The organism is Sporosarcina sp. NCCP-2716 (assembly GCF_023707985.1).
GTDB lineage: Bacteria > Bacillota > Bacilli > Bacillales_A > Planococcaceae > Sporosarcina.
In genome coordinates this window covers 1-115343 of record NZ_BRCF01000001.1, presented here as the reverse complement: position 1 = coordinate 115343, position 115343 = coordinate 1, and the positions used below count along the sequence as shown (strand labels likewise).

General features: G+C 53.0%; 116 protein-coding genes, 1 tRNA gene, 1 pseudogene, 2 riboswitches and 2 other annotated features. Of the genes and pseudogenes, 31 read left to right on the top strand and 87 right to left on the bottom strand.

Annotated features, from left to right (window positions below):
* Positions 1–432: 432 nt before the first annotated feature.
* The 4 genes from NFU03_RS00595 to NFU03_RS00580 form a co-directional block, all read right to left on the bottom strand.
* On the bottom strand, positions 433–3522 hold the full coding sequence (locus tag NFU03_RS00595) for an efflux RND transporter permease subunit (protein ID WP_251635196.1): 3090 nt from the start codon (positions 3520–3522) through the stop codon (positions 433–435).
* A gap of 138 nt (positions 3523–3660) precedes the next feature.
* Positions 3661–5235 carry a peptide chain release factor 3 gene (locus NFU03_RS00590; RefSeq protein WP_251635194.1) on the bottom strand — a complete coding sequence of 525 codons (1575 nt, stop codon included), beginning with the start codon at positions 5233–5235 and terminating at the stop codon, positions 3661–3663.
* A 32-nt stretch (positions 5236–5267) separates the two neighbouring features.
* Positions 5268–6758: a UDP-N-acetylmuramoyl-L-alanyl-D-glutamate--2,6-diaminopimelate ligase gene (locus NFU03_RS00585; protein ID WP_251635192.1), complete on the bottom strand. Its 1491-nt coding sequence runs from the start codon at positions 6756–6758 to the stop codon at positions 5268–5270.
* Positions 6759–6904: 146 nt separating this feature from the next.
* Positions 6905–8293, bottom strand: coding sequence for an aldehyde dehydrogenase (locus NFU03_RS00580; RefSeq protein WP_251636191.1), 1389 nt, complete (start codon positions 8291–8293; stop codon positions 6905–6907).
* A 314-nt stretch (positions 8294–8607) separates the two neighbouring features.
* Here NFU03_RS00580 and NFU03_RS00575 point away from each other — a divergent pair, with 314 nt between their 5' ends.
* Positions 8608–8751: a hypothetical protein gene (locus NFU03_RS00575; RefSeq protein WP_251635190.1), complete on the top strand. Its 144-nt coding sequence runs from the start codon at positions 8608–8610 to the stop codon at positions 8749–8751.
* A gap of 127 nt (positions 8752–8878) precedes the next feature.
* Here the strand turns inward: NFU03_RS00575 and NFU03_RS00570 are convergent, their stop codons facing one another.
* The 18 genes from NFU03_RS00570 to NFU03_RS00485 form a co-directional block, all read right to left on the bottom strand.
* On the bottom strand, positions 8879–9736 hold the full coding sequence (locus NFU03_RS00570) for a DNA-3-methyladenine glycosylase family protein (RefSeq protein ID WP_251635188.1): 858 nt from the start codon (positions 9734–9736) through the stop codon (positions 8879–8881).
* A gap of 34 nt (positions 9737–9770) precedes the next feature.
* Entirely contained in the window at positions 9771–9992 is a 222-nt protein-coding gene (locus tag NFU03_RS00565; RefSeq protein WP_251635186.1) for a WYL domain-containing protein, read from the bottom strand.
* 116 nt (positions 9993–10108) lie between these two features.
* Positions 10109–11938, bottom strand: a complete 1830-nt coding sequence (locus tag NFU03_RS00560) for an FtsX-like permease family protein (protein WP_251635184.1) — start codon at positions 11936–11938, stop codon at positions 10109–10111.
* On the bottom strand, positions 11935–12708 hold the full coding sequence (locus NFU03_RS00555) for an ABC transporter ATP-binding protein (RefSeq protein ID WP_251635182.1): 774 nt from the start codon (positions 12706–12708) through the stop codon (positions 11935–11937). The genes NFU03_RS00560 and NFU03_RS00555 overlap by 4 nt, the downstream gene beginning before the upstream one ends.
* Before the next feature lie 603 nt (positions 12709–13311).
* On the bottom strand, positions 13312–14031 hold the full coding sequence (locus NFU03_RS00550; protein WP_251635180.1) for an HIRAN domain-containing protein: 720 nt from the start codon (positions 14029–14031) through the stop codon (positions 13312–13314).
* A 1014-nt stretch (positions 14032–15045) separates the two neighbouring features.
* Entirely contained in the window at positions 15046–15186 is a 141-nt protein-coding gene (locus tag NFU03_RS15765) for a YolD-like family protein (RefSeq protein ID WP_398289698.1), read from the bottom strand.
* Between the two features lie 391 nt (positions 15187–15577).
* The gene (locus tag NFU03_RS00540; protein ID WP_251635177.1) at positions 15578–17962 is read right to left on the bottom strand and encodes a tetratricopeptide repeat protein; all 2385 of its coding nucleotides are present in this window, start codon (positions 17960–17962) and stop codon (positions 15578–15580) included.
* 389 nt (positions 17963–18351) lie between these two features.
* Entirely contained in the window at positions 18352–19203 is an 852-nt protein-coding gene (locus NFU03_RS00535; protein ID WP_251635175.1) for a peptidoglycan-binding protein, read from the bottom strand.
* A gap of 170 nt (positions 19204–19373) precedes the next feature.
* The gene (locus NFU03_RS00530) at positions 19374–19556 is read right to left on the bottom strand and encodes a hypothetical protein (RefSeq protein ID WP_251635173.1); all 183 of its coding nucleotides are present in this window, start codon (positions 19554–19556) and stop codon (positions 19374–19376) included.
* 22 nt (positions 19557–19578) lie between these two features.
* On the bottom strand, positions 19579–19836 hold the full coding sequence (locus NFU03_RS00525; protein ID WP_251635171.1) for a hypothetical protein: 258 nt from the start codon (positions 19834–19836) through the stop codon (positions 19579–19581).
* Between the two features lie 63 nt (positions 19837–19899).
* Positions 19900–20088, bottom strand: coding sequence for a hypothetical protein (locus NFU03_RS00520; protein ID WP_251635169.1), 189 nt, complete (start codon positions 20086–20088; stop codon positions 19900–19902).
* Positions 20089–20348: 260 nt separating this feature from the next.
* Entirely contained in the window at positions 20349–20519 is a 171-nt protein-coding gene (locus tag NFU03_RS00515; protein WP_251635167.1) for a hypothetical protein, read from the bottom strand.
* 152 nt (positions 20520–20671) lie between these two features.
* Positions 20672–20866, bottom strand: coding sequence for a hypothetical protein (locus tag NFU03_RS00510; RefSeq protein WP_251635166.1), 195 nt, complete (start codon positions 20864–20866; stop codon positions 20672–20674).
* Positions 20867–21188: 322 nt separating this feature from the next.
* Complete coding sequence (locus tag NFU03_RS00505) at positions 21189–21323, bottom strand: CD1375 family protein (RefSeq protein WP_251635165.1); 135 nt, start codon at positions 21321–21323, stop codon at positions 21189–21191.
* The gene (locus NFU03_RS00500; protein WP_251635164.1) at positions 21323–21505 is read right to left on the bottom strand and encodes a hypothetical protein; all 183 of its coding nucleotides are present in this window, start codon (positions 21503–21505) and stop codon (positions 21323–21325) included. The genes NFU03_RS00505 and NFU03_RS00500 overlap by 1 nt, the downstream gene beginning before the upstream one ends.
* Positions 21502–21744, bottom strand: coding sequence for a hypothetical protein (locus tag NFU03_RS00495; protein ID WP_251635163.1), 243 nt, complete (start codon positions 21742–21744; stop codon positions 21502–21504). Before NFU03_RS00495 ends, NFU03_RS00500 begins: the two co-directional genes overlap by 4 nt.
* A 319-nt stretch (positions 21745–22063) precedes the next feature.
* A complete protein-coding gene (locus NFU03_RS00490; RefSeq protein ID WP_251635162.1) occupies positions 22064–22357 on the bottom strand; it encodes a hypothetical protein in 294 nt (97 codons plus the stop codon).
* Positions 22358–22631: 274 nt separating this feature from the next.
* Positions 22632–22704: transfer RNA gene (locus tag NFU03_RS00485), tRNA-Val, on the bottom strand.
* A 187-nt stretch (positions 22705–22891) separates the two neighbouring features.
* Here NFU03_RS00485 and NFU03_RS00480 point away from each other — a divergent pair.
* Positions 22892–23182 carry a hypothetical protein gene (locus NFU03_RS00480; RefSeq protein WP_251635161.1) on the top strand — a complete coding sequence of 97 codons (291 nt, stop codon included), beginning with the start codon at positions 22892–22894 and terminating at the stop codon, positions 23180–23182.
* 18 nt (positions 23183–23200) lie between these two features.
* On the opposite strand, the gene NFU03_RS00475 is transcribed toward NFU03_RS00480, so the two are convergent.
* The 5 genes from NFU03_RS00475 to NFU03_RS00455 form a co-directional block, all read right to left on the bottom strand.
* A complete protein-coding gene (locus tag NFU03_RS00475; protein WP_251635160.1) occupies positions 23201–23626 on the bottom strand; it encodes a hypothetical protein in 426 nt (141 codons plus the stop codon).
* Positions 23627–23726: 100 nt separating this feature from the next.
* Positions 23727–25757, bottom strand: coding sequence for a TRAP transporter permease (locus NFU03_RS00470; protein WP_251635158.1), 2031 nt, complete (start codon positions 25755–25757; stop codon positions 23727–23729).
* Positions 25741–26268, bottom strand: a complete 528-nt coding sequence (locus NFU03_RS00465) for a DUF1850 domain-containing protein (protein ID WP_251635156.1) — start codon at positions 26266–26268, stop codon at positions 25741–25743. The genes NFU03_RS00470 and NFU03_RS00465 overlap by 17 nt, the downstream gene beginning before the upstream one ends.
* 88 nt (positions 26269–26356) lie before the next feature.
* Positions 26357–27352 carry a TAXI family TRAP transporter solute-binding subunit gene (locus tag NFU03_RS00460; protein ID WP_251635155.1) on the bottom strand — a complete coding sequence of 332 codons (996 nt, stop codon included), beginning with the start codon at positions 27350–27352 and terminating at the stop codon, positions 26357–26359.
* A gap of 217 nt (positions 27353–27569) precedes the next feature.
* Positions 27570–28121 (bottom strand): phosphatidylglycerophosphatase A family protein, encoded by a 552-nt coding sequence (locus NFU03_RS00455; RefSeq protein WP_251635154.1) that lies wholly within the window; start codon positions 28119–28121, stop codon positions 27570–27572.
* A 119-nt stretch (positions 28122–28240) separates the two neighbouring features.
* Here NFU03_RS00455 and NFU03_RS00450 point away from each other — a divergent pair, with 119 nt between their 5' ends.
* The 3 genes from NFU03_RS00450 (at position 28241) to NFU03_RS00440 (ending at position 30000) form a co-directional block, all read left to right on the top strand.
* Complete coding sequence (locus NFU03_RS00450) at positions 28241–28963, top strand: alpha/beta hydrolase (protein ID WP_251635153.1); 723 nt, start codon at positions 28241–28243, stop codon at positions 28961–28963.
* Between the two features lie 76 nt (positions 28964–29039).
* Positions 29040–29558: a YjcG family protein gene (locus NFU03_RS00445; protein WP_251635152.1), complete on the top strand. Its 519-nt coding sequence runs from the start codon at positions 29040–29042 to the stop codon at positions 29556–29558.
* A 1-nt stretch (position 29559) separates the two neighbouring features.
* Positions 29560–30000, top strand: coding sequence for a GNAT family N-acetyltransferase (locus NFU03_RS00440; RefSeq protein WP_251635151.1), 441 nt, complete (start codon positions 29560–29562; stop codon positions 29998–30000).
* Positions 30001–30058: 58 nt separating this feature from the next.
* Here NFU03_RS00440 and NFU03_RS00435 read toward each other — a convergent pair whose 3' ends face one another.
* From NFU03_RS00435 to NFU03_RS00405, 7 genes are all read right to left on the bottom strand, one after another.
* A complete protein-coding gene (locus tag NFU03_RS00435) occupies positions 30059–30376 on the bottom strand; it encodes a hypothetical protein (protein WP_251635150.1) in 318 nt (105 codons plus the stop codon).
* 82 nt (positions 30377–30458) lie between these two features.
* Positions 30459–30710 (bottom strand): stage VI sporulation protein F, encoded by a 252-nt coding sequence (locus tag NFU03_RS00430; RefSeq protein ID WP_251635149.1) that lies wholly within the window; start codon positions 30708–30710, stop codon positions 30459–30461.
* A 21-nt stretch (positions 30711–30731) separates the two neighbouring features.
* A complete protein-coding gene (locus tag NFU03_RS00425) occupies positions 30732–30869 on the bottom strand; it encodes a YjcZ family sporulation protein (RefSeq protein ID WP_251635147.1) in 138 nt (45 codons plus the stop codon).
* Between the two features lie 90 nt (positions 30870–30959).
* On the bottom strand, positions 30960–31322 hold the full coding sequence (spoVAE, locus tag NFU03_RS00420; RefSeq protein WP_251635145.1) for a stage V sporulation protein AE: 363 nt from the start codon (positions 31320–31322) through the stop codon (positions 30960–30962).
* Between the two features lie 10 nt (positions 31323–31332).
* Positions 31333–32340, bottom strand: a complete 1008-nt coding sequence (locus NFU03_RS00415) for a beta-ketoacyl-[acyl-carrier-protein] synthase family protein (RefSeq protein WP_251635143.1) — start codon at positions 32338–32340, stop codon at positions 31333–31335.
* Positions 32334–32789, bottom strand: a complete 456-nt coding sequence (spoVAC, locus tag NFU03_RS00410; protein WP_251635141.1) for a stage V sporulation protein AC — start codon at positions 32787–32789, stop codon at positions 32334–32336. Before spoVAC ends, NFU03_RS00415 begins: the two co-directional genes overlap by 7 nt.
* Positions 32789–33190 carry a hypothetical protein gene (locus NFU03_RS00405; protein ID WP_251635139.1) on the bottom strand — a complete coding sequence of 134 codons (402 nt, stop codon included), beginning with the start codon at positions 33188–33190 and terminating at the stop codon, positions 32789–32791. The genes spoVAC and NFU03_RS00405 overlap by 1 nt, the downstream gene beginning before the upstream one ends.
* 124 nt (positions 33191–33314) lie before the next feature.
* On the opposite strand from NFU03_RS00405, the gene NFU03_RS00400 reads away from it, so the two are divergent.
* Positions 33315–33887, top strand: a complete 573-nt coding sequence (locus NFU03_RS00400; protein ID WP_251635137.1) for a CotY/CotZ family spore coat protein — start codon at positions 33315–33317, stop codon at positions 33885–33887.
* Between the two features lie 101 nt (positions 33888–33988).
* On the opposite strand, the gene NFU03_RS00395 is transcribed toward NFU03_RS00400, so the two are convergent.
* Both NFU03_RS00395 and mgtE read right to left on the bottom strand, forming a co-directional pair.
* Complete coding sequence (locus NFU03_RS00395) at positions 33989–34399, bottom strand: hypothetical protein (protein WP_251635135.1); 411 nt, start codon at positions 34397–34399, stop codon at positions 33989–33991.
* 49 nt (positions 34400–34448) lie between these two features.
* Entirely contained in the window at positions 34449–35822 is a 1374-nt protein-coding gene (gene mgtE, locus NFU03_RS00390) for a magnesium transporter (protein WP_251635133.1), read from the bottom strand.
* A gap of 92 nt (positions 35823–35914) precedes the next feature.
* On the opposite strand from mgtE, the gene prpE reads away from it, so the two are divergent.
* Positions 35915–36655: a bis(5'-nucleosyl)-tetraphosphatase PrpE gene (gene prpE, locus NFU03_RS00385; RefSeq protein WP_251635132.1), complete on the top strand. Its 741-nt coding sequence runs from the start codon at positions 35915–35917 to the stop codon at positions 36653–36655.
* Here prpE and NFU03_RS00380 read toward each other — a convergent pair.
* Genes NFU03_RS00380 through NFU03_RS00365 form a run of 4 tightly spaced genes read right to left on the bottom strand, consistent with a single transcriptional unit; the run spans position 36643 to position 39452 of the window.
* Positions 36643–37575, bottom strand: a complete 933-nt coding sequence (locus NFU03_RS00380; protein ID WP_309296242.1) for an RluA family pseudouridine synthase — start codon at positions 37573–37575, stop codon at positions 36643–36645. The genes prpE and NFU03_RS00380 overlap by 13 nt on opposite strands.
* A complete protein-coding gene (locus NFU03_RS00375) occupies positions 37559–38365 on the bottom strand; it encodes an NAD kinase (protein ID WP_251635130.1) in 807 nt (268 codons plus the stop codon). Before NFU03_RS00375 ends, NFU03_RS00380 begins: the two co-directional genes overlap by 17 nt.
* On the bottom strand, positions 38362–39039 hold the full coding sequence (gene yjbM, locus NFU03_RS00370) for a GTP diphosphokinase (RefSeq protein ID WP_251635129.1): 678 nt from the start codon (positions 39037–39039) through the stop codon (positions 38362–38364). The genes NFU03_RS00375 and yjbM overlap by 4 nt, the downstream gene beginning before the upstream one ends.
* 23 nt (positions 39040–39062) lie before the next feature.
* Positions 39063–39452, bottom strand: a complete 390-nt coding sequence (locus NFU03_RS00365; RefSeq protein ID WP_251635128.1) for a UPF0738 family protein — start codon at positions 39450–39452, stop codon at positions 39063–39065.
* Between the two features lie 157 nt (positions 39453–39609).
* On the opposite strand from NFU03_RS00365, the gene NFU03_RS00360 reads away from it, so the two are divergent.
* The 3 genes from NFU03_RS00360 (at position 39610) to NFU03_RS00350 (ending at position 41617) form a co-directional block, all read left to right on the top strand.
* On the top strand, positions 39610–40317 hold the full coding sequence (locus NFU03_RS00360) for a lytic transglycosylase domain-containing protein (protein ID WP_251635127.1): 708 nt from the start codon (positions 39610–39612) through the stop codon (positions 40315–40317).
* A 95-nt stretch (positions 40318–40412) separates the two neighbouring features.
* The gene (locus NFU03_RS00355; RefSeq protein ID WP_251635124.1) at positions 40413–40805 is read left to right on the top strand and encodes a globin domain-containing protein; all 393 of its coding nucleotides are present in this window, start codon (positions 40413–40415) and stop codon (positions 40803–40805) included.
* Positions 40802–41617 carry a DsbA family protein gene (locus NFU03_RS00350; RefSeq protein ID WP_251635122.1) on the top strand — a complete coding sequence of 272 codons (816 nt, stop codon included), beginning with the start codon at positions 40802–40804 and terminating at the stop codon, positions 41615–41617. Before NFU03_RS00355 ends, NFU03_RS00350 begins: the two co-directional genes overlap by 4 nt.
* Positions 41618–42214: 597 nt before the next feature.
* Here NFU03_RS00350 and pepF read toward each other — a convergent pair.
* The 4 genes from pepF to spxA all read right to left on the bottom strand — a co-directional run bounded on the left by pepF (position 42215) and on the right by spxA (position 46663).
* The gene (pepF, locus tag NFU03_RS00345; protein WP_398289460.1) at positions 42215–44023 is read right to left on the bottom strand and encodes an oligoendopeptidase F; all 1809 of its coding nucleotides are present in this window, start codon (positions 44021–44023) and stop codon (positions 42215–42217) included.
* A 55-nt stretch (positions 44024–44078) separates the two neighbouring features.
* Entirely contained in the window at positions 44079–45233 is a 1155-nt protein-coding gene (locus NFU03_RS00340) for a competence protein CoiA (RefSeq protein ID WP_251635121.1), read from the bottom strand.
* 93 nt (positions 45234–45326) lie between these two features.
* Positions 45327–45989 carry an adaptor protein MecA gene (mecA, locus tag NFU03_RS00335; protein ID WP_251635119.1) on the bottom strand — a complete coding sequence of 221 codons (663 nt, stop codon included), beginning with the start codon at positions 45987–45989 and terminating at the stop codon, positions 45327–45329.
* 275 nt (positions 45990–46264) lie between these two features.
* Positions 46265–46663, bottom strand: coding sequence for a transcriptional regulator SpxA (spxA, locus tag NFU03_RS00330; protein WP_025786060.1), 399 nt, complete (start codon positions 46661–46663; stop codon positions 46265–46267).
* A gap of 450 nt (positions 46664–47113) precedes the next feature.
* Positions 47114–47332, top strand: a binding site (T-box leader).
* A gap of 54 nt (positions 47333–47386) precedes the next feature.
* Here spxA and trpS point away from each other — a divergent pair.
* Positions 47387–48373: a tryptophan--tRNA ligase gene (gene trpS, locus NFU03_RS00325; RefSeq protein WP_251635117.1), complete on the top strand. Its 987-nt coding sequence runs from the start codon at positions 47387–47389 to the stop codon at positions 48371–48373.
* Here the strand turns inward: trpS and NFU03_RS00320 are convergent.
* From NFU03_RS00320 to NFU03_RS00310, 3 genes are all read right to left on the bottom strand, one after another.
* The gene (locus NFU03_RS00320) at positions 48330–48548 is read right to left on the bottom strand and encodes a YuzI family membrane protein (protein WP_251635115.1); all 219 of its coding nucleotides are present in this window, start codon (positions 48546–48548) and stop codon (positions 48330–48332) included. The genes trpS and NFU03_RS00320 overlap by 44 nt on opposite strands.
* Positions 48549–48680: 132 nt before the next feature.
* Positions 48681–49919, bottom strand: coding sequence for a beta-ketoacyl-ACP synthase II (fabF, locus tag NFU03_RS00315; protein ID WP_251635114.1), 1239 nt, complete (start codon positions 49917–49919; stop codon positions 48681–48683).
* 74 nt (positions 49920–49993) lie between these two features.
* Positions 49994–50926: a beta-ketoacyl-ACP synthase III gene (locus NFU03_RS00310; RefSeq protein ID WP_251635113.1), complete on the bottom strand. Its 933-nt coding sequence runs from the start codon at positions 50924–50926 to the stop codon at positions 49994–49996.
* Between the two features lie 188 nt (positions 50927–51114).
* On the opposite strand from NFU03_RS00310, the gene NFU03_RS00305 reads away from it, so the two are divergent.
* Positions 51115–51300 carry a DUF2929 family protein gene (locus tag NFU03_RS00305; protein WP_251635112.1) on the top strand — a complete coding sequence of 62 codons (186 nt, stop codon included), beginning with the start codon at positions 51115–51117 and terminating at the stop codon, positions 51298–51300.
* A gap of 812 nt (positions 51301–52112) precedes the next feature.
* On the opposite strand, the gene NFU03_RS00300 is transcribed toward NFU03_RS00305, so the two are convergent.
* The 3 genes from NFU03_RS00300 to NFU03_RS00290 all read right to left on the bottom strand — a co-directional run bounded on the left by NFU03_RS00300 (position 52113) and on the right by NFU03_RS00290 (position 55605).
* Complete coding sequence (locus NFU03_RS00300; protein WP_398289455.1) at positions 52113–54266, bottom strand: ATP-dependent Clp protease ATP-binding subunit; 2154 nt, start codon at positions 54264–54266, stop codon at positions 52113–52115.
* 207 nt (positions 54267–54473) lie between these two features.
* Entirely contained in the window at positions 54474–54782 is a 309-nt protein-coding gene (locus tag NFU03_RS00295) for a metal-sulfur cluster assembly factor (protein WP_251635111.1), read from the bottom strand.
* A gap of 52 nt (positions 54783–54834) precedes the next feature.
* Positions 54835–55605 (bottom strand): prolyl oligopeptidase family serine peptidase, encoded by a 771-nt coding sequence (locus tag NFU03_RS00290; protein ID WP_251635110.1) that lies wholly within the window; start codon positions 55603–55605, stop codon positions 54835–54837.
* A gap of 148 nt (positions 55606–55753) precedes the next feature.
* Here NFU03_RS00290 and NFU03_RS00285 point away from each other — a divergent pair, with 148 nt between their 5' ends.
* Positions 55754–56563 (top strand): Cof-type HAD-IIB family hydrolase, encoded by an 810-nt coding sequence (locus NFU03_RS00285; RefSeq protein WP_251635109.1) that lies wholly within the window; start codon positions 55754–55756, stop codon positions 56561–56563.
* 24 nt (positions 56564–56587) lie between these two features.
* A complete protein-coding gene (locus NFU03_RS00280) occupies positions 56588–57436 on the top strand; it encodes a DegV family protein (protein ID WP_251635107.1) in 849 nt (282 codons plus the stop codon).
* A gap of 59 nt (positions 57437–57495) precedes the next feature.
* Here NFU03_RS00280 and NFU03_RS00275 read toward each other — a convergent pair whose 3' ends face one another.
* The 7 genes from NFU03_RS00275 to NFU03_RS00245 form a co-directional block, all read right to left on the bottom strand.
* The gene (locus tag NFU03_RS00275; protein WP_251635105.1) at positions 57496–58938 is read right to left on the bottom strand and encodes an alpha-amylase family glycosyl hydrolase; all 1443 of its coding nucleotides are present in this window, start codon (positions 58936–58938) and stop codon (positions 57496–57498) included.
* 400 nt (positions 58939–59338) lie between these two features.
* Entirely contained in the window at positions 59339–59713 is a 375-nt protein-coding gene (locus tag NFU03_RS00270; protein ID WP_251635103.1) for a YisL family protein, read from the bottom strand.
* Between the two features lie 76 nt (positions 59714–59789).
* On the bottom strand, positions 59790–60686 hold the full coding sequence (locus tag NFU03_RS00265; protein WP_251635101.1) for a fumarylacetoacetate hydrolase family protein: 897 nt from the start codon (positions 60684–60686) through the stop codon (positions 59790–59792).
* 43 nt (positions 60687–60729) lie between these two features.
* Positions 60730–61926 (bottom strand): DUF418 domain-containing protein, encoded by a 1197-nt coding sequence (locus tag NFU03_RS00260; protein WP_251635099.1) that lies wholly within the window; start codon positions 61924–61926, stop codon positions 60730–60732.
* Positions 61923–65633, bottom strand: a complete 3711-nt coding sequence (addA, locus tag NFU03_RS00255) for a helicase-exonuclease AddAB subunit AddA (RefSeq protein WP_251635097.1) — start codon at positions 65631–65633, stop codon at positions 61923–61925. Before addA ends, NFU03_RS00260 begins: the two co-directional genes overlap by 4 nt.
* Positions 65611–69108 carry a helicase-exonuclease AddAB subunit AddB gene (addB, locus tag NFU03_RS00250; protein ID WP_251635095.1) on the bottom strand — a complete coding sequence of 1166 codons (3498 nt, stop codon included), beginning with the start codon at positions 69106–69108 and terminating at the stop codon, positions 65611–65613. Before addB ends, addA begins: the two co-directional genes overlap by 23 nt.
* 322 nt (positions 69109–69430) lie before the next feature.
* Positions 69431–70060 carry a TVP38/TMEM64 family protein gene (locus tag NFU03_RS00245; protein ID WP_251635093.1) on the bottom strand — a complete coding sequence of 210 codons (630 nt, stop codon included), beginning with the start codon at positions 70058–70060 and terminating at the stop codon, positions 69431–69433.
* Positions 70061–70183: 123 nt separating this feature from the next.
* On the opposite strand from NFU03_RS00245, the gene NFU03_RS00240 reads away from it, so the two are divergent.
* Together NFU03_RS00240 and NFU03_RS00235 are read left to right on the top strand one after the other, a co-directional pair.
* Positions 70184–70906, top strand: a complete 723-nt coding sequence (locus tag NFU03_RS00240) for an AzlC family ABC transporter permease (RefSeq protein WP_251635092.1) — start codon at positions 70184–70186, stop codon at positions 70904–70906.
* Entirely contained in the window at positions 70906–71214 is a 309-nt protein-coding gene (locus NFU03_RS00235; RefSeq protein ID WP_251635090.1) for an AzlD domain-containing protein, read from the top strand. The genes NFU03_RS00240 and NFU03_RS00235 overlap by 1 nt, the downstream gene beginning before the upstream one ends.
* Positions 71215–71315: 101 nt before the next feature.
* Here NFU03_RS00235 and NFU03_RS00230 read toward each other — a convergent pair whose 3' ends face one another.
* The 9 genes from NFU03_RS00230 to cccB all read right to left on the bottom strand — a co-directional run bounded on the left by NFU03_RS00230 (position 71316) and on the right by cccB (position 79366).
* Positions 71316–71576 carry a CsbA family protein gene (locus tag NFU03_RS00230; RefSeq protein WP_251635089.1) on the bottom strand — a complete coding sequence of 87 codons (261 nt, stop codon included), beginning with the start codon at positions 71574–71576 and terminating at the stop codon, positions 71316–71318.
* Between the two features lie 20 nt (positions 71577–71596).
* Complete coding sequence (locus tag NFU03_RS00225) at positions 71597–72766, bottom strand: PDZ domain-containing protein (protein WP_251635088.1); 1170 nt, start codon at positions 72764–72766, stop codon at positions 71597–71599.
* Between the two features lie 107 nt (positions 72767–72873).
* Complete coding sequence (locus tag NFU03_RS00220; RefSeq protein WP_251635087.1) at positions 72874–74325, bottom strand: S41 family peptidase; 1452 nt, start codon at positions 74323–74325, stop codon at positions 72874–72876.
* A gap of 82 nt (positions 74326–74407) precedes the next feature.
* A complete protein-coding gene (locus NFU03_RS00215; RefSeq protein WP_251635086.1) occupies positions 74408–74980 on the bottom strand; it encodes a peroxiredoxin family protein in 573 nt (190 codons plus the stop codon).
* Positions 74973–75626, bottom strand: a complete 654-nt coding sequence (locus NFU03_RS00210) for a hypothetical protein (protein WP_251635085.1) — start codon at positions 75624–75626, stop codon at positions 74973–74975. Before NFU03_RS00210 ends, NFU03_RS00215 begins: the two co-directional genes overlap by 8 nt.
* Before the next feature lie 183 nt (positions 75627–75809).
* A complete protein-coding gene (locus tag NFU03_RS00205; RefSeq protein ID WP_251635084.1) occupies positions 75810–77204 on the bottom strand; it encodes a murein hydrolase activator EnvC family protein in 1395 nt (464 codons plus the stop codon).
* Between the two features lie 33 nt (positions 77205–77237).
* Positions 77238–78122, bottom strand: a complete 885-nt coding sequence (gene ftsX / locus NFU03_RS00200) for a permease-like cell division protein FtsX (RefSeq protein WP_251635082.1) — start codon at positions 78120–78122, stop codon at positions 77238–77240.
* The gene (gene ftsE, locus NFU03_RS00195) at positions 78112–78798 is read right to left on the bottom strand and encodes a cell division ATP-binding protein FtsE (RefSeq protein ID WP_251635080.1); all 687 of its coding nucleotides are present in this window, start codon (positions 78796–78798) and stop codon (positions 78112–78114) included. The genes ftsX and ftsE overlap by 11 nt, the downstream gene beginning before the upstream one ends.
* A gap of 238 nt (positions 78799–79036) precedes the next feature.
* Entirely contained in the window at positions 79037–79366 is a 330-nt protein-coding gene (cccB, locus tag NFU03_RS00190) for a cytochrome c551 (RefSeq protein ID WP_251635078.1), read from the bottom strand.
* Positions 79367–79702: 336 nt separating this feature from the next.
* Positions 79703–79881, top strand: a riboswitch (Lysine riboswitch).
* Between the two features lie 124 nt (positions 79882–80005).
* Here cccB and dapA point away from each other — a divergent pair.
* Positions 80006–80893 carry a 4-hydroxy-tetrahydrodipicolinate synthase gene (gene dapA, locus NFU03_RS00185; RefSeq protein ID WP_251635076.1) on the top strand — a complete coding sequence of 296 codons (888 nt, stop codon included), beginning with the start codon at positions 80006–80008 and terminating at the stop codon, positions 80891–80893.
* A gap of 54 nt (positions 80894–80947) precedes the next feature.
* Here the strand turns inward: dapA and NFU03_RS00180 are convergent, their stop codons facing one another.
* The 10 genes from NFU03_RS00180 to flaG form a co-directional block, all read right to left on the bottom strand.
* Complete coding sequence (locus NFU03_RS00180) at positions 80948–81298, bottom strand: hypothetical protein (protein WP_251635074.1); 351 nt, start codon at positions 81296–81298, stop codon at positions 80948–80950.
* A 100-nt stretch (positions 81299–81398) separates the two neighbouring features.
* Positions 81399–82500, bottom strand: a protein-coding gene (prfB, locus tag NFU03_RS00175; protein WP_251636185.1) for a peptide chain release factor 2 whose coding sequence is annotated in 2 segments (ribosomal slippage) — positions 81399–82427 and positions 82429–82500 — 1101 coding nt in all. Because the reading frame shifts where the segments join, the coding sequence is not laid out codon by codon here.
* Positions 82501–82537: 37 nt separating this feature from the next.
* On the bottom strand, positions 82538–85042 hold the full coding sequence (gene secA, locus NFU03_RS00170; RefSeq protein ID WP_251635071.1) for a preprotein translocase subunit SecA: 2505 nt from the start codon (positions 85040–85042) through the stop codon (positions 82538–82540).
* Positions 85043–85767: 725 nt separating this feature from the next.
* On the bottom strand, positions 85768–86331 hold the full coding sequence (gene hpf, locus NFU03_RS00165) for a ribosome hibernation-promoting factor, HPF/YfiA family (RefSeq protein WP_251635069.1): 564 nt from the start codon (positions 86329–86331) through the stop codon (positions 85768–85770).
* Between the two features lie 113 nt (positions 86332–86444).
* Positions 86445–86810, bottom strand: a complete 366-nt coding sequence (locus tag NFU03_RS00160; protein WP_251635068.1) for a PilZ domain-containing protein — start codon at positions 86808–86810, stop codon at positions 86445–86447.
* A gap of 192 nt (positions 86811–87002) precedes the next feature.
* On the bottom strand, positions 87003–88475 hold the full coding sequence (locus tag NFU03_RS00155) for a methyl-accepting chemotaxis protein (protein WP_251635066.1): 1473 nt from the start codon (positions 88473–88475) through the stop codon (positions 87003–87005).
* A gap of 130 nt (positions 88476–88605) precedes the next feature.
* A complete protein-coding gene (gene fliT, locus NFU03_RS00150; protein WP_251635064.1) occupies positions 88606–88959 on the bottom strand; it encodes a flagellar protein FliT in 354 nt (117 codons plus the stop codon).
* Positions 88956–89360, bottom strand: coding sequence for a flagellar export chaperone FliS (fliS, locus tag NFU03_RS00145; protein WP_251635062.1), 405 nt, complete (start codon positions 89358–89360; stop codon positions 88956–88958). The genes fliT and fliS overlap by 4 nt, the downstream gene beginning before the upstream one ends.
* Positions 89361–89394: 34 nt before the next feature.
* Positions 89395–90882 carry a flagellar hook-associated protein 2 gene (locus tag NFU03_RS00140; RefSeq protein ID WP_251635060.1) on the bottom strand — a complete coding sequence of 496 codons (1488 nt, stop codon included), beginning with the start codon at positions 90880–90882 and terminating at the stop codon, positions 89395–89397.
* Between the two features lie 14 nt (positions 90883–90896).
* On the bottom strand, positions 90897–91259 hold the full coding sequence (gene flaG, locus NFU03_RS00135; protein ID WP_251635058.1) for a flagellar protein FlaG: 363 nt from the start codon (positions 91257–91259) through the stop codon (positions 90897–90899).
* A gap of 158 nt (positions 91260–91417) precedes the next feature.
* Here flaG and NFU03_RS00130 point away from each other — a divergent pair, with 158 nt between their 5' ends.
* From NFU03_RS00130 to NFU03_RS00095, 8 genes are all read left to right on the top strand, one after another.
* Entirely contained in the window at positions 91418–93400 is a 1983-nt protein-coding gene (locus NFU03_RS00130) for a methyl-accepting chemotaxis protein (protein WP_251635056.1), read from the top strand.
* 803 nt (positions 93401–94203) lie between these two features.
* A complete protein-coding gene (locus NFU03_RS00125; protein ID WP_251635054.1) occupies positions 94204–96186 on the top strand; it encodes a methyl-accepting chemotaxis protein in 1983 nt (660 codons plus the stop codon).
* Positions 96187–96470: 284 nt separating this feature from the next.
* On the top strand, positions 96471–97352 hold the full coding sequence (locus NFU03_RS00120; protein WP_251635052.1) for an amidase: 882 nt from the start codon (positions 96471–96473) through the stop codon (positions 97350–97352).
* A 161-nt stretch (positions 97353–97513) separates the two neighbouring features.
* Positions 97514–97960: a LytTR family DNA-binding domain-containing protein gene (locus NFU03_RS00115; RefSeq protein WP_251635050.1), complete on the top strand. Its 447-nt coding sequence runs from the start codon at positions 97514–97516 to the stop codon at positions 97958–97960.
* A gap of 11 nt (positions 97961–97971) precedes the next feature.
* Positions 97972–98394 (top strand): DUF3021 family protein, encoded by a 423-nt coding sequence (locus NFU03_RS00110; protein WP_251635048.1) that lies wholly within the window; start codon positions 97972–97974, stop codon positions 98392–98394.
* Positions 98378–99316 (top strand): ABC transporter ATP-binding protein, encoded by a 939-nt coding sequence (locus NFU03_RS00105; RefSeq protein ID WP_251635046.1) that lies wholly within the window; start codon positions 98378–98380, stop codon positions 99314–99316. The genes NFU03_RS00110 and NFU03_RS00105 overlap by 17 nt, the downstream gene beginning before the upstream one ends.
* Positions 99294–100151, top strand: a complete 858-nt coding sequence (locus NFU03_RS00100) for an ABC transporter permease (protein ID WP_251635044.1) — start codon at positions 99294–99296, stop codon at positions 100149–100151. The genes NFU03_RS00105 and NFU03_RS00100 overlap by 23 nt, the downstream gene beginning before the upstream one ends.
* A gap of 29 nt (positions 100152–100180) precedes the next feature.
* Positions 100181–100654 carry a DUF4188 domain-containing protein gene (locus NFU03_RS00095; protein ID WP_251635042.1) on the top strand — a complete coding sequence of 158 codons (474 nt, stop codon included), beginning with the start codon at positions 100181–100183 and terminating at the stop codon, positions 100652–100654.
* Positions 100655–100711: 57 nt separating this feature from the next.
* On the opposite strand, the gene NFU03_RS00090 is transcribed toward NFU03_RS00095, so the two are convergent.
* Together NFU03_RS00090 and nhaC are read right to left on the bottom strand one after the other, a co-directional pair.
* Positions 100712–101587: an MBL fold metallo-hydrolase gene (locus NFU03_RS00090; RefSeq protein ID WP_251635039.1), complete on the bottom strand. Its 876-nt coding sequence runs from the start codon at positions 101585–101587 to the stop codon at positions 100712–100714.
* A complete protein-coding gene (nhaC, locus tag NFU03_RS00085; protein WP_251635037.1) occupies positions 101575–103011 on the bottom strand; it encodes a Na+/H+ antiporter NhaC in 1437 nt (478 codons plus the stop codon). Before nhaC ends, NFU03_RS00090 begins: the two co-directional genes overlap by 13 nt.
* 60 nt (positions 103012–103071) lie before the next feature.
* Positions 103072–103270, bottom strand: a binding site (T-box leader).
* A 219-nt stretch (positions 103271–103489) separates the two neighbouring features.
* A riboswitch (SAM riboswitch) is annotated at positions 103490–103595 on the top strand.
* Between the two features lie 167 nt (positions 103596–103762).
* Between nhaC and NFU03_RS00080 the strand changes: the two genes are divergently transcribed.
* A complete protein-coding gene (locus NFU03_RS00080) occupies positions 103763–104866 on the top strand; it encodes a 5-methyltetrahydropteroyltriglutamate--homocysteine S-methyltransferase (protein WP_251635035.1) in 1104 nt (367 codons plus the stop codon).
* A gap of 167 nt (positions 104867–105033) precedes the next feature.
* Here NFU03_RS00080 and NFU03_RS00075 read toward each other — a convergent pair whose 3' ends face one another.
* The 6 genes from NFU03_RS00075 to NFU03_RS00050 all read right to left on the bottom strand — a co-directional run bounded on the left by NFU03_RS00075 (position 105034) and on the right by NFU03_RS00050 (position 109114).
* Positions 105034–105639: an ABC-2 transporter permease gene (locus NFU03_RS00075; RefSeq protein ID WP_251635033.1), complete on the bottom strand. Its 606-nt coding sequence runs from the start codon at positions 105637–105639 to the stop codon at positions 105034–105036.
* Positions 105632–106501 (bottom strand): ABC transporter ATP-binding protein, encoded by an 870-nt coding sequence (locus tag NFU03_RS00070; RefSeq protein WP_251635031.1) that lies wholly within the window; start codon positions 106499–106501, stop codon positions 105632–105634. Before NFU03_RS00070 ends, NFU03_RS00075 begins: the two co-directional genes overlap by 8 nt.
* 5 nt (positions 106502–106506) lie before the next feature.
* Positions 106507–106878, bottom strand: coding sequence for a GntR family transcriptional regulator (locus tag NFU03_RS00065; protein WP_251635030.1), 372 nt, complete (start codon positions 106876–106878; stop codon positions 106507–106509).
* Between the two features lie 134 nt (positions 106879–107012).
* Complete coding sequence (locus NFU03_RS00060) at positions 107013–107297, bottom strand: hypothetical protein (protein WP_251635029.1); 285 nt, start codon at positions 107295–107297, stop codon at positions 107013–107015.
* Entirely contained in the window at positions 107294–108325 is a 1032-nt protein-coding gene (locus tag NFU03_RS00055) for a hypothetical protein (RefSeq protein ID WP_251635028.1), read from the bottom strand. Before NFU03_RS00055 ends, NFU03_RS00060 begins: the two co-directional genes overlap by 4 nt.
* 201 nt (positions 108326–108526) lie before the next feature.
* A complete protein-coding gene (locus NFU03_RS00050) occupies positions 108527–109114 on the bottom strand; it encodes a TetR/AcrR family transcriptional regulator (protein WP_251635027.1) in 588 nt (195 codons plus the stop codon).
* A 114-nt stretch (positions 109115–109228) separates the two neighbouring features.
* Here NFU03_RS00050 and NFU03_RS00045 point away from each other — a divergent pair, with 114 nt between their 5' ends.
* The 5 genes from NFU03_RS00045 (at position 109229) to NFU03_RS00025 (ending at position 113706) form a co-directional block, all read left to right on the top strand.
* On the top strand, positions 109229–109780 hold the full coding sequence (locus tag NFU03_RS00045; RefSeq protein WP_251635026.1) for a hypothetical protein: 552 nt from the start codon (positions 109229–109231) through the stop codon (positions 109778–109780).
* A gap of 113 nt (positions 109781–109893) precedes the next feature.
* A complete protein-coding gene (locus NFU03_RS00040; protein WP_251635025.1) occupies positions 109894–110262 on the top strand; it encodes a DUF488 domain-containing protein in 369 nt (122 codons plus the stop codon).
* Positions 110263–110346: 84 nt separating this feature from the next.
* The gene (locus NFU03_RS00035) at positions 110347–111171 is read left to right on the top strand and encodes an SAM-dependent methyltransferase (protein WP_251635024.1); all 825 of its coding nucleotides are present in this window, start codon (positions 110347–110349) and stop codon (positions 111169–111171) included.
* An 861-nt stretch (positions 111172–112032) separates the two neighbouring features.
* On the top strand, positions 112033–112224 hold the full coding sequence (locus NFU03_RS00030) for a hypothetical protein (protein WP_251635023.1): 192 nt from the start codon (positions 112033–112035) through the stop codon (positions 112222–112224).
* Positions 112225–112653: 429 nt separating this feature from the next.
* Positions 112654–113706 carry a ParA family protein gene (locus NFU03_RS00025; protein WP_251635022.1) on the top strand — a complete coding sequence of 351 codons (1053 nt, stop codon included), beginning with the start codon at positions 112654–112656 and terminating at the stop codon, positions 113704–113706.
* A gap of 231 nt (positions 113707–113937) precedes the next feature.
* On the opposite strand, the gene NFU03_RS00020 is transcribed toward NFU03_RS00025, so the two are convergent.
* From NFU03_RS00020 to NFU03_RS00005, 3 genes and pseudogenes are all read right to left on the bottom strand, one after another.
* On the bottom strand, positions 113938–114108 hold the full coding sequence (locus NFU03_RS00020; RefSeq protein WP_251635021.1) for a hypothetical protein: 171 nt from the start codon (positions 114106–114108) through the stop codon (positions 113938–113940).
* A 195-nt stretch (positions 114109–114303) separates the two neighbouring features.
* Positions 114304–114979, bottom strand: a pseudogene (locus NFU03_RS15805) (IS66 family transposase); the annotation flags it as partial.
* 143 nt (positions 114980–115122) lie between these two features.
* Positions 115123–115343, bottom strand: a 221-nt coding sequence (locus NFU03_RS00005; protein ID WP_251635018.1) for a hypothetical protein, incomplete at its 5' end; no start/stop codon positions are given.

Here is a 115343-nt window from a genome sequence, read left to right as displayed (position 1 = left end):
TAATAAAAGGCAAAGGTCTCGCTAAGTCGGAATTTGTGAAAAATCCAGCTATCATAACCGATGGCGCTAAAACACCATGTATTGACGACTATGAAATAGGTTTCCCTATAGCTACTCCCCTTTGACAAACGTCAAAGACATTCAGTTGTTGGGTCATTTCTCTCTCCATTATACTAAGCTTCGGCGGTTCTGTAAACTCCCCAATTGCCCAACTGCAGATTATTTCCATCCGCTGTTGCTGCCCAGCCGATAATAGAGTGACACCTGCACTGAAAAAGCAGCCGATTCTCTGAGCTTCACAAACCTTTGCAGTCCGTCTTACTGTATGACGGCTCTGCGGTTTCTATTCACGGCTGTCCCCGTTTCACGTAAAAACAGCCGGCATCTGCAGGAAATCTGCGGATGCCGGCTTGGCAGGCTGTACGGTTTTCATCACAAGTCTTCAGGCACTTCGTAATCGGGCTGCGGACGCGCCCGCCGCCTCGTCTTCTTATCGAACAGACTGTAGACGATCGGGACGATATACAGCGTCAGGAAGGTCGAGCTGATCAGACCGCCGATGACAGCGATCCCCATCGGCTGGTTGATCTCCGTGCCTTCACCGATGCCAAGTGCGAGTGGCAGCAGGCCGAGGATGGTCGTGAGTGCCGTCATGAGGATCGGACGCACGCGGTTCTTCACCGAGATGACGATCGCTTCGTATGACGGCATCCCTTTTTCCTTCTGCTGGTTGATGTAGTCGACGAGCACAATGCCGTTGTTGACGACGATACCGACGAGCACGAGGATACCGATGACCGCCGTGACACTGATCGGCGTCTTCGTGACAATCAGGCCGATGGCGACACCGATCACCATGAGCGGCACCGAGAACATGATGACGAACGGATATTTGAACGATTCGAATTGCGCAGCCATCACGATGTAGACGAGGACGACAGCCAGGATGATCGCGAGGAGCATGTCATTTGCTGCGTTCTCGAACAGTTCACGGTCGCCGCTGTAGGACATTTTCACGTCATCCGGCAGATTAAGGCCGTCGATCGCTTCATTAACTTCTTTCGTCACTTGGCCGAGCGAGCGGCTGTTTTCGTATTTCACATCATACGAAACGGAGTGCGCCTGGTCGACACGCTGGATGGCGACCGGTCCTTCCGCAATGTCGATCTTCGCGACTTGGCCGAGTTTCACATACTGCCCGGTCTGTGTGCGCAGCTTGATCTTCCGGAGGGCCCCGGTGTCTTCGTAGAATTTCTTATCATACTGGACGTTGACGGTCAGCACTTCGTCGTTCTCATCGACAATCTGCGTGGCGAACGTACCGCGCGTGACATCCGTGATGACTTGCGCGACCTGGTACGGCGCGAGGCCGAAGTTCGCAGCAAGTTCCCGGTCGACGGTCACTTTGACTTCCTCGACCGTGTCCATCAAGTTATTGGAGACGTCCGTGATACCGTCGAGCCCTTTCAGCTTTTCATCGACTTTCTCAGTCGCTTTCATCAGACGTGCTTCGTTTGTGTCTTCCAGCGAGAACGACAGCGTATTCGGGCTTGACCCCGCAGCCGCCTGCACGCTGAAGCTGATATCCGCTGCATCCCCGACCGACTTGACGACTTTCGGTTTCACGTCGTCCATGAACTCGAAGACGGAACGGTCGCGCTTATCAAGCGGTTTCAGTTTCACATACATTTCAGCAGTGTCCGCCTTCGAGCCGCCCTGCGCCATCGACTGCTGGGTTCCGCCGACGAGACTGACGTACACATCGACATCCTTCTGTTTTTTCAGGACGTCTTCCACTTTTTTCACGGCCGCATTCGTCGACTCAAGTGACGAGCCATTCGGCAGTTCGACGTTGACGCTGAAGAAGCCTTCATCGGTCGACGGCAGGAATTCCGTCCCGACCTTTGTCATGCCGAACGCACTTGCTGCGAGAACGACAGCGGTCAGCATGAGAATAAGGAACCGGTGGCTGAGCGACCATTTGACAGAGTTCTCGAACGTCCGCAATGTACGCGACCGTCTCCTGCGCGCCTCGACATTGCGGCGCGGCTTGCGCAGCATCCGGCTCGCCATCATCGGAACGACCGTCAGTGCGACGACGAGGGACGCGAACAGGCTGAACGAAATGGTCAGCGCAAACTGCGTAAAGATCTGGCCGATCAGCCCGCTGATGAATACGACCGGCACGAATACCGCGAGAGTCGTCAGCGTCGATGCGATGATCGCGCCGCCGATCTCCTTCGACCCTTCGCTTGCCGCTGTCCTGCGGTCTTTCCCCATCGCCAGATGACGCTCGATGTTTTCGATGACGACGATCGCGTTATCGACGAGCATCCCGATGCCGAGTGCGAGCGCACCGAGCGTCATGATGTTCAGCGAGAAGTCCGCGAAGAACATGAGTACGAACGTCACGATGACCGAATAGGGAATCGCGACTCCGATGATGATCGGACTGCGGACCCCTTTCAGGAAGAAGAACAGGACGATCATCGCGAAGATGCCTCCGAGGATGAGCGACTGGCCGATGTTGTTGATGGCCAGCTGGACGTAATCCCCCTGGTCAAACAGGATATCAGCATTGACGTCTTTGAACTGCTTTTCATCGAGCAGGCGGTCGAGTGACTGCTTGAACGATTTGGAGACTTGCGCTGTGTTCGCACCCGACTCCTGGAGCACGGAGAGCAGAACGGCCTGCTGGTCGTTCGCTCGCGTTATCGTATCGTTGGCGGCTTCCCCACGGCTGACGGCTGCGACGTCTTTGACATACATGCGCTTGCCCGTCAGCGGATTCGGCCCGATAATGACATTTCCGACATCTTGCGCATTTGCGAGCGTGCTGACAATCCGTGTCGTCAGCTGTTTGCCGCCCGAAGCACTCACCGGTTCACCCGGCATCGTGACGTTCGACGCCTGGACCGCCTGGACGACGTCGGCCTGCGTCAGACCGTTCTTCTCCAGTTTGGCTTCGTCGAGCTTGATCTGGATTTCTTCCACTAGTTTACCTGAGACACTGACGCTCGCCACACCTTCCGTCTGACGGAGCTCGGTCTCAAGCTCTTCCGCGATCTTCCGGATATCGACATCATCCTTCGCCGTTTTCAGCGACAGCTGGATGACCGGGAACTGGGACGGATCGAATTTCATGAAGCGCGGCTTGTCCGCGCCTTCCGGGACAGGGACCTGGTCGATCCGCTGGAGGATATCGAGCTGGACATCATCGATACTTGCGGACCAGTCGAACATCATGAAGATGAGGGTCGCCCCTTCCTGCGACGTGGACTGCAGGGATTTCAGACCGGGAGAGGTCGAAAGGCTCTCTTCCAGAGGCTTGGTGAGCTTCTCACTGACCTCGGTCGGCGAGGCGCCGCCATAGTTCGCGACGACGACTGCAACAGGCGGGTTGAGATCCGGGATGAGGGTGACAGGAATCTTGAAGAATGAAACAGCTCCGAGGATGATGATGAGAAACATCGTGACGATCGTAAACACCGGTCGTTTGATCGAAAAATCGCTTATTTTCATGTACGGGTCCCCTTTTTCAGAAATACAATACTTTCATCATATGCAATGCAGCGTACGAGTTCAATCAGAACGTTCACGATTTTCCCGAAAAAAGAAAACCCGTACACAAGTATGTAACGGGTTTTCGCGATTATCGATTTACAGGAGACTGTAGAGACGGATATCAGGGAATTTGTCATTGAACCAGCGCATCGCGAAGTCGTTCTCGAACAGGAATACGAGGTTGTCGAAACGGTCCTTGACGAGCATGGAGCGCGGTCCGGTCATCGATTCCTTGACGTCCGATTCGTTCTCGATCCAGCGGGCCACTTTGTTGCCGATATGCTCCATATGCACTTCCACGTTGTATTCGTTCTTCATTCGGTGTTCGAACACTTCGAACTGCAGCTGACCGACAGCGCCGAGCAGCACTTCTTCCGTGTGAAGCGTCTTGTAGTACTGGATCGCCCCTTCCTGCACGAGCTGCAGGATCCCTTTATGGAAGTGTTTCGACTTCATGACATTCTTCGCGGTCACACGGACGAACAGTTCCGGGTTGAACTGCGGCAGCGCCTCGAACTGGTACATCGACTTGCCGCCGACGACCGTGTCGCCGATCTGGTAGTTCCCCGTGTCGTACAGGCCGATGATGTCGCCGGCTACCGCCTCGTTCACCGTTTCGCGGTCATCCGCCAGGAACTGTGTCGTCTGCGACAGCTTGACTGTTTTGCCGATACGCGGGATCGTCACGGACATCCCCCGGTCGAACGATCCCGACACGATCCGGACGAACGCGATACGGTCGCGGTGGGCAGGGTTCATGTTGGCCTGGATCTTGAAGATGAACCCGGAGAACTCGTCGTTCATCGGGTCGACGTATTCATCATTTTCCGTCAGGCGCGGCTGCGGCGACGGCGCGAACTTCAGAAACGTCTCAAGGAATGTCTGCACACCGAAATTCGTCAGTGCGCTGCCGAAGAACACCGGCGTCAGTTCACCCTTCGCAATCCGGCTCTCATCGAAATCATTGCCGGCTTCGTCGAGCAGCAGCACATCTTCCACTGCTTGTTTGTAATAGGAAGTTTCCGTCATCGCGTGCGGCGCTGCAAGTTCCCCGTCGTCGTTCAGTTCGAGGTATTTCCCTTCGCCTTCCGTACGCGCCTGCTCAATGCGGTGATTGTAGCGGTCGTAGATGCCTATGAATTCCTTCCCCATGCCGATCGGCCAGTTCATGGCGTACGACTCGATGCCGAGCACTTCTTCAAGTTCTTCCATCAGCTCGAGCGGCTCTTTCCCCTGCCGGTCCATCTTGTTCATGAACGTAAAAATCGGGATTCCACGCATGCGGCACACTTTGAACAGCTTGATGGTCTGTGGTTCGATCCCTTTCGCGGAATCGACCATCATCACGGCGGCGTCAACCGCCATCAGCGTACGGTACGTATCTTCACTGAAGTCTTCGTGTCCCGGCGTGTCGAGGATATTGACCCGCTTGCCGTCATAGTCGAATTGCAGGACGGAGGACGTCACCGAAATCCCCCGCTGCTTTTCGATTTCCATCCAGTCGGAAGTGGCATATTTGCCGGACTTCTTCCCTTTTACAGTTCCCGCGTCGCGGATCGCGCCGCCGAAGTAGAGCAGTTTTTCCGTCATTGTCGTTTTCCCGGCATCCGGGTGGGAAATGATCGCGAACGTCCTGCGTGACGCGATTTCATCTTGGATTGCATTCTTCATAATGTAGACTCCTCATTCTATAAGCACGGGGATCAGTTGCCGATCAACCCTTTGCCGAACTTTTTTTCTGCTTCCTCGAGCGCGATCACTGCATCCGAATGCGGATACTTCGTCGAGCCGATGATCTGATAGTCTTCGTGGCCCTTTCCTGCGAAGATGATGATATCCCCGACACGCGCCGTTTCGATCGCATGCCGGACCGCTTTTTCGCGGTCTCCGATGCATGCATAGTTGTCATGCGTCATACCGGCAGCAAGTTCGCCGGTGATGGACTCATACGATTCGTCCCGCGGGTCGTCCGTCGTCAGGATGACATAATCCGCTTTCGACGCTTTCTGCGCCATGATCGGACGTTTCTTCCGGTCCCGGTTGCCGCCCGTCCCGATGACGAAGATCAGCTGCTGATCATCCTTCTTATACGGAAGCACAGCATCGATCGCCTTTTCGATCGCGTCCGCGGAATGGGCGTAATCGACGTAGATCGTCAGCGGCAGATCGGTCTCCACCCGTTCCATCCGCCCTTTGATCGGTGCGAGGAACTCGAGCGGTCCGAGGATATCAGGGATCGCCAGGCCTTTCGCATAGAGCGCCGTGATGGCTGCGAGTGCATTCGAGACGCTGAACTCGCCGATCATCCGCATTTCGACAGGGAACTCACCTTCCGGGCATCGTAGCGTGAAGGACGTGCCATCCGTCCGCAGATCGATGTCCGCTGCTCTGAACATGGCGTTCGAATGGATGCCGAACGTCAGGACAGGGTACGCTGTCATCTCCGCCATCTTGGCATGCCACGGATCGTCAGCGTTGACAACAGCGAATTTCGGCTGTGTCAAATCCTGGCCGAGCTGGGCGAACAGCAGTCCTTTCGCATTGCCATAGTTCTCCATCGTCCCATGGAAGTCGAGGTGATCGTGCGTCAGGTTCGTGAAGACGGCGATATCGAATTCCGTCCCAGCCAGCCGCCCTTCGATCAGGCCGTGGCTCGACACTTCCATCGTCATCGTATCGCATTCTTCCTCCGCAGCCTGCGCGATCATCTGCTGGGTCGTCAGCACATCGGCGGTCGTATTCTCGGTTTCGTACAGCACGCCATCCAGATTGAAGCCGATCGTTCCGGAGACGGCAGACCGTTCGCCCGCCCCCATGAGGATGCCATTGATGATGTTGCTGACGCTCGTCTTGCCGTTCGTTCCGGTCACGCCGATCATCTTCATCTTCTTCGACGGATACCCATACCAGCGTGCCGCGAGGACGCCGATCGCCCGTGCCGTGCTGTCAACTTGGACGACCGCTGTCTTCTCCGTATCCACGTCAACCGGCCGGGAGGCGATGATGACGCGCGCTCCTGCTTCGGCAGCCTGCCTGGCGTAATTGTGGCCGTCCACAGTATGACCTTCGATGCAGACAAACATCCCGCCTGCATGGATGGCCCGTGAATCCGTAGTGAGATCGGTAACTTGTTCAGGAAGTGCTCCGGTAATCGCAGTCACCGGCAAAACTTCCAATAAATGTGCTGTATTCATTTGACTCCTCCGTTCCATCATACCGTACAGCGAGTGTTCGGCTGAGCGATGTCTCTGCTGCCGTGTTAGGCAATACACCTAGTATACGTTTTTTTCGCCCTGCCGTCATGGCCGAATTCCTTTTTTCATAAGAAAAACCGCTGACGTCACCGAATCAGCGGTTTGATGTATTTCAGTTTGTTACCGTATGGAGGAAAAGCAGCGCGCATCGGGATCGCCGTGTTCCGGTCGAGCATCGCTTTCTCATGGGTGAACACGTCGAAACTCGCTTTGCCATGATAATTGCCCATCCCGGACGGACCGACACCGCCGAAGGGCAGATGGATGTTGCCGACATGCGAGATCGTGTCGTTGATGCACCCGCCGCCGAACGGCAGCTGCTCCGTGAAATAGCGTGCCGCCTCTTTGTTTTCGGTGAACATGTAACCGGCGAGCGGTTTCGGCAGTTTCCGGATCCGGTGCAGCAATTCGCCGAGATTGTCGTATTCAAGGACCGGCAGGAGCGGCCCGAACAGCTCGTCCTCCATGGACGGGCTGTCGAACGACACGCCGTCGAGGATCGTCGGTTCGATGTACAAATCTCCGCGATCCGTCCTGCCGCCATATTCGACAGCGTGCTGCTCTTTCGTTAGGATGCCGTGCAGACGATCGAACTGTTTTCCATTGACGATCCGGCCATAATCATTGCTCACGGAAGCATCCTTACCATAGAAGCGGACGATCGCTTCTTTCATCTCCAGGATGAACTGCGGCTTGACGGAACGGTGGACCGCTGCATAATCCGGTGCGACACACGTCTGACCGGCGTTCGAGAACTTGCCCCAGACAATCCGTTCCGCAGCAGTTTTCAGGCGCGCCGTCTGATCGACGACCGCCGGACTCTTGCCGCCGAGCTCAAGTGTCACTGGCGTCAGCCGTTCAGCCGCCGCTTTCATGACCACCTTCCCGACTGCGACGCTGCCGGTGAAGAAGATGGAATCGAACGGTGCGTGGATGAGCGCGGACGTCTCCTCCTTCGCCCCTTCCACGACCCGGATGTATTCGGGCGGAAACGTCGACTCCAGCAGCTTCCGGATGACCGCAGCCGTGTGAGGGGACGACTCGGACGGTTTGACGATGGCACAGTTGCCGCCGGCGATCGCGCCGACGAGCGGTTCCATGACGAGCTGGAATGGGTAATTGAATGGACCGATGATCAGCACGGAGCCATACGGTTCCCGCAGGACATAACTTTTACCGGGCTGCAGATGGATCGGCGTTTTCGCAGAAACAGGTTCCATCCAGCTGTCGAGCTCTTTCAGAACATGTCCGATACTCGACAGGACAAAACCGATTTCCGTCACGTACGACTCGAACGCGTTTTTCCGCAAATCAAGATAAAGCGCCTCTTCGATCTCCGATTCATGCGCTTCGATCGCTTCCTTCAAGCGCCAGAGCATATCTTTGCGGAAGTCCGCCGGCCGGGTCGCGCCTGCAAAGTAGAACGCATGCTGCCGTTCGATCATCTGTCCGACATCGTTTGTGGTGAAGGTCATATTCGTCACTCCCCGTTTCGTTTCCCTCATCTTACCGGCTCGCCGGACAAGACGCAAAAATAGCGGCTGCCGATTAACAAAAAACTCATTCGATGTCAATGACTCAAAAGGTACGTCTTCGGCAGGAAGAACTTCCGACAAAATACGCAGGTTATGGATGCGTGTCGAATCATATACTAAGATCATCAGCCGGCCATCCATCAGATCGGCCGCTGCAGGACTAATGACACGATTTCAAATTGAACGTTTACCGGATTCTACCTCGGGGGTAAAGAAAGATACAAGCAAGCACAACTCATAAGGAGGAATTGGATATGACGACAACAGACACTTGGTGGGAAACGATCTTTGCAGGGAATTTGGAAATCGGGCTGGACAAAGCACGGATGGACGAACTGGAAGAAGAGCACTTCCTCTATTTCAAAGACGAAGAAACTGAACTTGAGGCCATGAACTGATTTTGTCCAACACATACGCCCAGATGACTTTTGTAAACGATTCAGGTACATAAAACAGCTTTTCTTTTCGCATCCAACATGAAAAAAGAGAAGCTGTTTTTATTGTGGGGAAAAACGTATATTCCAATCAGCCGGCAGGCGTTTCGATGCTCCTCCATAAATACAACGCCGCATAGCTCAAATACGGCGACCAGTCCGGAAAGCGCTCGCGGATTTCCGCTTGAGTCGGTTTGCGGTCCAGGTCCCACAATGCTTTCAGCGCGTTCTGCAGTCCGATATCCGCAGTCGGGAACAGATTGGGACGCCCGAGGCCGAACATGAGGAACCCTTGTGCAGTCCATGGGCCGATTCCCCTGAGGGCTGTCAGCTCAGCGGTCACCTCGTCATCCGTCTTGGTCCGCATCGACTCGAGATCGAGACGGCCTTCTGCAACCGCTTGCGACAGGCCGATCACATACTCCGCCTTGCGGGTGCTGAACTGCAGTTCGCGCAGTTCAGCGACCGTCAGCCGTGCCGCCTGCTCTGGCGCCGGAAAACGCCAGACCCCATCCTGCTGCATGCCGTACAGTTCCATGAAGCGCATGAGCAGCACATTGGCGAACGACAGATTGAGCTGCTGATGGATGATGCTTTTCACAAGTTCCCCGTACAGCGAAAAACTGCGGACGAGCGGCGTCCCTGCGTGTTCTGCAAAAATCGGAGCCAGGTCCGTATCGGCGAAATGAGCCGCAATGCCGTCCAGCGGCTCGTCAAAATGGAAGATCCACCGGACGCGTGCCAGCTGTTTTTCATCCAGCAGACCGCTGATCCTGAAGGACGGTTCTCCAAAAGTCCCCGTCCCCTGCACACTGACGAGATTCCCTTCGTCCATCGGCACCCGCACGAGCCGCTCATCGAGGTCGACTGCATGCACTGGATTGCCCGCCAGCCGGGCCAGTGCACGGTCGAAGTCATAAGGGTACGGCAACCCGATTTCCACAGTCATCACACATCACTCCTGCATAAAAGCTTCTATTGGATTATAATACCGCTTTTTCCCGTTCGATGACAGGGAACAGCGCGAGCACCCGGTCAATCAGGAATGTCCGCTTCGCATGGCGCATGTGGCAATACGCTTTGAACGAGAACTCCCCTGTCTGAAGTACCGTGACCGCCCGTTTTGTGCACTGCCCGTCCTTCGCACGGTAGATCATGATCATCGGTGTCCCATTTCTTATAGCTTTCTCCAATTGATTGCGCACGTACGTTCCCCTCCCTTTTCTTTTATCATACCGAATATACGTTCGCAAGTAAAGAGATATGAACGGCAAAAAAAAGCCTGTTAAGAGACTTGGCTCCAAACAAGCTTTACTGATTTTCACTGATGCGACAAAACAATCTTCCGGTATAGATGAACTGTGAAGAAATAATATCCTCCGTAGATCGCCAGGAAGATCAGGATGGACACCCAGAGGCGATAATACGGTTCTTGCAGGATGAAGGAAAATAACCGCATGCCGACTAAAACGTGCATCAGGCCTAATACGCCCGGGAAGAGAAAGACAATCAGAATCTCCCGGCTTATGGAATTCTCCAGTAGTTTGCGGCGCACACCGAGTTTCCGCAGACTGTCGTACCGGCGGATGTCATTCGCTGCGCCGGACAGGATCTTGAACATCAGGATGCTGGCCATCATCGTCAGGAACGCCAGGCCGAGGAAGAAGCCCATGAAAAACGTACCGCTTGCTAATGCGTATTGCGATTTGAACTGGGAATACTTGCTGGTAACGGCATCTGTTTTGGGATCGAAACCGGGCATCATCGTGCTGTATACGTCATTCTGAAGCTCTTCTAACGCCTGCCATTTCTGAAGATACGCAGAGAAATCAGCAGTCCTTGCGAGCAGGATCGAAACTTCTTCCCCCGTGATGCGCTCATATTGTTCGAGCGGCACAATGCGGAACGATTTCGTACCGGCAAGGGCGGGATTGATCGTCTCGAGTGCAGCGACCCAATTGTCAGGGATGATCTGGTAGTCATCTTCGATTTTCATATTCTCCGGAAGCGGTTCGGGACGCACAACCCGATAGGTTTCCCAATCTGTGACGAGCGGCGGTGCAGCATTCAGTTCTTCACGGACATAGTACAGATAGGTATCATCCTGTTTCACATGGAAGCTGTTCTGTTCCTGAAGCGGGATTGTCGCTAACAGAGCTATTTCTGCAGATCCGGGATTGTACAGCGCGGCGTCATACTGCCACGACCTGTCGATGGATAGGAAAGCATCGTTTTTAAATGCGAACCCTCCGGCGATAGCACCGGCTGACAGGGCGATGAGCATAGCGATGGTGGCGAGCACCCATTTCAGCGAAGACAGCCGGAAATTCAGCTGACCGGAAGTGAACGCATTGATCCCTCTCAGGTTCGCTTTTTTGTTCCGCTTCCATTTCCGGACAATGACCGGCAGCAGTGCCGCGAACAGCAGGTAAGTGCCGGCTGTCGTAGTCACCGGCGCAGTGAAAAGCCCTATGAACCGCAGCTGCTCCATGAAATAGAGGGACAAATAGCCGATGCCGAGGAACAGGACACCGAGCATCGTCTGCAGTGCCGTGAGTGTCGGTTTCTTCACGACCCGCTCGCTCTGCACGTCGGAGCGCAGCAACTCAATGATGGGAGTTTTCGCGAGCCGCGCTGAATGGACGGACGAAGTGATGAAAGAAGCGATCAAAAAATAGACCGCTGTCCACATAACCGCTGGTACATAGATGACTTTGAATTCGGCGAACCCGACATCCAATCCGCTCATCAGCAGCCATGACACGACGCGGGATAACAGAACGCCGAGCGCTAGACCGATGACAAGCGCGCCTATCGTAATGACCAGCGTCTCCAGACGGAATACACGTCCGATCTGCTGCTTCTTCACGCCGATCAGCCCATACAGGCCGAATTCCTTTTTCCGCAGAGACAGCAGGAACGAATTCGTATAGAACAAATAGAAGAACGTCGTGACGGAGAGCAGCACCGTGCCGACGAGAAAGACCGGCTGGATATGATTGATGACGGAATTCCGGGCGATGAAGTCTTTGTTCAGTGACATAGTCAGGAACATATAGAAGACAGCAACGGATATGATGAGTCCTGTAAAAAGAATGAGGTAATCCCGCCGTTTCTTCCTCATACCAGTCAGGGCCAGTTTCAGGATCATGCGCGGCCACCCGCCCCTGACCGGCGATCCAAGTCGCCGAGTACCGTGAGGATCTCCTGATGGAATGCTTCCCGTGTGCCGGACGGGACGAGTTCACGATCCAGTTTACCGTCTTTTATGAACAGCACGCGGCTGCAATAGCTGGCGCTGCGCGGATCATGGGTCACCATCAGGATGGAAACGTTCCGGACAGCGTTCAGCTCAGCCAAGGTGTCGAGCAACGTCTCGGCGTTCCGGGAATCGAGTGCACCGGTCGGTTCGTCCGCCAACAGCAGTGCCGGTTCATGGATAAGGGCCCGGGCGATGGCGGCCCGCTGCTTTTGTCCGCCCGATAATTCAGCAGGGTAGTTCTCCAACAGTTCCCCGATTCCTATAATGCCGGAGACCTGAAGAACACGATCCTGGATTTCCTCTACTTCTGCATTCCGGAGCGACAGAGGCAGCGCAATATTCTCAAACACCGTCATGCTTTCCAACAGGTTAAAATCCTGGAAGATGAATCCAAGGCGCTCAGCACGGAAATCCGATAGCTGGTCTTCGGTCATCGCCGAAACGGAAACCCCGTCAATCGTAATATCCCCTTCCGTCACCGGATCCAGCGTTGCGACCATATTCAACAACGTCGTTTTCCCGGATCCCGAGGGCCCCATGATGCCGATGAACTCCCCTTCGTTCATCGAAAAAGATAAGTCGCGAACTGCCGTATAGGCGGCAGTCCCTTTCTTGCCGTATGTCTTCGAGATATTTTTTGCGTGTAAGATAGGTTTCATGCAAATTCCTCCAGTTGTTATGCTCTGTCTGACTACCTTTAGTCTACTGGTGGAAAATGAAGAATCCCTTCGGACAAAAGTGAAGATTCTTTTAATATTGGAGGGAAATACTTATGATGATCTTCTGCAGTTTCTTGAGGGGAGATGAAGAGGATGACCAACCGTCTAGGTTCCGAGAACACAAAAAAACAGACCCTAGGCATCCGGCCTAATAGGTCTGTCTTGGTGAAGTATCGTGTTCCGACAATACTTCCGAGGGTTTGGCACCCAATGACTCCGACTGGGCTCGAACCAGCGAGTTCTGTCGTGGTTTTATGGGAATGAGGACTAATACATAGAACTAGCGCGGTGCCGCTCCCGCTACGTTTTTAACTAGGTTTTCGATAGTTATTAGGTCGGCTCACTCTCCAGTGATGGAACTTACAATACCGGTCGATACCGTGCTATCCCAATAACATTCATCGTCCCACTCTTTCGTCAAATTGTTAGGATCGAATAATTTTTCCCTAAACGAAAAATAGGTATTGTCGAACTTATTCCTGTCCAAATGAGGAAGTTATATTTGCAGTAATCTCCATAAACGGTATCCATGCTTTCACTCTCTTACAGGAATAAAAAGATGATGATTAGGATGATGGGAATCGTGATGAAGATTGTCATCAGGCATCCACAACCTGCCATTTTCCCTCCGACTTGCTGCATCCCCTTTCCGGTTTCCTCCATCTTTTTCGAGCGTGCAATCCATTTATCGTGTGCGGCTTTCTGTTTATCATTCAATTTGCCGTATGCGTCATCAGCTGGTTGTATCTTCGGTTCATCTATCTCTGGAGTGAAAGAGTCCTGATTGTTATAATGGAAGTGCACGGCTAGTCCGCGCGTCATTTCCTCATCTTCGAGCACGTCTTTGTCTTCAATTGGATCGTACCCAATCGCTCGGGACTTCCCGCCAGTGAACTCGACTGTAACTCGAGAGACGCTTTCATCACCTATCAAAGATTGTGCCTGCTTAGTATAATCCTTCTTCACATAGCCGACGTGATGTTTCTTTCCATCTACATCAGAGAGGTACACTTTGATCGCGTTCGGATCGTATGGATTTTCTGGTTCTTCTACGAATTCAACCATACCAAGGATTTCCTGTCCCTCATATTCTGTCTCACTCAATCCGTCTTCAAGCATATCTTTTCTAGAGTATCCATTCCAAGATTCCAACTGATCTGCCCGCTTATACCCGGCGGCAATTTTTTGCAAGAGTGTTTGTATATCTTCTCCACTTTCATTTTTCATAGTAACGCCTGCAACTCGCAAGAATTTGTCATACATGTTGTATTTCCCCTTTTCCTTCAGTATAAATGAATGCTTGGTTAAAGAAAACCATCTACCCGGCAGAAGGTGGGTGGCCAAAGAGTGTACGGCATCAAACTTGTAGTCCTTGGTCGATGCTATAAAGCATCTTTGTCTGAATCTTTCTAATGAAACATAGATCTGCGGGCTCACGCTGCAAATCTTCGTATCCTCCCCTTACACTCTCGGTCGCGTCCTCAGTTATACAGAGCCTGCCGTGCCGTCTGTTTTCTGCTGTCCACTTCTCAATCTTCTTTAAATTCACTTCATAGGGATACCTAAACCTGGTTCATATAGAAAAAACACCTCTATGTTAGCGTAATTAGTTTCATTGCCTACTTCTCAACGTAAGGTGTTTTTAGTTGTTGTTTAACTTTTAAAGCTGTCCTGATTTTTACGTTTTCCTGAACCAGCTTTTTCTACGCAGTATCACGGCTTACGATCGTTCGTTTTAATTCCGCCCCATTTTCACCCCATAGAACACAAAAAAACAGACCCTAGGCATCCGGCCTAATAGGTCTGTCTTGGAGAAGTATCGTGTTCCGACAATATTTCCGAGGGTTTGGCACCCAATGATTCCGACTGGGCTCGAACCAGCGATCTCTACCCTGTCAAGGTGTGAAAGCGGACTTTCACATAAAATCAACAGGTGTCCAAACCTTACAATGACGCTGTTTGTCGGTCACTATATTAACTATGACAGTCACTCTTGACCGACTTCTTTCGATATTGGTCACTAGTTGGTCACTCGTCGGTCACTTTATAAAGGGAGGAGGATGATTGGCGAAGCTGAATACTGCACGCATAGAAAACGCCCTATCCGTAATTGGATAAGTCGTTTTTTCAATCCAGATGCTGGACCACAATGATCAGATCGGCTGGGATCCGCTCGGCGGAAAACGGATCCTCCAGGACGACCAGCCGGTTATGTATGTCGATTTCTTCGATGGTGCTTATGTAGCTAGTGATGCGATCATCTTGCCGGATGCTGACCTATGTCATGCAGCGCTTCATGCGCGCCGATTCGAAAAGTGTCTGGATCTCTTCAAGGTCAAACTCGGACAGTACCGGTTGCGGTAACTTATCGTCCTCAGCCTGCCATTCTCTCAACTTGGCAATATGCTCTGGCAGCATAATGGCCGTCCATTTGTTTCTGTCGCGGCCTCTTATCACGTGATCATCTCCCTTGGTAAAGTATAGAAAGATATGTATATGTGCAAAAAACACGTATATATGTTATAGTTTTTCTAACTTCCTTTTATATCTAAGAGTATGATATGGTATATTTGATTTTACAAACTAATCTGGATTTGATATATTGTAGGTATCGCTTATGTGCATACATTTTAACAAAAGGGGGAGAAGTGAAGTGAATACTCATAAACCTTCTATAAAAATTTCCGATATAATTAGTTTTAAAATAGATTTATCCCACGAAAAAAAAACAAAAAACACAAATACTATAGTTATAAAAACAAAGTAAGATCTTTTGATCTTACTTTGTTTTTATTATTTTCCCTAAAAATTATATGTCTTTCTCCAGTGTTGGCTCTTCCTCTGATGCGGCAATCGACTTATCACTAACAAGCTCCAAGCCATTGTTTACTATCAATTCTTGATACTCTTCTTGAAACCTTAGGTCTTTATCTAAACCTTGAGTAATAAAATACAAAGCCTGCTGCTTATCTATCTCAACTTCACAATAATACTTCGCTAATTCATAGTAATATTTTTGTTGAAGCTGAGACACATACATTCCGGAATTGAAATTTTCATCCTTTTCTATAGCTTCCTCGTAATATTTCTTGCCATTTTCAAGATCGCCTTGATTACGGAAATACCAATAACCAAGAGTCGCGTTAGGGATTGAATTAGTTGGATCCAATTCAATGCACTTCTCCAGTACATTATTTATACCCTCTATCTTACCTAACCCTTCAGAAATTTCTCCATAACTAATATTATTAACAATATTCACAATTGCACTTTTCACTTTTAATGACTTTTCTTCAAATATGAAATTTTGTATTTCATGCGAACTCATAAATATGTTTATAAGATTTATACTTTTCGATTCTGTATTAAGACCACTTAAAATAAAATCAAATTCATCGTTAGTAAGATCATCGTCGTCTGTTATAATAAACTTAACATAAACCATAGGTAATTGTTTATCTAAAATACTCGATATTTTTCTGTTGAACGGTATAGTTAATTCTAGTCCAAATTCAATATCAAAATCAAATTCTATAGCACCAAAAAGTTTACCTTCTTCATCAATAAATAACATACTTTCCAAAATTCTATTTAGCTGTTTCTTAAAATGTAACTTCCTTTTAGCAAGTTCAAATTCTAACATATTTAAACCATCGATCTCTATAAATGATGATTTTTCATTTAAGTGTATAGGATTTGTCCCAACCAAATTTGTGTCCAGTTTGACTGTATGAAAGTCTTTATAGCTTTCGGAGAGAGATGTAAAGAAATCTTCACAAGCATTTTTTAAATCTTTTTCTGAATAAGTATTAATACTTACAGCATCATTTTGAAACCAAAACAACCATCGACCTTCGCTGCTAAAATGAATATATAAGAATACTGAAATATCCTTATTTGAAACCTCATATATAAAACAATCACTTTTATTAGTAATATGCGGTGTAAAGTTCAACGCTCCTAATATCTTGTCTTTGTCAAACTCAGAATCTAAATGGATTACTGACATAAACAAAGTGACATTTTTTTCTCGTTCCTCTTTTATAATATATTTTGGGAATTTGTAATCCACGCTATATAGAGGACATGAAATTGCACCCTCTTTACTCTCCGTTTCTTCAACTATTTCATCATTTAGAGAAGATTTTTGAAGAGGTATAAAATCGTCGACTATTGTATCTACTTCTTCTTGGTTAAGCTCAATTAAGCTTTTTATAGAATGAACCATTTTAGCCATCTCTTTTACAGATGTGTTTACATCAAAGTCAAACTCATAATCGGCAGTTTGTCTTAGCCAGTATAATCGCAGTGCGATTACATACAACATCCAAATTTCTTTCTCACTGTCTTTTTCAAGTGACATAATAAAAGAAAAAGCGATTGCTTTTTTTACATTAATTTCTTGGCTTGTATCTTCTCTTGATAAATCTTCGAATATTTTTTTGTATGCATCCACTGAATCTTTTGCTGTATAATCAACCTTGAATAAGTAATTAGATAAATAAATTATGTTAGGTGTTAAAAATGAATTACTCTTTTCTTCTATTTTCCAAGTGTATTTTAATAACATAAAAGGATCAATATTCTTTTTAGAACTATGGTGCGTTAGCCTCTCTAATAACTCGCTCGATTTTTCTAAATCTATCTCATCATTTTTCTTGATCTCTTCAGTGAATTTATAAAACATAGAACTTGTGTAATGTTCAATTTCATCAAAAATTATTTCATTGTCAGTCATTTTTAATTCTTTATTATAATAATTATATAACAAGGTATTAGTGTACTTATGAAAAGAATAGTATAAAAGGCTGGCACATGATCTCAAATCATTTTTCAAAAGAGATGTTATAGAAGATGTAAGGTTTTCTCTAGAAGTAATATTGTAGACTTCATATCTTTTCGCCACATGTTTAAATATTTTCTTTCTAATATCCTCAATTTCATTTTCATCTTCAAGTATCGGAAAAAAAGATATTGAATTAGGAGAAATTTCAATTGCTTTTTTCTCTCTATTGCTTATCATTTTTAATATAAAGTGGTCTGACAAGGGATTGGAATGCGATTTATTCGTTTCATATCCTTCTTCACAAAACTCAGTTATTAATTGTGTGAAAGTAAACTCATCTATCACTCTGCCAAAATAAAATTTTGTTGCAAAGTTTTCTTTTACTGGACTAAGAATATTGTTAGTCATAACTTCCCCCTCTTTTCTATACTCAGACTACTAAATTCTCAACATAAAAATTTTTTAAAAGATAACCATTGCTAAGTAGCAAAATTGGTAATAGCTAGTATTTTACAACACCAAATTCAATTATAGCATAGAAAAATTAGTTAGTTACCATTTTATTGGTGCAGTATTTAAAGCTTTTTTATAGAGTTAAATTGGCCATATAAAAAAGCCCCGTCCAATAAAGGATAGGGCTTGGTATGCGTTATTAAGACTTCCCGACAATATGGCCGCTATAAATCGCCACGAAGAGCACACCGATAGCATCTGAAATGGCCATCTCACTTGCCAGCATGTTGTCAGGACAAATAAAAAAGCCCTCCCGTCCGCAATGGATAGGAGGGCTTACCTGTTTACTTCTTCTTCGCGTCTTCGACTGCTTTCCGTGCGACATAGCTGAGCGTGAGATCATAAGCCTGCCTGCGCGTCATGGTAGGCGCCTTATCAGAGTGATCCACCTCAAACACGCCGGTCTGGCGAGCGCATCTGAGTAGATTCGCCATGTCTTTTTGTTGGGTTAACGGAAGTCGTTGATCCAATTCGTCCATCTCCTCTTTTGATAGTGTCTTTTGTGAGGCCAGTACCTCGGCCATTTTCTTTTGACCTGCCGGCCCATACAGGCCATCCGGAGTCAGGCTGTTTGCTTTCTGAAAGGCAATGTATGCCGCTTTCAGCGACGGACCGAATTGGCTATCCTCTGCTACCTTGTAGCCGAGCGTATTCAGTGCCTTTTGCAGTACCAGGACTCTCGAACCTGAATCACCGTATTCAACGTGCCAGGCGCCTCCCGTGCCCGCCGTGGATGCGCTCCCGGCCGGTGCTTTCCAGTTTACCGGCACTTGGAAATGCGGCTTGTCCGGCGTCTTAGTCCAGTCCCCTCCCCACTGGATGCCGAGACGTCGAGCGATTGCACCTGCTTTGTTAAGCGTCGCCGTGTCGTACAGATTTTTAGGCGGGTTAACGGCAACATCCCAGGCCAGTCGGCTCATGTGATTAGAGTTCAGCGTCCAAGTGACTTTTGGTTTGTCTAGATCACGGGTTCGACCCTGAGCATACAACCACTTCTGACGCTCCGCTGACCGGTACGTCTTGGTGATAAATACGTTGAGTCCTGCTGCGTGGCACTCTTGTAAAAACAGACGGCAGGCTTTCTGTGCGGCTGGCAGGAGGGCATTGATGTCTCGGTTCGCTGTTTTGACACTCATCAGACCTCACTCCTTTCCAGTAGCATCAACGCCGCTTTATTGTTCTCGAGCATGTGCCGCATCTCTTCAAGCGCCTGGTCCACCAGCTCACTAAACAGCTCAAACCTGACAGTCTTGGCAAACCATCCAAAACGCTCTATGAACAGATTGTAGACATAGCGCAGCTTGAGCTAACCGGTGCCTCCTCCCAGTTCCGCCTCAGCCTGTGTAACGGCCAAGAGCAGCCATGACTTGACCTTTTGCAATTGGACCTCGGAAGGCTGCTTGATAAAGCCGTACACAAAAAAGCCGCCGACCGTCAGGAGGACGATCAGGGCGAACAGGACAGGACAGTATTCAAATAGGAAATTCATCTTGTGGCTCCTCTCTTATGTACTATTCAATTTCGTGCATAGATGCGGAGGGATCCTCCGACATCTTCTTTTCCACTGCGTCACTGACTTCTTTCTTGGTCTTCCGGTTCGCAAACAAACCAACGCCTTCCACGGCGAACACAGCCCCGATAATCGTCAGCAGGGGGGGCACCGTCATGTCCAGAATCTCCATATACGTATTGCTCATCTCAACGCCGAACGCTGACAGGATCATACCGAGCGCCGCGAAGACGAAGAATGTGGAGACCGACATGGTCATGATGAACGCGCGATCCGTCAGCCCCTTGACCAGTAGTTCTGCTTCTTCGGTTTGCCCATACCATCACGCCTTCTTATGCCGGATGGTCGTATGCTTGACGAGCGGTATGCTCAGCAGCGTGAAGACCGTCATGCAGCCGAAGGTGATCGTTCCGATGCTCGGGAAGGACAGCGCATAGCAGACGGTCATCGTCGCGTACAAAGCGCTGCTGAGTGCCAAGCCAGTGACCCGCATCCTTATCCAGTTAAACATCAGCCCGGCCGCTTTGAGTGTACAGGCAGCGACGAAGGTGAAGCCCCACACATACTGCGGATGACTGCGGCCATATAGCATAGGTCTTCACCGATGGCCCGTCATACAGCATAGTCGGAAACAGAAAAACACCATGGTGTTCGCCATCGAAAACACCGTCGTATACAGATCGAACATCGGTGGGATGCTATACGGTATCTTCTGATTCACTTTGTCAACCAACTCTTCCAACTCGATTTTCTGTGGATCCATATCGCACCTCAATTCTTTATCAGCCAAGAGATGACCGTTTCAATCACGCCGAGCATGCCGGTGCCGAGGGTAGCGAGTGACGTGCGGTTAAACCACTTCACCGTCTCCTCGATGCCGTCCAAGCGCTTGAAAATCGTCACTAGTTTCTCCACGAGGGATGCATGGAATGTCTCTATCACCAGCTTCCACTCATGAAAAGATTCGATTTTTTTCCTATTGTCATTGGTCTGCTTCTTGATCTGCATCAGTTCCCATTTTTTTCATCCATGTCGACCCCCCTCGACTTCCTTCGTGACAAATAAAAAGAACGCCCGGGTGGACGTTCCATCATTCAAAATACTGTCGCTTTAATTTCTAGTGCATGGTCATCGGTCACTCGCAACTCGTGCAAGTCGACCTTTCTACTTTTTTCAAGTTGCCTAGCTGACTGCTCGGCTTGTGCAGCTTCGCTATCTGTTTTAAAACCAAGAACCAGAGTTGCTCCATTAGCTTCCGACAGTTTTCTAAGCAGTTCCTCTTCATTCATAAATAGTCACCTCCCTCCACCTTCCAATATTCGACAAAGGCGTAGGGAGTCCTTCTTACGCAGGTATCCAGTTACTCTTTATCCATCAACTTGCCCTAGCAATCATTACAAACATTGTCCTCGTGTCTTGGACGAAACATCTCATTACAGTAAACACAAGCTTTGTAGCCCTTATTCGATATTGCCCACCTTTGTTGTGCATCCTTCGCCATTTCCTCATCGTACTGTCTAGACATGAAATCCACTCCTATATTATTGTCTCACGACTATAATATAGGACTTGTTCGTCAAGACTTTTAAGAAACTGAGAAGAAAATACATTTTATTTTTCCTTCTCCACCTGATCAGCCAGATACTCCGCAACCGGCACCTGGTACTTCTCCGGCAAACTGTCAATCTCCCGCGCGCCAGCTTTCACCAGCAGCGCATAGACGGGCACCATGTATGGATAGACCATCACTCCGCACCTCCCTTCGCCGCTTTGACTTCAGCTTTCAGCTCTTCGACTTGCTCCTGTAGCCCGGCCATCGCTTCCAGCAGGACGAGCACCGCTTCATCGACTTGTGCCGACACCTCCGGGAACAGGGGCTCGAGTGGTCCGAGCGTCCCGTCCGGCTGCCGGCGTCTCACCATCATCATTGTGTCAACGCCCACGTTATCCGATAGATTGGTTTGTCCCCTGTCCAGGACAGCTTGATTGCGATCTTCTCCGCTGGCAGGTCAGCCAGGTACTTGTAGAAGTCCTCCACCCGGCCGGCCATATCCGACGGGCCGGAGGAATCCAGCGTCATCGCCGTATATTGCTTCTGCTCCGTCCCGTTGGTCATGCTGATCTCGACAGTCACAGCCTGATCCGGATGCCGCTCGAGCCACAACAATAGCCCTTGCGCGGTACTGGCAGGCGGGATGAGAGTATACCGATGCACGGACTTGGCCAAAGGCGTCAGTGGTTCGCTGTCTTAGGCAGTTGAAGAGTCAGACTTGTCTTAAAGATGTAAGCATAGTTTGTTTCGCCAATGAAAGTGTACTCGCCAAGTTCAAGACAGGAAAACAGGAGATCGAACGACCGGCCGCTGTCCGGGCAACGATTAACTCCGTGTACAAGCCGCCGTTTAGTTTGTTAGAAACAATTGTTTAATTGCCGTCGAGATCTAAAATCGTTACGCTGATGGGGACCTTGTCGGTGCCGATCAGGTCTTATGCAGTGGTGAACGTATTGATTGTCAGCATGGGTGGACGGTTAGGAACGATGTAGAAAGTACGCTCATCGACTGCGGACTTTCCACGTTCGTCATCCTCTGCCCAGACTTTGAGCGCGGAGTATACATCTTTTGCGAGAGAGCCTGATAGTTCCATGACACCATCATATAACTTGTTGCATTTAAAGATGAGATACTCGTCGAAGCTGATACAGGTGATGCTATTACTGATAACCATGGCGATAACAAAAGGAAGTAAGTCATAAACTTGGTAGTAGAATTTTATTTTCAATGTAGAGACTTCTAGAAGAGATTGGAGACGCATGAGGAAAACAGCTTTTATGTACGTAAAAAAAGCCAATCCAGGGAGACAGTTAATTTTATCTGCATTTCCTGAGCTGGCTTTTTCTGTGTAGAATCGTGGCTAACAACCGTTTATATTTATTTTTCCGCCCCATTTTCACCCCATAATACACAAAAAAACAGACCCTAGGCATCCGGCCTAATAGGTCTGTTTCGTGTAAAGAACCGCGTTCCGACGGTCTTTACGAGGGTTTGGCACCCAATGATTCCGACTGGGCTCGAACCAGCGACCTCTACCCTGTCAAGGTAGCGCTCTCCCAGCTGAGCTACGGAATCGGGATTATGCAGTTGGCTTGTGGAGCAGCTGTTTGAGGTAAGCTCGCTGTCCTAAGCACATGTATGATAATATCACGATATCGGAGAAGGTGCAATACCTTTTTCGAAAATAATTTATCCGGCGTCGATTTTTTGTCGCTTTCCACTTTGGGCAGCATATACTGACTATACCAGGTCATGTACGGAGGTGGTCATCATAGTCAGCATAGACGATTTCGACGCGTATGGTATTGAGACGTCCGGCCAGGCGGCGAAGCTCGCTGTGTTCGGGAGTGTCGTGTCGCTGATCGGCGATGCGATCGTTACGTATGCTGCCGCCCTGGCAGTGGAGGAGCAGCAGAACGCACCCGATACGGGCGATGTGATGGATGAACTGAACGAACTGAAGCAGCAGATGTCCGAGCTGACCCGGGAGCTCAAGAAAGCCCGGCAGAACGAACAAAAGGACCCTTCCCACCGCGATCATGCCGGCGGCTGAAGGGTCCTTTTTCTATTATTATTTCGACAATTCGTCGAGTGCGAGCACTTTCAGCGACAGCAGTTCCTCGGGTGTCAGACGGCTTTCGACTTTCCGGAGCAGCTCCTGCTGTTCAGCTTCCGTCATGCCGGACTGTGCCTTCTGCTGCATGTCTGCGAGTTCGCTGACGCTGAATTTCTTCAGGACCGCGCGGGTTGCCTGCTCCTTCGTCTTGATGGGCAGTTTGCTGCGGTCCGCGGTCTTCGCGTCCTGTAAATAGGCCTGGACGTCCGCGTTGCTGTTCAGTTCGCTTTTGACTTCATCGAGCTGCCCGGACGACTCCAGCTGGCTAGTCACTTCATTCATCGCCTTGTCCGCGAGCCAGTTCGTCCCGAAATAGTAGGCGGCCGCGATGACGACCGCGAATACGATGATGACGGCAAAAAGTCGTTTGATCCACTTCACAGGTCCTTCCCCCTTCGTTTCCTTTCCCAATAGACGTTCCTAGTCCGAAAAAGGTTTCAAAAAACAAGCCCGTCTGACGGTGAGATCAGACGGGCTCTTCTTATGCAGTGACTGCTTTTTCCTTGTTTTTCGAAATCAGCTGGATGGCAAACAGGATGGCAAACAGCGCCAGTCCGATGAAGTCCGTATTCGTTTCCGGATAGATGAGCATCATTCCGGTCGCAACGGTGATGATCCGCTCGATCCAGTTCAGCTTCCGGTACCAATAGCCGATCAGTCCCGCCCCGATGGCGATCATCCCGACGATGGCGGTGGCGGTCACCCAGATGATCTCCCACACACTCGCATCGATCATCAGCATCGCCGGATTGAAGACGAACATGTACGGGATGATGAAGGCGGCGATTGCAAGTTTCGCTGACGTAACCCCGGTTTTGATCGGGTCTCCGCCGGAAATGCCGGATGCCGCAAATGCAGCAAGGGCAACAGGCGGCGTGATGTCCGCGATGATGCCGAAGTAGAACACGAACAAGTGCGCAGAAATCGCAATGACGACAGGCACTGGCGCGTTCGGCGTGTCAAGCATGAGCAGCGTGATGATCGCCGGTGCAGCGATCGTCGACGTGATAACGTAGTTGGCCGTCGTCGGCGAACCCATGCCGAGCACAATCGCAGCAAACATCGTGAAGATAAGCGTCAGCAAGATGTTTCCTCCAGCCGCTGATACGAGGCCGTTTGCGAGGCTCAGTCCGAGTCCTGTCTTCACGACGACGCCGACGATTATACCGGCACAGGCAGTTGCCGCAGCTACAGCAAGGGCTGTGCGCGCGCCGTCGACGAGCGCCTGGATGATGTCCTTGAAGCCGAGCCGTGTTTCTTTGTTGAACGCACTGACGATGAGTGTCAGCACAATACCGAGCAATGCCGCTTTCATCGTCGGGATCCCTAACAGCAGGAAGACGATGATTCCGATGATCGGCAGCAGAAGATAGATCTTTTTCAGTGTTTCCTTGCGGTTCGGAATCTCTTCCGGCCGCATCCCTTCAAGACCGACACGCTTCGCTTCGAAATGTGTCATGATCCAGATGCCCGTGAAGTACAGGAGTGCGGGAATAGCTGCAGCCTTCGCAATCTCCCAGTACGTGACACCTCCGATGAACTCGACCATCAGGAACGCAGCAGCCCCCATGATCGGCGGCATGATCTGCCCGCCTGTCGAAGCGGCTGCTTCCACTCCGCCCGCGAACTCTTTGCGGTAGCCGAGTTTCTTCATCATCGGTATCGTGTACGAACCGGATCCGACGACGTTCGCGACGGAGCTTCCTGAAATCGTCCCTTGCAGGGCGCTTGAGAAGATCGCGACTTTCGCCGGCCCCCCCGTCAGCCTTCCCGCCAGTACAACAGCTAGGTCGTTGAAGTAGTTCCCGACGCCGGTTTTCACGAGGAATGCACCGAACAGCAGGAAGACGAAGATGAACGTCGCCGAAACGCTGATCGGCGTTCCGAGGATCCCATCTGTCGTAAAGAACATGAGCTGCACGAGATTATCGAGGTTCTGCCCTCTGTGCGCGAGGAATCCCGGGAAATACGGTCCGAAGAACGCGTAGACGAGGAACACCCCGGAAATGATCGTGATCGGCAGACCGACAGCGCGGCGTGCCGCTTCCATCGTCAGCAGGACCGCCAAGATTCCGACGATGAGGTCAAGATCCGTTACGCGGCCGACACGCAGGACCAATTCGTCCATGTTGAGCGGCCAGTACAGGCCGACCCCGATCGCCAGGAGCGACAGGATCATGTCATAGAATGGCACCTTGTTCCGTTTGACACCCGGCTTTTTACGCGCAGGGAACAGCAGGAAAATGAGGGACAGTGCGAATCCTAAGTGGATGGACCGCTGTACATAGGCGGTGAACGGTGTTCCGATCGATGTATACAGCTGGAAGATCGAGAACGCCAGCAGGCCGAAGAAAACGATCTTGCCGAGTATGCCGGCCAAATTCCTCGTATTGGATTCAGGATCGTATTTTTGGAGCAGTTCGAGCTGTTCCGCTTCCGACAGCGTGTCGAACCGCTCGTCGTTCGGATCGGTGATCAGATCCTTTTTCTGTTTTTCAGTATTCTTTGCCATTCAGTCTTGCTCCTTTCAGCAGTTCAATTAAGGTCAGCTTCTTCACGCGGAACTCGTAGGAGTGCCCCCGTTCGAGAAATCTTTTCAAGTCCGTCTCCTCACCCGAGTAGCGGAACGCCAATTGCGCGTCCACATCGCCGATATACAGCACGAATGAGTCGATGACTTTGTCTTCGTATGTAAGGGTATAGATGCCCTCATCCGTGACTGTCAGCGATTCGCCTTCTTCCGCATGTGCCGGCAGTCCGATTCCGACGTCTTCATAGCGCATCGTCAGGAAGCGGATCGACCGATCGGGCAGCACCCGGTAGGTTTCGATGACGTCCGTCAAAAAGATCGAATGCACGTAACGGATCTGGAACTCATCGTCATCCGCTAGCAGCTTATACGCAAATCGAGGATGCTCAGTTCGTGTTTCGGTGAATGTAAATGCCTGTTTGACCGGGATCGTCCAGGCAGCGATCAGCAGCACGATCAGCAGAAGAACTAGCGGAATCAGCAATCTTTTCACCCGCTCACCTCTTCAAAACACGGTTTTTGAATGACGAAGGGGACGGCAGAAGCAGCCATCGCCTCACCGTCCCGACATTCCACAACGATTATTTGTTCACTTCATCGAAATACTTCTGTGCGCCCGGGTGGACAGGGATCCCAATTCCGTCAAGACCTGTTTCCGGTTTGATGAGCTTCCCTTTTGCGTGCTGCAGTTTCGGTGCGTTGTCGTAAATGGCTTTCGTGATTTCGTAAACCAAGTCTTCCGGCACGTCGTTCTTGATTGCAAGCATTGCGCCGACGGAAACAGTCGGTGTGTCTTTTTCCAGGCCGTATGTTCCGGCTGGAATGACTTCTTTCGCGTAGTACTCGTATTTACTGATCAGTTCGTCGGCTTTGTCGTCTTCGACAGGCACAACGAATACTTTCGCAACAGCATTCAAGCCTTCAACCGCGCCAGTCGGAGTTCCTGCAGTGATGAACGCTGCGTCGATCTGGCCTGCCTGCAGGCTTTCCTGGGATTCCCCGAAGTCCAGGTTCTGCGGTTTGATGTCTTTCATGGACAATCCGTGGATTTCAAGGAGCTGTTCAGCGTTCGCGTACGTACCGGATCCCGGTGCACCGACGGATACTTTCTTGCCTTTCAGGTCGTCGAATGTCTTGATGCCTGTTTTTTCGAGTGTGACGAGCTGGACAGTTTCAGGGTAAAGTGCCCCGAGAGCCGAGACGTTGTCGACTTTGTCCCCTTCGAACATCATTGTGCCTTCCGTCGCATAGTAAGCGATGTCTGTCTGCACGAAAGCGATTTCAGCGTCGCCGTCTTTCAGTGCTGTCATGTTGGCAGCGGAAGCCTGTGATACTTCAGCGGACGTTTTCACACCCGTATCTTTCTGGATATTTTCAGCGATGGCGCCGCCAAGAGCGTAGTATGTCCCTTGTGTGCCGCCTGTCAGCAGGCTGAGGAACTTAGGGTTTTTACCGCCGCTATTTGAGTCCCCTCCTGCATCTCCGTCTTTTTTCGCGTCGTCATCCGAGCCGCAAGCTGCAAGCGCCAACACTGCGATGAGCAGCATCGAGATGAGACCAAAAAGTTTCTTGTTCATCCAATTACCCCCTAGGTATCTATTTCACTAGTAGAGTCTATAATAGCATGTAAGCGGGTTCAATTGTCAATCCTTTTCAGAATACAGAAATTCTTGAAATCGGTTTCATTACATTTACAGCAAAAAGCCATTCCTCCGGCAGTCGGGGAATGGCTTTTCTGTCATATGATGATGAAACTTTATTTCACTTTGTTTCATATATCTGGCCGGGTATTTGTTACTTTGCAGCGTCCCGGACGTCCTCGAACGTTAGTCCCGCTTCTTCGAGGTCGCGTGAACGGTGGGCGATCCGCGCAGCTGCGCACGAAGCGACACTCGCGACGAGGTCATCCAGGAATGTATGGCAGTGATCGCCTTTTTTCGTATCGAGATCGTTGATGATGCCGATTTTGTTTTTGTCCAAGTGGCCGAACGTCGTCACGGCGATCGATCCGTAAGTGAATACGGCGCCGAGTGCGATCGTTTCGTCCACCCCGAACAGGCCTTCGTCCGATTCGACGATTTCCTGCAGGGGCGAAGAAAGTTTCTTCTGTTCGCACAGCTCGTCCAATTCGATGCCGACGAGGATGGCATGCTGCAGTTCCCGCTTCCTCAGAACGTTGACGACCGAATCCACACACTGTTCAAACTGCAGTTCCTGATTATAGGGTGCTTGCATTTCGTAGACGATTTTCGCAATATCCTCAAGCTGGACACCGCGCCGCTCCAGTGCTTCCCGGGTCGCTTTCGCGATCACTTCCGAGCGTACTTTACTCTCTCCGTCAAACATGATCATCCATCCCCTTCTTGTGATTCGTTTCGCCAGCGTCTGGCGGTTCTGCACATTATACCCTCTCTGTATCGTATGTTACAATCTTCTGTAGCAGAACCGAAAAAGGAGGCTGTCCCATGACACAAGGCAAGATCCATGACATCCAATTCTACAGCGAGGCCCTTCAGGAGGAGATGGAGCTGCTCATCTACCTGCCTGCCAATTTCACCCCGCTCTTGAAATACGCAGTCCTGTTCGCTTCAGACGGCAAGGATTACTTCCAATATGGACGGATCGGCAAAGTCGTCGAGGAGTATATGTCGAAGGAGGAGATCGAGAACGTCATCGTCGTCGGCATCCCGTACAAGTCGGTAGCGGAACGCCGTCGTCTGTATCATCCGGACGGCGACCGCCAGAAAGACTATATCCGCTTCCTCGCCCACGAGCTTGTACCGTATATCGACAGCGAGTATCCGACCTACCAAGTCGGCGGCGGCCGTGCGCTGATCGGTGATTCGCTCGCTGCGACCGTGTCCCTGCAGACCGCATTGCAATATCCGAACTGTTTCAGCCGTGTCATCCTCCAGTCGCCTTATGTCGATGAAACTGTGCTGGAAGCGATCGAATCCGCGAAAACTCCCGAGCAGCTGTCCGTGTACCATGTCATCGGCACCGGAGAGACGGAAGTCGTCACGACAGCCGACGGCAAGCAGGATTTCCTGACACCGAACCGACAGGCAAAACAATTATTCGAGAATAAAGGGTTTCCGTACTTCTATGAAGAATTTAAAGGGGACCACACGTGGAAATACTGGCAGCCTGATGTACGTCGCGCTGTCCAGATGGTATTCGGTCAATAATCACTCGGACAATTTGCAACAGTTCTGCTATACTTGATGGCAGAAGTGTATTTACTTTCCTAAGGAGGTTTTTCACATGAAGTATGGAGTAGTCGCATTTCCTTCCAAACAACTGCAAGACTTAGCCAACGGGTACCGCAAGCGCTATGACCCCCGCTATTCCAAAATAACACCTCACATGACACTCAAAGAAGTGTTCGAAGCGGATGAGCGTGAAATCCGTCAAGTGGCGGAAGCGATCCGTAAAGTGGCAAGAAACAAGAAACCGTTTGAATTGAACGTGTCGAAAGTGAGCACATTCGCACCGATCACGAACACAATATACTTTAAAGTGAATCCGAATGAGGAACTGTCATCCTTGCACGACGCGTTGAACAACGATGACTTTTTCGGAGGACTTCCAAAATATTCGTTCGTCCCTCACGTCACGATTGCGCAGGATCTCACATCCGGAGAGCACGATGATATCATCGGCCAGCTGAAGATGATCGGCGTGGACCACACAGAGACGATCGACCGTTTCCACTTACTCTACCAGCTCGACGATGGATCTTGGACAGTTTACGAAACTTTCCATCTGCAAGAGGATAACTGATTTGTACGATGTGAAGATTGCTGTGTCGGAGAACGAACGGGAAGACGCGTTCACCGTCCGTAAAAAAGTGTTCGTCGAGGAACAGGGTGTTCCGCTGACGCTGGAACTCGATGATTTCGACCAGACAGCGTCCCACTTCGTCGTCTATGACGGCGGGAAAGCGATCGCTGCAGGGCGAATCCGCAGTACGTCCGAGGACATCGGCAAAGTGGAACGCGTCTGTGTATTGAAAGAATACCGCGGAAAGCATCTCGGTAACTTGATCATGCACGCGTTGGAAGAACAGGCGGCGAAGACCGGGCTCAGCAAGATTGTGCTGAATGCCCAGTCGTACGCTGTCCCTTTCTACGAAAAACTCGGGTATACGGTCACTTCCCCTGAATTCATGGACGCGGACATTCCGCACCGTGCCATGGAGAAAACGGTAACCACAGCAATGTAACTCAACACGAAAACCCCCATTCCGATTATGGAACGGGGGTTTTCCTGTATGGCGGGTATTATGCGTATTCGTTGACTGCCATCCCTTTTCCGACGACGATTGCCACTTCTTTCGACAAGCCCGCCGGATTCGGGCGGATGAACCCATTCTTCGCAGGCGGCAGCGGCTGCCGGGGTGCAGGCTGATTACCGGACTCCCGGGAAACGGCCTGATTCAAACGCTCTTCGCGCCGATGGACTTTCTGCCACTCCTCATATTCTGTCTGCAGTTTCACTGATTGCACCCGGTCAATATAGGCGAAGTTCGGAGAAGCATTCTCCATTCGGTTTGCGTAGATCTGTGATTGAATCGGCTGTATCGGCAGCTGGTATCCCATCCCCTGCACCCTCCCTCGAAAAAAGTCATTGTTGGTTTTACTTAGATACCCGTTTCTCCACACTGGTAAACATCGAAACTGATTATTTTCCGAGCATTTTTTGAATGTCCGCCAAATTGACCGACTGGCCGCTCGCCAGAAGGGAATTGACGAGCTCATCTTCCAAGTGAGGCGGCACGTTCTTGTTGGCAAGCTGGCCGACATTCCGGATGATTTTCCTCACTTGGTTTTCATCTTGGAAGTCCGCATGCTGGATCGCATTCGCAAGTGCGAAAACCTCTTCCATCGGAACCCCGGTTTTCGATTCGATTCTCTTGAAGAAGGAGTCATTCATACTCCCTGTTCCCCCTCTCATTTAGCAAAACGTACTCCCGACAATAATCAGCAGGATGAACAGCACGACAAGCAGCACGAATGTCGAACCGCCGCGGTTATTCCCACACTCACGATATTCTTCGTAACGAGGTCCGCCATAGCAATTGTTCCCGAACATAAGAAAATCCCCCCTCTCTTCTCCCTATCGTATGCATCGGGAGGGAGAAGCGGGCGGGACATTTGTGCATTTCCGGTTTTCTTTACGTTTTCAGATGGTGCGTTTCGATTTGAACAGGAAGGACGCGATGAAACCGAATACGATGGCCGCACTGATGCCGGAACTCGTCACCTCGAACATCCCCGTCAGGACGCCAATGATCCCATGCTTCTCGGCTTCGGCGAGGGCACCATGTGTCAGCGCATTGCCGAACGACGTAATGGGGATCGTGGCCCCTGTTCCTGCAAAGTCGATCAACGGTTCGTATAGTCCGAAACCGTCCAATATCGATCCCGCCACGACAAGCGTACAGAGCGTATGGGCGGGCGTCAGTTTTCCGACATCCATCATCAGCTGGCCGATCACACAGATCAGCCCGCCGACGATGAAGCTCGTTATATAGATGGATAGCATACGCGCTCCCTCATTTCATCTCAATTTCCACTGCATGTGCAATACACGGGATCGTTTCCCCCTGTTGGTACGATAATGGGGACATGAGCGATCCCGTCGCGATCAGAAGGACCCGCTTGTACTGACCGGCGAGCAGCTTGTCGTACACTTCCGAAAAGTAGACGGAAGCCGAGCAGCCGGAACCGCTGGCGCCTGCGAGGAACTCGGGGTGTTTGCCGTAATATTCCGCACCCGCGTCCCGGAACGTATGGGAGACGTTATACTCCCACCGGTCAAGCAGTGTTTTGAACAGTTCGAATCCGATTTTCCCTAAGTCACCGGTCATGACGAGATCGTAATCTTCCAGCGTTTTTCCGTGACCGTCCAGATGGCGTTTGAATGTGTCCGCCGCAGCCGGCGCCATGGCGGCTCCCATATTGAGAGGGTCTGTCATACCCAAATCCGTCACGACACCGACCGTTCCGCACGTGATGACGGGCGCGCCTGCGATGTAAGGCGTGACGGCCGCTGCTCCCGCTGCCGTTGCGGTCCATTGTGCCGTTGCACCCTTCTGGCTCCCGTACTGCAGCGGATACCGGAACTGCCGTTCGATGGCGTTGTGCTGGCTGGCCGATCCCGCAATCACGAGATCCGCCATGCCGGCTTCCGTCAGAAGGGCTGCCGTCAGCAGCGTGGAGACCGACGTAGCGCACGCTGAAAACATCCCCATATACGGAATGCCGACCGTGCCGGCTGCAAAATTGGAAGGCGTCATTTCGTTCACCAGATCGCCGATGAGCAGGAACTGGGCATCCGCAGGTGTTTTATCCACTTTGGATAACGCTATTTTGACGGCTTCCTCCATCATCCTGGCGTGTGCCTGCTCATTCGTCTTCAAGCCGCACCGTTCGTCTTCATATTGCTTATCGGCATACTTCGCAAAAGGACTTTTCTTCTCTTCCAGCGGCCCGACCGTCACGCCTGTCGCAACGACGACGGGCTGGGAAGCGAATGTGAGGAGACCCCGTCCGTTCACCATGAAATCACTCCTAACGCGACCAATATCGACTTGATGAGCGCGACGGCAAATGCCGAGAATACCCCGTAGAGGATGACGGACCCTGCCAGCTTGAACATATTGCCCCCAACCCCGAGCACATACCCTTCAGAACGGTGCTCGATCGCCGAGGAGACGACCGCGTTGCCGAATCCGGTGATCGGAACTGCACTGCCGGCGCCGGCAAACTGGGCGAACTTCTTATACACGCCGAACCCTGTCAGCAGCATCGCAAAGAAGATCATCGTCGCGACTGTCGGATTGCTCGCCGTCCGTTCCGTGAAGTCGAAGAAAGTAATATAGAAAAGTGCAACGAACTGGCCGATCAGGCAGACGAAGCCTCCGGTGATGAATGCGGCAAGGCAGTTTTTCAAATAAGCGGGTTTCGGTGTGAGCTGCTGTTCCAGCTGCTGGTACTTTTTCTCATCCATCAGGTCTCTTCCTTTACAAGTTTGCTCAATTTTTTCATCTTTTTCGTGTAGTTGTCCTTGTTCTGCTGTTCAATCAGCTTATTTGTCTCCAAGAACACTTTACTGTCGGCAGAGACGGTGATATCCATCCCGGGATACAGCTCCTTGAACTGGTCGCCCACCTCTTTTGCAATGGTCCGTTTCCGGAACCGGTCGAACGTGTTGACCCTCAATCCTGCGATGAGACGGTCATCATGAATCAGGAGAACCGCGTTCTTAATGCGCGGGTCGTCTTCCAGGATCGCTTCCGCCTGTTTTCCGTCCTCTTCCGTCGTGTTGACCGTCTTGAAGCCGACTTTCGACGAACAGCCTGTCAGCAGGCAGATGATGATGCCGAGAATAAGCCAGTTACGAATGCCCATCCCCTCCTTTTCCCTCCAGTATGCCTGCTTCCCCTGCGTTTTATTCACACGCGTACAGACGCCCTGTCAGTACGTCCTATTCTGCCATAAGGTATAGGGATCAAACGAAAGGAGGAAATGATTCATGAGTTGTGGATGTGGAAGAAACGAAAACCAGGGGGAAAAGAAGTCACCGACGCACGGTCATTGTGTATGTGAGGCGGTGCGCTTCATTAAACGGCTGCAGGATACTCACCGGGATGAGGACTGCTTCGATTGTGATACAGACTGTTTCATGCGGCCGCTCGGCAGTTTGGTAAGCCCGGCGAACGAACGGTTCAACACGCGGGTGTTCTCATTGCTGACGGAGGACGGCGACTTCTTCAAGTCGATGTACCGTCCAGTCAGTTCAAACGATTCACACCATAGACCGAAGCCCGGCACTTCACCGGCAATCGGCAATTGCTTCTCCGTATTTTTCAGAGTTCAGAATATCTTTGACGACTGCTGTGCGACACTGATGGTCCTCGAACCGCTCGATGCGAGCGGCAACCCGGTCAAACTGATCGATTGCGACAAAATCTGCTTGGAAAAACTCTGTTCAGTCGTGAGCTTCCGTGCAACAAAATCGTGTATCACTGTCGACTTGAATTGCTTCTGTGCGATTCAATGCATTACGGACACATATGTCACACAGTGTCCTCCAACAACGACGTAACAACCATCACGCTCCCGCGGATGCTGAAAAAGACTGCCATGACGGCAGTCTTTTTTTCATGCAGAAACAGCCCCGCCTATGTTCAGGCGGGGCTGTCTCGATCACCGGAAAGGCTGACCTTTCCAATAGACTTCCTCGATCGACTCAAGACCGAGTGTGCGGATCTCCTCGAGCGACTGGCTCTCTTCCGTCACTTTGACAGCAACTTCCGTGTCGGTGATCGACAGGAGATCACCCGTCAGCAGCTGGCCGGCGACGGAAAACTGCAGGGGCCGGTACGCTTTCTGCGGGAAAGGCTCCGCGAGATAGCGGAGCTTCCGGACGACTTCACGTTCGGCGGGAAGCCGGCCGGATGCTTCCTGCACCGCCTGCAGATCAGCTGCCGGTTCTTCGGCAGCATGATCCACAGACTCGTAAATCGCAGTACTTTCGTCTTTTTCAACCTGTACGACCATCACCAATGGCGGCCCGTCGATGAACAGCAGCGGAGCTTGGAGTGAAATCAGCGCCACCTCCTCTACCCGTATACTATGCGCTAAACGCCTAGGGGTGACGGGAATTTCACAACTTGCTGATGAACGCCGTTGCAAGGCCGAGGTAGATCAGAATACTGATCAGGTCGTTCAGTGTCGTGATGAACGGCCCGGAGGCGACAGCTGGGTCGATCTTCATTTTGTGCATGAACAGCGGGATGAAGGAACCGGAAATCGTCGCTGCGAAGATCGAAACGAATATTGCTGCGCCTACGAGCATGCCGATGATCAGTTCGCCCTTCCAGAAAAAGATCAGGCCGATCACGAACACCCCGCAGATCAGTCCGGTGATGATTCCGGTGCCCGCTTCCCTGAGAAGCAGCTTGAACTTGCTTTCCTCTTCGATATCCCGAGTTGCGATACCGCGTACGGCGACCGCCAATGCCTGGGTGCCGCTGTTTCCGGCAGTTCCCGCAATGAGCGGGATGAATGCTGCGAGCAGGGCCACTTGTGAGATCGTATCAGTGAACATGTCGATCAGATTTGCGGTGATCATGCCGAGGATTAGCAGGATAATCAGCCACGGCACCCGTTTCTTCGCTGCAGAAAATGAATTTTTGTCAAAAGTATCCATATTGGAAACACCGGCGAGTTTCGAGTAGTCATCCGATGCTTCCTCTTCCAGGACATCGATCACGTCATCGACAGTGACGATTCCGAGGATGTGCTGCTGGAAGTCGACGACCGGCACGGCGAGGAGGTTATAGTCCTGTGTCGTGCGTGCCACGTCTTCCTGATCGTCCGAAACGAGGACACTGACGACCCGTTCGTTCATGATGGAACGGATGAGGACGTCCTCCTCCGAGGTGATGAGATCCCGGAGCGAGACGACGCCTGTCAGCACATTATCATCATCCACGACGAATACATAATAGATTGTTTCCGCACTCGGTGCCTGGATCCGCAAAATATTCATAGCGGAACGGACCGTCGAGTTTTGCGGTACGGTGACGTACTCCGTCGTCATGATGGAGCCGGCAGTATATTCTTCATAATGCAGCAGTTCTTTGATCTGTGCAGCTGCCTCTTTGTTCATGAGCGTCAGATAACTGACACTTTGGGCCTTATCGAGTTCTTTCAGGACATCGACCGCGTTATCCACAAACATGTAGGAAATCATCTCTGCGGCATACGTCGCCTCCATCTCCTGAAGGAACTCTTCGTATTCGTTCTCTTCGATTTCACTTGTCTCGAAGATTTCAGCCATCTCTTTCGGCGAAAGGAAATAATACATGATCTTCCGCAATTCCTGGCCGGCTTTTTCGTAGAACACGGCACGGTCGTATGGATGCAGCAGCAGATATTCGTCCCGGAAGGCCTTGATATCCTGCTGCCTCAGGTCTTCGATAAGCTTCGTCTCATCGAAATCCACCTCATCTTTACGGTCTTCTGTTGTTTCCATGGCTGCACCATCCTTCCTCTTCGCTGTTCAGCCAGCCTCCTGTATACTCAGCAGTAGTGTGTGAATACTACCTTGAAAAGGAGTGGACCTGTATGTTTGATATGATTGGTGATATTCATGGGTGTTATGATGAGCTGACTGAGTTGCTGTCTGTGCTCGGCTATTCCCTGGAAAGCGGCATTCCAATCCATCCGGACGGCCGCTCCCCCGTTTTCGTCGGGGACGGCATGGACCGCGGCCCGGATTCCCTCCGCGTCCTGCAGCTGCTGTTTGCCCTGCAGGACAGCGGCAAACTTCATTATTCCCCGGGAAATCATTGCAACAAACTGTACCGGTATGCCAAAGGGAACAACGTCCAGCAGACCCACGGACTCGAGACGACAGTGGCGGAACTCGATGCACTGCCGCCGGACGAGCGTCAGGCGGTTCTCTCCCGTTACAGACGGTTCTATGAGAAACTGCCGCTCTATCTGTCGCTGGACGGCGGCAGTCTCATCGTCGCCCACGCAGGGTTGCCCGAGCGCATGATCGGTGCCAAGCCATCCGGGTCGATGAAGACATTCGTCCTGTATGGGGATGTTACCGGTGAGACGCTCCCCGACGGCCGTCCGGTCAGAAGGGACTGGGCAGCGTCCTACAAAGGAAATCCGTGGATCGTCTACGGTCACACCCCTGTCAGGGAACCGCGCTTCACCGGTAACACGGTCAACATCGATACCGGCTGCGTATTCGGCGGATCATTGACCGCTTTCCGCTGGCCGGAGAAGGAGATCGTCTCAGTCCCCTCCCGCCAGCCGTTCCAGCCCGAAAAGTTTACAGATTATTCCTCCTGATGGAGGGAAGCCGCCGCCAGCAGCTCCGCGAGATCGTCCGGAAGGCTGCTTTGGAACGTGACCTGGTGCCGTTCCGTCGGATGGATGAACGAAACACGAGCACAGTGGAGCGCCTGACGGGACAGCAATGCGCACGGACCGCCGTACAGATCATCCCCGAGGAGCGGATGACCGGCGTGGGCCATATGCACGCGGATCTGATGGGTGCGGCCAGTATGCAACTGCAGTTCGACGGCAGTGAACAGCTCGCCCTTCAGTGAATAGCGGCCGGTGACCCGGACGTCCGTCCTTGCATACTGGCCGTCGGGACGGACAGTCCGCTCGATGATGCTGCCGTCTTTCCTGCCGATCGGCTCCTCGATACGGTAATCGTCTCCATCCAAAATCCCGCTCACCAGCGCCCTATACCGCCTGTCGATCCCTGTCTGCTGCATCTGGCTGCTGAGCAGGTGATGGATATGGCGGTTTTTCGCGATGCAGACGACGCCGGACGTGTCCGTGTCGAGACGGGTCACGACATGGACGGTCGCCTGGTGGCCGTCACGTTCATACTTGCCTGCAACCACGTTCGCAAGTGTCCCGGAAGGCTGGTTGCGGGAAGGGATCGTCCCCTGCCCGGCTGGTTTATCGATGACCAGCAGAGCTTCATCCTCGTAAAGGACAGCGAGGTAGCCCGGTTCGGCAATCAGGCCGTCCGCCAGCTGTTCAGGCGGGAACTCGACGGTGACTTCGTCGCCCGCGCTGAGCATCCAGCGCACTGTCCGTTCCACGCTGTTCACTGCAATCCGGCCGCCGCTGTATTTGATGGCCGTGATCGCCCGTTTCGAAAGCTCATTCTGATTGAGCAGATCGCGAAGCAGGATCGGTTCATCTGCTGTGAATGTCAGGCAGAGCGGTGTGCCTTCACTTTTCTTCTTCACTTGCGACAAATGATTCGGACACTCGTTTCCAGAACGGGAATGGACGGAAGCGTGCGAACGAGATCTTTTCTTTCGATACTTTGTACTGGATGGATTTCACATCTTTCTGCAGAAGCTGCAGATGGTCGACCGTCACCATGAAGTCCGGCCCTTTGACGGGTTTCAGCAGGCACGCGTGATGGGCAGGCAGCACGAGCGGGGAACCGACTGTCCGGAACACCCTGTTGTTGATGGAGGCCATTTCCGTCAGCTGCATGCACGATAACGACGGGTGGAGGATCGCCCCGTTCAGCGATTTACTGTAGGCGGTCGAACCTGAAGGCGTCGACATGCAGAGTCCATCGCCGCGGAACCGTTCGAAATGGGCGCCGTTCAATTCGACATCCATGACGAGTGTCACTTCCGGCGACTTGATCGTCGATTCGTTGAGGGCAAGATACGTCGACGTCTCCTCCGAATGCGTGTAAGTGATTTCGACTTCAAGCAGCGGATACTGGACGACGTGGTAATCCTTGCGGGCGATCATGATGACAAGCTTCTCGATCTCCTCAGGCTTCCAATCGGCATAGAACCCGAGATGTCCCGTATGGATCCCGACGAATGCTGTCTCTTTGACGCGGTGGACGTATTTGTGAAAGCCGTGGAGCAGTGTGCCGTCCCCGCCGATCGACAGCACGATGTCCGGTTCCAGATCATCATAGATGAGCCCGAATTCCGTCAAATATTCCTTCGCTTCCGACATCAGCCGGTTCGACAAGTCATCGCCGCGTGATTCAATCGCAAATTTCATAAGTCCGTCTCCCCTTTCCATGTAGTGTCCTGGATATCCCGTTTTTCCGTTTCCTTGAAGGAGCTGAAGTACGTCTGGGCTTCGTGGATTTCATCACGGATAAGCGACATTTCCTCATCGAGCCGGAATGCAGCCTCCGCCGCCCCTTCCAGCCGCTGGCGTATGACGTCCGGAAGCTCCCCCTGGTACTTGTAATTCAGCGAATGCTCGATCGACGCCCAGAAATTCATGGCAAGCGTCCGGATCTGGATTTCCGCAAGCACCGACTTTTCCCCATGGATCGTCTGGACCGGATACTCGATGATGATATGGTACGAACGGTATCCGCTCTTCTTTTTGTGTGATATGTAGTCGCGCTCTTCGACAATCCGCATATCTTTACGCTCCCGCAGCATGTTGACGACACTTCCGATGTCATCGACGAACTGGCACATGATCCGCAGTCCGGCGATATCGGGGACTTCCCTCTCGAGTTCCTGTGAAGGCTCGAACGGGATTCCCTTTTCAAGGGTTTTGTCATAGATGCTCGCGAGCGGTTTCAGCCGTCCTGTCACGAATTCGACAGGGGCATGACGGTCCTCCAGCTTATATTGGTGCCGGAGCCCTTTCAGTTTCACTTTCAGCTCTACCACGGCCTGCTTATAGGGAGCTAGAAAATCATTCCACATTCTCATTTGAGCCGCCTCCCTCTCCTCAGTCACCCCATCGTCTGCAGCGTATCCGCAAATGCCTCCTCGACCGCAAGCATGAACGTCTCCCCGTAATTCCCGTTCCCTTCGATATTGAAGACGAGCATCGTCAGCTCCTCCGTGAACCCGTTCAGTACGATCTCAGCATCGCTGCAGGCGAGCATCGGGTCCTGGCTGCCTGCTGAGAGCAGCTGCATGAGCGGCCAGACGCCCTGCGTAAAGTGAAGATACTTATAGTCTTCCCCGTCTTCAAACAAATAGACAAACGTCCCCTCATCCGAATCCGTGATCATTTTACCGGCAGGCTGCTGGCCGAGCTGTTCTGCGGGTCCTTCATAGGTGAAAGTGACCGTTCCATCCTTCACATATCCGTTTGTAATCCGATATTCTATACGCACAAGTTTTTCGTCCCTTCCCTTACGTTCAGTACAGATAGTTTACCATAGAGTGCCCCGCGTTGCAGTTGGGATTATGCTTTCGAACTGTAAATTGATATACTGAAAGAAGAACTGGATAGGCCACGGATAATCATGGACATCGAAAGGACCGATCGGTATGGATACGCAGATAATTCGTACACTTTTTGAACTCAATTCCCTCCAGACACTCGGCGCAGTCCGGTCGGCAGCGGAACCCGGAGCCGCCAACACAGAATTTTTCCAGACGCTGATGGCAGAAATGACGGGCGATCCCTCAGTGACGGACGCGCTATCAGGCTTTTCCGCATCTGCACTCGGCAGTCTCCAGGCTCCTCAAGGGACCGTGCCGTTCTCCTTCCAGCCGATTCCACAAGTGAACACGATGGCGGACGCCATGCAGGTGATCGACCGGACGACGGCGAGCCGGCCTCCTCTCGTCTACAACGGAGGAAGCGTCAACACGGCATACGCTCCGCTCATCGACAAGGCAGCCAAACAGTATAATGTCCCGCCGGCCCTGATTGCCGCAGTCATCAAGCAAGAATCGAACTTCAACAACGACTCCGTCAGTCATGCCGGCGCCCGTGGTCTCATGCAGCTCATGCCGGGCACAGCCAGGTTCCTCGGAGTGGACGACGCGAGCGACCCCGAACAGAACATTATGGGCGGCGCGAAGTATTTGCGGCAGATGCTCAACCAATTCGGCGGCGACATGAAGCTGTCCCTCGCAGCCTACAATGCCGGTCCCGGGAACGTCCGGAAATACGGCGGCGTGCCTCCATTCCGCGAGACACAGAACTATGTTACGAAAGTGATGAACAACTATAATACGTATAACGCATGACAGGACGCCGCGGCCGCAAGAGCGATTTATTTGTGAATGGCATATAGGGTTGATAAAATGAACGTACAGAGTGACAACAAAGGAGAATGACATTCATGACACGAAAGCCTTTGATACCTTTCGAGGAAATCGGCGAAGCACGTTTGTCGGAACTCATCGACCGGTTCTATGCCAAAGTCGCGGTCCATCCTGACTTGGCACCTATCTTCCCGGATGACTTAAGTGAAACAGCCCGAAAACAGAAACAGTTCCAGACCCAGTACCTGGGCGGACCGAACCTATATACGGAAGAACACGGACACCCGATGATGAAAGCCAGGCATATGCCGTTTCCGATCACACCGGTACGCGCACAGGCATGGCTCGCCTGCATGAAGGAAGCGATGGATGATGTCGGACTCGAGGGACCTCTTCGCGACATCTATTACCAGCGCCTCGTCATGACAGCCAATCATATGGTGAATCGCAGCGAGGAGGGAGATCAGTGAACTACAGAACGCTTGCAGAAGCAGACCGTGAACCGGTATCCCACCCGAGACCCATCGAATTATATGTTTTCCTGGATCCGCTCTGCCGCGACTGCTGGGCGCTCCAGCCGATACTGCGCCGTCTCCAGATCGACTACGACCGCTATTTCACCCTGCGGATCGGTCTGCTGACGTCCCTGCCGAAGATGAACTTCCACGTGACGGCAATCGACGAAGAAGACGCCGCCGAAGGGCAGGACCCGTTCTCAAAATCCCACCCCGCATTCCCGAGCATCGCCATCAAAGCGGCGGAGTTCCAGGGGAAGCGTGCAGGATTCCGGTTTCTGACGAAATTATTCGAGTACTCCTTCTTGAAGTCACGAAACGTGAAATCATTTTCAGTACTGCTCGAGATCGCCGAAAAGCTGCATCTGGACAAAGACGAATTCATCAGCGACTTCTTCTCCCGCAACGTCCTCCAGTCGCTTCAGGTCGATTTGCACCTGGCCAAGGAGATGGCTGTCGAGAAGTCACCGACCTTCGTGTTTTTCAATGAAAACATCGAAGACGAAGGACTGATGGTCGACGGCTCCTACAGCTATGGAATCTATGAACAGATCCTCGAAGAATTGACCGGCACCCCGATCACCCGGGAAGGGGCCCCTCCCCTCGCCGACCTCTTCACCCGCTTCGAGATGCTTTCGACGCCCGAAATCGCCGCGATCTATGGCATGACGGAAAAGGAAAGCGAACGGGAACTGAAGAAGCTGCTGCTGAAGCAAGAAGTGGAACGCGCTGTTTTTCATGACAATGTACTGTGGCGGAAACGCTGAGGCTGGAAGTCGAACAGGCAAGGAAAAATCTGTGATTTTTCCTTGCCTGTTTTTTTTGTGTGGTGGATTAGGATGAGGTTGTGGTGGGTGAAGATGGCGGGTTTATGAGCGATATTTGCGATTTATGAGCGGTTTTTGGGATTTATGAGCGTTTTTTGCATTTTATGATCGCTTTTCACTATTTATGAGCGATTTATGAATTTTATGAGCGCTTTTCCTGATTTATGAGCGTTTTTCACGATTTATGAGCGATTTCCACGATTTATGAGCGTTTCCCACGTTTTATGAGCGCTTTCCGACTCCAATAAAAAAAGAAAGCACCGCTCCTGGGGGGAAGCGGTGCTGCATAAAGGGAATGGGAAAAATGTTCACGTTCAAACAAAAGGGGTGTATGTTTGGTTTGTGAGTTTCATTCACAAGTTAAATCTATCATAAAATAATTGTTGCAGCAACATTTCACAAACAAATTCATAGTTCTGTCACAAATCATCATATTGAAACCGCTTACTCAAAGACTTTTCTGAAGAACCAATTGAAAACGCCCCTGCAGAAAGATGCAAGGGGCGCCTCGTTTTTCATTATATCAATATACTTGTCTTACTGCTTAGCGAGCAATTGCTCCAATTCGTTGAGCCGCTCTTCAAACACGCGGCATGCTTCTTCGATCGGTGCCGTCGTTGTCATGTCGACGCCGGCTTTCTTCAATACTTCGATCGGGTAGTCGGATGAGCCGGCCTTCAGGAAGTTGTTCACGTAACGCTCGACTGCCGGCTCGCCTTCCGTCAGGATCTGATGACTGAGAGCGACTGCTGCGCTGTAGCCGGTTGAGTATTGGTAGACGTAATAATTCATGTAGAAGTGAGGGATCCGCGACCATTCCAGGCCGATCTCCTCGTCGACTGTCATCGCACCGCCGAAGTATTTCTTGTTCAGTTCGTAATACACTTCGGTCAGTTTCTCCGCTGTCAGTGCTTCCCCCTGCTGGTCCAGCTGGTAGATCTTATGCTCGAACTCGGCGAACATCGTCTGACGGAACACAGTGCCACGGAATCCGTCGAGCCAGTGGTTCAGCAAGTAGATCCGCTTCTGCTCGTCTTCGGTCGTTTTCAGCAAGTAGTCGTTCAGCAGCGCCTCATTGACAGTGGATGCAACTTCCGCGACGAAGATCGAGTAGCCGCTGTAGATGTACGGCTGGCTCGCGCGCGAATAATAACTGTGCGCACTGTGGCCGAATTCGTGTGCCAGTGTGAACATGTTATTGACGTTATCCTGCCAGTTCATGAGGATGTACGGATTCGTGCCGTATGATCCGGATGAATACGCACCTGAACGCTTCCCTTTGTTTTCACGGACGTCGACCCATCGTTCCGCCAGACCTTTGCGGATGATGTCCCGGTACTCCTCGCCCATCGGCTTGAAGCTTTCGAGCATCGTGTCCGCCGCTTCCTCGTACGTGACTTTCATGTCCAGGTCCTTCACGAGGGGTGCATACAGATCCCACATATGGAGGTCGTCCAGCCCGAAGACTTTTTTGCGCAATTCGATGTACCGGTGAAGCAGTCCGACGTTATCGGAGATCGTATTGACGAGATTGTCGTATACCTGTTCCGGGATATGGTTATTCGAAAGCGCCGCTTCACGCGCTGATCCGTAATTACGTACGGACGCATTCACGTTGTTCGCCTTGACATTGCCTGACAGTGTGGAAGCGAATGTGTTTTTGAACGAACCGTAAGTTGCGTACATCGCTTTGAACGCTTCTTCCCGTACGGAGCGGTCCGGGCTTTCCAGGAAGTTGATGAAGCGGCCGTGTGACAGTTCCACTTCCTCCCCTTTCTCGTTCTTTACCGTTGGGAACGTCAAGTCGGCGTTGTTCAGCATGCTGAACGTCTTCGACGAACCGCCTGCCACTTCCGACATTTCCGCGAGCAGCGCTTCCTGTTCTGCCGGCAGGACGTGAGGACGTACGCTGTTCAACTCTTCCACTTCGTGCGCATAGACAGACAAGCCGTCGTTTTCAGCGACCATCTTGTTCAGTTTCTCTTCGTCGATCGACAGCAGTTCCGGCAAGAAGAACGACAGTTTCGTCGACACTTTGACTGCCAGTGTCTTCGCACGGCTGTCCATTGCCTGGTACGTACTGTTCGTCGTATCCTGATCCGTTTTCAGGTGGGAGTACGTGTATAGCCTGCCGAGCCGCTGTGACAGTTCATCCCTGTACTGAAGTGCTTTCTCCAGCTGTTCCGGTCCGTCATCCAGCGTCCCTTTGAACGAATCCGCTTTCTTGGACAGTTCCTCGATCGCTTCGTATTCTTCGTTCCAGGCTTCATCGCTCGGGAAGATGTTCTCCAAGTTCCATGTTTCTTCTACGTTCACTTCATCGCGTGTTAACAATTTCTCTGCCAATGTATGAATCCCCCTTCATCCCGTTTGTTCGGGATACGAATCTTTTACCATTTTCTCAATTTTCTATTTGATTTGCAAGAAAATGATCCGACAGAAGCGACATAAATTCCTGTTCCATCCCTTTTTTCGTCTGTCCCCCGCTTCCTTTGACGCTGATCCGCTGCAAGAACTGGAGATATGCGATGCAGGCGTCCGTCTGGCGGTCGGAATTTCCAGGATAGCGATGGACGAATTGGCGCAGCCGGTTCACCGGCACACGTGACAGAGGCAGCTGCCACCGTTTCAGGGAAATGGTCAGGTCGAGCTGCCATGCACAGTCATGGACCGCGAAGGCGGATTGGTTCCGGACAGGTACGCCGATGCGGGCGGGCATATCTGCAGGATGGAGCCGCATTTCGTAGCAGTTGCGCAGGAACGGATCCTGGACTCCTTTGCGGCTGACGAACAGCGCCCGCTGCAGGAATGCGGTGCGGTGCATCTGATAGCACGATCTGTATCGCTCGAGAAGGGTTTCGTCGGGCGGTTTCGGACGGGCGAAAGGAAATGTCTGCAAGTGTAGCGGCAGACAGCGGTGGACACAAAGGAAACGGTTCCCTTCCATGTGGAGGAGATGGCTGAAATAATGGAACTGATGGGGGCGCGGGGAGAAAGTGAGCAGTGTATCATTGGGGGAGATGCTCGATGAAAAGAATTGCTGGTGGAATGAAGTGAAGCTCAGGACATCGACGCCTGCAGGTCGTGCCTCGTATTTGGGCGGGGTCCTCAGCATCCAGATCGGAGCCATGCCAATCGATTCGTAGCCTGCACTCCGGCTCTGCTGCAGATCAGGAGCGATCCGGCTGCATTGAAACTCGATCGCCGCTGCCTGATCGCCGTGGCGGATGAGCAGATCGGGGCGCTGCGACAGCTCAGGGAGAAACGGTTCCAGCTCCGGCTGTTTGCCCAAACGGCTGAATAAGGTGTACAGCAGCTGCTTGCCCATCAGATGGTCGGCGGATTCCCCCTCAGAGAATGACGAACGGCAGTCGGAATCGGACAGATGGGCGAAATGGGGGATCCGGACAGTCCCGACTTTCAGAATGACGCGTTCTTTGCATTGCGGACAGTGGAACGTCCGGTCCGTCCGCCATAGTTTCAGTTGCTCGCGTGAGCGGGACGCGTCCAGGATGATCGGGGTCCCGTCCCTTAATGTTGCGGTCAGTATGGTCAACACTCCCTTCACTGAATAGTGTACGAATTCTGACGCAGGAATGCAACTGAAAGCCGGACACAAAAAAACCACCCCGGAAGGTGGCGAAAAGTATTAGAAATAGGAATTGATCGTCTGGAAGACTTCGCTTCCCATGACTTCTGTTCCGTATTCCTGCAACCGGTGGACCGTCATGTTGGTAGGGACTGCGAATTCAAGAACGATGCTTTCGATATCGATCTTGTCGGACAGCTCCTTGTCGGACCCGGTATAATCTATATGGAGATAGTATTTGTTCTCGAACGAGTACAGCGCAGTGGACTCATCGAAGTCCGCCAGCTGTGATGCCAATGGGATGAGGTCGTCGAACTCGCTGAAGGCAAACAGTTCACGTGCCGACTTGACCCGGTTATCTGCAAGGGGATCGCCTGCTTTGTCGCCGGTATCCATTGCAGCTTCCAATTCAGGCTGGAACAGTTTGCGAGGATCGTCAATGCCGTACGGGTATTCCGTGGACTCTCCGTCTTCCGGAAGCTGCGCCCGCGTGACCAGCACTTCTATCCCGCCGCTCATCGCATGCACTTGAATCCACAACGGACCTTCGATCTCGAATTCAATATCGGATTCCGTGTCGATCTCCTCCATCATATCCCAAAACAATTCTTCGCTTTTATCGCGGTTGTACCAGACTTCTTCCCGGGTGAATCCGCGTTCCTCGATATCGACATAGGACAGATAGAACTTGACCGTATTCTCATTGATGCGTTCGATTTCCATGAGTTTCCTCTCCTTTCCCCTGAACCAGACAATCTGCCTGGCCATTATTTGTTCCCGCGTTGCTTCTTCTACTATATGTTCAATTCTCCGGCAGTGAAAGGGTTTTGCCTCATAAGGAAGCAGACAAATTTTTTTTGGTAATAAGCCGGCCTCTTAAAACCGTCATAGGCGTGTCCGGCTGCTGGTGCCACTGGCGGGGATGGAGAATCGAAAAAGCTGATAGGTTACCGGCATTCACCATGTCATCCCCTATCAGCTTATTTATATGAGTTTGGTTAGTTGACCATCCGGCGTGCTTCCAGCAACTGATAGGCTCTAACCTTTCTTGGTAGGAAGCGGCGTATTTCATCTTCATTATACCCTACTTGCAGACGTTTTTCATCTAAGATGATCGGTCTTCTCAGAAGTCCCGGATGTTCCTGGATCAGTTCGTAAAGACGCTGAAGCGGCAGGCTTTCCACATCGACGTTCAGCTTCTGGAAGATCTTCGAGCGGGTGGAGATGATTTCGTCCGTCCCGTCTTCCGTCATGCGAAGGATCTGTTTGATTTCGTCAATATTCAGAGGCTCGGAGAAAATGTTGCGCTCTTCATATGGAATTTCATGTTCCTCCAGCCATGCTTTCGCTTTTCGGCATGATGTACAGCTTGGTGAAGTAAATAATGTAACGCCCATTTGCTGACACTCCCTTTCAATCGGCTCCGTATCGAGTTGAATTCCTAATTTACATTAGAATGATTTTAAATTATTGTTCATAGTACCTATTATACACACATTTGTTCTCAATGAATACACCTTTTAAAAAATATTTCCAGTGAACCAGTGGATTTGTAACAATTCCGCAATACAATCAGTATCCGGCTGTATGATTCAGACAACTATCTGTAAAGATATACCCGGCTTCCTTTGCTGATAAACCTGTTTTTTGCTGTTCCGGATTATCAATTACGGGTTTCCAATGAAAATGGATTACACCTACATAGTACGTTCCAAAATGGGAAAGGTTTCATGCTGCGGCATCCCTTTTCACGTTTGTCCTACTTCCATTATTCCCCGCTATGCGGATTTAAAACTGGTTTCCTGCTTGCTTTTTAAAATACCCCGTATTATAATAACTCCAATTATAAAACGGCAATGATGGAATGAGTATTTCGGATCCTAGCTCTTACAGAGAGCCTGTGGCTGGTGGGAACAGGCAGAGCGGTCCGGAAGAATGGGCTCCTGAGCTCGGTGATCGGCAGTGAGCCTGCTGCTGATCGCTGCGTCTTCCCCGCGTTAAGGGTTTGAGCGGCCTTCGGGCAATTCGGGTGGCACCGCGGTTCCTGCACATCGACCGTCCCTATACAGATAGGGATGTGTTGGTGTTTTTTTGTATTCATTTTTAAGGAGGAACATATGATGACAACTATTTTTTCAGGGGTTCAGCCGACAGGCATCATCACGCTCGGCAACTATATCGGAGCTTTCCGCCAGTTCGTCGAGCTGCAGGATGAAGCGGACTGCATTTTCTGCATCGTGGATCAGCATGCGATCACCGTCCAGCAAGATCCGGACAAATTGAAACAGGCGATCCGTTCGCTTGCGGCTACGTACATCGCAAGCGGGATCGACCCGGAGAAGTCCGTGCTGTTCATCCAATCGGAAGTCCCCGCGCACGCACAGGCGGGATGGATCATGCAGTGTACGGCATCGATCGGCGAATTGGAGCGCATGACCCAGTTCAAAGACAAATCGGAAGGCCAGGAAGGCGTATCGGCAGGGCTGCTGACGTATCCGCCTCTCATGGCGGCGGACATCCTGCTCTATAACACGGACGTCGTGCCCGTCGGCGAAGACCAGAAACAGCACCTGGAGCTGACACGCGACCTCGCGGAACGGTTCAACCGCCGTTATGACAAGGTGCTCACGATGCCGGAAGTTCGCATCCCGAAAGTCGGCGCGCGCATCAAGTCGCTGCAGGATCCGCTCAAAAAGATGAGCAAATCCGACGCCAATCAGAAATCGACGATCTACCTGATGGATACACCGAAGCAGATCGAGAAGAAGATCAAGAGCGCAGTGACCGATTCGGAGGGGGTTGTCCGATTCGACGTGGAAAACAAGGCGGGTGTTTCGAACCTGCTGACGATCGAGTCCGCTCTTACTGGAACTTCAATCGAGGAACTTGTCCGGAAATATGACGGTCTCGGATACGGCGCGTTCAAAGCGGGTGTCGCGGAAAGTGTCATCGCTCACTTGGCGCCGATCCAGGAGAAATATCATGAACTGATGGAGTCCGAGGAGCTCGATACGATCCTCGACGCCGGTGCCGCGAAAGCGGACGCCATCGCTTCAGCAACCCTCACGAGAATGGAAGCCGCGATGGGACTCGGACGTAAACGGTAAGCAGCAGAAGGACAGCTGCCCCTGCGAACATCGCAAAATCGGCGGACCTGAGGATGAATATCGCGACCGTCCGCATGTCGAAGCCCATTGACGTGTAATTCAAATAGGTGATCATCGTCGTGCACGTCGTGACAATCAGCCCGTAGCTCAGCAGGAATAAGAATAATCGAATCATCCGATCCGTCCCTTTGCAAGTTGGTGATTCATTATATGACGGGCGCCTGCCGTTTACGACCGGGGCTGTCCACGAAAAAAAAGAGCGGTACTTCGCAAAGTTCATTTGCGAAGCCGCTCTTTTTCCGTGCCATCAGATTTTCTTGAAGATAAGGGAAGCGTTGTGACCGCCGAAGCCGAGTGAGTTGCTCATCGCATACTCGACGTCCGCTTTCCTCGGTCCGTCCGTAATGTAATCGAGATCGCATTCCGGATCCGGGTTTTCGTAGTTCGTTGTCGGAGGCAGGATCCCTTCCTTCAGGGCCTTCACTGTGAAGATCGCTTCGATGCCCCCTGCTGCGCCGAGAAGATGGCCCGTCATCGATTTCGTCGAACTCATTGCGAGTTCGTATGCGTGCTTGCCGAAGACCGTTTTCGCCGCCATCGTTTCGAACGCGTCATTATACGCTGTGCTCGTGCCGTGTGCGTTGATGTAGCCGATTTCCTCCGGAGCGATTTCCGCTTCTTTGATCGCCTGCTGCATCGCGCGGACAGCGCCTTCGCCTTCCGGTGCCGGTGCCGTGATGTGGTAGGCGTCCCCTGTCGACCCGTACCCGACCAATTCCGCGTAGATCTTCGCGCCGCGTGCTATTGCGTGTTCGTATTCCTCGAGGATCAGGATGCCGGCCCCTTCGCCGATGACGAAGCCGTCCCGCTCCTTATCGAACGGACGGGAAGCGGTAGCCGGATCCGGATTGAGCGACAGTGCGGTGTTCGCACAGAACCCGGCAACTGACATTGTCGTGATCGGAGCCTCTGCTCCCCCTGTGATCATGACGTCCGCGTCGCCGCGGCGGATGACTTCGAATGCATCGCCGATCGAGTTCGTTCCGGAAGCACATGCTGTCACTGTACATGAATTAATGCCTTTTGCGCCGAAATGGATGGACACCTGTCCTGAAGCCATGTCGGGAATCATCATCGGCACGAAGAACGGGCTGACGCGACGGTAGCCTTTTTCCTGGAATGTCAGGAACTGCTTCTCGTGCGTTTCCATTCCGCCGATCCCGGAACCGATCCAGACGCCTGTACGGAGCGCCGTCTCTTCATCCAGCTTCTCGAGCCCTGCGTCTTTCATCGCCATGATGGAGGCCGCCATCGCGTAGTGGGTGAACCGGTCCATCTTGCGCGCGTCCTTGCGGGAGATGTATGTTTCAATGTCAAAGTCCTTCACTTCCGCAGCGACTTTCACCGGGAACTGATCGGCGTCCAGGCGTGTGAGCGGACCGATGCCTGATTTGCGGTCGAGGACCGACTGCCATGATTCTTCCGCCGTATTTCCTACCGGGGAAACGGCCCCGACTCCGGATATGACTACACGTCGTTTTTCCATTATGTGAACTCTCCTTCATCTGTTAGATAGACTGGCTGTTCAGCCGATTCGGCGCATGGACGGCCGGGAGCGCCTTACTTGCCCCACCGCATGCAGATGCCGCCCCATGTGAGGCCGCCGCCGAAACCGACGAGTACGACGACATCATCCTCTTTCACCCGGCCTTCCGCCAGGTCGTCGTACAGCGAAATCGGGATGGATGCTGCTGATGTATTGCCATATTTGTGAACCGTTTTGGACATTTTCTCCGGAGGCAGTCCGAGACGTTCACGGGATGCCTCCATGATGCGGATATTGGCCTGATGCGGGATGAGGAAGTCGATATCTTCCTTGCCGAGACCCGCTTTCTCGATGACGTTGACAGCTGTCTGCCCCATCTGACGCACAGCGAACTTGAACACTTCACGGCCGTTCATGCGCAAGTAGCGGTCCTGGTACAGATGCTCCCCGCCGGTTCCGTCCGCGCCGAGTTCGAAGGACAGGATTCCGCGGTCCCCGCTCGTCTTGCCGACGATACCGGCGCCCGCCCCATCACCGAAAAGGACAGCCGTGTTGCGGTCTTTGTAGTCGGTGATCTTCGAAAGCTTTTCAACTCCGACGATGAGGACATAGTCACACGTGCCGGCTTCGACGAAATGCTTAGCTGTGACGACGCCGTACATGAAGCCCGCACAGGCCGCAGATATGTCCATGGCACTTGCATTCTTCGCACCAAGACGGGCCTGGAGCATCGTGGATACGGATGGGAACGGCTGATCCGGTGTGACCGTAGCGACCAGAATCATGCCGATCTGCTCTGCCGTGATTCCCGCTTTTTCAATCGCTTCCTGAGCAGCTGCAAATGCCATATCGGACGTATCCGTGAAATTGTCGGCGATCCGGCGCTCTTCGATTCCGGTGCGCGTACGGATCCACTCATCCGACGTGTCCATCCGTTTTTCCAGATCTTCGTTTGTCAGCACGTGTTCAGGGACATACTTGCCAATACTGAGAAGTCCAACACCCATTGCTCATACCCCGTTCCTTGTTAGCTATTATTAGTACCTGGTATCAATTATAAATCTTTTTGCGTTTTTTTTCAATAGCGGCGTCACGATTCCGTCAAACTTCTTCAGTCTCTCGCGGATTCGGTATATCAGGACGCCGGCCGGTATGATATGATGGAAGATGAATATGTATGCTAGAGGTGATGTAAATGAGATTCATCATGACATTTGTCTGGTCATTCCTGCTGGTTTCCATGCTGAACTATGTAGCTGGCGCCATCGCGAACGTACCGACTTTCGAATTCACTACTGGAATTATCGTATCCCTCGTGCTGTCTGTAATGATTTTCGTCATTACGGCCATCATTCCGGACGAGCCAGTAGCAGATCTATGAGTTGAATAATGCAGCAGGGAAGGCGTTTGCCTTCCCTGCTGTTTTTTTGTGCGTTTGGGTTGTTCTGCTGGGGCTTAGTGCGCGGGATGCAGGCGTTCGGGCGATAAAGAGCGGTCCTAGTGACCGATGACGCGAAAAATGCAAGCTCTCGGGCAATAGAGAATAGCTTTTGTGACCGTGGCAGTCCAAAATGCATGCGCCCGGGCAGTAGAGGGCGGCCTTAGTGACCGTCGGCTCTCGAAATGAACGCCACCGGGCAATAGAGCATGCCCCTAGTGACCGTCCGATGCCGGAATGTACATTCACGGTCACTAAGGACGTCTCCTTCTTACCGGACAACACCTGATCCGGCACACTTGGTCAGTTGGCGGAGCCATCCCCCGCCCCGCGGCTGGCTGCCATCTGCTGCGGAAACCAAATGCTCGTGACATGTTCATGCTTTTCGCGCAATGCAAGACCAAGATTGAATGTTGGGCTGCGCCTTTTCTGTTGGGCGAAGGATCCGCTCGAAGATTCGGCAGGGAAAGCGAGTTCCTTGTTACCGACGACCGCTTTGGAGCGTGTGCCCGGGCGATAGAGAACTGGCCTAGTGCCCGATGAGTCGCAAAGCGGACTTCCACGGGCGATAGAGACTCCTCCTAGTGACCGATGACTCCCAGTATCGAATCCTTCGGTCAATAGAGCACTCCCTTAGTGAACGTCAGCACCCATAACGCATACCCCTGGGCAATAAGCCGCTGCCCTGCCATCTCCTCTCCAGTCACAACAAAAAAACCCGCACAGCAGTCTCTCCTGCCGTGCGGGGCACTTCATTATTCTGCGGACTGCTCTTTATCGATGACGAGCGAGCCGTCTTCCATGCGGAGATGGAGCGCTTCGCCGTCGGACAAGTCGCCCTTGATGATTTCTTTGGCGACGGCTGTTTCCACATAGCGCTGGATGAACCGTTTCAGCGGGCGGGCGCCGAAGTCGGCGTCGGTGCCCTGCTCGACGATCCAGTCGATGACGTCGTCGCCGTACGTCAGCCGGATGTCCTGCTCCGAAAGCCGGGTCACGAGATCATGCAGCATCTTGCGGGCGATGAGGCTGAACGCATCGCCGGACAAGGAATGGAAGATGATGATGTCATCCATCCGGTTCAGCAGCTCGGGCTTGAAATGGCTGCGCAGTTCCGCCATGACGAGATCCTCGGCGGCGTGCTCTCCAGATTCGAATTGGCCGCTCAATAAATATTGTGAGCCGATGTTAGATGTCATGATGACAATCGTATTCCGGAAGCTAACGAGCCGGCCCTGGCTGTCGGTGATCCGCCCGTCATCGAGGATCTGCAGGAGGATGTTCGAGACATCCGGGTGCGCTTTCTCGATTTCATCGAGAAGGACGACAGAGTATGGATTGCGCCGAACGGCTTCAGTCAGCTGGCCGCCTTCTTCGTAGCCGATATAGCCCGGAGGTGCCCCGACAAGACGGGAGACACTGTGTTTCTCCATGTATTCGGACATGTCGATCCTGATGAAATGATCTTCCGAGTCGAACAAGGTACCGGCGAGCGTTTTCGCAAGCTCGGTCTTCCCGACACCGGTCGGTCCGAGGAACAGGAACGATCCGATCGGCTTGTTCGGGTCCTTGATACCGGAACGGGCGCGCCAGACAGCTTCTGTCACGAGCTGGACGGCGTTATCCTGGCCGATGACGCGTTCTTTCAGCGTTTCATCGAGCCGCAGCAATTTCTCTCGCTCGCCTTCCATCAGCTTGGTCGCCGGGATGCCTGTCCAGCGGGCGACGATCATCGCGATTTCGTCCTCGGTCACTTCTTCGCGGATCATGCTGTTCTCCTGGCCGCCTTTGAACAATTCTTCCAGTTCGTGCAGCTGATGCTCGAGTGCCGGAATCCGTCCGTGACGGAGTTCCGCCGCTTTGTTCAGGTCGAAAGTATTTTCCGCATCTTCAAGCTCGCGCCGGTACCGGTCCAGCTGCTCGCGGACGTCCTGGACTTCCTGCAGTTTCTTCTTCTCTTCGTTCCACTGTTCGCGCATACCCGCGGACGATTCTTTCAGTTCCGTCAGCTCTTCGCGCAGCGCGGCCAGACGGGTCTGGCTCACTGTATCCTTCTCTTTCGTCAGCGCCTGCTCCTCGATCTCAAGCTGAAGGATGCGGCGTGTCACTTGGTCGAGTTCCTGCGGCATCGAATCGATTTCCGTCCGGATCATCGCACTCGCTTCATCCATCAAGTCGATCGCCTTATCCGGCATGTAGCGCTCTGTCAAATACCGGTCGGACAGCGTGGCTGCCGCGACGAGCGCCCGGTCGTGGATACGCACGCCGTGGTGCAGCTCGAAACGCTCTTTCAAGCCTCGCAAAATCGAAATCGTGTCTTCGACGGACGGTTCGCGCACCATCACTTGCTGGAAACGCCGTTCGAGCGCCGGGTCCTTTTCGATGTACATCCGGTATTCGTCGAGCGTCGTCGCACCGATGCAGTACAATTCACCGCGTGCGAGCATCGGTTTCAGCATGTTGCCGGCGTCCATCGCGCCTTCTGTCTTCCCGGCCCCGACGATCGTATGGATTTCATCGATGAACAATATGATCTCTCCGTTACTGTCTTTCACTTGCTTCAAGACGGCCTTGAGCCGCTCTTCAAACTCTCCGCGGTATTTCGCCCCGGCGATGAGCGAACTCATATCGAGTTCGTGGATCTGCCGGTCTTTCAATCCTTCCGGCACGTCCCCTTTGACGATCCGCTGGGCGAGCCCTTCCACGATCGCTGTCTTCCCGACACCCGGTTCCCCGATGAGCACGGGGTTGTTTTTCGTTTTGCGGGATAATATCCGGATCACATTGCGGATCTCTTCATCACGTCCGATGACTGGGTCCATCTTGCCCTTCTTCACTTCTTCCACCAGGTTCCGTCCATACTGCTCCAATGGGGAACGCTGGTCTTCCTGTACGCCATCCATTCTCATGTACCGTCACCTCTTCATTAATTGTTTGATTGATCGAGAGTTTGACTTTGACTATCTTTGACTATATTAAGTATATACCGTTTTCCCCGTTCCGTAAAGGAAAACACTTATGCTCCACTAGTACTGTTTCCTCCCCCGCGAAGCGTTAAACACGGCAAAAAAGCCCGGCAGCTGCATAAGAGCAGTTACCGGGCACAAGTACCAGTATTAGCGGACGCCGAGCGCCATCTTTGCGTAGCGGGACATGTTATCCCGTGACCATGGCGGGTTCCAGACGATGTCGACTTCCACGTCTTTCACTTCCGGAAGTTCCATCAGTTCCTGTTTGACGTTCGCAACGATCTGCGGTCCCATCGGGCAGCCGATCGACGTGAGTGTCATTGTGACTTTTCCGATGCCGCCCTCGAGCAGTTCCGCGTCATACACGAGGCCGAGGTTGACAATGTCAACGCCGAGCTCAGGGTCGATCACGTTTTCAAGTGCGCCCATCATGCTTTCTTTCATATCATCAGCCATTGGAATTCCCCTTTCCTCATCTAATTGCTGTCTCCATCATAACAAAAGCGCCTCAGCCATTCAAATGGTCTGCAAGGAACCCGACGGCTGCGAGCATCCCCGGCCGTGACACCGCATGTCCGGCGTGCGGATCGGCCATGAATACGAAGTCTTCCGGATGGCTGCTGTAGGCCGCTTTTTCGGCATTGAAGAAATTCCACGTCGGCTCGAACGGCACGGTTGCATCCTTCTTCCCATGCCAGAAGAACACCGGACGGTCTGCGAGCCGCTCGGGGTGCTTCGTCAGATCGAACGTTCCGAGTGTATCAAAAAGGCTCTTCACTTCGTCGCTGCCCATCGGCAGTTTGTAGCCCCTGTTCTCGAACTGCTGCATCTGCCCTTTCGCCAGTTTGACGAATCCCGGCGTGCCCATCATGACGGCTGCACAGTCCACCCACGGATAGGCGGTGAGGCAGCCGAGCGTCGTGATGCCGCCCATGGATGTCCCGGCGAAGGCAAGGCGTCCGCTGTTCAGAAGCCCTTTGTCCTGCAGCTCGTCCCGGAGGAAACCTGCCTCTTCGATGGACGTCAGGACGATCTCCCAGAATCGGAGGCTCAGCTGGACTTCATCCAACTCTTCCGCCCGGACGCCGTGGAGATGTGCTTCCGGCAGCAGCACCCGGATCCCGTTTTTCGCCAGGTTGAATGCATAATGCAGATTGTGTTCCTTCGCACTGGTGAATCCATGGAAAAAGACGACGACGGGCATCTCAGACGATTCGTGCTGTTCATCGACCACATGCAGCAGGGGCACCTGTCCCCACTGTTCTTCGCGTATTTCCATCTGTGACACCCTCTTTACTCATTTGTTTTGAGCATACCAATACTTTTCTAAAAAAACAAAAGTTGTGCATGAACTGTCACTTTTTTGACTTGCCGCCGTTCGAAAGGCTAAACTGAACATAGACATACAGGAAGGAGGCGTTTTCGCCATGAAACCTCATTTAATCGCCCTCGATCTGGACGGTACACTGCTGACCGACCAGAAAGTCATATCCGATGAAACATTCAACACATTGAAAAAAGCGGAAGACGCCGGCCACATCATCATGATCGCGACGGGTCGTCCGTACCGCTCCAGCGCAGCCTATTACCGCCAGCTCGGCCTGAAGACACCGATCGTAAACTTCAACGGCGCGTTCGTCCACCATCCGACCGACCGGAACTGGAAGACGATCCACGAAACGATCGATCTGTCCGTCGCCCGTGACGTCATCGATGCGATGCAGAACTTCAAATTGAAGAATATCGTCGCGGAAGTGATGGATGATGTCTACTTGCAGTACCACGATGAAAAACTGCTCGACATCTTCAGCATGGGCAGTCCGTCCGTCACGGAAGGCGACTTGCGGAAATCGCTGCACGTCGATCCGACAAGCCTGCTCATCCAAGGTGACGAAGGGATGGCCGATCCGATCCGGGAGCACCTGGAGGATGTGCACGCGGAAGTGATCGAACACCGCCGCTGGGGCGCTCCGTGGGATGTCGTCGAAGTCATCCGGCACGGGCTTAACAAAGCGGTCGGCCTGTCGAAAGTGGCAGAGTGGATCGGCATCCCGCAAGAACGGATCATCGCGTTCGGCGACGAAGACAACGACCTGGAGATGATCGACTATGCCGGGATCGGCGTCGCGATGGGCAACGGGATCGATCAGCTGAAATCGATCGCGAACGAAGTGACCCTGACGAATAATGAAGACGGCATTGCCGTATTGTTGAAAGACCGACTGCAGTTGGACTAACACGACCTGACGAGGAGGAGCCTAATGAAAATTTTCGCTGACAGCGGCTGTGATCTGCCGAAATCATATTTGGACGACCATGATGTGACGCTGCTGCCGTTAACCGTATTGCTCGACGGTAAGGAATACCAGGACATCGTCGACATCGACTCGAAAGAAGTATTCCAGGCGATCCGCGCGGGGAAACAGCCGAAGACATCCCAAGTATCCCCCGATCGGACGCTCGCCATGTGGAAAGAATTCGCGAAGACAGGCGAAGACGGCATATACATCGCGTTTTCATCTGAATTATCGGGTACATACCAGACCGCCGTCATGATGCGTGACCAGGTGAAGGAAGGCAATCCGGGCATGAACCTGATCATCATCGATACACGCTGCGCTTCGCTCGGCTGCGGGCTGCTCGTGGAGAAGGCAGTTGAAATGCGGGATGCAGGAGAGGACGTCCGGACGATTGAACGCGAGATCCGGAAGATGGCCGGCCACATGGAGCACTTGTTCACAGTGGAGGACCTGGATTACCTCGCGAAAGGCGGGCGTGTTTCGAAGGCGAGTGCGTTCTTCGGCGGCCTGCTCAACATCAAGCCGCTGCTGCACGTGGAAAGCGGCCGTCTCGTGCCGATCGAAAAGCACCGGGGCCGTAAGAAAGTGTTCCGCCGCATCATCGAACTGATGGAAGAGCGCGGCGATGACGTCGGCAGCCAGACCCTGGCCATCAGTCACGGCGATGATCTGGCTGGCGCAGAAGAGCTGCGCGCCCTGATCGAGGAGCGGTTCCATCCGCAGGACATCCAGATCCATATGATCGGTTCCGTCATCGGCTCGCACGCCGGACCGGGCACCTTATCGGTCTTTTTCCTGAATAAACGCTAACGGGCGGCAGCGCCGTTTCAGTGCACAAAAAAAGAGCCCGCGGGCTCTTTTTTCGTTTCTTATTTCGCGCTGCGCGCCTTCCGTGCGGCACGTCCTTTTTTCAGTACCATCCAGAGGAATCCGAGGAACAGGACATACACCATGATCGACGCGATCAGATACGGAATGTTGAACCCTTTGTCTTCCTTGACCAAGTACAGCTCTGCCAGTTCCCGATCCATGACGACATGGTATTTGCCGTCTTCCGTTTCGACGATCTGATCGCCGTCGAGCAGGCCGCGGAGCCGCTTCTTGCTGCCGATCTCCGACGGATCGAGTTCGTAGCTCTGCGTCTTGTCCGTGTTGTTCACCGCGATGATCCACGTTTCGTCTTCATCCCAGATTTTGTAGACGAGGTAGCCGTCTTTGTTATGGAGCATCTTGAAGTCCCCTGTGCGGAGTGTCTTCGATTCGTTGCGCAGCTTGTTCAAGTCGCCGATATGGTCTTTCAGCTCCATGTCCGTCTTGAAGTTGAACAGCGGATGGCTGTCCGGCGGAGCTTCCCCGTTGACCGCGATTTCCGTTCCGTATGGCACGACCGGGATGCCCGGCAGTGTGAACAGTGCGGTGACGCCGACTTTCCAGCGTGTCGGCGGGAACATGCGCTCTTCGACGATCGCATGCGTGAATCGGGGGCCTGTCAGTTTATCGAACTGGAGCAGATCGCCCCGGCCGCTTGCGCTGAACTGGTCCATCGGAGTCGAATCCGGTGAGACTTTGACGAATGACTGGCGGAGCGCTTCCATCTCCTCGTCGTTCGGCTGGGCATCGACCGCTGCCTCCGTCTCTTCATCCGACAGAACGTACAGGCCGTCCGATGCATTTTTCAGTGCGTCGATGAACCCATCAAGGACAGCAGGATCGTACGCCTCCGTCTTCGTCAGGCGGATTCCGTCGATATCGTACTTCCCGACGAATTCCGTCATCGCGTCGTTCAAGACACGCTGGACGTCGGCATCGTCCGCTTTCCAGTCGATCGTTCCGTTCTCACCTGGCGTCCAGGCGAGTTTGTCCGCCCACACGTGGTCTTTGCTGACGCCGGCAAGCGGGAAGTCCGCGATGACCTTGATATCGGCCTCGTGCAGTTCTTTCAGCATCGCCTTGAAATCGTCTTCCGTCCCGAAGTGGTCTTCGAGCCGGGTGTAGTCCAGCACTTGCGCCCCGTCATAGGTCGCCGTCTTGAAGACAGGCCCGACGGATACAGCAGTGAATCCCATATCGAGTATGTGCTGCAGCCGCAGGGAGATCCCGGCGAAATCGCCGCCGTTGAAAGCGTTCGGGTCCTGCGAGTCCGCATCCTCGTCGTTGCGGCCGTCCCCGTTGTTGAAGCGGTCCACCAGCAGATCATATATACTTTCGTCCTTTATCGTCCGTCCGTCTTTCGCAGAAGCCGCTGCCGGCCATGCTGCGGTGAGGAGGAAAGGGATCAGCATCAGGGCACCGATCAGTCGTTTCACGTTCACAAAAAAGCCTCCTTCTTCGTACCTTCCATCCCTTCAATACTACCAAACCGCCCGGGACGCCGCCATGCTTTCTCCGGAAAAACGGGATGCATGCCGAGAAAATAAGGCAATCATGTGAATTCACTGGACGCGGTATCATTTCTCACCTGCACTCCGTCCCGCCGCTATTGCGAAACAGCAAAAAGCCCCGTAAGTCCCGGGAGTATACCGGGTCTTACGGGGCTGTCCGTCAGTCGTGCCTGTCGAATTCGTCAGGCGGTCCCTGCCGCCGGGCGGTGATGACAACAGAGAGGGCGAACAGGATCATGACGGCGAATACGGCGAGCAATAACGTCCATCCGACCATCGGATCCCTCCTTCCTCTTCAGCAATTCATCTGCACACGTCCGTCAGCAGGCATTCATCCGAAGAAATGAAGTCCGATCGGCAGTTTGAAGCCGAGGAACATCGTGATGAGCAGCGAGACGACGAACAGGATCCATGCCAGCTGTGCCGGCTTCTTCTTGTTCTGGCGTGCGAACACCATCTCCATCATGCCGATCGTCAGGATTCCGAAGAGGAACTTCACGCCATAGAGCGCTGAGTCGCTGCTCATCCAGCGCAGGAACAGCGCAAGGCCTGTGATGATGATCAGGATGTAGAACACCCGCAGGATCATCTTCGTAATTTTACGTCCTTTTGAATCGAGCGGCATGGAAGCCGCGACCAAGAACAAAATAATGCCGACCACCCATGCGAAGATATGGATATGGGTCGAGTCCGATAAGAAATCCATTGCAGTCACCTCATTCCATGTCAGTTGCATTGTCCATCTTACCATAATCCCGCAAGTTCGCCAAAGTCAGGGAACGTTATTCGAAATCGTTGACGAGTGTCCCGATGCCTTCGATGGACACTTTCACTGTGTCCCCCGCTTTCAGGTAAGCTGGCGGCGTCATCCCTTTGCCGACGCCCGCAGGTGTTCCGGTGAGGATGATATCCCCCGGCTCAAGTGTGACGAACCTGGACAGTTCCTCGATGATGCTGTCGATCGGGATGGACATCGACTTCGTATTGCCGTTCTGGCGCACTTCGTCATTCACTTTTGTCACGATGGACAGATTTTGCGGGTTCGGGATTTCGTCTTTCGTCACGACATACGGTCCGAGCGGGCAGCTGCCGTCGAGCGTTTTGCCGAGGAAGAACTGCTTGCGCTCCGCCTGCAGATCACGGGCGGTGAGATCGTTCGCGATCGTATAGCCGAATACGCAGTCGTATGCGAGCTGTTTCGGAATGTTGCGGCCGCCTTTGCCGATGACGACGGCGAGCTCCCCTTCGTAATCGAGCTGATCCGTCACGTCCGCGTGCACGGAGAGCGTCTGTTCATCCGCCGCGATCGAGGTCGGCGCCTTCGTGAAGATCATCATCTTTTCAGGCGCTCCCCCATCCATCTCACTTGCGTGATCGGCATAATTCTTCCCGACACAGAGGACGTTCTTCGGCGTGCGCGGAATCGGGGAGAGCCATTCGATCGCGCTGAACGGGTACTTGAAGCTCTCTGCGTCTTCATGCGCCCGCGCCTGTTCGCACAGGCTGCGGATCCGTTCGACGAAATCCATGCCTTCCGCGACTCCTTCGGCGATCGAGGAAGGGAAACTTTCCGCTCCGAGCTCCTCAGCGATGCGCTGGACGTCCCAGACCGCTTCCTCTTTCTTCACTTTCGGTCCGAATAATGTTTTGCCATCGTACTTGAATGAAAGTAGTTTCATAGCGTGCATCCATCCCTTCCATGATTGGTCTGTCTACATACTGTTACGACATATCCTGCTGCTTCTCCTTTTTAATCGGCAAAAAGGTGCCATACGTGCCGATGCGCCAGACCCATTCGAACGGCCCCATCCGGTAGCGGGACAGCCACAGATCCGCGAGCAGCGCCTGGACGACGAAGATGCCCGCCGCCAAGAGTGTTGCCGTGCCGATGTCGAGTTTGCCGTACATGCCGAGCCCATAATGGTAGAAGATGAGCGTGGCAATGATGGACTGCGTCAGGTACACTGTCAGCGACATGCGGCCCGCTTTTGCGACAGGCCGGAACAGGCTGATGAACTTCGGTACAGTGCACAGCAGCAGGATGAAAGATACATAGCCCGCTGCGACGAGCGGCCCTCCGAAATACGTCTGGATCATCTGCATCGACAAGCTTGAGCCGACGGTGAACGGGACGGACTTCAGGGCGATCCCTGCGATGTACGACACGACACCGATCACTGCAATACGCCGTCTCCATTCATGGGCCCGCTCGGCCGTTTTCCATTTGGCGAGCGCTGCGCCGATCATCATGAGCGGCAGGATCATGAACGGGTTGACGAGAAAGTTCGTCGCAGTGAACAGGAGCCATTCTTTCGTGCGGAATGCGAGTGCGGTCAAGTAATCGCCATGACCGTAAACTTTGATCGATTCATCCACTTTCTGGATGTCTGCGAACTCGGACAGCGAACTGTCCGGCGACAGCTGTTCACCTGCAAAGACCAGTCCCGTCAACACGCCCATCGGCACGATGTAGAGCACAAGCGCCAGGGCGAGCAGCCATTTCGGCGGGAGGCGGACGGCGGCAATCATGAGGAAGCCCATCATCGCGTATGTGAAGAGGACGTCCCCCGACCAGACGAACACGGCATGCAGCACACCGAAGACGAGCAGGATCGCCATCCGTCTTGCGGCAACCGGGCCGAATGGCTGCCGCAGCAGTTTCGACTTTTCATACTGCATATTGAGTCCATACCCGAAAAGCATCGCGAATATCGGGTAGAAACTCGCTTCTACTAAAATATCGAGCCACATGTACGGAACGCTTTCGCCGGAACCTTCGAACCAGCTGTACGGATCCATGTACATGATCGGTGAATTGAAATGGAGCATATTGGCCATGAAGATGCCAAGCAGTGCGAATCCCCGAAGCATATCGAGTGCTTCGATCCGTCCGGCTCCGCCGGTGGAAATTGTCCTCAAACCGTTACCTCCTGAACTGATACTGTCCGTCCTTCGTCAAACAAGCAGAGCAGCATTTCTTTAATGGGCACACGGGTGATCGCTTCGATCGCCGTCTTGTACAAGCTGAGCTGGACCGCATAACGCGTCCGCATCGCTTCATCCGCTTCTTCCTCGGAAGCGTACCGTCCGCGCAGCCGGTCGGTCTTGTAATCGAGCAGCACCCAGCCGTCTTCTTCTTGGAACAAGCAGTCCGCGATCCCCTGCAGAATCTGGGAATCTCCGTCACTGCCGTCATAGGCATAGGTGAATGGCAGTTCCCTCATCACCCGTTTCGCTGAACGCAGCCGGTCTGCCAGAGGCGACTGCATGACACGGACGATGGAAGCCCGATCGATGTGTTCCGCTTCTTCTGTCGTCAGCAGCTGACGGCTGACCAGTTCCTGCAGCAGGTTCTCCGTCTCGTCCAGATCATACGTCTTCGCGAGATCGATATGCTGCATGACCGTATGGACCGCGGTGCCGATCTCCGCCGCACTTATCGACCTCTTCTGCAGGAAGGCCGGACGCTCATGGAGGAAGACGGAACTCGCTTCCATGTCTTTGGATGCAAACGGATCGCCGTAATCCGGCTCTGCTTCGAGCTGGGCAACCCGTTTCAGCTCGGAGACCGATACTTTCGATCGTTTGCGGACAGCAGCCTCGTGTGAGTACCGGAAATCGAAACGTCCTGTCACTTCGGCCAGCCGGTCGGCGTCGACAGGCGGCAGTTCAGCGTGTACGTGTTCATCCGGACCGCCTTCTTCCGGTTGTCCGTCCGCCGTTTCACTGAAATACGATACCGGCAGCATGCCGATCGTCCATTTCGACGGGTGTTCTTTCGTCATCCCGCCAGGCGTCACGCCGAACTTTGCGAAATCCGTATGGCGCGCAACTGCCGGCCCGATCCAGTCGAGATAGCCGTTCGCGCGCGACCGCATGTAATCGGGCAGCCGTTCCACCGGGTCGACGAGCTGTGCATCCTGCCATTTCGTCAGGGACTTTTCGATATCCTTCACGGTCGCGACAAGTTCGAGCTGTTCCTTCGCCCGGGTCATGGCGACGTACAGGACGCGCATCTCTTCTGCACGCATTTCGAGCTCTTTCTGCTCTTTCATCGCAAGGAACGGCAGCGACGTATACATGATGCGCTTGTCGGGATCGATCGCTTTCACGGCGAGGCCGAAATGCTGGTCGAACAAATACGGCTCGTTGAAATCCATCTTGTTGAACTGGCGTCCGATCCCGGCGACGAAGACGTTCGGGAATTCCAGTCCTTTGGATGAATGGATCGTCATGATCCGCACGACATCCTCTTTTTCGCTCAGGAACCGGGCCGCGCCGAGGTCATCGCCGCGCCGGCGCATCCTGTCGACGAACCGGAGGAACCGGAACAGGCCGCGGAAGGACGTCTTCTCATACTCGATCGCCCGGTCGTGGAGTGCCCGCAAGTTCGCCTGCCGCTGTTTGCCGTTCGGCATGCTTCCGACCATTTCGTAATAGTTCGTGTCGCTATACACTTGCCAGATCAGTTCGGACAGTGATCCTCTGCGCGCCAGGTTGCGCCAGTCCTCGAAATTGAGGAGGAACCGCTGCAGCTTCTGCTGAGTTTCGGGCGCCATGCCGGTCCCCTGGGTCGCGATGAACGTCTTCAGCGCATCGTAATAGGACGCGTTCTTATCCGCGAGCCGCACTTGCGCCAGTTCGTTCTCCGTCATGCCGACGTACGGCGCGCGCAGTACGGAAGCGAGCGGGATATCCTGGTACGGGTTGTCGATGACGCGCAGCGTATTGAGCATGATCGTCACTTCGAGCGCATCGAAATAGCCGCTCGACAATTCGACGTAAACGGGAATGTCCGCACGCTTGAATTCGTCGGCGATTTCAGAGGACCACGTCATCGAGCGCATGAGCACGACGATGTCACTGTAGCGCATCGGCCGCTTCTCCCCGCTGAATGCGTCGCTCACTTCGTGTTTCTCCGACATCCATTCGTTAATACGTCTGGCCATGTACCGGGCTTCCGCCTGGGAATTTTTCAGGTTTTCGGTTTCATGTCCGGTTTCATCCTCGAATTCTTCCTCTTCCGTGTATAGGACGGTCAGACGGGCTGTCGTGTCAGGTTCGGGATAACGGGCGCCGTATTTGAGCGCGGCAGCCTCGTCATACTCGATTTCGCCGACTCGTTCCCCCATCACTTGCGAGAAGACGAAGTTCGTCGCGTCGAGCACTTCTTTCCGGCTCCGGAAATTCGCGTTCAGATCGATCTTCAGCCCCTCGCCGTCTGTTTGTTCTGAGAAACGGCCGTATTTGCCGAGGAACAGGCCGGGTTCGGCGAGACGGAACCGGTAGATGGACTGCTTGACGTCACCCACCATGAACAGGTTGCCGTCCGCTTCTGCACCGGATTTGACGAATTGGATGATCGCTTCCTGGAGCAGGTTCGTATCCTGGTATTCATCGACAAGGACTTCCTTGAATTTTGCCTGGTAATCCGCGGCGATATCGGACGGCACCAGCTCGTCCCCTTCCTGGTTCGCCAGGATGTCGAGGGCGTAATGCTCGAGGTCCGAGAAGTCGACGAGCCCTCGTTCCGTCTTGACGGTTCGGTAGCGTGCGCCGAAGTCGATGACGAGATCGATCAGCGTGTGCATCATCGGGGCCATGAGCCGGATTTCGTTGAGCAGCCGGGCAGGAGTCCGTTCGTAGTATGATTCCTTGACGCCCGTCACGAGTTTCTTGACGGAATCCCGTAGCGCTTTCGCCCGCTTGGCGAGCTCTTCATCGCATGAATCCTTCTTGACACTTCCTGCTTTCGTCCATTTCAGCTGGCTGAAATAGCCGTATGTCTCTTCCCATGTGCCGTATTCGATCGTCTGGATAGCTCCTCGGATCCATGCCAGGTCGGCTTCGGCGGTCGGTCCGAGCGGTGCCGGGCCGTCCGGCTGTTCGGCGATGCGCTGCATATCGAGCGACAGGGCTTCGGCTTCCTCAAGTTTCTGCTGGATCGCCGATTTCAGCGGACCGATGAACGACAAGTTGTCGATGACTGCACCTTCCGGAAGTTCGTACTCTTGTGGAATCTGCCGCAGCCACTGTTCGGGCTTCGGGTGAACGCGGGAGTAGTCGTACAGCCGGTCGATGAGCAGCTCGAGCGACTGGTCGTTCCGGTCCGCCGTGAAACTGTCGGCGAGCCGGTAGATCGCTTCCGGATCGTCGGCGCTGTATGCGTCCTCGAGCACCGCTTCGATCGTATCGTCGCGCAATAAAGCCGCTTCCGTCGGGTCCGCGATGCGGAAACCCGGGTCGATGTCGAGCAGATACGCATACTGGCGGACGATCGTCAGACAGAAGGAGTGAAGCGACGAGATCTGTGCCTTATTCAGGAGGCTCAGCTGCTTGCGCAAGTGTGCGGAATCCGGATGGAGGGCGATCTGTTCTTCAAGCGCCGCCCCCATTCTGTGCCGCATTTCAGCCGCCGCCGCGTTCGTGAACGTCACGACGAGCAGTTCATCGACGTTCACCGGATCACGCTCGTCGATCACTTTCTCGATCAGCCGGGTGATGAGCACTTTCGTCTTGCCGGAGCCTGCTGCCGCGGAGACGAGGATGTCCCTTCCGGACGCATGGATCGCCGTCCATTGTGCGTCCGTGAACGTGACGTTCTCAGGTTTCGGTGGTATGTGCATCGCCTTCCGCCTCCTTTCTCATTTTTTCGAGTGATTCGCTTGCGGATAAATCCTCATACTGCCTGTAGACGGCGTCCGGATCGGTCTTGTCGAACTGGCAGACCCCTTGATATGGACAGTACGTACACGGCATCCGGTCTTTCAGCCGGTATGGATAAACACGCGTGTCGCCGGCGAGCATCGCATCCCCCGCCTGCCGATGCCGTGTGCGGACGGCGGTTCGCAGCAGCTGCATATCGTCCGGTGCGAGCACTTTCGATGTCGCGTAGAACGAACCGTCCTTTTTGACGCGCGCCGGGATGACGTTCGAAGACTGTTCGATGTTGCGGTCCATCCCTTTGACGACGGACAGGTCTTCGAGCACGTAGCCTTTCATCGTGAAGGACTTGAGCATTTCCTGCTCGGCCGCCTCTTCCGACAGTTCCTGGATGCTGCGGATCATCGGGTTGTGCACGTGGACGTACAGCATGCCGGCCGGGTCCGCCTGCAGCTGGATCCAGTCGTCGGCGTGTTCGAGCGCGACGTCCAAATACGTCAGCATCTGCAGCGACAATCCATAGTACACTTCCGTCAGATCGAGCGCTTTCGAAGACGATTTGTAGTCGACGATGCGCAAATACGTCTTGCCGTCCACTTCCGCGGCGTCCACCCGGTCGATCCGGCCCCGCAGGTTCATGTGTCCTCCGCGCTTCAGCGGAATTTCAAGCGGCGGCATCTGCTCGCCCGGCCCGAAGCCTACTTCGACGGCGACCGGATGGAACGAAGAGGCCGTCGCCTGATTGCTGAGCGCTGCGATCGTGCGCTGGATGATATGCGTCAGCTTCCGTTTGATGTACAGATGCCGGTTCGTCGTCAGCAAAATCCGATGGAAGAAGAACGGTGCGATCCGGTCGACGGCTTCATGTGCAAGCCGGAAACTGTCCTCCTTTGACAGGCCGGCCCAGCTAGCACCGGTGCGCATCATTTCGTCGGACACGTATTTCAGCGCAGCGTGGAACAGATCCCCGATCGCCGGGGCTTCCAGCGTGAATTCGGTCCGTTCGCGCAGACCGAGGCCGTACGACGCGAAATGCTGGAACGGGCAGCTGTAATACGATTCGACGCGGGAAACGCTTGACGACAGTGTCTCGCCGTACAGTTCGTGCGTGACGGCAGGGATGAGCCGTTCCGTCGCCGTGCCTGCTTTCCGTGTGCCCTGGATGCCTGCGAGGATCGACGCCCAGAGCGGGTCGTCCTCGTAGTAGGCGATGACAGCACGCCAGAGCGGGCTGATGCGGCCGTCCATCTCGAAATTGCGCAGCTGTGCGGACGCATACGGCAAGGTCGGGCGAGGATGGCTCACATAAGCAATGCTGTCAGCCGACTCCGGCAGGTCAAGCGGATCAGCGGCCGCCGTTTCGATGTGCAGATCGTCGAAGATCTGACCGAGCCGCGGGATATAGAGCGACGGGATGAGCGCCTTTCCTGCTTCATCCGCGATCGGGTACGTCACCGTCAGCCCTTCCGCAGCGGCAGTGAATGCCCGGTAGGCTTTGTAGGTTTCATCCATCAGACGGGTTTTCGCAGATGGCGCGAGTTCGAAGCCGATCGACTCGAACCATTGGCGGTCGGCGTCCGACAGCAAGCCTTCATTGTCGATGCGCTGCGGCAGCACGCCGTCATTCACGCCGATGACGAACACTTCGTCGATGTTGAGGAACGTCGCAAGGTCGATCGTCATGACGGTCACCTGGTCGAGCGATGGCGGGATGCGGGCGAATTCGAGTGTGTCGAACCCTTCGTCGAGCACCCGGATCGCTTCTTTTGCCGGCATGTCCGTCTCGCCGAACATGAGCACGAACTGGTCAAGGACGTTGATCCACCCGGTCCATGCCTGTTCGTGTTCGGACGCGCCGAGCAAGCGGCCGGCCGTCTCCTCCTCTGCCCGCAGGCTGATGATCATATCATAGACGTGCAGGTCTTCCATGAACGCAAACAGTGCTTCTGCAGCCTGCCTGCCGTTCTTCGCGCGTTTCATCTTGCGGCCGAATGCTTCCAACGGTTCCCGGATCAAGTCCCGCACGCTGTGCAGCTCTGCCTGCATCGCGAGTTCTTCATCGGTCTGGACATCGGTATGGAGCTCAAGCCCGCGGTATTTCTTTACGCGCCACCGGTCCTCATCGAACCAGCGCCGGCCGTGGATGCCGTGTGCCAGCACATAATTCTCGAGCCGGTCAGCACGCTCCCGCCACAGCTTCCGGTCTTCGCCATATGGGAAGAACAAGTCGGTCTTGACCGCGCGGAAGATCGCTTCGTACGACCAATTGCCGGTCACCGCCTCGAGGACGGAGCGTGTGAACTCGATGAGCGGATGGTGAAGCATCGGTTTCTTCCGGCTGATGAACACCGGGATGTCATAGAGCGGGAATATGGTAGCGATCAGTTCATCGTACACATCGGGCTGCCTGTATAAGACGGCGATTTCCTGGTACCTTTTGCCGTTCCGCACGAGCTCCCGTATCGACCGGGCAACTGCGTGGAGCTCGGCACGCCGGTCAGCCGCTTCGATGACCCGGACGTCGCCTGAGCTGGGACTCGGGCTCGCCGGATACCGGTCGAACTGCGCCTCGAGATGACGCACGTCCGGATTGCGGAACCGCAGAGGCTCGCTCAATCTCATTTCCGGCTCGATGTCCACCGCTTCACTGCGTGCCAGCTCGGTGAGTATCTGTTTCGTGCGCACCGGACTGTAGAACAGTTCGTGGTCCTCCGTATGAGTTGCCGTGTCGTCCGTCGGCAGTGCGACGGTGACGCGCTGCGCGTATTTCAGCAGCTCGCGGATGATTTCGTGCTCGCGGTTCGTCAGCAGCTCGAAGCCGTCTATGTAGATGTCCGCTTCCTTTATATAATCCGAGAATCGTATCTGTTCCGTCAGCAGCGCCAAATGCCCTTCACTGTCGACATAGCCCGATCCGAGACGCTCCTCGACTTTCTCGAGCAGCAGCGACAAGTCACCCGCTTTGTCGATAAGTGACCGCGGCGCATTTGCTGCCGTCAGTTCCGCGTGGAGCCCGGAAAGCGTACTGAAATCAAGGCAGTAGCGGCTGAATTCCTTCAATACACCTTCGACTTGTTCCGTGAAGCCCCGTTTGTCGGCCGCCTGCCGGAACAGCGTGAAGTCCTCACGGTTCTCCTCAAGCACGCTCCGGATCAGCATCCGGTAGCCGAACGCGTCCACTTCCCGGCGTGTGATCCCGCCCGTCTCCTGCAGCACCCGCCACGCCAGCCGCTTGAACGTCAGCACTTGCGCGCGCACCATGCCGTTCAGCCCGAACTCCGCAGCCAGGCTGTGCTCCATGGAATACGACATCTGATCCGGCACGATGAGAATGATCGGCCGCCCGATCGGATCCTCCCGCAAGGCATCGGCGATTTCCTGCTCGATCGTATACGTCTTGCCCGTCCCTGAACGCCCTGTTATCATCCGCAGCGTCATCCGCTCGCCCCCTGTCTCATTAATAGTTTAATTGTAGCCGTTTTGCCGGGACAAATCAAAGCCGGAGGGAGCGTTTTACGAATGAATGTTCGGTGTCTAGAGGGCGGACGGCGTGCGCGGGTGGGAATCGGCCAAACGGCGTTGTGAATCGGACGAATGGCGTCGGGTATCGGCCATTTCATGAGAAGAATCGGCCAGATGGAGAAGTTAATCGGCGGACGGACACGATTCAGAATTGTGTCCAATTTGTGTATCACACAGGCACCGATTTGAGAAGTTTTTGCCCAATAAAAAAAAGAACGCTCCGCGGAGCGTTCTGCGTTCACTCATCCTCCCAATGCTTGCGGCCGTCCCATTCCCTGGCGTGGGTCTCGACGCGCTTGTTGATGCGTTTCTCCCACCATTTGCCGACAAGCCACAGCAGCAAAATCACGACGCCGACGATGGCGGTACGGATCGGCTGGGTGAAGAGCGCCCGGATGTCATAGCCGACAAAGCTGATCATGAACACCATGACGAACTTGCCGGCAAGCAGGATGGCGAGGTAGTACGTCTTCCGGATATTCGCCAGCCCCGCCACCAGGTTGACGAGCGCGGACGGCGTGAACGGGAAACAGATGAACAGGAACAGCGGCCCGAAGCCGTTGCTCTCCACCCACAAGATCAGCTTCTTCACCCGCTTATGCCGGGTGATGAAGTTCAGCATCCGGCTCCGTCCGTATTTGCGGATGATCAGGAATACCGCATACGATCCGACGGTCGTGCCGCCCCACGACAGCAGGAAGCCGAAGATGATCCCGTAAGCGGCGATGTTCGCGATGACGAAGACGAACAGCGGCAAAAACGGCAGGAACGACTCGACGAACGGCAGCAGGAAGCCGATGATCGGGCCGAATGCCCGGTAATGCGCTGCGAGTTCCGTTATTTTATCGACTGTGAACCATTCATGCATCGGTCATTCCCCCCCAAGCTCTCTCTATCTATTGGTAAGCATGCAAAAATTCAGTTTTGTTCCCGCCTTGCAATGTAGTATAATCACTACTATTGACCTTCTACACGAAAGCGGGGATGGAAGTTGGAACGTACACCATTCAAGAAAGGCCTGCGTGCAGGTATCAGCATCGGCATCGGGTACTTCCCCGTCGCGCTGACGTTCGGCCTGCTCGCGAAATCGGCGGGCCTGTCAATCGTCGAAGCGACCGCCATGAGCATCTTCGTCTTCGCGGGCGCTGCCCAATACATATCGCTCAGCTTGCTGAAGCTGGGCGTCGATCCGTTCCTCATCGTCGTCAACACGTTCGTCGTCAACATCCGGCACTTCCTGATGACGGCCTCGCTGAATGAAAAGTTGCAGCCGTCGTCGAAGCCGGTCAAGGCGGCGGTCGCCTTCGGTGTGACGGATGAAACCTTCTCCGTCATCGCGACTGCCAAAGAAGGCAAAGTGTCGAGCGCCGAAGCGGCCGGCGTCATCGCTGTCGCGTACGGCAGCTGGGTCGTCTTCACGGCAGCGGGCCACCTGATCGGTGACTTCCTGCCCGGTTTCCTGCAGGCGGCCATGTCGATCGCGCTGTATGCGCTGTTCGTCGCCCTGCTCGTCCCGTCGATGAAAGGGAACCGCAAAGTCGTGCTGCTCGCGAGTTCATCGGCACTGTTGAGCTGTCTCTTCTATTATACCGGACTGCTGACGACGGGATGGGCGATCCTCGCCTCTACGCTGATCGCAGCTGTCGCCGTGGAACTGCTGTATGTAAAAACCGGACGGGCGTATGGTCTGCCGCTTGAAAAGGAGGAATGCTGATGGGAGCGACCTATTGGTGGATGCTGCTCGGAATGGCGCTCGTGACGTACATCCCGCGCATGATCCCGCTCACGTTCCTGGATGGACGGAAGCTGCCGCCTTTTTTGACGGGCGTCCTCGGCAATATTCCGTATGCCGTGCTCGGTGCTCTCATCTTTCCCGCCATCTTCCACGTCCAGCAGGGAGACCTGCTGTTCGGCATCATCGGCGCCGTGACAGCGTTCACGATCGCCCTGGCCGGTCTCGGGCTGATGCCTGTCGTCCTCGGCACGATCGGTGTGCTCGCCGTGTACAGCCTGTTTATGTGACGGCCCTTTTTTCTATCATACCCTGAAATCGGCCCTGGCATACTGCTAGTTTTAAAGAAATCAAAAAACCCCGTACAGGTCGATCGCTGTACGGGGTTCATTCATTCATCCGGATTCTCGTCACCGATTCGGTGCGACCGTTCGACCATGCGTTTCGCGAACCAGAAACCGACCGTGAGCGACAGCGCATCCGCCGCGTACAAGATCCAGTTATGCGTATAACCGGCGTACACGGAGGCGGCGATGAGTGCGATCGTCAGCAGCAGCCCGACTGCATGGTGGAATGTCACGCGTGTGAAAAACACGACGAGCAGTCCAGGGACGAACAATGCCAGCACGAACTTTGTCGCTAAACTTTCCATCAGCCGCCTCCTTCTCTTCTCTACCTGACAAGCAGCAGGCCGAGCTGGTAATGATCGTGCCGGTACAGCACTTGCTGCATGAGCCGCACTTCACCGTTGCGGTCCGCGACCTGCAGCCGGCAGTGCGCCGCGTTCACCTGGATGGCGTCATACAGCTCTTTCTCGTTCGCCACCTGCATGCCGTTCACCGCGCGGATCACTTCCCCTGGCAGCAAGCCGAGCTTTTCAGCCGGCGAGCCGGGCAGCACACCCGCTACGACGACACCTTTTGCGCTCGGTGACGCGGCGTATCCGCCTTTCCGCTCATTCACTGCAGTGGAAATCGTGACAGCAGCCCGCCCGATGACGCCAACCGCCAAGGCCGACCAGCTGATGACCGGCAAATACAGACCGCCGAGCCCTATGAGAACGACAAGCGCACCGAGCCAGCTGACTGAACGCCCAATCTTCGGGAACAGCTCATCCGGATACTGTTTGCGGGCGATCTGGCTGAAGCCGATGACGACCGGCACCGGCACGAAACTGAAGGACGCAGCGCCGAGCGTGATCTGCGGCCAGTACGGCACGTGGGCACTGATCATGTCACCCGGTACGAGGAACACAACCGGCAGCAGCCACAGCTTCTTCGCCTTGAACACCGCTGCGCGTAGTCCCCGGCTCGTTCTCTCGAGCTGTGGCGACGGATAACGCACGGACGACTTCCGGATGAGCACTCCTTCCGCCACGAGCAGCAGACCGGCAGCAACCGCTACCGTCACGGCGAGGTGTCCGCCAAAATCGGCATCCGCAAGCGACCAGCCGCGGAACGACACTTCCCCGCCGGACCGCTGCCAAATCCACAGCACACCGGCTGCAAGCGACGCCGTATATATCGGCGATCCCCATTGGTAGAAGAAGCTGACCGTCATGAGGAGCATGACAGCCGAGAACAGGACAAGCCAGCCGGCGTCCGCCGCCAGGCCGATCCCGCTCATCACGAGGGAGAGGAGCAGGGCCGGCAGCCACGAATCGGCGAGCACCCGTCTGAGTTCCGTCAGTCCCGGCAGTTTCCGGATATTGAAATCGCGCCGCTCCCGTTTCACCCGCATATAGCCGAGCGCCACTGCTAGTAGCAGCATGACCCACAGGAGCGGATTCAGGAAAAACAACCCTGCCGCCTGTATGATGTCCATCCACCAATTATCTGTCACGTCAATCACACTCCCATCCCGATCCCGCTGTTTTCTACTATTGTATCAAACAACCGGACGGAAAGGATAGTCATGGCAGACGGTTCTTCACAAACAGGGAAATCCGCTCACTTCTTCGACAGCGCATGATGCAAATAGCCGAGCGCCATGGCCAGCTGTTCGTCGTTCGCCCGATCGCCCTTGACGGCTTCAGCACGTGTCTTCAGCGCCTGGAAGAACGCAGCATCCATCTTGCCGCTGCTTTTCTGCTCTTCATCCTTCTGGAACTTCGCGACCGCTTTCTTCGTCGCGTCGTCGAAATACCCATCAACCCGGCCCGGCTCATAGTCGAGTGCCTTCAGGATGCGCTGCGCATACGCGATATCATCATTGAACTGCTCTTCTGCATACGTGTCGGCGAGCACCCGCAAATGCTCGGCGAACAGACTGTTCTGCTTCACCTTGAGATCCGATTCGACCCCTTCCCCGTGGATCCAGCGCTCTTTCGGTGTCAGCCATTTATGCGTCGACAGCTTGACTTCACCGCCATTCGACAGTTCCATCGTCTCCTGCACGGTCCCTTTGCCGAAACTCGTTGTTCCGACGATGAACCCGCGGCCGAGATCCTGAAGCGCACCGCTCAGCACTTCACTCGCGGACGCACTGCCCTGGTCCTGCATAAGGACGACCGGCAGTTTCTTCAGCTGCGGATCATACTCGATGCCTTCCGGTTTCTCCGTCACGAGCGGTGTCAGCTGACCTTTGATGTTTTCCATATAGGCGAACACCGTATCTTCAGGAAGCACACTGCCCGCAATTGCGCCGACGGCATGCAGATAGCCGCCCGGATTGCCGCGGACGTCGATCAGGATCGCTTCTGCGCCTTCTTTGACGAGAAGGTCAGTTGCCGCCTGCCATTCTTTGGCGCTGTCTTCGCCGAACATCGTCAGCCCTATGTAGCCGATTTTCCTGCCGCGTTCCTCGAGTATTTCAGACGTCACCGTATGGACCGGGATGACGTCGCGCTCGATCGTCAGCTCGATATGCTTGCCCGCTTCCGGCCGGTACACCGTCAATTTCACAGACGTCCCTTTCTTGCCGCGGATCCGTTTGACGACTTCCTGGAGCGTCAGGCCGTCCACCCGCTCGCTGTCGATCTGCACGAGTTCGTCATACGGCAGCAGTCCCGCTTTCTCGGACGGTGATCCTTTCACTGGGGAGACGATCACGAACTTCCCGTTGGTGCGTGTTATCTCCGCACCGATCCCGACCCGCTCGCCCGCAAGCGATTCCTTGTGTGACGCCGCTTCCTCTTTCGTCAAATACGTCGAATACGGATCTCCGATGACATCCGCCATCCCGCGGAGCGCCCCTTCGATCAGATCCTCTTTCTTCAGCGGATACACCGCATGCTCGGTGATGACGTCGTAAGCTTCGTCGATCACCCCGAATTCCCCGCTATCAGCAGATATCCCCTTCTTTTCACTCTTGCCGCAGCCGCCAAACAGCAGACTGATACTGACTGCAATCGCAGCGAATAGGCCAAAACCAAAAAACCGGCTCCTGCGCATCGTCACCATCCCCTCCTCTTTCCACTATATGAAAAGGACAGGGCAGTTACGACACCGGAAACCGGCAGAATTCCAATTCAATTGATGAAGATCAATCCACGTCCGCGATGAGCTGTTCCATCATCTTTTCATCCATCGGCCCGACGATCTGGTTGTCGATCGTGCCGTCCGTCTTCAGGATGTATGTCGTCGGGATGGAGAATACCTTGTAATCGGCCATGCCGACCCCTTCCGTATCGAGAAGGATCGGAAACGTCAGTTCATAGGCATCGGCGAATTCCTCCACCGCTTTCTCGCCGCGGTTTTCGCCGGTCGTCAAATTCACGGAAACGAGCTCGACGTTATCTTCCTTCTTCAGCTTCTTATAGTAATTTTCCATGTGGGGCATTTCCGCCTTGCACGGCGGGCACCACGTCGCCCAGAAGTTGAGGATGACTTTCTTGCCGCGCAGATCGGACAGTTTCACCGTGTCACCTTCAAGCGTCTTCATCTCGAAGTCCGGCGGCAGTTCCCCCTGCCCGAGGCCCGGCATTTTCTTCGAGATTTCCGCAGTCGCCGCTGTATCGATCTTTTCTGGTTTCTGCATATTCGACTTCACCATGAGCACGACCATCGTCCCGACGACTAAGATCGCGATCACATAGCCGATCCATTTCTTATTCATCCAATCCCTCCAATTGTTTCCCGGACTGCCGCAGCCGGACGTCCGTCAAGATGATCAAAGCGCCTGCCGCAACGGTCGCGGCGAACGGGATACCTGCAAACCCCGAAGGCTGCACGGCAGCGGTGAACGCATGGACTGCAATGAGCAGCAGCGCACCCGATCGGACCGGCATCTCGTGGCGGCCAGCATAGCGGAATGCCGCAATGACAAGAGTCCCGAACAGGACGGCCGTCAGCACTTTCGCATAGGCCGGACCTGCATTCAGCAGCGCCATCATAATCTGATAAACCCCTTGCGCGCAGGCTGCCGCCAGCAGAATGACACGGCTGAAGGACACCGGCAGCCGTTTTTCAGAACGCACCGCAAGAAGCCCCGCCACGCACATCCCGGCGATGAACCCCGGAGCGCCTCCGTTGAAATAGAGGATCGCAGCGGGAGACCGCCAGACGACCGGGAAATCCGTGACGATGACAGACAGTTTCCAGACGATCAGCACGGTGAAGAAAGCATCCCCGATCAGTTCCGCCGACCGTTTCCCGAACTGCCGCCTGACCGCAAGCCAGCCTGCAATCAATCCAAGGACCGCCGCCATCCAGGTCGACGGGACGGTCACTTTCCATAACACATAATATTCGGTAACAGGCATCATTATCTCCTCGATCTGTGATACCTCTTATGGTATCTCATTTGAACGGCCGGCTCCAATAAACGTACTTGACGGCATAGAAAAAAGTCCGCCCGGGAGCGAACTTTTCCTGAGGCGGCACTCAATGGCGCCGCCATGTTTACTTGAATGCAATGCCGGAAATACTAAGCTTATACGCGTTTATCAGAAGGATACATAACGCAGCGGGTTCACAGCACTCGGACCCGTTGCCGAGAAGTTGCCGACATGGATTTCAAAGTGCAGGTGTGGTCCCGTCGAGTTCCCGGTGTTACCGGAATTCGCAATGAATTGGCCTTTGCCTACGTGCTGTCCAGTGCTGACACTGATACTTGACAGGTGAGCGTAGACGGATGTGTAGATCTGGCCGTCGATCGAGTGTGTAATCATGACGAGGTTCCCGAAACCGCCCATCGGACCGGCGTGGGAGACAACCCCTTCAGCGGCTGCGCTGACAGGTGTCCCGATCGGAACGGAGATATCCTGGCCGCGGTGCTGTTTCTTCGTATGGAAGATCGGGTGGACGCGCCATCCGAACGACGACGTCAAGCGTCCATGTGCCGGGCTTGTCCAGGCGCCGCTTGAAACTGGCGGTGCTGCGACAGGCGGCTCATAGCTGTCATTACTATGGGATGAAGAACCTTGTGAAGATGAAGAGTTCGATGACTGTGCGGATTGCGCAGCCTGCTCGGCACGGCGTTTCGCTGCAGCCGCTTCCTGCTGACGGCGGAGTTCCGCTTCACGTTTCCGCTTCAGTTCAGCCTGACGTGCCACTTCGGCAAGACGCTCCTGCTCGGCGACGATTTTCTTTTCAATATCTGCAGACATCTCGTAAGCTTCGTCTGCTTCACTTTCCAAGTTCGCCTTCTCGTTTGTCAGCTTCGCTTCTTCCGCTTCCAGCTGATCGACCAGTTTGTCTTTTTCTACTTTCTGGCCTTCCAGTTTCTTCTTCAGTTCCGTCAGTTTCGCTTTCCGCTGTTCCTGCTCGGCGAGTTTGTTCTCGACCATCTCTTTCTCTTTTTCGAGCTGGTTCATGTCATCTTCCTGCTGCTGCATGATTTTGCGGTCCGCATCCATCAATGTGGAGACAGCTGAAAAACGGTCGATGAAATCCGAGAAGCTGGTCGCACCGAGGAGCACGTCCAGGTAGCTGACGTCTCCGCCTTTGACCTGCATCGTTTTCACGCGTTCGCGGAGCACTTCGTCGCGTTCCTTGATGCGCTTTTCGAGTGTTTTGATGGAGACGCGCAGCTGGGCGATCTCTTCAGTCGTGTCTGCGATTTTGTTCTGGACGTCGCTGATTTTATCGTTATTCGTGTTGATTTCGCCGTTCAGTTTCGTGATCTGTTCGATCAGCGATTGTTTTTTCGTCTGCTTTTCTGTAATTTGGTTAGACTTGTTCTGAATGCCTTTGTTCAGTTCGTTCTGTTTTTTCTGCAGGAGCTTCTGCTCGTGCTGCAGGTCGTTCAGCGAAGCTGCTGTTGCTGCTGTACCGCCTATTGTAGTGGATAGGAGCAGTACTCCCATAGTCGATAACAGCAATCCTTTGTTCTTCTTCACAGTCCCAGTTCCCCTTTCGAACGAATCGGCTAGTTAGACTTTCAAGAATTTGCGTACGGACATGAGGCTGCCCCATACTCCGATGAAGACGCCCATGAATAATAGCAGGCCATCCACTTGGAGGATGAACGGCATCGGCTTGAGCAGCTGGAACATTTCGTTGACCAGCTTCGGCTGCCAGTAGGCGTATATTTGCTGATAGGCGATGGAGATCGCCGTGATCGGGATGATGGACCCGAGGATTCCGAGCCAGATCCCTTCTAAGATGAACGGAATGCGGACGAAGCTGTTCGTCGCTCCGACGAGTTTCATGATTTCTATTTCCCGGCCCCGCGCGATGATTGTCAGGCGGATCGTGTTGGAGATGAGGAACATCGCCGTGAACAGCAATGCGAGAATGAGGATCAGGCCGACGTTCCGGCTGATTTTCACGACATTGAACAGTTTTTCGACTTTCCCTGCCCCGTAGACCACTTCGGCCGTGTATTCGTATGTATCGATCTCTTTGGCGATCTCCGCCGTGTTGTGCGGATCGGCCGCTTTGACGTACAATGCGTCGCCGAGCGGGTTGCTCTGCTTATAGAGAGCAAGTTCCTTTCCATACTGTTTGATCACTTTGTCCAGTTCCTCTTCACGGGAGGCATACTCGACACTGGCGACCCCGTCGATCGATTCCACTTTTTCCTGCAGTTCCTTTACGGCCGCATCACTTGCTGCAGCGTCCGCTACCACTTTGATTTCCACGTCGTTTTCAATGTTGTCCGCCATCTTGTTTAAGTTCATCATCATGACGATGAAACTTCCGACAAGAAGAAGCGTAACTGCAACGGCGCTGATGGAGGCGAACGTCATCCAGCCATTCCTGCCGAGGCTCTTGAAGCTTTCCCGGAAGTGGCGGCCAAGCGTCCTAGCCTTCATAACTGTATTCTCCTTCATACTCATCCCGCGTGATCATTCCGCCTTCCACAAGCAGCACCCGATGACGGATCTTGTTGACGATATCCTTGTTGTGGGTGGCCATGATGATGGTCGTCCCGCGGTTGTTGATCTTTTCAAAGATGTTCATGATGCCTAACGACGTATCCGGATCCAGGTTTCCTGTAGGCTCATCCGCAATGACCAGTTTCGGCTCATTGACAATGGAACGCGCGATCGAGACACGCTGCTGCTCTCCGCCGGATAGCTCGTTAGGAAACATTCTCGCTTTCTGCGACAAGCCGACAAGCGCTAAAACATCTGTTACTTTCTTCCGGATCTCAGCCGGTGTTTCTTCGATCACTTCGAGCGCGAACGCGACGTTTTCATAGACACTGAGTTTCGGCAGCAGTTTGAAGTCCTGGAATACGACTCCGATCTGCCTGCGCAAATAAGGGATCTGTTTGTTCTTCAGCGAACCCAGGTCTGTTCCATCGATGAAAATCTGACCGCTCGTCGGGGATTCTTCGCGATACATCATTTTGATAAATGTCGATTTCCCTGCACCGCTCGGCCCGACTACGTAGACAAACTCTCCCCGATCAATGTCGATCGTAATGCCGTTCGCGGCTACGACGCCGTTCGAGTACTTTTTGTACACGTCATTCATTTTTATCATTCTGTAACCACCTGATTCTATTACTTTTCGCCAGCTTTTTCATTATAACAGATATCATTCCCCATAGTATTACAGGAGTATTTCATTTCTGACGCGCCGTTCACACCGTTTCAACAATTTTGTAATCTATCGTCCTAGTAACTGGTATTTGGAAATGAAAGGAGGCTAAAACCAAAAAAAAAGCAGGAACACCGAAGTGTCCCCGCTTTTTTCGTATCATGCTGTCGAAAGGCTGTCCTTATTTTTTCTCAGAAAGCCATTTAGCGACTGCGTCGAGCTCTTCACCTTTGATGAGACCTCCAGGCATGCCGCCGGATTTCCCGTTTTCGATGATGTCATGAATTTCGTCTTCTTTCAGTTCTTTACCGATGTGTGCGAGTTCCGGACCGTTCTTACCTTCCAGATTGCCGCCGTGGCAAGTCGCACAGTTTGCTTGGTACACTTTGTCAGCGTCTACGTTGCCGCCGTCTTTGTCGCCGGATGCGCTGTCGTCGTTCCCGCCGCCACAAGCGCCGAGTACGAGAGCTGCTCCGAAGATCGCTGCTGCAAATTTGCTTTTCGTCTTCATAGTTGAGTTCCTCCCTTAAATAGATGTAAAATACGTGCTTTCTTAGTATAGCAAAAAACGAGCGGGCCCGCCTTTCCTGTGTGACAAAACGATGACGATTGCCGGAAGACCGGGCGCTCCTTCTATGTAGTATTCTCGTTTCCGCGAAATTCAAACATGAAAACGCCATGAATTTTTTGAAGTCCGCCTTTTCCGCGAATGAACACCGTCAAGTTTACACCTGCTTCAGCCGGGGTATGGACAGGCAGACAGCAAAAAAACAAAACAGTTGCAACTTTCCAGGAAGTGCGGTAAGATGACAGATAATTCAACAACCACTTATTTCGAGAATTACGAAGTAAGGATAGAGGCGCAAAAACCATCAGTACGCAGCAGGAGGACGATGAGGTCCCGTGAAGGCTGCCGAAAGGGGAATTTGCCGAAGCGGAACGGACACTCATCGTCCTGAAGCTGGTTCTGGGCTGAACAAGTCCAGGATTGTCATATAGGCGACTATATGGAGGGCTATCTGATGCAGCGGGATGATTTCGGTTATTCCCATGGCAGCAGCGGATCCCCCGCTGCTGTCTTTTTGCGTTTCAGGATGCACTGCCTTCCACCTCTATGTTTTGGAACAAAACAAAAGGAGATGGAGAACAGATGAATTTTGGACAATTGATCACGGCTATGGTGACCCCATTCGACGAACACGGAGACATTGACTACACAGCAGCAGGAACACTGATCGAGCACTTGCTGGATACCGGATCAGACGCACTCGTCATCGCCGGCACGACGGGAGAGTCCCCGACATTAACCGCCGCTGAGAAAACGGAACTGTTCCGGTTTACAGTGAAAGCTGTTAATGGACGCGTCCCCGTCATTGCAGGAACCGGCACGAACAGCACGCGGGAGTCGATCGAGCTGACACGTGCCGCAGAAGCCGCCGGGGCGGACGGCGTCATGCTCGTCGTGCCGTATTACAACAAGCCGAGCCAGGAAGGGATGTACGAGCATTTCAAGGCGATTGCCGCTGCGACGTCCCTTCCCGTTATGCTGTACAATATCCCGGGACGCAGCACCGTTAATATGGAAATCGATACGATCGTTCGGCTCGCACAGATCCCGAACATCACAGCCATCAAAGAAGCCGGGGGCAATCTGGACACGATGGCAGCGATCATCGAGCGGACTCCTGATAATTTTGCCGTTTACAGCGGGGACGATGCACTGACGCTGCCAACACTGACGATTGGCGGTTCGGGCGTTGTCTCCGTCGCGAGCCACGTGATCGGCCGGGAGATGAAGGCGATGATGAAAGCATTCCACATCGGGCAGTTCCAGGAAGCCGCTGCGCTGCACCGCCGCCTGCTGCCGCTTATGAACGAGCTGTTCGCCGCACCGAACCCGTCACCTGTCAAAGCAGCGCTTACACTGCAGGGTCTCCCTGCCGGCGGACTTCGCCTGCCGATGGTGCCGCTGTCGGACACGGAGCTTGCGTCGCTCGCGAATGTGTTGGATCAGCTAAAATTCCGGAAGATCGCCTGATAGCGAACAAACAAGCGCCTGCACGGCTCGTCATGAGCTGTGCAGGCGCTTGTTTTACGTAACTTTCTGTGCCCGTTCCGCCTGTTTCAGGAATTCGAGCATGCCGATGAGTTCATTCGTGCAATAGGATTGCGGCGCAGCATCGCGTGACCCCAGTGATTCCGTCAGCCGTTCCGCTAAGAAAAACGTACGGGTTACATCGATTTCCGGAAACCGGAATCGGATATCCTCAATTTCTTCTGGAAGCACTTCCTCCAATACTGCGTGTTCAATCGAAATGACATTTGATACCGCTTCGAACACGTCATCCGTCCAGCCATCAAATTCCTCTTCCGTGACGTTTTGCGTGGCAAATACACTCACTTCATACAAAATCGGCTCCGGCTTCTTCTTTCTGAAGAACATCCCCCATCCCCCCTTTTTGCATCTAGCCTGCTGAATAAAAATGGCTGCCCGGCTGCGCAAAATACGTCTTTGCGCAAGCGGACAGCCTGGAATCGTTCGATTATGAAATACGGGAACGGAGATACGCGTTGATGAATGGATCGATTTCGCCATCCATGACAGCACCGACGTTACCGGTCTCTTCGTTCGTCCGGTGGTCTTTCACCATGGAATACGGGTGGAAGACATACGAACGGATCTGGCTGCCCCAGCCGATTTCTTTCTGGTCGCCGCGGATTTCAAGAAGGCGGGCTTCTTCTTCTTCGACACGGATCTGGTAGATCTTCGCTTTCAGCAAGTTCAGCGCGCGCTCACGGTTCTTGATCTGCGAACGTTCGGTCTGGCACGTGACGATTGCACCGGTCGGGATGTGTGTCATCCGGACAGCGGAATCCGTCGTATTGACGTGCTGACCGCCCGCGCCGCTTGAGCGGTACGTATCGATCTTGACGTCTTCCATCTTCAGGTCGATATCGACGTCACCGGAGAATTCCGGCATGACTTCGACAGACGAGAAGGACGTATGGCGGCGGCCTGACGAGTCGAACGGCGAAATCCGGACGAGCCGGTGGACGCCTTTCTCCGCTTTCAAGTAGCCGTATGCATTATGGCCTTTGATGGCGAGTGTAACCGACTTCACGCCGGCTTCATCGCCCGCCTGGTAGTCGAGTGTCTCGACCTTGTAGCCGCGGTGCTCCGCCCAGCGCGTGTACATACGCAGCAGCATGGACGCCCAGTCCTGGGATTCCGTGCCGCCTGCGCCTGAGTGGATTTCAAGGACGGCATTGCTGCTGTCGTATTCGTCGCTCAGCAGCATCTGCAGATCGAAGTCTTCCATCCGCTTCAGGAAGGTTTTCAGTTCATCACCGAGTTCCTCCTGCAGCTCTGCGTCCGGTTCTTCCTTCAGCAATTCGAGTGTCATTTCCAGGTTTTCCTGCTCGTCGTTCATCTCGTGGAATTCACCGACGATGTCTTTCAGTGCATTCGACTCGGAAATGACGGTCTGTGCGGCATCCTGGTTATCCCAGAATGTCGGGTCGAGCATCATTTCATCGAGTTCCTGCATCCGTGCCTCTTTGTTTTCTAAGTCAAAGAGACCCCCTGAAACCCGCTAATTTCTTAGCTGTTTTGTCAAGCTCGTTACGTACTTCTGATAATTCCATCATAATTGTTCCTCCAAAAAGTTCAGGTTCACGGCGCTTACTCTTTGCCGTGGCAGTTCTTGTATTTCTTTCCGCTGCCGCACGGGCACGGATCATTGCGTCCGATATTCACTTTGCGGACCGGTTTCTTCACTTGTTTCTCGCCGTCTTCTTTTGGATTGACCGCCTGGCCTTTTGCGACTTCCTCACGCTCCAGGTTGTTGCGGATCTCCGCCTTCATGACGTACTTCGCAGCATCCTGCTCGATTGACGCGACCATCTCCTCGAACATCGCAAAGCCTTCCGACTGGTATTCGCGGAGCGGATCGCTCTGTCCGTACGCACGCAAGTGGATGCCGTGACGGAGCTGATCCATCGCGTCGATATGGTCCATCCATTTCGTATCGATAGCACGGAGCAGGACGACTTTCTCGAATTCGCGCATTTTCTCTTCCGACATCTCTTCTTCTTTTTCGTCATACCGTTTCAACACTTCTGCCGTAATGAACGCTGTCATCTCTTCGGCGGAGTTGCCTTCAAGGTCGCTGACCGAGATGCGGTCTTCCGGCAGCAGGGTCGCCCCGAGGTAATCGACGAGCGCTTTCAGTGCCCAGTCTTCGGACTTCTCTTCCGCCGTATGGAGCGCGACGGCGTTTTCGACGACACGGCCGATCATCGCCTCGAGCACAGGGCGGACGTTCTCCGATTCGAGCACGTCGTTCCTCTCTTTGTAGATGATTTCACGCTGTTGGCGCAGGACATCATCGTATTGCAGGAGGCGTTTCCGCGAATCGAAGTTATTCCCCTCGACCCGTTTCTGTGCGGACTCGACGGAGCGCGAGACCATCTTCGACTGGATCGGCGTTTCGTCGTCCATGCCGAGTTTCGTCATCATGCCTTTCATCTGCTCGGAGCCGAATCGGCGCATCAATTCATCTTCCAAAGAAAGATAGAACTGGGTGACACCGTCGTCTCCCTGACGTCCGGAACGTCCGCGGAGCTGGTTATCGATCCGGCGCGACTCATGCCGTTCCGTACCGACGACCGCCAATCCGCCGAGATCCTGGACCCCTTCGCCGAGCTTGATGTCGGTACCGCGGCCTGCCATGTTCGTCGCAATCGTGACTGCGCCCGGCTGGCCGGCCTGTTCGATGATCTCCGCTTCACGTCCGTGGTTCTTCGCGTTCAGGACGTTGTGCGGCACACCGTATTTCTTCAGGAAGCTCGAGATGATTTCGGACGTTTCGATTGCGACCGTACCGACCAGCACCGGCTGGCCTTTCTTGTGGCGCTCTTTAATGTCGTCCGCGACCGCTTTGTACTTCCCTTCGGTAGACGCGTAGATCAAATCCGGACGGTCGTCCCGTGAGATCGGACGGTTGGTCGGAATGGCCACGACGTTCATGTTGTAGATGTTGCGGAATTCCTCTTCCTCCGTCTTCGCCGTACCCGTCATGCCCGCGAGCTTGTCATACATCCGGAAGTAGTTCTGGAATGTGATCGTCGCGAGCGTCATCGATTCGTTCTGGACTTCGAGGCCTTCCTTCGCTTCGATCGCCTGGTGGAGACCGTCGCTGTAACGGCGGCCTTTCATGAGACGCCCCGTGAACGAGTCGACGATGACGACTTCGCCTTCCTGCACGACATAGTCTACGTCATTATGCATGCTGACATGCGCTTTCAGCGACTGGTTGATCGTGTGGTTGAGCGTGACGTGCTGCAGGTCGAACAGGTTGTCGATGCCGAACGCCTTCTCGGCTTTCTCGATCCCTGATTCCGTCAGCGTTACCCCTTTTGTCGTTTCGTCGAACGTGTAGTCCTCTTCCTTGGTCAGAGTGATCACGAAGCGGTTCGCGAGCCGGTACAGCTCAGCTGACTTCGCGGCCTGCCCCGAAATGATGAGCGGTGTCCGCGCTTCGTCGATCAGGATCGAGTCGACTTCATCAATGACGGCATAATGGAGCGGCCGCTGCACTTTGTGCTCGCTGTAGAGCACCATGTTGTCGCGCAAGTAATCGAAGCCGAGTTCGTTGTTCGTCGTATACGTAACGTCCGCCAAATACGCTTCCCGTTTCTCATCTTTACCTAGGCTGTTCAGGTTCAGGCCGACAGTGAGGCCGAGGAACTCATAGAGCTGCCCCATTTCCTGCGCATCCCGCGACGCGAGGTATTCGTTGACCGTGACGACGTGGACGCCTTTTCCATCGAGCGCGTTCAGATAGACCGCAAGCGTCGACGTCAGCGTCTTCCCTTCACCGGTCTTCATCTCTGCAATGTTGCCTTCGTGAAGGGCCGCCGCGCCGATGATCTGTACGCGGAACGGATAGAGGCCGAGCACACGGCGTGCCGCTTCCCGGACGACCGCGAACGCTTCCGGCTGGATTGCGTCGAGGCTCTCCCCGCCCGCCACACGCTGCTGGAATTCAGCGGTTTTCGCCGTCAGTTCTTCGTCGGACAGTTTCTCCATGTCAGTGCTCAGTGCTTCGGTCTGGTCGGCGATTTTTTCAAGCCGTTTCAAATCACGTTTATTCGGATCAAACATTTTATTCAATACGCTTAGCATAATTTGGTCACATCCTCACAAAGTTCACCCTTCATTTTAACATTGTGACAGACGCGGCGCAAATGCAATGCAAGGAAATTTCCGACTTTTGGAATGGGTGGGTATGGGGCTTGAGCGTTTGTGATGCTTGCTTGAGCGTTTAGCGGGTGCGCTTGAGCGTTTGGGAGGCTTGCTTGAGCGCTTGAGGTGCCAGCTTGAGCGTTTGGGAGGCTTGCTTGAGCGCTTGAGGTGCCAGCTTGAGCGTTTGGGAGGCTTGCTTGAGCACTTCTCGCACTTCTTGAGCGTTTCCCGCAATCGTTTGAGCGCGGTGGACGCCCGGTGCTGATAATCCCCCACATTCGTGACTTCTCTAACAGTAAAGCGGAGCGTCAGCGGAGCCGACCATTCAAATGGTTTCTTTAGATGGAGGAAACCCATTTGGCGCGGCAGATGTCTCAGAGTTGCTCGGTTGTCAGTACCGCGCAGACGGGTTGCAGGGCCAGGGAGGATGGTTTATGAGCGGTTTTATGGATTTATGAGCGGTATATCTAGTTTATGAGCGTTTTCCGTGATTTATGAGCGGTTCCCAGGTTTTATGAGCGTTTTTAGCAATTTATGAGCGGTATTCCTAATTTATGAGCGTTTTCAGCATTTTATGAGCGTTTCCCCAATTTTATGAGCAAGTCCATTCGATCGGCCCATCAAAAAAACCGCCCGGAGGAGCCGGGCGGTTTGTGTCATGCGTATCAGTTCGTTTCGATCAGACCGTACTTGCCGTCACGGCGTTTGTAGACGATGTTTGTCGCATCCGACTCGCCATCCGTGAAGATGAAGAAATCGTGGCCGAGCATGTTCATCTGAAGGATCGCTTCTTCCTGGTCCATCGGCTTCAAATCGAGCTGTTTTGTTCGGACCACTTTGAATTCCTGCTCGTCTTCCGCATCCAGCTGCTGTTTCGATTCGCTCTCAACCGACTGCTGCATGAACGCTGCGACGCCTTCGCGCTCACGGAACTTGCGGTTGACGCGTGTTTTGTATTTGCGGATCTGGCGCTCTAGCTTGTCGACGATCAGGTCGACAGCCGCGTACAGATCGTTATGGCGTTCTTCCGCACGGAGTGTCAAATTTTTCATCGGAATTGTAATTTCAACTTTTGTTTGCTTGTCGTTGTATACTTTCAAGTTCACATGGGCTGTGGCGTTTGCCCCTTCAGTGAAGTAGCGTTCCAGCTTATTCACTTTTTTCTCGACGTACTCCCGGATTGCCGGTGTTACCTCGACGTTTTCGCCACGAATGTTGAAGTCTAACATATAAACTCCTCCTTTAATTTGACCCTGTCTCTATCTTCTCCATCCGCCCCCTGAAACCCTTCTTTTCCGGATAAAAACAAAAAAGAATGTTGGCGGATTTTGCGGTCTGCTGCCTACTGCCGCTCGGACTGCCGCCGCAGCTTGAGATCCGTCACAATCTGCTCGGATATCGCCGGGTCTTCATCGAAATCGACACCGTACGTCCAACATCCGTCCGATGCTACCTTCCAGACGATGACAGCATCCGTACTGATCGGCTGCTGGTACAGAATGAACCGGAGCCGGACAGCGATCGTATCCCGTTTGACCGGGATGTCGTACGCTGTCCGCATGCGGGTGCCGCCCGGGCTGATATCAAGCAGTTCCGCGTCCCCCGTACCGGTGCCCGGCTGGTCGCTGTTCTTAAGGTGAATACTGAATTCCGCGGGAACCGGTACGGAAAAAGGGAACCGGAACGCCTCGTCGCGTTTGTAGTGCATGTCATCCACGCTCCATCCGATTTGCTGATGCTTCCAGTATACCAAATTCCAGCGGCGGGAGCAGTCCGACTTGACGGCGGCTACAGCAATGACCCTTCCTGTTCTATTGCCGGACACGGCCTTTCCGAAACATCGGATGCCTGCATGCACGACAAACAAAAAAGCCCGCCGGCTCTGCCGGACGGACTTCATTCATTCACGCAGGCTGACCGCCTCATTGTGCGTCTCCTGCAAGTGCGCATCGATCGCACCCTGTTCTTCCACTAGATGTACGAGCGTTGCGTCGAGCTCTTCGATCGCCGCCGTGCTTTCCTGGATGACGGAGGCGAACTCCATCGTCCGTCCGCGGATCGTGTCGGTGTTCTCCGTGATTTCACGGAACGATCCGTGGAACACTTCCATCTCCTTCTGCAGCTCCTGCATCGACGCAGCGAGCCCGGTGAATACTTCATTCGACGTTTCTGCAGCTGCCGTCTGACCGGTTATCTGCTCCCGTCCCGCGGTCAGTTTCGACACAGCCAGTTCGTTGAACGTGTTCACCTCAGACAGGTTCGCGTCGATTTTCGCGAGTGTGTCATCGGTCAGGCCGGCGAGCTTGCGGATTTCATCCGCAACGACCGCGAACCCTTTCCCCTGCTCGCCGGCACGTGCCGCTTCGATCGACGCGTTGAGCGCCAGCAGGTTCGTCTGGTCTGTGATCTCCTTGATGGAGGAAGCGAACGCATTCGTCTCGGCAATCTTCCCGGACAGCGTGCTGAATGTTTCATCCAATTCCTCGAAGAACGCAGCAAACGATTCGACACCGTTTTTCAGGACGCCGATCCGCTCACTGCCTTCGCCGGCCCGGCCTCCCGCTTCAGATGCGGTCTGGACAAGGGTGCGGAGACGGCCGGCAATCGCTTCGACTTCCTCGTGTGTCTGCTCTGCGCGCTCCGCGATGTCCGAAATGTGATCGGCCTGGTGCTGGCTCGCACTGCTCACTTCATTGACAGCCGTCAGCATTTCGCGCTGCGAACCGAGTGATGTTTCGGATGAAGACCGGAGCGCCTCCAGATTGCCCGTGATCTTTTCGACAGCGGCATCGAGACGGCCGGCAAGTTCCTGCTCCTCCAGCCTGCGCTGCTCCGTCTCCTGCGTAAACGTCTCAATCCGCGCAAAATTCGCCTCATTCTGCCGCACGACGAGCAGCAGGATCATACCGCTCAAGAAATGCAGCAGCACAAGATTCGACCCGCTTCCCGTAACGAGCGCCGGATCGACAAACTGTGCGTTATTCAGCAGCAGTGCCGCCAAGCTCAATACATACGCGAGTCCCATGATCGGCAGCCGGCCATGGATCCCGCCGAGGACGAGCAGGAAGAAGATGATGCCGATCGACCCGAGATTCGCTTCCGAAAAGAAGATCACGCCGAGGACAACTGAGAACGTCGCGGCAAGGAGCACATACGGCAGTGCAAGTGTGAGCCAGCTTTTCTTCATGACACGGCAGGCGATGTAAATGACTGACGCAACGGCGAGCGGAATGGCCACCGATAAAATGATGGCGGAGCTGGAACGGAGCACGAGCTGCGCGATGAGCCCGAGGCCGCCTGCAGCTAGGAACCCATAGAACAGGATATTATTTTTCCGAAGCCAGTCATCCATCTTCAGCTGGTCGATCGACATGAGAACACTCCCTTTAAGTTACCAATCTATACAAATACTATACGACAATAGAGTTAATCCGGTAATGGGCAGAAAGGCATGCAAGAAAGATAAAAAAACCGGTGAGCAAAGGCACTCACCGGACATCAGGTTATTGTTTTGTATCGTAAAAGGTACCGTCACGCGCCACTTTGCTGTACGGGTTCACATAATTGCGCACGCCGTCCTTTTTCGTCTGGGAGACGCTCAAGTCTTTGCGGACGAGCGCCATGTACTGCTCCAGCTTCGCCGCCACCTTCGGCTCGAGTGCCGTCAGCTCCCGGCCGAACGTCTCTTCTTCTGCGGAAAACGGCGGCTGGATCGCCGGCTGGAGCCGGTCGCGTTCATCCAGGATCGATTCGATCGCAGCAATCGCGGTATCCCGCTGTTCGCTGTCCCCCGGAAACGACAGTGCCAGCAGACGGTCCGTCGCGTCCTTCCATTCGATCAGTGCAGGACGGATCATATTTCGCTCACGTTGCCATACTGTTTCTGACGGTTCAGCTGGATCACTTGTTTCCACGTGTCGCGGAATTCCGTGATGATCCCGGCCGCTTCATCGAACAGTGCAATGTCGTTCTTGATATTGCCGTCGATGAGGCGGCTGTTCGCGAACTCATACAGCACGAGCATGTCTTTCCCCGCCGGGAACGCCTTGACATCCAGCGTAATCATCAGCTCAGAAATGATTGCCTGCGCCTTCTGCACCGCCGTATTCTTGTCCTCGATATTGCCGGCAGCTACGGCCTGTTTCGCCTGCTGAATGAACTTCAGGCAGCCGTTATAGAGCATGAGCGTCAATTCCCCGGGCGACGATGTGGTGACTGTATTATTCTGATAAGTGGCGTACGGATTATGCATAACCATTTACAAGACTCTCCTTTTGTAGTGCGTGTCTCTCTTACGCGCCGCCGCCAAGGGCGTTCATCAAGTTGGCGGACTGGGCATTGGCACGCTGAATCGCGTTTTCCATGGCGTTGAACTGTTTCCAGTAACGGGATTCGACCATCTTCATCTTGTCCTGGAAGCGGTCGATCTGTTTGTTCATATCGTCCAAAGTGCGGCCGAGCGTGAACGCTTTGTTGCTGTCGCCGATTTTGCCGGCTTTTTTCTGGATGACACCTTGCGTCGCGTCGACTTCCTTACGGAGAAGTCGGGCAATCCCTGCCGTCTTGTCGGTTTCGCCTTCTTTGACATCCTGGCCAAACAGCTTCTGGATGTCCTGCGGGTTCTTCGTAATGGCTTCTTTCAGCTTCGTTTCGTCGATGACCAGCTTCCCGTGATCCAAATAGTTCTTGGACGTGGTGATGCCGATCTGACTGAGGCTGATTTTTTCCCCATTCCCCGTTTTCACTTCTGCAGACAACGCGGTCCGCATCGCGGAGAGCATGCTTGTGATCTCCGGGTTGTTGCGCAGCGTCCCGCTCATCGCCTTCTCTTCCCAAAGCTTAATCTCGTTTTCTTTCATATCGGCTTTTTGCTCGGTGGATAAAGGCTGGTAGTTGCGATATTTTGGTTCGCGGATCTTTTTATTCAGATCCTCGATCATTTTGTTGTAGTCGTCGACGAAGCCTTTGATGTTGTCGAACACTTTGTCGGTATCTGTGGTGGCGTTGAAGGTTACTGGTTTGTCTGTCTTCGCCTTCAATGTGATTTCCATGCCGTCTAGTTCGAAGGTGTTGGATGAGCGGGTTAGCGTCAGGCCATTATAAGTGAATTCTGCGTTAGCCCCGTTAATTGCATCGACGCCAGATAAACCAACCGTATCAGCAAAAGTTCCACTAATTACAATATCTTTTCCCACACCTGCATTTTTGGTACCACTTTCTTTAGCTGAAACACCTATTCGACCAGTATTTTCATCGTAGAAAGCCCGTACTCCTGTCTTCTCATTAATTTCTTTCAGCACATCACCTATAGTTTTGTCTTTGGTGAATGTTAAGTTCACAGTTTCTTCAGAGCCAGGAGCAGATATAGAAATGCTCCAATCATTTTCAGAGGCATTTAGATCAGATAGCTTAGTAGAACTCGGTTTCTTTTCTAAGATCTTATTATCTTTATCACTCTGTAGTGTTGCATTCTTAGCCAATTCCTTAACTTCAATCGTCCCCGAAAAGTTCTCCGTATTCCCCTTAGCATTAATAGAAACTGCATTGGGATCAGAGACAGTTACATTCTTTGCATTGAAATTCTTAGACAAAATCATATTATCAAATAGCTTGGTGCTGAAGTCTTTCAGGTCGCGGTTCGCTGTACGGTAGTCGTTCAGCTGCCATTCGAAGTATTGTTTTTTCTGGGTTACTTTGTCGAGCGGGATTTTTTCTGCTTTCATTAGGTCCTTGATGATCGACTCGGTGTCGATGCCGCTGGCGAGTCCGCCGATTCTCATATCAGGTCACTCCTTCAAATTTTACGGTCGATGAGCAGGCCGAGGAATTTCTTCATTTCGGCGTGCACGTCCATTAGTTTTTTGGATGGGATTTCTCGGATCACTTCGTCGGTTTTGGAGTCGACGATCGTCACGTAGTATTCGTTCAGTTCGTCATGCAGCTTGAAGCGCAGCTGCGTGTCGGTGCTTTCCAGAAACTTGTTCATGTTGGCGGTCAGCTGTTTCGCTTCCTTCGCCGAAAGCTCGCGTTCACTTGGTGTCTGCTGCTGTGCCTGGCTGTTCATGCCTTCCACTTTCGCCACTTTGCCGGCTGGATTGACTTCGCCCGGACCTGCCGTCTGCTTGCCTTCAGATCCGCCCCCGATTTGACTCACCATATCTCCGTCCCCCTCAAGTGTCCTGTTCGATTACTTATGGATTATATCGGACGCGCCGCCTTTTTCTTAACCGCTTTTTCACAAATCGGCCTTAACATCGGTCCGCTGCCGCCGAAATAACGGGAGTATCCAATATATATTCAGAAAGGAAATACACCATGACCCGTTCCCTTAAGACTAAAATCATCCTTTTGGCGCTGCTTCTTTTCGCCATCGGTATCGTGCTCCTGTCGTTCATGGTCAACGACCGGGCAAAGAAACTGACGCTTGAAAGTGTGATCGATTCAAGCAGCACGCTCGCAGAACAGACATCGTTCTCCGTCTATAACTTTATTGATCAATATACGAAAGGCATCGAGTCCGTCGCGACGTCCAAGACGCTTGAGGACTTTACAGGACCTGATGGTAAAGACGTCTCGGAAGCCGACCTGCTGGCTGCGCTCAAACAGAGCCAGAGCATCTACAAGGATGCAGTTTCGGTCTATTATGCACTGCCGAACAAGTACGCAATCTCCTATCCGGAAGACGACTGGTCGGACTTCGATCCGGCCAGCCGGGAATGGTATCAGGCCGCTGCTGCTGAACCGGGTGTCGTTCATTGGTCCCCACCGTATCCTGATGCCACGTCCGGCAATTACATGATCACCGGCTCCATTGCGACGGAAAACGGCGGACAGGTGAATGGCGTTCTCGCATTCGACTTGGAATTGGAAGCACTCAGCGACCTGCTGACGACGCTCGATATCCCTTATAAAGGCTATCCGGTCATGTACGACGGGGAGGGCAACGCGATCGTCCACCCGACCAAAGCCGGTCAGAACCAAATGGAAGAAAAGCATGTGAAAGATATGTACAGCAAAGATACAGGCAACGTTAACTTTACGGATGAACAAGGCAACGATAAGATCCGTGTGTTCTCGACGATCCCGGACTTCAATTGGAAAGTCGGCACAGTCTATGAAAAAAGCAACCTGATGGGGCTCGCGAACGATTTGCGGACGACTGTTCTAGTTGCCGCCCTCATCGTTCTCGTGCTGGTCGCGCTCGCGCTGTTCTTCTTCATCACCCGCCAGCTGAAGCCGATCGAGCGGCTCCGCGGTTACATGGATCAGGTGGCCGGAGGAGATCTGACGGTCAAGTCCGATATCCGGTCGAAGGATGAAATCGGGCAGCTGAGCGATAATTTCAACGAAATGATATCGAGCATGCACGGCATCATTTCGGTCGTCAACCAGTCCGCGGATAACGTGCGTACGAACTCCGAGTCGCTGAGCGCCGTGGCCGAGGAGACGAATGCATCGAGCTCCGAAGTGGCGCACGCAGTCGGCGAAATCGCGGAAGGTGCTTCGAAATCAGCTGAAGACGCGGAAACGGTATCGGACCGCGCCGATGAACTCGGCCGGCAGATCAACGGCATCACCGAGCGCGCTGTCTCGATGACGGATATCGCGACGCGTACCGGGGCGATGAACGCTAGCGGCCAGACACAGATGGCCAACCTTGCACAGACGTTCAAGTCATCCGGCGTCAACCTGCGTTCTATGAATGACGCAATCCAGACGCTCGGCGAGAAAGTGAAAGCAATCGGCAGCGTGATGGATACGATCACCGATATTTCATCACAGACGAATCTGCTTGCGCTGAACGCGAGCATTGAAGCGGCACGTGCCGGCGAACACGGCAAAGGCTTCGCAGTCGTTGCAGATGAAGTCCGGAAACTCGCCGAGCAGTCCGAACAGGCGACGGAAGACGTCCGACGCACGGTCGAGCAGCTGCAGGGCGAATCCCGCACCGTGACCGCTCAGATGGAAGAGACGATCTCGACTTTCCGCGATCAGGGGCTCGTTGTCCAGGAAACAGAGACGACATTTGGCCAGCTGTCCGAGCTGATGGCAGACATGCAGTCGGCGATTGACGCGATTTCAATGGATATCACAGCAGTTTCACAGCACAAAGAGGACGTGGCATCGACCATCCAAACGATGGCGGCGACTTCGGAAGAAACGGCCGCCGCGTGCGAGGAAGTGAGCGCATCGACGGAGGAACAGCTGCGCGCGATTCAGTCCGTGACGGATGCTGCCGAGACGCTTACGAAGCTGAGCGAAGAGCTGAGTGACGCGATTGACCGGTTTAAAGTTTGATAATGATTGAATAGGAGAACTGCCGCATTGTGCGGCGGTTCTTTTTTTCTCGGGAAATAGGCGGTGCAGGCGGCGGTCTTATTACCGGGGACAGGTGCGCTGGGGGCTTCCGGGCAATAGAGGGGCGTCTTATTGACCGATGGCGCCTGGTTTCCACTCGGCTGGTCAGTAAGGATGTCCCCTAGTAACCGGTGACGCCGATTACGTGCACTCCCGGGCGATAAGGGCGTTTCTTTCTGCCCGAACGATGCCAGTTACGTACACCTCGGGCAGTTGGAGACACTGCTTTGGCCCGCGGCACGATGCCCCCGTGCTCCACAACCTGATGCTCGCGACATTTCACGCTCTTCTGAACTTCAAGACCGAGATTGAATGGTGGGCTCCGCTGCGCTCCGCCTTTTTGACTCGGCGTCTGAGACGCACGGTATGCCGGGCGGAAAAACACATTCTTTCTTACCGAACGAGCCTTGTCTTCCCTATACCGGTCAGTAAGGATGTCCCCTAGTGACCGGTGACGCGTCTTTCACATAGGGCCGGTAACTAAGACGGGCTCCTAGTGACCGGCGGCGCCTGTAACGCACTCTTTCGGTCACAAAGAACACGCCCTATTGCCCGACGGCATCCGGATTGCACACCTTCGGTCAATAAGATCGACTTTTACGGACCGCCGTCCACTCTCAAGTCACCTGAACCGAAGACTTCATCAGCAAGAAGACTTTTCCACAAGTATGAAGCTAAACTTCGCTTGCTTTCTGCCGAAAAAAGAATAGGTATACATAACTATCATTATGGAGGCAGATTCTATGGCAAAATCACTAAAGACAAAAATCATCGCTGCTGCCCTCGTGCTGTTCACGATCGGCATCGTGCTGATGGCCTACATGCTGAACGATCAGGTTAAAAAGCGTTCCATCGAGAATGTCATCGAAGCCGGCGCGCCGCTTGCGAATCAGATGGCGGTGTCCTCGGAGAACTTCCTGAGTCAGTACGAGATGGGAATCAAGCTGCTGTCGAATGACAAAATCATCGGCGGTTACACGGGGCCTGACGGCAAGGACGTCACGGAGGCCGACTTGAGCGGTAAGCTGAAGGAATTCCTCGATGCGTATCCGAATGCGTCATCCGTCTACTACGCGCTCCCGTCGAAACACGTGACGATTTCTCCGCACGTCGACCTCACCGGCTTCGACCCGACCAGCCGCGAATGGTATCAGAAGGCGATGGATGGTCCGGGCAAAGTGCATTGGTCAGCGCCGTATGTCGACGAAGCGACCGGCAATTATGTCATCACCGCTTCCCGCGCTGTCCTGGACGGCGTGACCGTCGCAGGTGTGGCGGGCGTCGATATCCAGCTCCAGTACATGACCGACGCGCTGTATGCGACCGAAATCCCGCACAAAGGCTATCCGATCATGCTCGATCACAGCGGCATGGCGATCTCCTACCCGGAGAAGGATGGCGAGAATCTGCGCGACCTCCCATATGTCGACACAATGTTCATGTACAACGAAGGCAACACCCGATTCAAGGATGACAAAGGCAATGAATCCATCGCGGTCTTCTCGACGATGGAGCGGTTCGGCTGGAAAGTCGGCACCGTCTACCAGGAGAAGAACCTCCTTGGCATGGCGAAAGAGCTCCGTTTCTCGATTCTGATCATCTCGCTGATTGTCCTCGCAGTCGTCGCGACGGCGCTGTACTTCATCATCGCGAAACTGCTGAAGCCGATTGCACAGCTGCGCAGCAAGATGAACGAAGTGGCGGCGGGTGATCTGACTGTCCATTCCGATGTCAAATCGAAAGATGAAATCGGTCAGCTGAGCGATAATTTCAATGAAATGATCGCTAGCATGAACAACATCATCACGGTCGTCAACCAATCCGCCGACAACGTCCGCACGAATTCCGAATCGCTGAGTGCGGTGGCGGAAGAGACAAACGCGTCGAGTTCGGAAGTCGCCCACGCCGTGAGCGAAATTGCGGAAGGCGCATCGAAATCCGCCGAAGACGCGGAAACCGTCACCGAACGGTCCGAAGAACTTGGCCGGCAGATCAACGGCATCACTGAACGCGCCGTCTCGATGACAGATATCGCCGAACGGACCGGTGCCATGAACGAAAACGGCCAGACACAGATGGCGAATCTGCAGGAGACATTCCGCTCATCCGGCACGAACTTGCAGTCGATGAACGAAGCGATTGCCGCGCTCGGCGGCAAAGTGAAAGAGATCGGCTCGGTCATGGACACGATCACCGATATTTCATCACAGACGAACCTGCTCGCGCTGAACGCAAGCATCGAAGCGGCACGCGCCGGAGAACACGGCAAAGGCTTCGCCGTCGTCGCCGACGAAGTGCGGAAACTCGCCGAACAATCGGCACGGGCTACGGAAGACGTACAGCGGACCGTCCACCAGCTTCAGGAGGAGTCCCGACTCGTCACCGAACAGATGGAAGAGACGATCTCCACGTTCCGCGAACAGGGCACTGTCGTCCAGGAAACCGAAACGACCTTCGGCGAACTGTCCGCCCTCATGAGCGAAATGCAGAACTCCATCGATGCCATTTCCGATGAAATCCAGCACGTCGGCCAGCACAAGGATGACGTCGCCGAAACAATCCAGCTCATGGCGGCCACCTCACAAGAAACCGCCGCAGCATGTGAAGAAGTGAGCGCGTCCACCGAAGAACAGCTGCGCGCCATCCAATCCGTAACGGATGCAGCGGAAACGCTGACTAAGTTGAGCGAAGAACTGAGCCATGCTATCGACCGATTCACCGTTTGATGATGTATGGAACAGGAAAAGGAACTGCCTACAGAGGGCAGTTCCTTTTTTATTTTGCATGGTGCCTGTGCGCCACACAATTCAGACACGATTCAGAATAGTTTCCAAGTTGTGTGGCGCACAGGTACCGAATTAGAAGGTTCAAAAGACCTTGCATAAAAATAGAACGAGGAAATTTTCTATTATTAACGAACCAATGGACCAATGGGAGGGAATCAATTCCGGAAGTATAATAGACCTAAGAAGAACAACTCAAAATAACAGAAACAAAAGGAGCACTCACCATGTCTGCTAAATCGAAAGTCCTCTGTCTCCTCGTCCTCCTGCTTGCATCCACCGGTCTCTTGCCTGCGCAAACGAGTTACGCAAAACAGAGTGATCTGCCGAAAGCGACATGGCTCTGGGACACTGCCCGGCTCACCCAAGATCCGAATGAAGTACTCACCTTCCTGGATCAGAACCGCGTGACCGATCTGTACTTGCAGATCAACCGTGAGATCCGCCCGGCGGCCTACCGCCAGTTCATCCGGAAAGCGTTTGATCTCGGCATCCGTGTTCATGCCCTGGACGGTGCACCGGACTGGGCACTCAACGACAAACCTGTCCGTACTTTCTTCAACTGGCTGAAAACGTACCAAGCCGGCTCGCAAAAAGCGGAGCAGTTCTCCGGCGTCCACCTGGACATCGAACCGTACATTCTGCCGGACTGGTCAGCAAACAAAAGCAAGGTGATCAACCTGTACCAGCAGCGGATCACTTTTGCCGCCAGCGAGACAGCGAAACTCCGCCTGCCATTCGGCATCGACATCCCGTTCTGGTTCCATGAGCACTCGTACAGCAATAAGCAAGGTAAAGGGAACCTGTCCGAATGGCTCATCCGCAACACAGACGAAGTGACGATCATGGCCTATCGCAACACAGCTGACGGCCCGAACGGCATCATCGCAGTCGCCAGTCCTGAAATCGTCCAAGCCCAAGCCGCCGGCAAACCGATCCGTCTCGGTGTCGAAACCGTCCCTTCCGCAGAGGGCAGCAACCTGTCCTTCCACGGTCTCAGCAGCGACTATATGAATGTGCAATTAATGACCACCCAAAACGCTTTCGCCTCCACCACCTCCTGGAATGGATTCGCCGTCCACTCCCTGGAGAGCTGGATGCAGCGGTAAACTGAAACGGCTTCCCCGCGGGGTGGCCGTTTTTTACTGCGGTCGTTTCCTTTCCAATCCCCTCATGCATCTCACCCTCCCTTACATGCAGCTTACCGTACCGCCCATTGTGCAGCTGTAGCTTGCATGATACGATTTCAGCAAAGATTCGAACAAAGGGAGTGACTGCGATCCGACTGACTATCCACGAGTCGCCTGATGCGGGCGAAACGGAAATCACGATCACCTGCAAGGAAGTCGATGACCGACTCCAAACCATCATCCGGCAGATCGAGCAGATGATGGTGTCCTTCATCGGCCGGAAAGACGGCGTCGAGTATACATTGGACGCGGAAAGCGTGCTGTACATCGAAGCCGTCGATAACTCGGTGTTCCTTTACACGGATACCGATGTGTACGCGAGCGGCCTGAAGTTGTATGAATATGAAGATCGGCTAAAGAACACAGCGTACTTACGCATCAGCAAGCATCTAATCGTCAACACCGCTAAAATCCGCAGTGTGCGGGCGCTCATGAATGGCCGGTTTGAGGCGGTGCTTGCGAACGGTGAGAAAACGATCGTCAACCGGCATTACGCGAAACTGTTCCGGAAGTATTTCATCGGATGAGGAGGATACACATGAAACGGCTATTAATCTATATCGGGGCTGCTTGCTCCGCATTCACGTTCAGTTCGCTGTTCTACTGGCTGTTCCGCCTGCTCGGCCTGTTCCCGCCGATGACCGAACGGATGAGCCTTTCCCTGTTCCTCATCTCGGCGCTGATCACGTTCTTCATTTACTTGTCACATCAGCTGCCGTTCGACCAGCCGGCCGCGGTATTCCTCTTGGAAGTGCTGTGCGTAATAGCCGTACTGACGGGCGGCGGACTATTCTTCGACATGTTTCCGCTCGACCTGGCTCACTGGTCATCCGTTGTGCTGTCTGGCCTGCTTGCCTATGCGTTTGTCATCCTGCTCGTCTACTTGAATACGAAAGCCGATGAACGGAAGATCAACGAAGTCCTCATGAGAAGGAGTGAAACCGATGGCCAACCGCATTGACGTGATCGGCCTCGAAAAGTCTTTCGGCGCCGTACGTGCCGTCGACGGCATCAGTTTCCATGTGAAAACCGGCAGCCTTTTTTCCTTCCTCGGCACGAACGGCGCCGGCAAATCGACGACAATCGCCATCCTGCTCGGACTGCTGAAATCGGATGCCGGCACGGTGCTCATCAATGGCAAGGACCCTTCTCTGCACGGAGAGTCGGTCCGTCGCGAGATCGGTGTCGTCTTCCAGGAGAGCCTGCTCGATCCGCTGCTCACTGTCCGGGAAAACCTTTTCGTGCGCGCCCGTCTGTACGGGATGAGCCGTAAAGATGCCGATGAAGCGATCCAGCGCACAGCCGGAATCACAGGCATCCAGCCACTGCTGAAACGCAAGTACGGAAAACTGTCGGGAGGGCAGAAACGGCGGACAGACATCGCCCGTGCGCTCCTCCACGAACCTTCCATCCTCGTGCTCGACGAACCGACCACCGGGCTCGATCCGGAAAGCCGCCGTCAGCTGTGGGACACGATCACACTCCTTCAGCGCGAATCCGATCTTACCGTGTTCCTCACGACACATTACATCGAAGAAGCGGACCGCTCGGATTACGCCATCATTCTTAACAGCGGGCAGATCATCGCGAGCGGTACACCGGACGCGCTGCGCACGGAGCATTCCGCTGACCGGCTGCTGTTGAGTCCTGCCAATACCGCTGCTCTCCGGAAAGCGCTAAGCGATGATGAATTCCTCTACAGAGAACATCACGGCCGGTTCGAAATCGAACTGGACTCCACACTCAGCGCCATCCCGATCGTCGCGCGATATGAACCGCTGCTGGCATCGTTTGAAGTGAAGAAATCAAGTCTCGAAGACGTCTTCCTGCGTGTCCAGGAACGAAAGGAGGCAGACGCTAATGCTGACACTCGCAAAGCGTAATATGCAGCTGTACTTCCGTGACCGCTCAGCCGTCTTTTTCTCGCTGCTGTCGGTCGCGATACTTATCGCCGTCTATGTCTTCTTCCTCGGCGATCTGATCGCAGACGGACTGCCGGACTTCCCCGGCAAGCAAGGTCTCCTGCTGACGTGGGTCATTGCCGGGATTCTCTCGGTTTCGAGTGTAACAACCACTGTTGCTGCATTCGGCATCTTTGTCGAAGACCGCGCACGCCGGACACTGGAAGACTTCCGGGTGACGCCGCTGAAACAGTCATCACTGATTGGCAGCTACCTGCTCAGCTCCGTGTCGATCGGACTCATCATGTGCCTAGCCGCCCTCTTGGCCGCAGACGTCATGCTGTTCGTGGCGGGCGAACCGCTCCTCAGTGTAGTGCAGTTCGCTCAGTCGGCAGGCATCATCCTGCTCTCCGTCTTGTCCGCAGCCTCGCTGCTCCTGCTGCTCGTGGGTTTCTTCCGAACATCGAATGCGTTTGCCGCAGCGAGCACACTGATCGGCACATCTATCGGCTTTCTCGCCGGCATTTACATCCCGATCGGCAGCCTGCCCGGCTACTTACAGTCCTTGATCCAACTCATTCCGGTATCTCACTCTGCTCTGCTGTTTCGGCATGTATTAATGGGACCTTATATGAGCGAGGCTTTTGAGAACGCCCCGGAAGGTGAGGCATGGCGGTTCCAGGAAGCGATGGGCATCACGTTTCACGTCGGGGATATAGCACTCGATCCACTGTACAGCCTACTGTACCTGGCAGGAACAGCCATTATCTTCTGTCTGATCGCCATCCCAGTTACGAAACGGCTGAATCACCGTTAACGAATGCATTTTTGAAAAGGAGGACTTCCATGACACCTACTATCTATCAAGGACGGCACACAGCGGACAACTCGGAAGACCGGGTCGTCTTCATCATCGGCATGCGCATCAACCGGAGGCTCGCCATCCACAAATGGCTGCCCGTTTTCTTCGCTATGCCGGGGATGATCAAAGAATTGTACACGCACCGGGAACAACTCGGCTTCCAGTCCGCAGAAAATTACTTCGGACTGCGCACGACTGCGATGATCCAATACTGGGACTCCCTCGACGACCTGCTCGCCTACTCGAAAGGCGGCAAACATTTAAATGAATGGAAGAAGTTCAACCGGCTCACGAAAGGTAACAGCGCCGTCGGCATCTACCACGAAACGTATATCATCCAGAAAGGCAAATACGAATCCGTTTACGTGAATATGCCAGCATATGGACTCGGCAAAGCGGCAGGTCTTGTACCGATTACGGTGGATAAACAAACGGCAAAGAAGCGGCTGTCCCGATGAGGGAGGCCGCTGAAAAATGCGTGACTATCTTTTTTGACCAGGACCGTCCCGTAGGAATCAAATCTCCAGTACCATGCCCTCTTCCGCTATCCGGAAGCCGTTCTCCTCAACAAAAAGCCGGGCTTCACTCGCAGGATCGAGCACGGGGTTGCTGTGGTTGAAATGGGTGAAATAGACCTCCGTCTCCCCCGCAATCGCCTTCAGCCGATCGACGGTCTCCGTGATGAAAGGATGTGGGATGTCACGCACGTCTCGGTCGCTCCGGCCGCTGTCCGACAAGTCCGCCGCACTAAAGAACGTAGCATCCAGCATGCAGATGTCCGCATCCTTGCACACCTCTGCCACATCCACCTCCCACTCGTCCCAGCTGTCGATATCGGGAATGTAGGCGACCGTTTTTTCCGGCCCTTCTATACGAAAGCCGAACGTCTCCGAGAATTCGTTGCGGTGCGGGACATCGAACGGTGTGATCCTCACTCCGCCCGTTAGCCGAACTGAATTCCCGTCCGTAATTTCGCTGACCTGGATATTGCCGAGGTCTGTCAGCTGACGCCACGGCACATTCGTCTCGAGCATGTGCTTCATCTTCCGTCCTGCATAGACGGGTACATCCGACGTACTCATCGCCTCCTTGCCAAGATACATCAGCCCTGGATAATGACCGATATGCGCGTGCGTCAGCCAGATGCTGTCCATGACACGCCCTTCCAGACCGAACCGCCGCTGCAGCATGACGACCTGCTCTTTAAAATCAGGCGACGCGTCAATCAGGTGCCACTGCTTGTCCTCCGGCATAACAACCGCAAGTGACGCCGCCCGCCGCTTCCACAAGGTGTCTTCGATCGCCTTTGTACAATTCATACAATAACAATTTGGCTGCGGCACGCCCGCATCCTGTGCTGTTCCCAGCACTTGAACCATCACTTTGCCCATGCTGGTGCCTCCTTTTCCTTCGTCATTTCAACAACAATCGGTTCCGCGCTGTATGTCTTTTTCTTAATGGTAAACCCGGTAAAGCCAAAGATCAGGTTGATGAGCGGAACGAGAAAAACGAAAAATGCGTACGGAATGAACTGTCCCGGACTGATGCCGAACATGCCTGCCGCGAACACCGCGGGCACACTCCAGGGCACGAGGTTGATGCCCACTGTGCCGGCTGCCTCTACGCAGCGCGACAGGTTAACCGTGTCAATGCCCATCTCCTTATACTTCGGCACGAATGTCCGTGACGGCAGCACAATCGCGAGGAACTGCGCACCGCTCGCGAAGGCAACGACGAACGTCGAGAAGATCGTCGTAGCGATCAGACCGCCGGCCGACTGGACGCGTGCCATCATCTTGCGTGTGAGTACTTCGAATGAACCCGATTCCTCCAAAATTCCGCCAAGCGCCGTCGCGATCACGAGCAATGCGATCGTACTGAGCATCGACGTCATCCCGCCGCGGTTCAGCAGCGAATCGACCGCCGGCACACCCGTTTCAGCGGTGAACCCGCCTGTCATCGCCTGGATCACCGCGGCGATCGGCATCCCCTGGACGATCACCGCCATCACTGCTCCGAGCAGCCCGACGCCGGCAAGCGCCGGAATGGCAGGCACTTTCTTCATCATGAGGATCACGGTCACGACTGGCAGCAGTAACAGCAGCGGGTGGATGGTGAACTCCCCCGCGAGCCCCGTCCGGATCTCGCCGATCGACGCGGCATCCGCCGTGCCGGCACTGGCAGACATCCGGCCGACAACTGCATACAGTACAATCGACAAACCGAACGCCGGCAGCGTATCCCACAGCATGTGGCGGATGTGCGAGAACAGATCCGTTTCCGCCATCGCAGGCGCGATATTCGTCGTATCGGACAGCGGCGACAGTTTATCCCCGAAAAACGCACCCGAAATGACCGCACCACCGACGAGCCCCGCCGGGAAACCAAGCCCTTCCCCAATCGCCATGAACGCTAACCCCACTGTCGCAATCGACGTAAACGAACTGCCGAGCGTAATCGACACAATTCCGGTCACGAGCGCTACAATCGGCACAAACACCGACGGGTGGATCAGCGACAGGCCATAGTAAATGATCGTCGGAATGACCCCGCTCGCCATCCACGACCCGACAATCAGCCCAATCAGCAGGAGGATGAACACCGCCGGCAGCGCCCGGCCGACGCCCCGCACCATCATCTCCTGAACCTCCGCCCACTTGAACCCGGCTACCGCAGCCACAACCGCTGACGCTAGCACACCGATCACAAGCGGCATGAGCATTCCCGCTTCCCATACGAACACTGACATCGACGCTGCCCCGACCAACACGATGATCGGCAGCGCCGCAAGCCACCCGGATAGTTCCTTCTGCATACACCCATCTCCCTCATCTCGAAATATGAAACGCAAAAAAGCCCCCATCCCTCTCCAAAAGAAAGGGACGGAAGCTCCGCGGTACCACCCAAATTAGCAGGACTCCCCCTGCTCGCTCGACCCGGATAACGGCCGGCTGCCGGACATGCGTCTGCTCCCTGCCTGTAATTCGCCCTTGCCTCCCGCTTGGTTCGCACCACCCACCAAGTCTCTGATTATCAGGAGCACACGGCTACTCCGGACAGCTCATCACATTTTTACTCATGATAGAGCGCCAACTTCGAATTGTCAATCAGTATATCGGATATTGCATCAAAAAAATCTTTTCAGGCACCTTCTTTTTTAGGTACCTGTGCGCCAAACAATCGTGTTTGTTTAAACAATCATGAATGTTTCGCGCACAGGCACCCATTTTCTTCGGTTGACAATTATTTTTCGCATGGTATAGTAGCATCTAACAACTAAATAGTTCGAATTTTTCTTATCCAGAGAGGTGGAGGGACTGGCCCTTTGAAGCCTCGGCAACAGACTATTTTCTAGTACTGTGCCAATTCCTGTAGCGTAGAAGCGCTAGAAGATAAGAAGAGAAGGTATTTTTCATATGTACACCGGCCCCTCTTCTTATCTATCGAGAAGAGGGGTTTTTCGTGTTCAGGATCCGTGAATTACAGCTTATCGCTAAAGTTTTCCAGCAGTCCCGGCGATAAGTGCTAATCCAATAAAACTACTGATGAAAAGGGAGAGGGTAACTATGATCAACACAGCAGTCAAAGCACCATTCAGAGCGGACCACGTCGGGAGCCTGCTGCGTCCCGAGAGCATCCACCAGGCGCGTAAAGACTTCCAGACAGGCACGATTTCGGCCGACCAGCTGCACGCGATCGAAACGGAAGAGATCAAACGGATTGTGAATAAGCAGATCGAAGTCGGCTTGCAGGCTGTGACCGACGGCGAATTCCGCCGCAGGTTCTGGCATACCGACTTCCTGGAGCACCTGACCGGCGTGGAAGGCTATATCCCTGAACACGGCTACCAGTTCAAGGGCGAAGAGACTGAACGGTACAACGTGCGCGTCACCGGCAAGATCTCCTTCCCGCCGGATCACCCGCACATCCAGGACTTCATCGAGTTCAAGGAAATCGTCGGGGACCGTGCTGTCGCGAAACAGACAATCCCGAGTCCGAATCAGCTGTTCAACGCCGGCATCCGCAATCCGGAATTCTACCCGGATCTCGAAGGCTATGCGGCTGACATTATCCAGGCGTACCGCGATGCCATCCAGGCATTCTACGACGCAGGCTGCCGCTATTTGCAGCTCGATGACGTCTATATCGCCGGCCTGAACGCACCCGAAATCCCGTTCAGCGAAGGCGGCCATACTCGCGAGGAGCTCATCGACCTCGCGCTGAAAGTCGCAAACGGCGTGCTGGAAGGCAAACCGGAAGACCTGATTATCACGACCCATCTGTGCCGCGGCAACTACCGCTCCAACTGGGCATTCGAAGGCAGCTACGCTAAGATTGCACCGACGTTATTCGCACACGAACAAGTCGACGGCTTCTTCCTCGAATACGACGACGACCGTTCCGGCGACTTCCAGCCACTGGCACATATTCCGGCGGGCGGCCCGCGTGTCGTGCTCGGCCTCTTCACATCAAAACACGGCGAACTCGAAAGCAAAGAGAACATCAAAGCGCGCATCGAAGAAGCGACGCAATATGTACCGCTCGAACAACTGTGCATCAGCCCGCAATGCGGCTTCGCCTCCACCCACCACGGCAACATTTTAACGGAGGAAGAACAATGGGCGAAACTGAAATTCATTGTCGACGTCTCAAAGGAAATCTGGGGATAACCCCGCCGCGGACAGCTGGGGAGCTGTCCGCCTTTTATTTTCCGCAGATTAAAAATCGGTGCCTGTGCGTGAAACATTCATGAATGTTTAAACAAACACGATTGTTTCTCGCACAGGCACCGTATCTCTAAACACGATTGTTTCTTACACAGGCACCGTATCTCTATTCAAAAAGCCTTACGTTCATAGACAACGGAGGAAACGGCCCACGAAATACTGTAGAGGATAATCGCGACAGCCAGAAAACCGGTAAGTAGGGTCGTCATCGGCAAGTCCATCACGAATTGGATAAGTCCTTGCAGCGAATCGTCCATCAGCCGTAACAGAGCCGGCCCGCCCCCGACAAACAGGAAGAAGCTGAGCATGACAATCGGAAAGATATAGCCCGGCTTCAATACATAGAACAGCGGAAACGTCATGGCCGAAAACAGCAGGAAGAGCCCAACGCTAAGCGCAACGTGGGTTACCGTAAATGACTGGTGAGCCAGCGTTAAAGAAATGATTGCTACACCAATGCTGGCTGCCATGTAAACGATGGTTCCCAGGTAGCGAGACGCGATGATCTGCTTCCGTGTATACGGCAGTGAGTTCAGCAGTACATTGACGTTCGTTTTTTCATCAAACGCTAATGCATTAAAAGGGACATATAGACTGACAACTAAAAATATGAGAACGGGATGCGCATCCATCAAAATGAAAAATACAATGAACGGCACAAACAGCAGCAGCTGCTTTTTCTGGATGATCACATCGCGTTTGATCAAGTTAAACATGCTGAACGTCACTCCTATTCGTAAAATACATAATATCTTCAAGGGATGCCCTCTCGATCACCGCTGCTTCACCGAACACGTCCTCTGTTTTCCGGACATCCGACGTCAGCGCTTCAAATCCCGAAGCAGTCCGATCCACATGGACAAACAGCTTTTCCGTATCCCGGTCCAGCAACTCCAGCGACCCTCTCACCAGTCCGTAATTCTCAGCCACTTCGTGAATCGATTGGTTAAACATCAGCTTTCCCTTTTTGATGAACGCGATATAATCCGCTATCCGGTCCAAGTCACTCGTAATATGTGTCGAAAAGAAAATCGTCCGCTCGCCGTCCAGCATGATGTCCTGCAGCAAGTCGAGCAGCTCCCGCCGGAAAATCGGGTCCAGCCCGGCAGTCGGTTCATCCATGATGATCAGTTCCGCCTGATGCGACAACGCGAGTGCCAGCGAGGCTTTCATCTGCATTCCCTTCGAGAAGGTTTTGACGGCTTTATTCAGCGGCAGTTCGAACTGCTCCGCATACTGACGGAACAAAGCACCATCCCAGTGCCTGTACGCCGGACCGACTATACGCTGGATGTCTTTCAGATTCATCCCTTCATAGAACACATTGCCATCATACACAAAGCCGATCCGTTCCTTGATCGCTTTTTCATGTGTCGCATAATCGAGTCCGAAGACACGCACTTCCCCTTCGTCTGGCCGCAGCAAGTTCATCATCAGCTTGATCGTCGTCGATTTCCCTGCCCCATTCGCACCGATGAACCCCGTCACAAACCCTTTATTCACTTGTAAATCCATGTTTTCTACTGCAAATCCCTTAAACTGTTTCGTTACATTCGTAAACTCGATAACCGGCTCCAACCCATTCACTCCTCGTATAAAATTTTCATGATGTCTTGTAGTTCTTCATAGGAAAGTCCTATCTCCTGACTGTTGCGAATGACATTCCCGAGCTGTTCCTCAATTACTTTTAACTTCTTCTCCCGGATCACGTCCAAGTTCTGTTCGGCCACAAACGACCCTTTGCCGACAATGGAATATATAAAGCCTGCCTTCTCCAGCTCCTCGTACGCCCGCTTCGTCGTAATCACACTGATGTGCAGATCCTTCGCAAGCTGGCGGATCGACGGCAGCGCCTTCCCTTCTTCCATTTCCCCCGACAGGATCGCCGAGACCACTTGGTTCTTAATCTGTTCGTACAACGGTTCCTTCGACTGATTGGATAAAATAATCTGCATGCATGCACCTCGCCATTAATTCGGATAAATATTGTATATATACTTTATATACACTATACACAAAAGAAAAGGACATTGCAATCGTTTTTGCAATGTCCTGTAAAACTGCCACTATTCTCATCCTATGAAAATCTTTACAGCTCAACAGCCCCTGATTCCAACAGAATCTCTTTATACTGCTCTTCGCTCATCGGGCAATCAATCAAATCGAGCAACTGTTCTTTTGTCAGTTTCACTTGCTTGGCCATCTGACCAAGCAAGTGATCGTCATACTCTTTCGCACCATGACTGATGCGTGTCCGGACAGAAGTTCGTTTTCCTTCGACGAATAAAGTGTACATCCTATGATGAGTCTGTTTTAACTCAAAACCTTTCTTACCTAAGGAGGTTTCGATTTCTTTAACTTTTCGTGTTGTCATTTAACTGCCACCACGCTTTCCACATACCGTTCCACTTTAGCCTTAAGTTGTTTCGCGTCAGTGGTGAGTTCAGCATCAGGAGCTTGGGCATAATCTTCATAGAGAAATTCAATTTCAGCATAGCAAGCTTCTATGGCATCACTGAATTTCGACTCACTGACATAGATGCCTAACTCTTCATGGCTGATGGTCCAATACTCATGTACATAATCCAGCTCAACAGAGAAACCGTCCGCCATGCTGAACACTGAATCGCCATACACAAATTCCTCCACCGGCAAAGTGCCAGGCTCTGCAATGAATACGTCCGAGACCGACACCAGCTCTTTAATCTCCCCTGCATCATTCAATATGGCTTCTCCTTTAAGAATCACATCTTTACCGATCGATTGATAAGCCACATTTTCAAGATCAGCCGAGGTACATTTAATGATTTTGGAGTTGTGATAGACACCTATATAGGAATCACCGATGATTTTGAGTTCTACAATCCTGCCGACCACTTCACGGACCGCTTCGTTCGGCTTACTAAGTAATCGGTTCATGGATTGTTTGACCTTGGCTGTAATCGGCGGAGTGTAAGAAGAAGATTCCTTCTTGAAGGAGATTGTGTAATCATCCCCTAAAGGAATCATCTGCACAACAGACTTCAATATACGATTGCGCACACCGCGATCAGGTAAGATCCTTACTAAGCGCTCTGTATCTTCTTCGCCAACTGCAGTCATTACGTCCTCAAACAGGTCGAATGCCCGAGTTTGAACTTCATCATCGACATGCTCTGGCAGATCGAGTGCAGCGACGAAAGATCCTTTCACCGTCTCCACTAATTCCAATGTGTATTCGCTCTTCACCTTTTTCGGCACCGGTCCGCGTTCCCGAAGAGAACCCTCGTCATTCTGTTCAGACTCCCCAATTGCAAATATCGCCGTTTGAACAGAATTCAAGACCTTCGTCAGTAAATGCACTGGAATCCGGCCTTCTTCAAAAGTTTCACCTACCAAGCGAATCACCATCTTATCAGCCATTTAGACACCTCCCCGCGCATTCAATCGTTTTTCCACTTGTTATCAGTATACGCCATTCTGAAAAAGATTGGTACATAAGTCATCCTGGCCAACATGGAGCAAATTACAGGTAAATATGGCTGAAAAAACGGTGCCTGTGCAGCAAACATTCATGAATGTTTAAACAAACACGATTGTTTCCCACACAGGCACCGTTAACCGTCACTTCTTGCAAATCGACTCAATATGATACCGGATCGTACGCCTCACCCGATCGGCGTCAAGACGATTGGGCTGTAACAAAGCGTGGATCGCAATTCCGTCCATCAGCCCGTAAAGCCGCTCCACTTCCAGATCGATATCGAGTCCCTCTGACAGGAGTCTGCTGACTTCCAAGTACGCCAGCACCTTCCGTACACCTTCCAACACGCCGTCATCGGGAATCGGCAGTTCATCTTTCCGATGGTTCACGTAGGCGATAAACGCGAACCACACTTCCATTTCCGCCCGCGTTTCAGCATTCAGCGGGACAATTTCATACAATACAGCAAGCACCATCTCTTTCGGCGGCAGCGCCTGACGCGCCACCTGCTCAATCCGGGCGGTCGCCCTCTCCTGCACGAGTGTCATCGCGTAGACAAGCAAATCATCCTGGGTTCTGAAATAATGGCGGAGCGCTCCGAGCGAGAGCCCCGCCTCTTCCGCAATGTTCCGTACCGTCGCCCCTTCCATCCCTTTATCCAGAATGACCCGCCACATCGCCTCCGCGATCAATTGCCTCCGTGCTTCATGATCCACTAGTTTCGCCATACCACCAGTGTAGAATACATTCTATTTTTTCACAATACACTTGTATTGGTTAGATAGTAGTGATAAGATTCGGATAAACAATACACCTGTATCAAATAAAAGGGGGAGACACCCATGAATTTCATAGCTTGGATGATTGCAGCATGCGAAATCGGCTTCTGGGTTGTAATTCTGGTCGGCATGACCGCACGATACGTATTCAACCGGAAACGGCTCGGCCTCTTTTTCCTGGCACTCACGCCGGTCCTGGATGCGGCCCTGCTCATCGTCACCGCGTCCGACCTATACAACGGCGCCGTTGCAACGCAGGCACACGCCATCGCAGCGATTTACCTCGGCGTGTCGATCGCCTTCGGGAAAAGCATGATCCGCTGGGCAGACGAACGGTTTCTATACTACGTCAAAAAGCAAGGGCCGAAACCACAGAAGAAAACCGGCTACGCCCATGCACGCCACTCGATGAAAGGCTCCATGCAGCATGTCCTGGCCTATCTGATCGGCGGGGCTTTCCTCATTGTCATGGTGTATCTGATTGCAGATAACGAAAGAACCGAAGCCCTCCAGCAAATGCTGAAACTATGGACACTCGTCTTAGGTATCGACATCGCCATCTCCGCGTCCTATTTCATTTGGCCGCGTCAGGAAAATGCGAAAAAATCCGTGTAAGATAGACAGGAAATATTCATGATTGTGCAAACAAACATGATTGTTTCCTGCACAGGTACCTGTTAAGCGGTCCCTCGACAGGGTAAAGTGCCATACAAAAGGAGATGAGAAACATGCCTGTACACATCAAACGAGCTTACGAAGCAGCGGAGAAATCGGACGGAATGCGCGTGCTGGTGGACCGTGTCTGGCCGCGCGGTGTCAGTAAAGAAGACGCAGAAATCGATGAATGGCTGAAAGAAGTCGGCCCGAGCAAGAAGCTGCGGCAATGGTTCGACCATGATCCAGACAAATTTGAGGAGTTTAAGAGGAAGTATAAAGAGGAGCTGGAGAATAACGAAGAACAGAATGCAGCATTAGAGCAGCTGAAGAAATGGACAAAGGAGAGAAAGAAGGACCTGACGCTCGTCTTCGGAGCGAAAGAGGAAACATACAACCAGGCCGCTGTACTGAAAGAGATTTTGGATCGGCAGCATGTGTGATCCAAAATTCAAGTGTGCTAGCGAGCCAAATAGCATATCATTAAATCACTACCTAAATGTCTTACAGGAAATGAGGCCACTCCATTGACCAAACACCCCATCAACCAGCAAACCCGCGACTTCCTAAACGAACATCATCTTTACGAGAACGACCCCATCCAGCAAATCCAGCTGCAGCACCGGCTCGCGCTCGTCGACGCCTTCAACTTGCCGAAAGGCGGGCGAATTCTGGAAATCGGCTGCGGACAAGGCGATACAACCATGGCCATCGCGCATGCCATCGGCGCAAAAGGTTCAGTCACGGCGTTCGATCCGGCGAGCCGCGACTATGGAGCGCCATTCACACTGGGTCAGGCAACCGACCATATTCTGCAGTCCTCCCTCGGCGGACGCATCACCTTCCACCTGGAGACCGACTTTCAGGACTATGACGTCACAGAACCTTACGACGTGGCGGTGCTGTCCCACAGCTCGTGGTATTTCAAAAGTGCCGACGAACTGCTGAACCTATTGAAGAAGATCAGGCGCGCCGCCAAACGGATCTGTTTCGCCGAATGGGACATCGCGTTCACAGACATCACCCAGCGCACCCACTTCTGTGCCGCTTCCTTGCTCGCCCTATATTCGCAGTTTATCATCAATGACAGCAATGTGCAGAACCTCTTCCACAAAACTGAGATCGGGCAGTTTCTAGAGCAGGCCGGCTTCGAAATGGAACACGGAACAACCGTCGATGCCTCTTTCCTCCCGGACGGCGAATGGGAGCGCGACTATGCCAACAGCATCCGGACGGAACTTGAAGAGGCAGTTCCGGGCATGGGTCCCCTGCTCACCAGTTATTATGAACTGATGAATGAACCGGAAAGCGGAATCCAATCGCTGAACAGTTTCGTCCTGTCGGCGATTTGACTCAGCAGACATCCGCAAAGGGAATTACAAGATTTGAGTTTCAATGATTGAGTGAGTAATGGAGATGCGGAGGGGTATGTGCCGATATGGCCTGGTGAAAAGAGACGTTGAAGCAGCAGTAAGTCCGAACTGCTTCCAATAAAAACAGCAAGCTGATTCCTGGGAGTGGTACTGGCAGGAATCGGCTTTTTATGCATAATCGTCTGTCTTACATCCAACCAAATTGTCTCGCCATTCGGCTGGTTGCCGGAATAGCCGATAGAGGGGATGAATTGGGGTAGTCTGGCTGTATTAGTGATTGTGGGATTCGGATGTGCTGTCGTTGGCAGATGGATTACCAAACGAGAGAAATTAGATAAACAACCGACTAGGACGTCATACAAATGGTTTCGTCGAACGATGTTCTTGCCAGTTGAATGGCTTTCAGCCTGGAGAAGGATATAGCCAACTATGTATAAAGTGTGAAGACACCGCTTCTTACTGAATCAATCATTTAATTCTAAATAATTTGTTCGCTCCGACCATAATTTTCTCTTTAACCCTGCCACATACCACGCAAGCTTCTATATGTTTAAACCATCTACAATTGGCACTTTCTCTGTACTGATCAGTTTATACTCATGCTTGTGGGTACTTTTGGAAACGTCCTTTTTCCGCTTTTACCTGTGCTTCATTTCATTATCCGAGAAATGCTCAAATGACATTTTGACACCTTCCCTATCTCAAGTCTCTTCTCTGAGTAAAGAGCCAGTTCTGCTCGTTTTGCTATTCAGAAGGTAAGCCCCCAATCAAACGACGTATAATTTCACCAAGCATCTCCTAGTATGATCAAGATATCAACTTGAAGGAGATGCACTTCCTTTGCAACATAAACCATTGACCATCGTCCCCGTTACATTGCTTCCAGCGCCAAACGACGGCCTGACGGTCGTTTCCTTTAACTTCCCCGGTTCCTATCGTTTCATCAGACTCGGTCATACCGAAGTCACCTTCAAGAATGGCTTTGAAGAGCGGATCATCCATAGCGTCATATGGGAGTTGATCCACCGATGAGGCAGGACTACACCCATGTCCAGAACATCTATATCGTTTGCGGAAAGACCGATATGCGAAAAGGGATCGATGGATTGGTAGATGCGGCCGACGTGCTTGTATTTTTTAGAGTAGTAGTAGGGGCGCCTACTGGGCGTGCTATTTTATATTCCGTGCTTACGGTGAAACCAACCGATTAGCTTGTCACCCAAATTGGGCTGTATGAACAATGGATAAATACTACAAAACAAATACTTTAGATCAGGTGACTATAGTGATGATTTATTGATTTGAGTTCAACTGCCAATCAAGTAACTTCCGTGATATTTTGGATTGAATGTAAAATAAATCAATGTTATGATGATGTTGTATAATTTTAATTTTGCGATATCGGGTGAGATTATTATTAAAGTAGTATTTAGAACAAAAAGATGAAATGGAGGAAATAAAATGGCTAAAATAATATCGCTTTTCAATAATAAAGGTGGAGTTTCTAAAACTACGACCACATTTCACTTAGGATGGATGCTGGCGGAAAAAGGGAAAAAAGTTCTGATGATAGATGCGGATTCACAGTGTAATTTGACCGGGTTATGTCTAAATTTAGCGGGAATTGAAGATATAGAGGACTTTTATAAAGGGAGTGATAATAATAATATAAAGAGTGTTCTGGAACCGGTATTTGAAGGTGTGCCGAAGGAATTAGAGGCTGCCGAGTGTTTTGAAATTCCAGATCGTAAAAATCTTTTTCTACTACCAGGACATATAGCTTTCTCTGAATATGACGTACCTATCGGTATTTCACAAGAGTTAACTGGAAGTTTAAAACTTACACAAAATATACCTGGCGCTTTTCACGGTATGGTACTTTTAACTGCTGAAAAATATGAGATAGATATAGTGTTAATTGACATGAGTCCGAGTGTTACAGCGACTAATGCAAATATCTTAATGCAAAGTGATTACTTCATGGTGCCTTGTAGTCCTGATTATTTTTGTAACATGGCAATAAACTCATTGATAAGAATATTACCTGAGTGGGATTCTATTTACACTAGAATAAAAAAAGAAGAAATATTTAGAAACGCTCATTATAAATTGCCAAGTGGCAAACCTAAATTTATTGGAACTATTCTACAGAGGTATCGACCTAAGAATGGTTCTCCCTCAAAGTCTTTTCAGACATGGATTGATAGAATAAACTTAAACGTAGAAACCAACTTAATTCCAGTACTAAAAGATAGTAATATGATAGCTGAGGAGTATAAATTCACTGATTCGATAGATGAATTGATTACCAATGATAAATATAACTTAGTTTATATTTCTGATTTTAATAGTTTAATTGCACAATCACAAAAGTATAACGTACCAGTATTTGCGCTGGATAAGGATCAAATTGAGCAGTTCGGTAAAGTATTGAATACACACGAAGCGAACAGAGATAACTTTAAGGCTGTATTTAATGAGTTAGCGGAAAAAATTCTTTATATCACTGAGTAGTAATGACTTATATATGAGTTCATGTTTCACAGGTTGTGGCACACTTGAGTGGTATGCTAACGAATGGACAGGCTACATTTAGTTGGAAGAAAGTATTGCCATCGAAAAGTCTTTCTTTCTCCATGCAACAAATCCTGATTCCATAAAAGACTTTGCAGAGACGTTTTCTGTGAAGTTTTTTAAAATTACAATTTATTTACCCAGCTGCCCCCTCAACTTCCTCAACAAACACTACCGCCGATTCTTCACTCCTGCCACTAAAATTCCAAAGTGAGCAGCGCAGACCGTCTGGAAAATGCGATCCTCATACAGCAGGATAAGCAACTCCTTCTTAGCGGAAGTCAGTTTCAAAAGCAATTCTTCCAAGCTGATGAACATCGAGGTATTGTTGTCGGACACCATTCCTAAATACTCCAACAGGTCATCCTTCGCCGGGATATGGACATCACTGATCCGCGTCTCGCGTTTCAGTTCCTCGAGTGTAAGCCCGAAAAATAAAAAAGTACGCCCAAGTAGGCGCGCTACACAAATAGCCCTGGCGTTAAATACTTTTCAAACGGAGGGCTATTTTCTTCCACACGAAAGGTGGATATTCTTCTACCATGGCAGATAGTCGTCCAACAGGCCGGGGGCCTGATGAAAATCTAGGTTCGGCAGTTCGGTGAACAGCTTCTGAAGATAAGCGTAGAAATCAATGCCATGGATTTTAGTTATTTCGGTAAGGGACAGACAGATTGCGTTTGCTTCTGCACCCGCTTCACTTACAGAGAACAACCAGTTTTTCCGTCTGATGACGTTCGGTCGAATGGCATTCTCCGCAGGATTGTTATCAATCTCGATTCTACCGTCCCTTAGGAACTCCCGAAGGCCATCTGCTCGGTTCAGAGTATACTCTGCTGCGGTCGCTATATGCCACGCCGATCCGTCCATTCTTACTGTCGGCCTTGAGCCAGTATCGGCGGACGTGAGCCCAACAGTTGGCGAATGTGATGCCTTCCAGATTGCCGTAAACCGAATAACCGTCGCAGATGAGCGTTCCTTTATAACCGGGAATGAATGATCGCGAGGCATCCCGGGAACGGGATAGGGCGCTTCGAATAAGGGCCATAAGAGGTCCTTGGCTAGGGACGGTGCGGCACACCCAATTATAGGCTTTCGACTGGCCGGTTTTACCGTCCGATATGTGAATCACCTGTGCGTATGTCTCATCGACGTGCAGAACATTCCGGCACGTCAACAGCTCCCTCATCCTCTCGTACAGAGGCGACAACCATCGATCCGTACAGGGGCTTCGTCAGTTTCTGCACTTGCTGGGTGAGCGATTCAATCCGTTTGGTAAGCTGCTGGACCTGTTGGTTAGAATGGGCCAGCTGGTCTTCCAATAGCCGGATAATTTTTCGTTCGATGACTTATTCATCATATCGCCCACCGCTTTCCATTACGTTTTGGTCCTTCCATTATAACGGGTCCGAAGGACGGTAGAAAGTGGAATCTCAGAATGCTCCTTTCAGCGATGACTGGATGGCCTTCGGTTGCTGGATGGACAAACCCTCGAGCAGCCAGCGGTGTATTTGGCAAGTAGAAAATGTATGTTTCGGCAATTAAAAATGTAGGTCCTTGCCAATCATCTTGTTTTA

Coding starts and splice junctions, on each gene's coding strand:
- NFU03_RS00595 (WP_251635196.1), bottom strand. CDS start 3,522: ATGAAAATAAGCGATTTTTCGATCAAACGACCGGTGTTTACGATCGTC.
- NFU03_RS00590 (WP_251635194.1), bottom strand. CDS start 5,235: ATGAAGAATGCAATCCAAGATGAAATCGCGTCACGCAGGACGTTCGCG.
- NFU03_RS00585 (WP_251635192.1), bottom strand. CDS start 6,758: ATGAATACAGCACATTTATTGGAAGTTTTGCCGGTGACTGCGATTACC.
- NFU03_RS00580 (WP_251636191.1), bottom strand. CDS start 8,293: ATGACCTTCACCACAAACGATGTCGGACAGATGATCGAACGGCAGCAT.
- NFU03_RS00575 (WP_251635190.1), top strand. CDS start 8,608: ATGACGACAACAGACACTTGGTGGGAAACGATCTTTGCAGGGAATTTG.
- NFU03_RS00570 (WP_251635188.1), bottom strand. CDS start 9,736: ATGACTGTGGAAATCGGGTTGCCGTACCCTTATGACTTCGACCGTGCA.
- NFU03_RS00560 (WP_251635184.1), bottom strand. CDS start 11,938: ATGATCCTGAAACTGGCCCTGACTGGTATGAGGAAGAAACGGCGGGAT.
- NFU03_RS00555 (WP_251635182.1), bottom strand. CDS start 12,708: ATGAAACCTATCTTACACGCAAAAAATATCTCGAAGACATACGGCAAG.
- NFU03_RS00550 (WP_251635180.1), bottom strand. CDS start 14,031: ATGTATGACAAATTCTTGCGAGTTGCAGGCGTTACTATGAAAAATGAA.
- NFU03_RS15765 (WP_398289698.1), bottom strand. CDS start 15,186: ATGCTGCCAGAGCATATTGCCAAGTTGAGAGAATGGCAGGCTGAGGAC.
- NFU03_RS00540 (WP_251635177.1), bottom strand. CDS start 17,962: ATGACTAACAATATTCTTAGTCCAGTAAAAGAAAACTTTGCAACAAAA.
- NFU03_RS00535 (WP_251635175.1), bottom strand. CDS start 19,203: ATGAGTGTCAAAACAGCGAACCGAGACATCAATGCCCTCCTGCCAGCC.
- NFU03_RS00530 (WP_251635173.1), bottom strand. CDS start 19,556: ATGAATTTCCTATTTGAATACTGTCCTGTCCTGTTCGCCCTGATCGTC.
- NFU03_RS00525 (WP_251635171.1), bottom strand. CDS start 19,836: ATGACCATGTCGGTCTCCACATTCTTCGTCTTCGCGGCGCTCGGTATG.
- NFU03_RS00520 (WP_251635169.1), bottom strand. CDS start 20,088: ATGTTTAACTGGATAAGGATGCGGGTCACTGGCTTGGCACTCAGCAGC.
- NFU03_RS00510 (WP_251635166.1), bottom strand. CDS start 20,866: ATGAATGAAGAGGAACTGCTTAGAAAACTGTCGGAAGCTAATGGAGCA.
- NFU03_RS00505 (WP_251635165.1), bottom strand. CDS start 21,323: ATGGTCTATCCATACATGGTGCCCGTCTATGCGCTGCTGGTGAAAGCT.
- NFU03_RS00500 (WP_251635164.1), bottom strand. CDS start 21,505: ATGATGATGGTGAGACGCCGGCAGCCGGACGGGACGCTCGGACCACTC.
- NFU03_RS00470 (WP_251635158.1), bottom strand. CDS start 25,757: ATGGCAAAGAATACTGAAAAACAGAAAAAGGATCTGATCACCGATCCG.
- NFU03_RS00460 (WP_251635155.1), bottom strand. CDS start 27,352: ATGAACAAGAAACTTTTTGGTCTCATCTCGATGCTGCTCATCGCAGTG.
- NFU03_RS00455 (WP_251635154.1), bottom strand. CDS start 28,121: ATGTTTGACGGAGAGAGTAAAGTACGCTCGGAAGTGATCGCGAAAGCG.
- NFU03_RS00450 (WP_251635153.1), top strand. CDS start 28,241: ATGACACAAGGCAAGATCCATGACATCCAATTCTACAGCGAGGCCCTT.
- NFU03_RS00445 (WP_251635152.1), top strand. CDS start 29,040: ATGAAGTATGGAGTAGTCGCATTTCCTTCCAAACAACTGCAAGACTTA.
- NFU03_RS00435 (WP_251635150.1), bottom strand. CDS start 30,376: ATGGGATACCAGCTGCCGATACAGCCGATTCAATCACAGATCTACGCA.
- NFU03_RS00430 (WP_251635149.1), bottom strand. CDS start 30,710: ATGAATGACTCCTTCTTCAAGAGAATCGAATCGAAAACCGGGGTTCCG.
- NFU03_RS00425 (WP_251635147.1), bottom strand. CDS start 30,869: ATGTTCGGGAACAATTGCTATGGCGGACCTCGTTACGAAGAATATCGT.
- spoVAE (WP_251635145.1), bottom strand. CDS start 31,322: ATGCTATCCATCTATATAACGAGCTTCATCGTCGGCGGGCTGATCTGT.
- NFU03_RS00415 (WP_251635143.1), bottom strand. CDS start 32,340: ATGGTGAACGGACGGGGTCTCCTCACATTCGCTTCCCAGCCCGTCGTC.
- spoVAC (WP_251635141.1), bottom strand. CDS start 32,789: ATGGATGAGAAAAAGTACCAGCAGCTGGAACAGCAGCTCACACCGAAA.
- NFU03_RS00405 (WP_251635139.1), bottom strand. CDS start 33,190: ATGGGCATTCGTAACTGGCTTATTCTCGGCATCATCATCTGCCTGCTG.
- NFU03_RS00400 (WP_251635137.1), top strand. CDS start 33,315: ATGAGTTGTGGATGTGGAAGAAACGAAAACCAGGGGGAAAAGAAGTCA.
- mgtE (WP_251635133.1), bottom strand. CDS start 35,822: ATGGAAACAACAGAAGACCGTAAAGATGAGGTGGATTTCGATGAGACG.
- prpE (WP_251635132.1), top strand. CDS start 35,915: ATGTTTGATATGATTGGTGATATTCATGGGTGTTATGATGAGCTGACT.
- NFU03_RS00375 (WP_251635130.1), bottom strand. CDS start 38,365: ATGAAATTTGCGATTGAATCACGCGGCGATGACTTGTCGAACCGGCTG.
- yjbM (WP_251635129.1), bottom strand. CDS start 39,039: ATGAGAATGTGGAATGATTTTCTAGCTCCCTATAAGCAGGCCGTGGTA.
- NFU03_RS00360 (WP_251635127.1), top strand. CDS start 39,610: ATGGATACGCAGATAATTCGTACACTTTTTGAACTCAATTCCCTCCAG.
- NFU03_RS00355 (WP_251635124.1), top strand. CDS start 40,413: ATGACACGAAAGCCTTTGATACCTTTCGAGGAAATCGGCGAAGCACGT.
- mecA (WP_251635119.1), bottom strand. CDS start 45,989: ATGGAAATCGAACGCATCAATGAGAATACGGTCAAGTTCTATCTGTCC.
- spxA (WP_025786060.1), bottom strand. CDS start 46,663: ATGGGCGTTACATTATTTACTTCACCAAGCTGTACATCATGCCGAAAA.
- trpS (WP_251635117.1), top strand. CDS start 47,387: ATGACAACTATTTTTTCAGGGGTTCAGCCGACAGGCATCATCACGCTC.
- NFU03_RS00320 (WP_251635115.1), bottom strand. CDS start 48,548: ATGATTCGATTATTCTTATTCCTGCTGAGCTACGGGCTGATTGTCACG.
- fabF (WP_251635114.1), bottom strand. CDS start 49,919: ATGGAAAAACGACGTGTAGTCATATCCGGAGTCGGGGCCGTTTCCCCG.
- NFU03_RS00310 (WP_251635113.1), bottom strand. CDS start 50,926: ATGGGTGTTGGACTTCTCAGTATTGGCAAGTATGTCCCTGAACACGTG.
- NFU03_RS00305 (WP_251635112.1), top strand. CDS start 51,115: ATGAGATTCATCATGACATTTGTCTGGTCATTCCTGCTGGTTTCCATG.
- NFU03_RS00300 (WP_398289455.1), bottom strand. CDS start 54,266: ATGAGAATGGATGGCGTACAGGAAGACCAGCGTTCCCCATTGGAGCAG.
- NFU03_RS00295 (WP_251635111.1), bottom strand. CDS start 54,782: ATGGCTGATGATATGAAAGAAAGCATGATGGGCGCACTTGAAAACGTG.
- NFU03_RS00290 (WP_251635110.1), bottom strand. CDS start 55,605: ATGGAAATACGCGAAGAACAGTGGGGACAGGTGCCCCTGCTGCATGTG.
- NFU03_RS00285 (WP_251635109.1), top strand. CDS start 55,754: ATGAAACCTCATTTAATCGCCCTCGATCTGGACGGTACACTGCTGACC.
- NFU03_RS00280 (WP_251635107.1), top strand. CDS start 56,588: ATGAAAATTTTCGCTGACAGCGGCTGTGATCTGCCGAAATCATATTTG.
- NFU03_RS00270 (WP_251635103.1), bottom strand. CDS start 59,713: ATGGATTTCTTATCGGACTCGACCCATATCCATATCTTCGCATGGGTG.
- NFU03_RS00265 (WP_251635101.1), bottom strand. CDS start 60,686: ATGAAACTACTTTCATTCAAGTACGATGGCAAAACATTATTCGGACCG.
- addA (WP_251635097.1), bottom strand. CDS start 65,633: ATGCACATACCACCGAAACCTGAGAACGTCACGTTCACGGACGCACAA.
- addB (WP_251635095.1), bottom strand. CDS start 69,108: ATGACGCTGCGGATGATAACAGGGCGTTCAGGGACGGGCAAGACGTAT.
- NFU03_RS00245 (WP_251635093.1), bottom strand. CDS start 70,060: ATGCATGAATGGTTCACAGTCGATAAAATAACGGAACTCGCAGCGCAT.
- NFU03_RS00235 (WP_251635090.1), top strand. CDS start 70,906: ATGGGAGCGACCTATTGGTGGATGCTGCTCGGAATGGCGCTCGTGACG.
- NFU03_RS00230 (WP_251635089.1), bottom strand. CDS start 71,576: ATGGAAAGTTTAGCGACAAAGTTCGTGCTGGCATTGTTCGTCCCTGGA.
- NFU03_RS00220 (WP_251635087.1), bottom strand. CDS start 74,325: ATGGTGACGATGCGCAGGAGCCGGTTTTTTGGTTTTGGCCTATTCGCT.
- NFU03_RS00215 (WP_251635086.1), bottom strand. CDS start 74,980: ATGAATAAGAAATGGATCGGCTATGTGATCGCGATCTTAGTCGTCGGG.
- NFU03_RS00210 (WP_251635085.1), bottom strand. CDS start 75,626: ATGCCTGTTACCGAATATTATGTGTTATGGAAAGTGACCGTCCCGTCG.
- ftsX (WP_251635082.1), bottom strand. CDS start 78,122: ATGAAGGCTAGGACGCTTGGCCGCCACTTCCGGGAAAGCTTCAAGAGC.
- ftsE (WP_251635080.1), bottom strand. CDS start 78,798: ATGATAAAAATGAATGACGTGTACAAAAAGTACTCGAACGGCGTCGTA.
- cccB (WP_251635078.1), bottom strand. CDS start 79,366: ATGAAGACGAAAAGCAAATTTGCAGCAGCGATCTTCGGAGCAGCTCTC.
- dapA (WP_251635076.1), top strand. CDS start 80,006: ATGAATTTTGGACAATTGATCACGGCTATGGTGACCCCATTCGACGAA.
- NFU03_RS00180 (WP_251635074.1), bottom strand. CDS start 81,298: ATGTTCTTCAGAAAGAAGAAGCCGGAGCCGATTTTGTATGAAGTGAGT.
- secA (WP_251635071.1), bottom strand. CDS start 85,042: ATGCTAAGCGTATTGAATAAAATGTTTGATCCGAATAAACGTGATTTG.
- hpf (WP_251635069.1), bottom strand. CDS start 86,331: ATGTTAGACTTCAACATTCGTGGCGAAAACGTCGAGGTAACACCGGCA.
- NFU03_RS00160 (WP_251635068.1), bottom strand. CDS start 86,810: ATGCACTACAAACGCGACGAGGCGTTCCGGTTCCCTTTTTCCGTACCG.
- NFU03_RS00155 (WP_251635066.1), bottom strand. CDS start 88,475: ATGTCGATCGACCAGCTGAAGATGGATGACTGGCTTCGGAAAAATAAT.
- fliT (WP_251635064.1), bottom strand. CDS start 88,959: ATGATCCGTCCTGCACTGATCGAATGGAAGGACGCGACGGACCGTCTG.
- fliS (WP_251635062.1), bottom strand. CDS start 89,360: ATGGTTATGCATAATCCGTACGCCACTTATCAGAATAATACAGTCACC.
- NFU03_RS00140 (WP_251635060.1), bottom strand. CDS start 90,882: ATGAGAATCGGCGGACTCGCCAGCGGCATCGACACCGAGTCGATCATC.
- flaG (WP_251635058.1), bottom strand. CDS start 91,259: ATGGTGAGTCAAATCGGGGGCGGATCTGAAGGCAAGCAGACGGCAGGT.
- NFU03_RS00130 (WP_251635056.1), top strand. CDS start 91,418: ATGACCCGTTCCCTTAAGACTAAAATCATCCTTTTGGCGCTGCTTCTT.
- NFU03_RS00125 (WP_251635054.1), top strand. CDS start 94,204: ATGGCAAAATCACTAAAGACAAAAATCATCGCTGCTGCCCTCGTGCTG.
- NFU03_RS00120 (WP_251635052.1), top strand. CDS start 96,471: ATGTCTGCTAAATCGAAAGTCCTCTGTCTCCTCGTCCTCCTGCTTGCA.
- NFU03_RS00110 (WP_251635048.1), top strand. CDS start 97,972: ATGAAACGGCTATTAATCTATATCGGGGCTGCTTGCTCCGCATTCACG.
- NFU03_RS00105 (WP_251635046.1), top strand. CDS start 98,378: ATGGCCAACCGCATTGACGTGATCGGCCTCGAAAAGTCTTTCGGCGCC.
- NFU03_RS00100 (WP_251635044.1), top strand. CDS start 99,294: ATGCTGACACTCGCAAAGCGTAATATGCAGCTGTACTTCCGTGACCGC.
- NFU03_RS00095 (WP_251635042.1), top strand. CDS start 100,181: ATGACACCTACTATCTATCAAGGACGGCACACAGCGGACAACTCGGAA.
- NFU03_RS00090 (WP_251635039.1), bottom strand. CDS start 101,587: ATGGGCAAAGTGATGGTTCAAGTGCTGGGAACAGCACAGGATGCGGGC.
- nhaC (WP_251635037.1), bottom strand. CDS start 103,011: ATGCAGAAGGAACTATCCGGGTGGCTTGCGGCGCTGCCGATCATCGTG.
- NFU03_RS00080 (WP_251635035.1), top strand. CDS start 103,763: ATGATCAACACAGCAGTCAAAGCACCATTCAGAGCGGACCACGTCGGG.
- NFU03_RS00075 (WP_251635033.1), bottom strand. CDS start 105,639: ATGTTTAACTTGATCAAACGCGATGTGATCATCCAGAAAAAGCAGCTG.
- NFU03_RS00065 (WP_251635030.1), bottom strand. CDS start 106,878: ATGCAGATTATTTTATCCAATCAGTCGAAGGAACCGTTGTACGAACAG.
- NFU03_RS00060 (WP_251635029.1), bottom strand. CDS start 107,297: ATGACAACACGAAAAGTTAAAGAAATCGAAACCTCCTTAGGTAAGAAA.
- NFU03_RS00055 (WP_251635028.1), bottom strand. CDS start 108,325: ATGGCTGATAAGATGGTGATTCGCTTGGTAGGTGAAACTTTTGAAGAA.
- NFU03_RS00050 (WP_251635027.1), bottom strand. CDS start 109,114: ATGGCGAAACTAGTGGATCATGAAGCACGGAGGCAATTGATCGCGGAG.
- NFU03_RS00045 (WP_251635026.1), top strand. CDS start 109,229: ATGAATTTCATAGCTTGGATGATTGCAGCATGCGAAATCGGCTTCTGG.
- NFU03_RS00040 (WP_251635025.1), top strand. CDS start 109,894: ATGCCTGTACACATCAAACGAGCTTACGAAGCAGCGGAGAAATCGGAC.
- NFU03_RS00025 (WP_251635022.1), top strand. CDS start 112,654: ATGGCTAAAATAATATCGCTTTTCAATAATAAAGGTGGAGTTTCTAAA.
- NFU03_RS00020 (WP_251635021.1), bottom strand. CDS start 114,108: ATGGTGTCCGACAACAATACCTCGATGTTCATCAGCTTGGAAGAATTG.